The following is a 99,275-nucleotide window of genomic DNA, read 5'->3' as shown; positions in this document are numbered from 1 at the left end:
ATGAACCCACCACGACATACCGGCGGCAGCGCCAGATGTGTAAAAGAGACGGCAAGCGGCGAGCCGCTCGCGCAGCCCGCGGGCGGCTTCGCACGCTTCCGCGAGCCGCTGCTCGGCCTGCGCCAGCGCCGCTTGCGAGGCGTCGCCGAGGCCCTGCTGCTCCGCCTGAAGCGCCCGGATCGCCACGTCCGTTTCCTTGAAACGGGCGGCGGTTTTCGCGCTCAGCTGGTCGCCGTACGGCTCCAGATGGAACAAGCGCTGCAGCATCGCGCGCCGGTCTTTGCCTGTCAGCGTCAGAAACTCCGCAAACTTTCCTTGCGGCAGCACGACCGCCCGGGTAAAATCGGCCATCGACAAGCCCAATATATCCTGAATCCGCTGATTGACCTCGCCCGCCTTGTCGGCCAGCACGACCGCTTCGTCGTCGCGGTATTGAATCAGCCGACATAGACTGCCGAGCACCGAGACGTCGCCGCCCCGCTTGAACTGGCGGTCGACGCGGTAGCGCTTGACACCGAGCGCATGCCCCAGCTCGAAGGTAAACGAGACGGATAGCGTCTGCTCCGCCTGGTTCATGATCGCCTGCGTGCCGCCTGGCGCCCGTTCCACCTTCCCGAACAAGGCCAGCGTCATCGCATCGAGCAGCGTCGACTTGCCGCTGCCTGTCGGCCCGAAGATGCCGAAAACGCCCGCACCGGTCAGCGCGCTGAAATCGATGTCCTGCGCTTCCCGGTAGCTTTGCAGCCCCGCGATTTGCAAATGAATCGGCCGCATGAGCGAGCCCCCTTTACATCTACCTTATGAATATCCGGCTACACCGCCGGATCGTCTTCCTCCGTATGTAACAGCTCCAGAAACAGCCGGGTCAGCTCCGGCTCGGGCTGAGCCCCGCCGGTCTGCCGTTCGTAGAAGCGGCGGAACAGCTCGTCCATCGGCAGCTTCGTCGCCGATACGGCTTCCTGCAGCGACGCCTCCAGATCCGGGTACACCGGCCGGATATGAATAAACCCGTCCCGGGCCAGCCGCAGCCGGTACAGCTGTTCCATCGACATCGTCTCCTGCAAGTGAACCTCTAAATCGATCCAGGCGTTGGCATCCTTGCCTTCGTCCAGCCAGCGATGTACCTCCGCCAGCCCGCCCTTGGCTTTCCATTCCACTAGCGGACGCCCGCTGGAGAGGAAGATCTCCTCCAATTGGGGAGCCGCGCCCGGCTTCAGATCGAGCACCGTAACCGATTTGGCCTGCCCGACCTCCGAGAAGCTGTAGGCGAGCGGCGAGCCGCTGTAACGAATCGTCGTCGTCTCCGACTTCAAAAATTGCGGCCGGTGCAAATGGCCCAAAGCAACGTACTGCGCCCCGGCTTCCAGCGCCGACGTGTCGACCGTATAAGCGCCTCCGACTTGAATCGGCCGCTCCGACTCCGTTTCCTGCCCGCCGAGCACATAGAGATGGCTCATGAGCAAATTGACCGTGTCGGCGCGGTAATGCTTTGCCTGCTCCGCGACGATATGCCGCACCCGCTCGGAATAGACGGCCCGAAGCAGCGTCTCGTCAGCACCCTCCGACAACAGCTCGCGCAGCCGCGACTCGGACGGATACGGCAGCGCGAACAGCACCGCCGTTTCGCCCGTGCGCCGGACGTCCACCGTATGCACTCGCGCTTCCGGCAGACCGACCAGTGTAACGCCAAGCTTGTGCGCCAGCGGGTCGGCGGCGGCCAGCCGGTCGGGGTGATCGTGGTTGCCCGCAATGACGTACACCGGCCGCTGTCCTTGATCCGACAGACGCGCCAGCGCATCGTAAAACAACTGCTCGGCGGCGGCCGGAGGATTCACCGAATCGTAAACGTCTCCCGCCAGCAGCACCAGATCGATCTGCTGCTCCTTCACGAGAAGGGCCAACTCGTCGACGAACGCTTCCTGCTCGGCGAGCCGGCTTCTTCCTTCCAGCGTCCGGCCGAAATGCCAATCCGCCGTATGCAATATCCGCATAGCTTTTCCTTCCTTCCCTAATCGCGTCGCCATGAGGCGGCACTTGGCTTAAGCCAAGCCGAGCTTGTTGAGAAAATGGTCAAACGGGAATATAGAGGTTACGATGGGGCGGGGATCCACTTCCGACCGCTGTTGTCATCGGGAAATTTTGATTGGAAACCGCTTGTTAGCGGATATTTCCCGAAGAGCTATCGCTTCTCCAGTGGATACCCCGCCTCTGTATGCTTCTCTAAATTTGCAAAAGCTCACTTTCTCAACCAGCTATATATCTTGCTCCGCTTCCATGATCAACGTACGCTCATACCGTGCGTCTTTTTCCATCCTTACTTCATTCACAGCTGCACCACATGAGCGCCATCGAATAAAAAGATATATTTTCCGGTGACCGGCCGCTTCCAGATCGTCTCGACGGCTCTGGCGTACAAATCAAGCTGCAGCCGGTATTTTTCCGCCGCTCGAAGCGGGGAAGCGCCTTTCAACCTGTCCGTCTTGAAATCCACCAGCACGAGGCCGTCGCCTTCGTCGATCAGACAGTCGATCACACCCTGCAGCATCACGATCTCGTCCGACAACCCGCCCCGTTCCGGGCCGTAGACGTCTCGCGCAGGCAGCCCGAAGCTGAACGGCGTTTCCCGGTGCACCCGCTTGGCGTGAAGCAAACGCCGTCCCAGCTCGCTTTCAAAGAACGTCACGATCACCGCAGGGTCAACCAGACCGCACTGCTCCTCCGTCAGCAGCTCTCGCTGCACCAGAGAGGCCAGCAGCTCGCGGACGTCGGATTCCGAAGGGAGCCGGTCCATCGGCATATGCTGCATCACGGTATGAAATACCGTACCGCGCTCTGTCGCATTCGGCCCGCTTCGCTCCATAAACCGCGGTCTTCGGACAATCACTTTGTGAAAAGCCGCGCCGTCCGCTCCCTGTCGGGACCTGTCCTCCGTAACAGGTTCTCCGGACTCCGTCCCGACCCCCGGCCACAATGCCGCAGACGGCTCGTCCGACAGCAGCTCAAGCAGCTTCCGGTGTTCCGAATGCCGCTTCAGCTCCGTAACGGACGTTTTGGACAGCACCAGCGTCGCATCCTCCCGGGGATAGCTCCAGGACAAGCGCCGCCACACTTCGTGCTCCCACCGCTCCGTTTCGTCGACCGGCTCCAGCCGGACCACCGATTGCCAGCGGGTATCGGCAAAGCTCACCGCCGCAGCAGCCTGGGCTATCCCGGCGAACAGCTCCGGCCTCAGCAGGCGCACCTGCCATTCGGAGGGCTCGCCGTCCATGAACGACCAGGGCCGATAGTCCAGACCGGCCGCTTCCCGAAGCGGTTCCGCGTCAGGGTGCCGGATCAGCGCCGGACCGATCCAATCCAAATAACAGCGCGCGCCCGCCAGCGCATCGTCCGGCAGCGTTAAACGGTCATGCAGGACAAACCGTCCCCACGCGTCCAGCTGCTTCTGCAAATTTTTGACCGACGCGATCAGGATAAGCTTCTCCCGCGCCCGGGTCAGCGCCACATACAGCACGCGCATTTCTTCGGCCAGCATTTCCATTTCGATTTTGCGCCGGATCGCCAGCCACGGCAAGGTCGGATAACTGACCCTCGTTTCCGTCTCCATCAGCTTCGGTCCGAACCCAAGCTCCTTGTGCAGCAAAAAGCTGTCCGTCAAATCCCGCCGGTTAAACGCCTTGGCCATCCCGGCGACGAAAACGACGGGAAATTCCAAACCCTTACTTTTATGGATCGTCATAATGCGGACGACGTCCTCCTGTTCGCCAAGCGCCCGGGCCGTTCCCAGGTCGCCGCCGCTGTCCTGCATCCGCTCGACAAAACGCAGAAACCGGAACAGCCCGCGAAACGACGTCTCCTCGTATTGCCGCGCCCGGTCGTAAAGCGCACGCAAATTGGCCTGCCTTTGAGGACCGCCGGGCATGGCCCCGACAAAATCGAAATAGCCGGTTTTCCGGTAAATGTCCCAAATTAAATCGGCCAGCGAGCTTTGCTGCGATTGCAATCGCCACTGTCCGAGCCAATCGAGAAACATCCGCAGCTTGCGCCGCGTTTCCGGGTTCCGCTGGAGTTCATCCCCCGTCCCATCGCTTTCACAGGCCTCGTCGGCTTCGTGTTCCACGAACGTTTCTGCAGCCCCGTCTCCGCGGTCCGGTTCGGAACCCGCAGCCTCTCTCGGTACGTAAGCCCTCACGGCGTCGAAATACGCCCCGTGCGGACGGCATATGCGGATATGCGCCAATTCCTCGGCGTCCAGCCCTACGATCGGAGAACGCAGCACGGCGGCCAACGGAATGTCCTGATAGGGGTTGTCGATAACTTTAAGCAGCGACAATACCATCTGCACTTCAACGGCTGTAAAATAACCGGTGCTCAGCTCCGCGTAGGCGGGAATGCCCTGCTGCCGCAGCTCCTCGATCATGACGGGCGCCCACTGCTGGGTCGCCCGCAGCAAAACGACGATGTCCCGGAACTGGGCGTCGCGCATGCCTTTGGCCGATTTGTCGTATACCTGCCGGCGCCTTCCGCCGTCCAGCCCCATCATCTCGCGGATTTGCCGCGCGATATACCGTGCTTCGAGCTGCACCGTCTCCAGCTCGCGCACCTCGGCTGCCGCCTCGTCCGCGGGCTCATCCGTTCCGGCGGCAAAGCCCTCCGGGGAATCACCGCCGTTCTCTCCCGGGGCCCCGGCATCCTGCGGCGTCCGGTCGATCAGCACAAGCTCGGCCGCAAATGCGCCGCTTGCGTTCGGCGGCTCGGGATAGCCGGCGCCGTAAACAAGCTCTGCCCGCTCGTCGTAGTCGATCTCGCCGACGTCTCCGTGCATCAGCTGGCGGAAAATAAAATTCGTGCCGTCCACCACTTGACGGCGGCTGCGGAAGTTGCGCGCCAGATCGATGCGCTGCCCCGGCCCGCCGCCATCGGTACGGTAGCTTTTGTACTTTTCCTGAAACAAGCCTGGCTCCGCCAAGCGAAACCGGTAGATGCTTTGTTTTACGTCCCCGACCATAAACCGGTTGCCCGGCGCGTCCTTGGCGATCAGTTGGACAATCGCTTCCTGCACGCGGTTCGTATCCTGATACTCGTCCAGCAGCACCTCGGCGAACTGCTCCCGGTATTCCAGCGCGGCGTCGGAAGGAACGGGTCGCTCGGGCAGTGATTCATCGGCACTGAGGATCTTCAGGCAAAAATGCTCCAAGTCCGCAAAATCGACGAGCCGCTTGCTCATTTTGGCCGTCCGGTACCGCTCGCCGAAATCAATTACCAGCCCGATGAGCGCCTCCATAAGCGGCCGCATCGTCCGCAGCTCCGCCTCGTACTGTTCCGGCGTCCGACCGAACAGTTCTTCCTTCAGCTCGCTCAGCCTGTCTTTAACCTCGCCCCGCATGTCCTTCACTTGCTCCTGAAGCGCTTTGTCGAAGCCGTCCCCCCGGCAAGCCTTCAGCTTGCCGAAAGCTGCGCCCTGAAACGCTTGATACAGCGGTTCCCACGAACCGGCTTCAGCCAGCTCCAGCAGCTCGCCGACGACCGCGACGTCATCTTGCAGATTGGTCAAATACGGCGCCGGTCCTCCGGGCTGCTCCCCGATCCGCACGGCTTCCCGAAGCCTGGAGACCATAGCCTGCAGCTCCAAGCGGACATACGCAAGCAAGCTCGCCAGCCACGGATTATCGCCAGAAGCGACGGGCTGCTCGAACATGCGGACGCACTCGTTCAGCCAATACTCCGGCCACGGATGGCTCCGCGAATCGTCATACAGCCGCTGCACCAGCGAGAATAGCGCGTCGTCGTTTTTATCCCCGCTGAACGAATCCGCCAGCCGCCAGAACAAATCGCCTTCCCCGGCTTCGCCGTACCGCTCCTCCAGCAGTTCCTCCAGCAAATCCTGCCGCATCAGCGCGCTTTCCGTTTCGTTGGCGATTCTAAAGTTCGGATCGAGCCCGATCCGCTGGTAATGCCGTTGAATGACCTCCATACAAAAGGAGTGCAGCGTCGTAATCGACGCCTGCGGCATCAGCGCAAGCTGCTTGCGCAGGTGATCTGAACCCGGATTGTCCGCCAGCGCCTTCTCCAGCGCCTCGCTGATCCGGTGGCGCATTTCCGCTGCCGCCGCCTTGGTGAACGTAGCGACCAGCAGCCGGTCCACGTCGAGCGGCTCGCGCTCGTCCGAAATGCGGCGAATAATCCGCTCGACCAGCACGGCCGTTTTCCCGGAGCCCGCAGCGGCAGCGACGAGCGTGGAACGGCCGCGGACGGCGATGGCCTGCCATTGTTCGTCCGTCCAGGTGCTGTTCTCCGGCTTCGGCATCGTTTCCGTCATTGTTCGTTCCCTCCATTCTCGTTATCCGGCTCTTCCAGGACGTTCTCTTCCTGCGGCTCCGCTGTCCAGCTCTCTTCCGCAGACTGCCGTTTCGCAGCGGCGCGCGGCCGATAAGCCGCTCCTGCGGAGCGGGGAGCGGAAGCAGCCTTTTGCTCCATCATTTCCCATACCCGGTCTTTGCCGATCGGCGTAAGCTGCTTGTACGCATTGCCGTCGAGCTGCGTGTCGAATTGGCATACGGAACGGTACGCGCACATCGTGCAGGCCGTCGCTTGGCCCATCCGGTAAGGAGCAATCTCGATGGTGCCGTCCGTCAGCGACGTCCCGATCTCGCGGATCGTCCGCTTGACGTACCGCCGAACGGTGTCCCACTGTTCTTCGGAGGCGACCGACGACGTTTTATAGAAGCTTCCGTCCGTCTTGAGCGCCACCGGCAGCAGGTCGGAATGCCCTCCGGCTTCCGCCAGCCCTCCGTCCATCAGCCGGACCGTATCCGCGTCGGCGCGAAGCAGCCCTCTCATTTTGAACCGCTTCTTCAACTCGCTGTCGATCTCTTGGGCGGAAAGCCCGTTTCTTGCGTTCAACACCGGATTATGTACATGAAAGTACAAAACGCCCGCAGGCTGTGCTTCGTGGCCAAGCCAGATCGGCGCATGCGTCAGAATGACGTCCAAATACGTGAGCATTTGCAGTGATAAACCGTAATACACTTCGGTCATATTCAGCGCCTTGGCGCTCGACTTGTAGTCGATCACCCGCAGCAGCGTTCCCTGCTCGGTATCCGCCCGGTCGATCCGGTCGATCCTTCCCCGCAGCTCCATGCGCACGCCGTTATCCAAATCGTAAAGCAGCGGCGGGATCGGCTGTCCGCTTCCGAAGCCGACCTCCAGCCCGATCGGCCGGAACTGCCCCCGCCGGGCATGCTCGCCCAGCATCAGCGCCGCCCGTCCAATCACCTGCTTGAGCTTGCGTGCAATATACGAATACCGTTTGGAGCTGAGCAAAATTTCGCCCTGCAGCTTCGGCGCAAGCGCATCGACGACTAGCGCCGCCCGCTGCTCGCATTCCGCAGCCGTTAAGCCGCCCCAGTCGAACCCTTCGCGCTCCGCCTGCTCCGCAAACTTGGTCAATGCTGCGTGAAACAGCTGCCCGATATCGGGCGCTTCCAAACGAAAAATACGGCGTTCCTTCAGCCGCAGCCCGTGCGAGACGAACTGGGAGAACGGACACGCGACGAAGCGCTCCATCCGCGATACGCTCGTCTGGATGCTTTCCCCGTACAGCTCGCGGCTCGTTTCGGCACTCAATTCCTTCGCCCGGTTCGAATAGAGCAGCGCCTGCACCATCCGCGACAGCTTCAGGGCGTGTTCGGGTTGGCGGGCGAACCAGTTGTACACCGACCACCAGACGGCGTTCATCGAAGCCCCGCCCATCCACTGCTTTAGCTGCACCATCAACAGGGATAAGGCCTTATCCGGGCGGGCGACGTACTCCATTTGTTCGCCGGCGTGGCTGTCCGGCGCCGGATCGTTCAACAGCAGCCGCTCCTGCAGCGACGGGAACATCCGCTTCACCTGCCGGATCACGTCCGAAGGCAGAAGCGACCTTCCTTCCTCGTCGGCCAGTGGATAGCTTAGCCATAATCCGTGCGAAGGCGCGCAAAACGCGCAGTAGATCAAGAACGATTCGTCAAGCAGCCGCCTTCGGCTCCCTTCGGCGGTTTGCAGCCCGTTTCCGGCCAACTGTTCGCGCTCCGCTTCCGACAAGACGCCGCTTTCGGGCATTTTGGCGGGCATAACCCCTTCGCTCACGCCAAGCACGAACATGTGCTTGACCTGACCGGAACGGGTCCGGTCCATGCTGCCAACCAGCACCTGGTCGAGGGTGGGCGGGACATGGCCGAGCTTGATGCTTTCGAGTCCCGTGTCCACCAGCTCCGCGAACGTCTCCGAAGTCATCGACTCGTCTCCCATCAGCTCCGCAAGCTGATCGAACATATCGACGACCCGCTCCCACACTTGGGCGTGCTCCCGAGCTTTCTCCGCTTGTCCCCGAGCGAGGGACGCCTGGCTCCAAGCCTCCAGCCGCTCCGGCACCCGAAGCTGCTCCAGCAGGCCGTACAGCGCCTCTACCCGCTGAAGCACCGTCGCTTTCCGGCGCATGCGCTCCTGCAGCGCCCCGAGCGGCTCCGCCACCAGCCTGCGGCAGGCATTGAGCTTGCGCAGAAACGCCTCGTCCGCCTCGCTCGCCTGCGTCTCGTCCTGTTCGAGCGTGGTCCGATACGAATACGTCCAGTCATTCATCCATTTGTATCCTTGAATGCCGAACGCCAGCACATAGTTTTCGAGCTGGTCCAACGCATGCCGGTCGATGATCAAACCGTCCTCCCGCTCTCTCGCCTCGCCGAAAGGCAGGAAAAATCCGGTTTTGACCGCGCGAAAAACCGCTTCGTATTTCCAATAATGGTTGATCGTTTCGAGCGCAGAGCGAATCAATTCGACGAGCGGGTGGTGCACAACCGGCCGCTTATGATCCAAAAAGTGCGGGATCCCGTAGTCGGCAAACGTACCCGAGATCAGCTCGCCGTACGATTCCATGTTGCGGACCGACACGGCGATGTCCCGCCATCTAAGCCCTTCGTCGCGGACGAGCTTGACGACGTCCCGGGCTAGCGCCTCCACCTCCGCCCTCCGGCTGGCCGCCGCCGATATGCGCACGGCCGGTGGCCGGCTGTCCCCCGGCTCGGGTCGGAACGGCTTTTTCACCCGCTCCTCCCATTGCGCCTCCAAAAAGCCGAGCGACGGCGCCTCCCGGAACCTTGCCGGAGGCGACGACGGCAGAACGATCGAGGCTTCGGTTTCCACCTCCAAGGCATCCAGCCGTTCCCGCAGCGTCTTCATCGTCCGGGCGGTCGGATGAAACAAGTCCAGCTCGTGCGGCTGCTCCCCGCCCGCATACGGACGGTTCAGGCAGAGCGTCATCGTAACCCGCCCGGCGTACAAGGCAAGCTGCTCCAGGACGGCAAGCTCCTGAGGTGTAAACCCGTGAAACCCGTCGACCCATATTTCTGCGCCCCGTAAATACGCCGATTCGCCGACCTGGCGTGCCAGCAGCGTCAAATAATCTTCCCCGTCCAGGTACAGCTTCGACAATTCGGTCTCGAATTCGCCGTACAGCAGCTGCAAATCGTGCAGCTTGTCCGGAAGCGTGCCGGAAGCTAAGCGCGACGAATAAAACTGCTCAAGCTGATCGGGGCTGATACAGTACCGTTTCAACTCCGAAAACAGTTCGTTCAATTTATCCAGAAAGCCCGTTTGTCCTGCCGACGCTTGAAAACGGCGCAGACGGTCTTTTTGTTTATGTAAAATGCGGTGAAGCAGCAGTTTTTTGCCTGTTTCATCGATCGGCAGGCGCGAGGTGCCGCCCACCTCCTGCATGACGCGCCAAGCAAGCCGCCGGAAGCTGAGCACTTGAGCGCGCAGCGTGCCTCCGAGCTCCGGGGAGGACACAAGCGCATATTCCGTCTGAAAGCTGGCCTGCTCCGGCACGAGCCAGATCAGCGGCGCACCTTCCGGCTGCTCCAGCAGCTTCTTTTTGATCGCGTTCAGGCAAAAAGTTGTTTTGCCGCTGCCCGCTCGGCCGAGCACAAATTGAAAAGCCATAGTCGCTCCTCCAAATTTCGCTTCGATTCACGTAACTCTACTATTCTACCAAAATGTCGGACATTGCGGAAAAGACAGGTTTTGGTATAGTATAGCACAATCGAATACACCGGAACACCAGTTCCGCCCCGGCTTATCCTTTGACGGAGGCATCGGCTTGACAAAATAGGAAAAAGCCGGGAAATGAACTACGCTGCAGGACAGCGCTCGGAGTGTTGAGAAAGTGGTCAATTGAGATAATAGAGGTGTACGAGGGGTGGGGTATCCACTTCCGACCGCTGTTGTCCTCGGGAAATCTGATTGAAGCCGCTTAGTAGCGGACATTTCCCGAAGACAAAGGCGGGCGCTATCGCTTCTCCAGTGGATACCCCACCTCCGTTTACATCTCTTTTTTGTAGAAGACCACTTTCTCAACAAGCTCTGCGCTGCAGGACAGCGCACATTTCCCAGCTTTTTCTGTGTGATCGAAGCTTGAAGCTTTCTAGAAACGTTCCCGCTTTTGTTGAAAACGGGCGATCGCCTCGTATTCCTCCTCCATGTTTCGCGCGATTTTAATGTAGATGGGCAGAAGCTCATGGTAGATTTCGGCATGCTCCGGTATCGGCTTATGCACATGCGTTGCGCCGACCATCCGGGAAACGATATGCAGCGAATCCGCCCTCCCCGTCGCGTATAAGCCAAGCACGACGGCTCCGAGACAAGAGCTTTCGAAGCTTTGGGGGACGACCACTTCCTGGTCGAAAATATCCGCCATGATCTGGCGCCAGAGAGAGGAGCGGGCAAAGCCGCCGGTAGCATGAATTTTTTTGGGCCGCCCGATCCGCTCCCCCATCGCCAGCAAGACGGTGTACAGATTAAAAATAACCCCTTCCAGCACGGCGCGGATCATATGCTCCTTGCGATGATGCATCGTCAAACCGAAAAAGGAGCCTCTCGCATTCGCATTCCATAAAGGAGCGCGTTCCCCGGTCATATAAGGATGAAAAATCAAGCCGTCGGAGCCCGGACTGACCTTCTCCACAATTTTCGTCAACAGGTCGTAAGCGTCGATTCCAAGACGTTTGGCCGTTTCAACTTCCGATGCGGCAAATTCGTCTCTCGCCCACCGGAACAGCATGCCGCCATTGTTGACCGCTCCGCCGATGACCCAATGCTTGTCCGTGAGGGCATAGCAGAAGATTCTCCCCTTCGGATCGGTTGAAGGCTGGTCAATCACGGTGCGGATCGCGCCGCTGGTGCCGATGGTCGCCGCCACAACTCCGGGCTCGATCGCATTCATACCAAGGTTGGAAAGCACGCCGTCGCTTGCGCCGACAATAAACGGGGTTGACCCGGCAAGGCCCGTCTCTTCCGCGAAAACGGCTTTCATTCCTTTCAGCGCATACGTCGTCGGGACAAGTCTGGATAATTGATTTCTCGATACCCCGGCAACGTCCAGCGCTTCCTCGTCCCAGTCCAGCTTCTGCAAATTCATTAGCCCGGTCGCCGAGGCGATGGAATAGTCGACCACGTATTCGTCGAACAGCTTGGCAAACACATATTCCTTGATCGAGATGAATTTGCCGGCGTTTTGAAACAGCACCTGATGATCGTGGCGAAGCCATAGCAGCTTGGAAAGCGGCGACATTGGATGGATGGGCGTCCCCGTTCGTAAATAGATCTCATGCCCGTTCATGTCCCGCTTCAAGCGTTCCGCCCAGGCGGCGCTTCGGTTATCCCCCCAAGTGATGCAGCGCGTTAGCGGCTTGCCTTCGGCATCAACCACGATGACGCTGTGCATGGCCGAGCTGAAGGAGACAAACAGGACTTGCTCCGGCCTCGCGGCGCTTTGCGCCATTACGCGCTTCAACGTTTGGATCACTGCGCGGAAGATGCGGTCCGGGTCCTGCTCGGCTATAGACGAAGTAGGCATATACAAAGGGTATTCCTCGTCCGCCTTGGTGACGACTTTCCCGTTTTCCTCGAACAAGACGGCTTTCGTACTGGTCGTTCCGATATCAACGCCAATCATATAGGCAGGCTGGCTCAATGAAATCACCCTCTTTCTTAAACCACGACGCTAAGGAGAAGAATGAAGATCAGTCCCACCACGGATAAAATCGTCTCCATCGCCGTCCATGATTTTAAAGTTTGCGATACGCTCATGTTAAAAAACTCTTTGACCATCCAAAAGCCCGCGTCATTCACGTGGGACAATACAAGCGATCCTGCGCCCGTAGCCAGCACGACAAGCTCCACATTCACGCCCGGATTCAGCGCAAGGACAGGAGCGACGATGCCCGCGGCCGTCGTCATGGCAACCGTGGCCGATCCTGTCGCAACTCGGATGAGAGCGGCGACAAACCATGCGAAAAAGATAATGTTCACATGCGCCTGAGTGGCCATCGCGGCAATAGCTCCGCCTACTCCGCTGTTAATCAATACTTGTTTAAAGGCTCCGCCGGCCCCGATAATCAGAATGATCGTCGCGGTCGGGGCCAAGCATTCGCTGGCAAAGCGGGAAATGTCCTCTTTCTTAAAGCCCCTCGCAAAGCCGAGCGAAAAGAAGGAAAAGACGACCGCGATGAGCAGGGCGATAATTTCATGGCCGATAAATATGCTGAACCGGGTGAGGCCGCTCGTCGCCTTCGGGTCGATGATGGTCGCGATCGATCCGATCAGCATAAGAAGAACGGGCAATAAAATCGTGAACAGCGTGATCCCGAACCCGGGAAGGCCGCGGTTATCCTTCGCCGCGAATTGCTCGGCCAGATCGGCCGGCGGCTCTACCGCCAAGCGTTTGCCGATAAATTTGCCGAACAGAGGGCCGGCAATAACGGCCGTCGGCAGTCCGACCAGAATGGAATACAGAATCGTCTTCCCGAGATCGGCATTATAAGCGGCGATGGCAATCATCGGCGCCGGATGAGGCGGAACAAGCCCGTGCACGGTGGAAAGTCCGGCCAGCAGCGGAATGCCGATTTGCAAGAGCGACATCTTCGTCTTGCGCGCCACGATGAATACGATAGGAATCAACAGGATGACCCCAACCTCGAAAAACACGGGAATCCCCACAATAAATCCGACAACCATCATCGCCCAGTGTACCCGTTTTTCGCCGAACCGGTCGATCAGCGTAGTTGCGATCCGCTCGGCGCCTCCGGACTCCGCCATCATTTTGCCCAGCATCGTTCCGAGCCCGATGACGATCGCAATCGTTCCGAGCGTACCGCCAAGCCCGCCTGTAACCGCTTTAATGATATCCTCAGGTTTCATGCCGGCCAAAAAGCCCAATAGCAACGAAGAAATCAAAAGCGTCACAAAAGGATTCCATTTGAATCTGGCGATCAGAACGACAAGAAAAACAATGGCAAGCAACGCCCAAATAATCAAGGTCAGGTTGTGATCAAGACCAAAAATACGATTCATAAGCAGCTCTCCTTCTTATTCATGCGAGCATGGTTCGGTATCCAGAGTATGCCCAATTTATAGCATGACAATGAATTTATACATGTATACTTGTCGACAAATACGGGCAATAAAAAGCCTGCATAGCAGCGCCCTTTTAAGGAAACCTGCTATGAAGCGTTTTATGCGAATCCGCAAAATATTGCTGAACGACGGATTGAATGACGGTGACGTCCTTCGATTCGAGTCCGGACACAATCGACCGGTGCTTATCGATGACGGACCTGAGTTTGTCCTGGCCTTTGGAGAACACCTCCGCCGTCGTAAGGTACATGACGGTCAGTACGATTTGACGGATGCTTTTCCACAAATGCAAGATCCTTGCATGCTTGGCCTCCACAACGATGGACTCGTGAAAGGAAAAGTCCAGATACGAAAATTCCTCGATATCACTGTGCTTCATCGCCAATTCCATCTTGTCGATGTTCCGTTTCAAACTGGCGAGCAGCGCCTCATGATTTCCTTCTGCCAACCGCTGCTGCGCGAAGCTCTCGATCAAAAACCGGACGTCATACAGCTCTTCAACATCCTGTGAGCTCAGACCGTTCACGACGGCACCCATTCTTTCCAGGCGAATGAGACCTTCGTTTGATAACGTTTTCAACGCTTCCCTGACCGGCGACCGGCTTGTTCCGAATTCCGCGGCCACCTTATTTTCCGATATGACTTCGCCCGGCTTAATGTTCCCGGCGATAATTTGCAATCTTAATTCGCAAGCCATACTTTCTCCCAAAGACAACCCTTGCAACCATGCAGCAGGATAACGCATGAACAACTCTCCCATACAGACCGTTTTTCGATAACTGTGATAAAACATCATAGACAAGTATTTCTAGATTTTATCACATCGATATGAAACGAATCCATCAGGAAAATCGGTCTTACGAATTTCTTACGACTTCATGACCGCCGAATTCATTGCGCAGAGCGGCCACCACCTTGCCGTGGAACGTATCGTCTTCCATGGACCGGTACCGCATCAACAGGGACAACGCGATGACAGGCGTGCTGATTTCCATGTCGAGCGCCGTCTGAACCGTCCATTTTCCTTCTCCGGAGCTTTTCATGATTCCACGAATCCCGTCCAGCTTGGGATCCTTGGAAAACGCGTTTTGGGTCAGCTCCATCAGCCATCCTCGAATCACCGAACCGTTCGCCCAGACCCGCGCAACCTCTTCGTAATTAAAATCAAATTGGCTTTTCGATAAAATCTCAAATCCTTCTGCAATCGATTGCATCATGCCATACTCGATGCCGTTGTGGACCATCTTGAGAAAATGCCCGCTGCCGTGACCGCCGGCATACAGATAGCCTTTGTCGACTGCGATGCCTTGAAACAGCGGTTCAATGGTTGCAAAGGCGTCTTGGTCGCCGCCGATCATGAAGCAGCCGCCATGGGCCGCGCCCTCCGTGCCCCCCGATGTTCCCACGTCGAAAAAATGGACGCCCCGCTCCTTCAGCTTATCCGCCCGGGCCACCGATTGCTTGTAGTGGGAGTTCCCGCCGTCAATCACGATATCTCCTTGCTCCAGCAGCGGGCCAAGCGTATCGATCACCTGATCCACAACCGGACCGGCCGGAACCATAATCCAGACGATGCGGGGAGCTTCCAGCTTCTCTACCAGCTCGTTGACGGAAGCGGAAAGCTCTGCGCCGCGTTCTTGCAATTTCTTTCCCGGTTCGGGGTTGACGTCGTACACCACCACTTCATGCTGATGCTGTAGTAAATTTTGCACGAGGTTGAACCCCATTTTCCCAAGTCCGATCATCCCCAGCTTCATCATTATCACCTCGACAAATATTGTGTACTTGTATACAAGTATTCATGTACTCAAAAATAATATACCTCTATCCCGCTTGTCTGTAAACTACGAATTGGTCTGCTCCTCTGCCGGGAGAGTGTCGGATTTCGGATCTGCTCCGTCTTGCGCCGGGACAAAGATCTTGCCCATAGAACGTATGTTTGGTAATATCGTGATAAGATGTGACAACGTAAACGTTTGAAACGGAGGAATTTGATATGATGCCGCTTGCCGAACAAGACTGGAAGCGCGATGCGGCGGATGCCGCCTCACGCGGCTCGGCTTCTGCCTTAACGGCTGCCCTGGGCCCGGTCCTCGGCACGTTACCCGATAAACAGGCACGCGCCGTCAAGCACCAAGCGCTGCAAGTGATCGAAGCCGCGCTGCCCGATCCGAAGCGGCTCATCCGCCTGGCTTCCGGACTTGCGCAATCCGGGGACGAAACGGCGCAGGAGCTTGCCGTCTTTCTATTGTCCGGCCATTACACAGCCGCTCCCGATGAGACCGCCGAACGGCTGCGCATGTTAGCCGGAAGCCCGCACGCTATCGTCCGGCGCTGGACGGGCGAAGCCTGCGGAACGCTGCTGGTCAAGCAGTTTCACGCGTTTTATCCGCAGCTGGCCGCATGGTCCGCCTCGCCTTTGCCGCACGAGATCGCAGCGGTCACCCATGCCGTCCGGATCGCGGCCAAAACCCGCAACCCGGCATGGAGCCGGCCGCTGCTGGATTTGACCGAGCAGCTGATGTTGGACGCCCCGATCTCCGCCGGAAAAGCAAAAAGCCCGCTCACGCTCGGTGAGGGGGTTCTCGCTTCGTATCCGGAGGAAACGGCTGCGCGGCTTGACGTTTGGATCGCCAGCGCGAACGAGGCGGTCCGCATCCACGCTGCGAATATGTATGCCTCAGCCGCAGCGGCTGAGCATTGGGACCTACTCGCGCCCGGCTTCGCCAAGCTGGAGCAGGATGTGTCGCCGGCGGTACGCAGAGCCGCCGCCCGGGCCCGCAAGCAGCTGTTGAAACGGCTGCCTCCGGAACAATCCGGCGAAGCCCTTTAATCCGCTACGTCCAGTCGACCGTCTGGAACGTGCCGGTGAGCGCCGACTCCCGCGCTTTCAGGCAAAGGAGCGCGCTAAGCAACCCGTCGTCCAGCGTGCTGATCGACTCCTCGGTGCCGCGGATCATATTGACGTAATTTTCCGCAAGCGCCGCGTCGCCGCCAAAATGGTCTTCCGCCGCGTCGATCTCGTACGTTTCCACCCGCGGCGTGTGATGCATGAATACCTTGACAATACCGGTCGTAAAGTCGAACTCGACCGTCCCCTTGTAGCCGAGGAAACGCGCGCCGCGGGAGCCCGCTTTTTGCCGGGCGAAAAAGTTTTGCGAGTACGACACATGCATCCCGGTCTCGTAACGGATCAATGCGCTGCCCGAATCCTCGTTGCCCGTATCTTCGGCAAAGGCGCAATAAGGCCATTCCTGCTCCATCGGCGTGCCGACCGTACTCTCGGCGCACGTTTTATTTTCCCCGCAATCGACGCACCGGAGCCCCGCAGACTTCGTGCCCTTGAAAATTTGCTTGGACGTCATCGCGCAGACGCTGACCGGACGAAGCCCGAGCACATGGTTAATATAGTCGAAATCGTGGGTCGCCTTTTGCAAAAACAGGCCCCCCGTTTCGTTCTCGTCCCGGTACCAATTGTGAAAATAGACGCCGCCGTACGGAACGTTGTTGACCGCTTGGACATGCTCGACCGTCCCGATTTTGCCGGAATCAATGATCTCCTTCACCAGCTTCACGATCGACGTGACGCGTAGCGGGAAAGAGACGATGACCGGCGACGGACAGGTCTCGAAGCCGCGCTTTAGGCGCAGCGCATCCTCCATCGTCGTAGCGACCGGCTTTTCGAGATAGAGCGGAATTCCGCTCGGCAGCACCTTCAGGGCCATTTCCGTATGCAAGGAGCAGCGGGTGCCGATCAGAACGCCGTCCGGCTTCTCCTGCTCAAGCATCTCCTCCGGCGTCTCGAACAGCCGGATATCGCCCGAGCCTTCCGTATCGTTCAGCGCCTTGTCCTTGCGGACGTCGACAACCGCCGTAACCTTGCATTCGGGGTTGGCCTGCTGCACATATTTCAACACCCCGCGTATTCTCGCTCCATAGCCAATGACAGCCAATCTCATGTCTGACTCCTCCTCCAGGCAATCGGTATGTAATGGGTTAGGTTCTCTCCCCCCATTATAGAAAGCCGGAGCGACCGTGGCTTTGTCTTCGAAGCCGCATTTTTTGCAAAATGAGCCCGTCCCGCATCAGCGGGTGACGCTTTTCAGAAGCCCGAAGCCAAGGTATGATGGAGGTAAGAATAAAGCGGGAGACGAAGGACCGGATGAGCTATCAACGAACGCGCTTAAAACAGACGATTGTCATCGACAACATCATCACGATGTACTATTTCGAATTTGCCAAAAACTACATCTTCCCCGGCGAACGGCACGATTTCTGGGAATTGGTTTATGTCGACAAGGGCGAAGTGGAGGTGACGGCGGGTACGACACGGCACCGGCTTCGTCAAGGGATGGTCGTATTTCATGAGCCCGACGAATTTCACAGCTTTTACGCCTGTGAAGGCACCGCTCCGAACATTATCGTCCTGACGTTCGACTGTCGGTCTGAAGCGATGAAGCGGTTTGCGCGGCAAATTGTCCACTTGGAGGATACGGAGCGGAATCTTCTGGCGGAGATCGTCAAGGAGGGAAAGCATGCGTTCGAATTCCCGTTTCGGTACCCGCTCAAGCGGCGGCAGGACGCGCCTGTCGGAAGCGAGCAGCTGATCCAGCTGTATTTGCAGACGTTCATGATCCGCCTTCTGCGCAGGCTAGGACATGCGGAGACGAGCAAGCCGCTTTCATTTACGGCAAGGGAGAAGGACAACGAAGCGTTGGCCCGTAGGGTTATCGGTTACTTGGAGGACCATGTGGAAGGAAACGTATCGCTCGGGGAAATCAGCGAGGCGCTGCATGTGGCCAAAACCCGGCTGAAAGAACAATTCAAGCGCCAGACCGGATTGTCCGTCATGTCTTATTACAATCAATTAAAGATCGGCCGGGCCAAATCGCTGATTCGGGAGAAGACGTATAACTTCTCCGAAATTGCCGCGATGCTGGGCTTCAGCGGGCCGCATTATTTTTCCAAAGCGTTCAAAAAATCGGCCGGCATGAGCCCTTCCGAATACGCCCGGTCCGTTCAAGCCCGAAGTCAGACGGATTCGGAATAGCCCCTTCGGCAGCATGGGAAGCAGATCACAGCTTGCTGTCGGCCTCGCCGGTCATCCATACCGTTTTGTCCGCGGCCGGACGGCGTTTGCCTTCGGATGGCGTCGTCTCCGGAATGCCGACGTACACCAGTCCTACGATCGCATCGGCTTCGCCGAGACCGAATGCCTGCTTCATCCGCGGATGATAAGCCGGCTCCCCGGTCCGCCAGATCGTCCCGAGTCCGAGCGCATGCGCCATCAGCAGCATATTTTGCACGGCGGCGTGCGCTGCGGCAAACTCCTCAATGCGGCTGACCCCTTTCGCTGTGGACGGGGATACGGCAATAGCGATCACCACCGGCGCACGGAACGCTTTGGCCGCCTGCTTCGCCCGCAGCTCCTCCAGCTCTTGTCCGGACACGCCTTCGGCCCCTTCTGCCGCAATATCTGCATACGCATCAGCCAACGCCTGTCGGCCTCCGCCGGTCATCACATAAAAGCGCCATGGCTCGGTCGCATGATGGCTGGGCGCCCAGTTGCCCGCTTCCAGCAGCTGCTCGATCACTTCCCGCGCGATCGGATCGCTCTTGACACGCCCTACGCTTCTCCGGCCGCGAATCGCCTCGGTTAACGACATGTTCGAATTCATCAAATCTGCACCTCCGAAATCATCTTATGAAGAAGCTACCGCAAGGATCATAATACAACGGCCTCCCCGCCGTCAAATCTATCCCCAAGGAATCAAAAAGCCTTAGTGCGGCTGTTAACCGAACTAAGGCTTGTTTCTTGCTGATTCTGTTATCGCTTGCTGCGAACCTCAAAAATAGCGAACTTCAAATAGTTGCCTTCGTCCACCCCGAGAATGCGGGGATGGTCCTTGCCGGCATTGCGGAATTCGATCAGACGCAGCGTTTTTCCCGCATCGTGGGCAGCCGCATGGATCGTTTCGAGGAACAGCTCCGGCTTCATATGGTAGGAGCAGCTCGCCGTCACCAAGTACCCGCCTTCGTTTACCAGCTTCATGCCGTGCAGGTTAATATCCTTGTAGCCGCGGCAAGCGCCTTCGACCGCGCTCCGCGATTTGGCGAAGGCCGGCGGGTCCAAAATGACCACGCCCCACGTTCTGCCTTTCGCGGCAAGAGGCACCGACGTATCGACCTTCTGCTCGCCCGCTTTTCCACGCTCCTGCCGCAGATCCAAGCCGCGGGCCTGCGCGCGCAGGTAATCGAACGCGTCGGCGACGACGAACTCGACCCGATCGCTGAAGCCATTCAGCTCCACGTTCCGCTTGGCCGTTTCGACGGCATGCTCGGAAATGTCGAGGCACGTTACTTTTTTGGCGCCGAATTGGCACGCATGAAGCGTAAAGCTGCCGGTATGCGAGAAGCATTCCAGCACCGTCGCGCCGTCCCAATAAGGAAACGTCACTTCGCTGCCGTTCCGGTTGACCGGCACACGCTTTACCGTCCCGTCGTCCAACACCCGCTCTTGCAGCTCAATGCCGCTCCGTTTGCCCCAGCCCTTCATGAGCGGTTCCAAAGCGGCCCGGTTTTCCCGCTGGTCAAAAAAATAACCAGTCTTCTGCCCCTGCGCAATATCCACTTCCAGAACGATCCCGTTCTCGCGGATCGTGACATGCTGCGGGCATTCGCCGTACAGTACACCGGTCCGCTGCTCCAGGCCTTCGAGCTGCCGCACGGAGACGTCGCTGCGCTCGTAAATGCCGGCTGGCCGCATCACCTCGACCAACGCAGAGAGGACCGACTCCCGCACCCGCTCCATGCCGAGCGTTAAAATCTGTACCACCAGCACGTCCTCAAACTTGTCCACGATCAGTCCCGGAAGGAAATCCGACTCGCCGTAAACGAGCCGATACGACCCGGCGTTCGGTAAAAATCGTTCCCGGTGCTCTTTGCACTCTTGCATCCGGCGGACAAAGTAGGCGTGCGTCATTTCTTCCATCGGTTCGTAGGAAACAATCCGCACGGTCAATTGCGAAGCCGGATTATAATACCCGGTCGCCAAATATTGACCGGCGTGCGTATGTACGGATACGAGCCCTCCCGGCGGCGCTTCGCCCTCCATGCGTTCGATTTCCGAGCGGTACACCCACGGATGGCCTTCTTCCAACCGTTTTTTTCTTTTTTTCTGCAATACGACAACAGCCATGGCCGAAGTCCTCCCAATGTTTAGTACGACGAGGTGCCGCTGAGCCCCCGTGTCAGGTCAAATCCGGTCATTGTCCGTTCACTTCATAGCCCAGCGCATTCAGCGCCTTTTGCAAAACCGAATCATTGTTCCCGTATCCGGAATGCGTTTGCTGATGCCATGCCTCCAGAGGATGAAGCCATTCGACGCCGCGGATTTCCTCGATCTGCGCTTGCAAGGTGCCACCGGTCGCTTCCACCAGAAAATAGTGGACCTCTTTGTCGATGACCCCGCCGTTCATGGCGAATTGGTACGTGATCGTCTCCAGCGGACGCACGATGGTTCCCGTAATTCCCGTTTCTTCGAGAATTTCACGCAGCGCCGTTTGCTCTATCGTTTCCCCGGCTTCCATCTTGCCTTTCGGCAGCGTAATTTTGCCGTACCGGTCCTGGATCATTTGCACCTGCACGTCGTTTCCGATTTTGCGAAACACCACGCCACCTGCCGAAATTTCCTTCATCGACATCACCCTTTCCTATTGGAAATCGAAAGGACTTCACCCGGCGGACGCAGGCGGTCTTACCGGCGGCTTGAATCACGGATGCCGCAGGAAGACGCGCCTGCCTATCGTCGAATGAAATCCTTCGTTTTTCAGCTTATACGATCGCTTTAGCCGCTTGTCCCGGAATCGTCTCGGCCGAAGCTCCCGTGCCCGTCGCTCTGGACGGCAGGTGCACGGCTCCCGCTTCGGGGGCGCGGACCAGCTGGCCGCGGCACTCGTTGACTCCGGCTTCGGTGACCTTCACCCGGCACACTTGGCCGATCCAGTCCTCGCTGCCTTCGAACACGAGCTGCAGGTAGTTGTCCGAATAGCCCATGAGCAGGCCGCTTCCCGGCTGACCTTTGTAGTCCCGCTCCGGAATGACCTCCAGCACTTGGCCGACAAACGTCTCCGCGTAGCTGAGCTGCATCCTTTCGGACAAATCGATCAGCTCGTGTACGCGGGCGTTTTTGATTTCCTCGTCAATCTGATCCTCCATCCGCGCAGCCGGCGTACCGGTCCGCTTGGAGTACGGAAAGACGTGCATTTCCGAAAATTTCATCTGTTCCATAAACTGGTATCCGCGGCGGAACATCTCGTCCGTTTCCCCCGGGAAACCGACGATCACGTCCGTCGTAATCGCGACGCCCGGCATAATCCGGTGGATGTGCTCGATCTTGCGGGCAAATTGCTCCGTCGTATATTTCCGGCGCATCCGCTTAAGCACTTCGTCGTCTCCGGCTTGCAGCGGAATGTGCAGATGACGGCACATTTTGTCCGAGGCTTGCAGCACCTCAAGCACCTCGTCGGTAATTTGGCTCGCCTCGATCGAACTGATGCGAATCCGCTTCAGGCCGTCGACCTTGTCCAGATCCCACAGTAGCTTGGCGAGGCTGTAATCCTCCATATCCTCCCCGTAGCCACCGGTATGAATCCCCGTCAGCACGATCTCCTGATAACCGGCGTCGACGAGCATGCGGGCTTGATTCAGCACGCTTTGCGGCTCGCGGCTGCGCATGAGGCCGCGCGACCACGGTATAATACAGAAGGTACAGAAGTTGTTACAGCCCTCCTGAATTTTCAGGAAAGCGCGCGTACGATCCGAAAAGTCCGGCACGTCCAGCTCTTCGAACGCGCGTGTTTTCATAATATTGCGCACCGCGTTGATCGGCTGACGCTCCTGCTCCAGCTGTTTCACGTAAGGCATGATTTTGTCTCGGTCCTGCGTTCCGATGACCAGATCGACGCCCGGAATCGCCATGATTTCGGCCGGCGACGTTTGCGCGTAGCAGCCGGTCACCGCGACGATCGCCTCCGGGTTTCTGCGAATGGCGCGCCGAATCATCTGGCGGCTTTTTTTGTCCCCCGTGTTGGTCACCGTACAGGTATTGACGACATAGACATCGGCTGTCGACTCGAAATCAACCTGCTCGTAGCCCTCCTGTTTAAACAGCTGCCAGATCGCTTCCGTATCGTAGAAGTTGACTTTGCATCCGAGCGTATGAAAAGCGACGGTTGCCATTTATTGTTCTCCCCCCATCTCTCCGGATTCGTATAAAATGCATGTGAGTCCGACCATGGCGGCCGTCTCCGTCCGTAAAATTCGTTTGCCCAAGCCGACCGCCACGCAGCCAGCCGCCTCCGCCTCCGAAACTTCCCGCTCGCTGAACCCGCCCTCGGGTCCTACGATAAGCATCAGCTTGACGCGGCTTCCGTCGGTCCGGTCGCTTCTCTTGGTTACCGCTTCCCGTATCGCCCGGCGAAGCTGCTGCGCGTCCTGCTTCTCATAGCAGATCCAGGCGGCGTCCGCCTCCGAAGCCGTTCGCAGCAGCTCCTTCCAGGAGAGCACGGATTCGACCGCCGGAACGCGGTTGCGGTGCGCCTGCTCGGCCGCTTCTTTGGCAATTTTCTGCCAGCGTTCGAGCCGCTTGCCTTCCTTTTTGCCGTCCAATTGAACGACCGTACGCTCCGAAACGAACGGCAAAAAGCGGACCGCACCGATTTCCGTCCCTTTCTGGATGACAAGCTCCATCTTGTCCCCTTTGGGCAGGCTTTGAGCGATCCATACGTCAACCGCCGCTTCGTTCTCCATCGGCAGACGGTCCACAATATCCGCCGTCACCTGCCGGTCCTCCAAAGAACGAATGCGTACAAGCGCCTCCCGGCTTACGCCGTCGCTCACAATGCACGTATCTCCCGGCTTCGCCCGCATCACGCGAATCAAATGATGCGCATCGTCCCCGGTTATCGTAACCACAGCATCCGTAAATTCGTCCGGATGAATGAAATATCGCTGCATTCCGTTTCCTTCGCTTCCACAAAAATAGGTAGACCGCTTATACGAGACGTAGAAACGGTCATCCTTCATCATACACTTTTTTCGTTCCAAACGCCAGTTTCCGAAGAAAATTAACCAATATTACCGGAAACGATCACACCCGGACGCCTACTCCGAATATCAGCTTCGCCACGGAATCGAACGCTTCAAATATAGGACCCTGCAGCGCAAAGATCGGCCCCAGCGTAACCTTCCGGATCGGCGGGATGAAGAACATCAGCAAAATCGCGTAAAACAGCCACTGCTCGTAAGGTTTGATCTTCATCATGATGCGGCGCGGCAGCAAATCCTCTACAATGCGGTAGCCGTCCAGCGGAGGGAATGGAATCAAGTTAAGGATGAACAAGAAAATATTCATCAGGACCATCCGGGTGAAAAACAGCTGAATCGCCAAGCTTACCCCTTGCGACGTTCCGGTTAACGCGCCCATACGGATCAGCGCATAGAACAGGATTAAGCTTACGAAAGCAAGCACCAAGTTGCTGAGCGGCCCGGCTAACGAGACGATAATGCCCATCAGCCGGGGCTTTTTGAAATGGCTGCGGTTGACCAGAACCGGCTTCGCCCATCCGATGCCGACGACCAGAAAAAAGATCATTCCCAGCAGATCGAGGTGCACGCGCGGATTCAGCGTGAGCCGCCCCATCGACCGCGGTGTCGGATCGCCGAACCGGTCGGCAAAATAGGCGTGCGCGAATTCATGCACGGTAAAGCCGATCAACAGCACAAGGAAAACAAATGGCATTTCCTCCAACGGGTAGGCGAAAAAGTTCCAATCCATGTCGGCTCACCTACGGCTTTCTAGCGACGAGCACAACCCAATCCTGCTCCTCGGTTTGCTCGATCAATTCGAAGCCCGCCGCGGTCAACGCTTCTTCCACCGCCTGCTGCTTGCTCTTAATAACGCCGGATACGATATAGCGTCCGCCCGACTCCAGAACCTCGTACACGTCCTGTACGAACAGCAGTATAATTTCGGCCAAAATGTTCGCCACAACGACCTGCACGGGCAGCTTGACACCAAGCGCGCCGCTTCCGGCCGCTTCCGCTTTATGCTCATTCAGCACCTGCAGCAGGTCGCTCAGCTTAACGGTGATCTGCTGATCCAGCCCGTTCAGATGCACGTTCTCCGTCGCGCTGGATACGGCGACCGGATCGAGGTCAAGCGCCAGCACATGCTTCGCGCCCAACTTGGCGGCCGCAATGGCCAATATGCCCGAGCCCGTGCCGACGTCAATCACGTCTTCGCCGCCTTGGACAACCCTCTCCAGGGTGCGCAAGCAAAGGGACGTCGTCGCATGCGTGCCCGTGCCGAAGGCCATTCCGGGGTCCAGCTCCAGAATCAGCTCGTCCGCTTCCGGCGTATAGTCTTCCCAGGTCGGTTTAATCGTGAGCCGGTCCGTTACGCGCAGCGGCTTGAAGTACTGCTTCCACGCGTTCGCCCAATCTTCGTCGTCCACGTCCTTCAATTCGTAGACGGGATTGCCGGTATCGATATCGTATTCCGCAAGCTGATCGACGGAACGCTTAAGTTCTTCCAGAATCGAATCCATGTCGGTTCCTTCGGCGAAGTAGCCTTTAATGACGGCCCGACCTTCCGGAATATCGTTCAGCGGGAGCTCATACCATTGTCCGAGCGATGTATCTCTCTTCTTGTTGAGCGTCCCGGACTCCTCGATCGATACGCCACCTGCTCCAAACTCGTGTATAAAATTCGAAATCATCTCGATTGCTTCTTCTGTCGTATGTACCGTTAATTCATGCCAACGCACCGGGTATTCCCTCCCATATTTTGCTTATGCAAGCACACGTAAGTCCTAGTATACAACAATTACGGGCGCGGGTAAAACGGCACGTCCGCATGCAAAAAACGGTTCCCCGCATGTCGGACATGCAAAGAACCGTTATCACCGGCTGCGAATACCCGCTGTGCCGGGCTTCAGATGTTGCCGCCCGCCTCGCGGATAACCCGCAGCGCTTGGTCGTAGGTCGCTTCATCCAGGACGACCGTCAGCAGAATGTCCCGGCGCGTCATGTCCTCCGGGTCCGGTGCCAGCAGCTCTCTGCTGCCGTCGGCCATGCCGCTGGCATCCACATCGACGGCGGTCAATATCCGCGCATCCTGACTCATACCGGACCCGCCGAGCGTTAAATAGGCCAATCCCGGAAAATCGCTGTTGCTTAAAGGATTGAACGTTTCCTCCACGCCATGCCCCGGATACTCCCCGAATTGATCGATTTGAATATCGGCGGCACGCAAGGCTTTCAGCTTCGGCACGCAGCTCTCCGCTTGCTGCCGGGATTGGAAATAAGCCAAGATGCTTTTTTCAGCCATGTGAATTACCCCGCTTCCCTACGCTTGCCCTTGTTGTCTCTCATCGGCATCCGCCGCACGCTCCCGCGCCGCAACGTCCGCTTGGTCCGCCAATTCGGAAGTAAATTCGACGTCTTCGTTTGTAGCGATGGGCAGCTGCCGATTCGCTTGATTGGCCTGACGTTCATTTTCGCTCATGTCAGTTTTCCTCCTTCACGTAGTCTATACGGTTTAAATAACCACCTCCTGTATTGTCCGCCAATGGGATGGAAAATATGCAAAAAAGCACCGCAGCGAAAAATCGCCGCCGTGCTTTCGTATGCTTCTGATCCGCTTAATCGCCTAAAAATGCCTTTTTCATCCGCTCGAAAATCGATTGATTTTGCTCGTGCGTATGCTCGCCGCTGAGCCGCGCGAATTCGCGCAGCAGCTCCCGCTGCTCGTCGTTCATGTTGGTCGGCGTAACGACAACCACCTTCACGTGCTGGTCGCCTTGACCGTACCCGCGAAGCCGCGGAACGCCTTTTCCTTTCAGGCGGAAATACGTATCCGTCTGCGTGCCGGCCGGAATTTTCAGCTTCACCTTCTCCGTCAGCGTCGGAATTTCGATTTCGTCCCCAAGGGCCGCTTGCGCGAACGTCAGAGGCACTTCGCAGTAAATGTCGTCGCCTTCGCGCTCGAAAAATTCGTGCGATTTGACGCGAATCACGACGTACAGGTCTCCCGGAGGACCCCCCCGCGTCCCGGCTTCGCCTTCTCCCGTCACGCGAAGCTGCGCCCCATCATCCACGCCTGCCGGAATGTTCAGGCTGATCGTGCGCTGCTTCTTGACTTTCCCCGAGCCATGGCACGTTCCGCATTTGTCTTTGATAATTCTTCCCTGTCCTTGACAAGCGGAGCACACCCGGCGGTTGACGATTCGACCGAAGGCCGTATTTTGCACGACCTCCTGCTGCCCGGACCCGTGACAGACGCCGCACGTTTCAGGCTTCGTTCCCGGCTTCGCGCCGCTGCCTTGACACGTATCGCACGTTTCCGTGCGTGGAATGTGGATGTCGGTCTTTTTGCCGAATACCGCTTCCTTGAATTCAATGGTCAGCGTATATTGCAGGTCGCCGCCCCGCTGCGGTGCGTTCGGATTGCGGCGCTGGCCGCCGCCGAAGAACATATCGAAAATATCGCCAAAGCCGCCGAAGTCGGCACCGTTAAAGCCGCCGCCCATCCCTTGATTCGGGTCGACATGACCGAAGCGGTCGTACTGCGCTTTCTTCTGATCGTCGCTCAGGACGTCGTACGCTTCCTTCGCTTCTTTGAACTTGGACTCGGCATCGTCCGCCTTGTTCACGTCCGGGTGGTATTGGCGGGCGAGCTTGCGGTAAGCTTTCTTGATATCCTCTTGGGAAGCGTCCTTGCCTACTCCAAGCACTTCATAGTAATCGCGTTTACTCATCGTTCCACTCCCACTCCCCGGGCGACAAACGGAAAGTCAAAGCCGAATGCCGGCTTTGACTTCCTGCTAACCGCAAGGGTTATTACTTCTTGTTCTCGTCGACCACTTCGTAATCCGCGTCTACCACGTTGTCTTTGCCTTTGGCTGCGCCTTGCGCGCCTTCGGTATCTGCGCCGCCGGCCGCTTGAGCCTGCTGCGCCGCTTGCTCATACAGCTTCGTGGAAAGCTGCTGAACGACTTGCGTCAGCTCCTCGGTCGCTGCTTTGATCTCGTCAAGGTTGTTGCCTTCAAGCGCTTTTTTCACTTTGTCTTTCGCCGCATTCGCTTTGTCGATTTCAGCCTGGTCGACTTTATCGCCCAGATCTTTAATCGTCTTGTCAACGGAATAGACGAGCTGATCCGCTTGGTTGCGGGCTTCAACAAGATCCTTGCGCTTGCGGTCTTCGTCGGCATGCGATTCCGCGTCTTTCATCATGCGGTCGATTTCCTCTTCGGACAAACCGCTGGAAGACGTGATCGTAATTTTTTGGCTTTTGCCGGTGCCTTTATCCAATGCGCTGACATTAACGATACCGTTGGCATCGATGTCGAACGTAACTTCGATTTGCGGCACGCCGCGGGGCGCGAGCGGAATATCGCCCAAGATGAAGCGGCCCAGCGTTTTGTTGTCGGCCGCCATCGCGCGCTCCCCTTGCAGAACGTGGATTTCCACGCTCGGCTGGTTGTCCGCATAAGTGGAGAACACCTGCGATTTCGTCGTCGGAATCGTCGTGTTGCGGTCGATCATTTTCGTAAATACGCCGCCTGCGGTTTCGATCCCCAAGGACAGCGGAGTCACGTCGAGCAATACGACGTCTTTAACGTCGCCTGTGAGTACGCCCGCTTGCACGGCAGCGCCGAGCGCGACGACTTCGTCCGGGTTAACGCCTTTATGCGGCTCTTTGCCCGTCAGCCGTTTAACGGCTTCTTGAACGGCCGGAATCCGCGTGGAACCGCCGACCAATACGATTTTGTCGATTTGGTTCGCGCTAAGGCCCGCATCGCTCAGAGCTTGACGGGTCGGCCCCATCGTTCTTTCCACCAGCTCGGCGGAAAGCTCTTCGAATTTGGCGCGGGTCAGGTTCATCTCCAAGTGCTGTGGCACGCCGTCCACAACCGTAATAAACGGCAGGGAGATCGTCGTCGTCAGAACGCCGGACAGCTCTTTTTTCGCTTTTTCGGCTGCATCTTTCAGACGTTGAACCGCCGCTTTGTCTTTGCTCAAATCGATGCCTTGCTCTTTTTTGAACTCGGCCACGAGGTGATCGATGATGACTTGGTCGAAATCGTCGCCGCCCAAACGGTTGTCCCCGCTGGTCGCTTTAACTTCGAAGAAGCCGTCGCCAAGCTCCAGAATGGACACGTCGAACGTACCGCCGCCAAGGTCGTATACGAGAATCGTTTGGTCTTCGCTTTTCTCCAGCCCGTATGCCAGAGCCGCTGCCGTCGGCTCGTTAACGATCCGCAGCACTTCGAGTCCCGCAATTTTGCCTGCGTCCTTCGTCGCTTGACGTTGGCTGTCGTTGAAGTAGGCCGGAACGGTAATAACGGCTTGCGTGACCGATTGGCCAAGATAAGCTTCCGCATCGGCTTTCAGCTTCTGCAAAATGATCGCCGAAATTTCTTGCGGCGTGTACTCTTTGCCGTCAATTACTTCTTTGTGGTTCGTCCCCATATGACGCTTGATGGAGATGATCGTACGGTCAGGGTTCGTAATGGCTTGGCGTTTCGCCGTTTCGCCGACGACGCGCTCGCCGTCTTTCTTGAAGCCTACGACGGAAGGCGTCGTACGGTTGCCTTCCGGGTTCGGGATAACGACGGCCTCGCCGCCCTCCATGACGGCTACGCAGGAGTTCGTTGTCCCAAGGTCGATACCGATTACTTTACTCATGAGGGTTAGCCTCCTTAATTTCGCTGTGCATTGTATGGGTATACGCTAATCGCGTTCATAATTTATGCTTTATGAGCTCACTTTGACCATGGCTGGTCGGATGACTTTATCTTTCAGCAGGTAGCCCGCTTGCACTTCTTCCACGACGATGCCTTCCTCGTACTCATCGGATTCCACCTGCATGATGGCTTGATGGTGCTCGGGATTGAAAGGTTGACCGACCGCTTCCATCTTTTGCAAGCCTTCACTCGTCAGTACTTGCTCCAGCTGGCGGAAAATCATATCGATCCCTTTCGCCAAGGCTTCGTAATCGCTGCTGCCCTTGCTGGCGGCAAGCGCCCGGTCGAAGTTGTCGACCACCGGAAGCAGCTGCTCAATCAGCTTGAACGAAGCGTATTTAGCAAATTCTTCTTTTTCCTTTTGCGTGCGGCGTCTGAAGTTGTCAAAATCGGCCTGCGCCCTCAAAAAACGCTGGTGATTTTCCTCCGCTTGTTTTTTGAGTTCTTCCACTTCCGGATTGACTGCCTCCCGAGCCTCCGATTGGCCGGTTGCCTGTTCCGTGTCGGCAGCGCCTTCGGCCGATGCTCCGGCGTCATATGTAGCTCCGGCTTCTTGCTCGTTGGTTTCGACGTCCGTCTCCGGGCGTCCGTTTGCTTGCTCTTTTTGTTCCGCGTTCAATTGTGTCACCTCCTTAACCGAATCGGCCCTGCGGCCTCTCTATCTCTACTTATTGTAACCATCCCTTGCGGCCGGGAAACGCCCGGCATGCTTGAGCCCTACTCTTCCGTGCGTGGGCGCATCTTAATGACCGTGTGGATGCGAAGCACCGCGCACGCTACCTCGCCGGCAGCCTGCAGCGCATGCAGCTTCACCTCCGCCGGGTCGACGACGCCGGCGGCCATCATATCCGCGACGCTTCCGGTATCGCAGTCGATGCCGAGCGCATCGTTGCCGGAAGCGATCTGCGCCGCCTTCACCTCTTCGACCTTCTCGAGAGGGTTATAGCCCGCGTTCACGACGATTTGGGCCAGCGGCTTGCGCAGCGCCTGAGCGACGGCAGCAACGCCGAAGCCTTCCATGCCCTGCACCGTCTCGCGGTGCCGGTCGAGCTCGTGGGCGACGGCCATCTCGGCCGCCCCGCCTCCGGGCAGGCAGCCGCCGCGCAGCGCGGCCTGCACGCTTGAAGCCGCGTCGCGGGCGATGCGCAGCCGCTCGCCGACGACCTCGCTCGTGCTGGCGCCCACGACGATGGATACTTGCGTGCGGCCTTTGCCTTCGGCCATCCGCACGCTTTCCAGCCGCTCGTCGTAAGCGACGTGCCCGGCGAACCCGAGATAGCCCGCCAGCTCCGAGGCGGGCTTGCGCAGTCCGCTGCGGCGGATCGGCCGCGCGCCGGTGTATTCGGCGATGCGGCGCAGCTCCGCACGCGGCAGGCGCTGCAGCACCATGATCCCATGGTCGGTGCAGAACTGCTCCGCCTCGGGATCGACGCCCCGCTCGGAGGCCACGAAGCCGACGCGCAGCTCGACGAGCTTCTCCAAGAGGGCGCGGAACTGCTCCCGCAGCTGCGTCTGCTTGTGGAAGCCCGCATCGGTCATGAGCGCTTCCTCATCGACCGTCTCCGGCTCGAACGCATCCTGGAACAGCAGCACCTGCGCCGTATCCGGCGGAAAATCAAGCTGCGCATTGGCCGGCTTTTTGTTAATCAACAGGCCCGGCCACACTTCATTCGCCGCTTTTCCGTGCGACATCACGACGTCGGAAAAGCGGAAATGCGGCTCCCGCAGCTTCGCCGGCCCCAGACGCTTCGCCCCTTCGACGATCAGCTTGGCGAGGTCGGCATGCTCCCGCCCCGCAATGTACGCGATCCGGTACAGCAGCGGATCGCTCATTCCTTCCAGCGGGCGCGCCCGGCGGGCCAGCGACTCCAGCGCCGCGGCCACGCCGTCCTGCACCCCGCGGACGACCTTCGCCACCGGTACGCCCCGCGTGACCTGGGCCACGCCTTCGGCGACCAATGCGCCCGCCAGCACGGTGGCCGTCGTCGTACCGTCCCCGACCTGATGCTGCTGGGAACGGGCGACTTGAATGAGCAGTCTTGCGGCGGGATGGGTGACGTCCATCTTCTCCAAAATGGTCACGCCGTCATTCGTAATGACGACTTCCCCCTGCGTCCCGACCAGCATCGTATCGAGCCCTTTCGGTCCGAGAGTCCCTTCCACCGCCGAGCAAATGGCGCGGATCGCATTCGCGTTGTTCCGCAGCGTTGCAAACGCCTCTTCGCCTTCCTGGCCTGTCGGCTTGATTTGGCTCATTTGTACCAACGCCCCATCAGCTGATTCAAATCTTTCGTCAAATGATCAAGCAGCTTGATGACTTTACCGTAATCCATCCGTGTCGGTCCGAGGATGCCGATCGTCCCGAGCAGCTGCCCGTCCAGCGAATACGAAGCGGTGATCAGACTGCAATCGTTCACGGCTTCCAGCTTGTTCTCGCTGCCGATCCGCACCTGTATCCCGTCCGTTTCGCCGGTTCCGTCAAACAGCTGCACCAGCTTCGGTCCTTCGGCGAGTAGGTCCAGGATGCTTTTCACCTTATCGACATCCTTGAACTCGGGCTGCGTCAGCATGTTCGTCGTGCCGCCAAGGAATATCCGTTCTTCCTCTCCGCGGTCCATCACATGATCCAGCATGAGCAGCAGCTCTTCGTAACCGGAGACGTAGCTGCTCAGCTCCGAGGCGATCTCCGTGTACAGCTTCGACTTGAAATGAAGCAGCGGCACGTTTTTGAGCCGGGCATTGAGCACGTTGACGAACTTCTCGATCTCCGACATCGGAACGCCTTCGGGAATCGTGACAGTCTTGTTCTCCACCTGTCCGGTGTTGGTCACGATGATCGCGACAGCCGTCCGCTCGTTAAGCGGAACGATCTGCAAGTGCTTCATCGTCGTGCCCAGCATCTCCGGTCCCATGACGATGGACGTATAATTCGTCAGCTGGGACAAAATTTGCGCCACATGCTGGATGGTACGTTCCATCTCCTGCATTTTTTCGGCAAAAAACTGCTTGAGCATGTCGACATCCTGAACAGGAAGCTGGTTATAATGCATCAGATGATCGACATAATATCGGTAGCCCTTGTGGGAAGGAATCCGGCCGGCCGACGTGTGCGGCTGCTCCAGAAAGCCCATCTCCTCCAGGTCGGACATTTCGTTGCGGATGGTGGCGGGGCTGAATCCCACGTTGCCGCGCTTGGATATGCTGCGGGAGCCGACCGGCTCTGCAGAACGGATGTAATCATCGACTATGGCGCTTAAAATATGACGTTGACGTTCGGTTAGCACACCATGTCCCCCTTACTTTTTTTCGCCTGAATGGAGGGTTGACTGCGTGAAAGAACTGCAGCCTCCGGCCTCTGTTGAACTCGGGTTCCAATTGAACTTACCTGTCGGTAAGAACCTGAATTCAAAGGCGGCACGTAAACCGAGCGTTTTCCTTTAGGAAAACGACTTCGGAAGCATAAGCCCCGACTGCAGTTCTTTCCTCCGTCAAAAACATATCAGCCGAAAAACAACTATATTAAAAATCGAAACCAAGGCATGCCTTGCTCGCCTTGTTTTTCAAACATCTAAACCGCGCTTTCGTTAGCACTCCGCGTTAGTGAGTGCTAAGCTAATACAAAAATAACAGACCCATAGGGTCTGTGTCAAGTCAGTCGAGCCGTTTCAGGACGGCGATTTCGTCGCAGCAATGCTGCTTTTTGCAGTGGATGCAGTCGCGCCATACCTTCTCGGGGAAGATCTCCTTCTCGACAACGGTAAAGCCGTTTCTTTCGAAGAAAGCCACCTCGTAGGTCAGCGCCATGACTTTCGGGATGCCCTGCTGCTTCGCTTCGTGCAGCAGCGAGCCAACGAGCGCCTTGCCGATGCCTTGACCTTTGTATCCGTCCGAAACGCCGAGCGACCGGATCTCGACCAGATCCTGCCCGAGCCTTGTGAGCGAACCACAGCCTACAAGCTGGCCGTCGATCTCCGCTACGACGAACGTATCGAGCTGCACAGACAGCGTCTCCTTGGTACGCGGAAGCATAATTCCTTTTTCAGCATAGCCTTGAATAATGTCGTATAATGTGTCAATGTCCTGCGCAGTCGCTTGTCTGCAGGTCAACGTCGTCGTCATAGCGGTTCCCACCCATCGCCTAGTAGTATCTCATGTAGAAAATGATATGAATAAATATACAACAAGACGTATAAAGGATCAACCTATTTTTGACGTATTTTTTACGGCTCCCAAAAATTCGCCGAACACTTCGTTTCCGAGCAGCACGCCCCGCTCCGTCAGCTTGTACCCCCCGGCGCTCGCCTCCAACAGTCCGAGGCTGCATTGCCGCCGGAGCACATGTCCGAACACGTCGTCCAGCTCCATGCCGAACTGCCCGTTAAAATCCGCCTTACGCACGCCGCCGAGCATCCGCAGCCCGACCATCATGAAATCTTCCATCGCTTCATGAACTTCCACCGCGCTCTTGTCCAGCAGCGGCAGCCCGCTTCGCGTCGCGTCGATATAAGGCTGGACGCCTTTAATATTCACATGCCGCTGACCGTGAACGTAGCCATGAGCCCCGGCGCCAAGGCCGTAATAGCTCTGATTGCGCCAGTACATCGCGTTATGCCGACTCTCGTACCCGGGTTTGGCGAAGTTGCTTATTTCATACTGGCCGTAGCCGGCCGAACGCAACCGCTCCATAATCAGCAGAAACATGCCGATTTCCTCATCCTCTTCGGGCAGCGGCAGCTGTCCGCGCTCATAAAGCGCGTGGAACAGCGTATTCTCTTCCACCTTCAAGCTGTAGATCGAGTAATGAGGCAAGTCCAGCGCGAGCGCTTCCTTCAGCGTCGCTTCCATTACCGCCTTGGTCTGCTTCGGCAGGCCGAACATCAGGTCGATGGACAGGTTCGTAAACCCGGCCTTCCGCGCGTTCTCCAAGCTCCGGTATACGTCGTCGGTATTGTGGATGCGCCCGATACCTTCAAGCAGCCCGTTGTCGAACGATTGCACCCCGAAGCTGATCCGGTTGACGCCTCCTTCTTTCATCGCTTGCAGCTTCTCCGGGTCGGTTGTGCCCGGATTCGCCTCCATCGTAAATTCCAACTGCGGCGACCAGGCCGGGAAATAAGCGCGGACGCGGCGTAAAAATACTTCCATCTGCTCCGGCGTCAACACCGTCGGCGTGCCGCCCCCGACGAAGATCGTCTCGATCTCCCCCGGCGGGACCGCCTGTACCGTCCGCTCCATCTCGCGCTCGAGCGCGTCCAAGTAATCCAAGACGGGCTGGCCTTTCAGCACGTAGGAGTTGAAATCGCAGTAGTGGCATTTGTTCGTGCAAAAAGGGATATGAATATACACCGCTTGGGGTGTCTGGGTTCGCTGCAGCATTTAGGTTCCCCCTAATGGCAAAAGCAGGCGTCCGGAACTCCGAAGCACCTGCCTGCTTTTTTCTTAGTTATCGTCGATCTTCAATACGGCCATAAACGCTTCCTGCGGCACTTCCACGCTGCCGACCTGCTTCATGCGCTTTTTGCCTTCCTTCTGCTTCTCGAGCAGCTTCCTCTTCCGCGAAATGTCGCCGCCGTAGCACTTGGCAAGGACGTTCTTGCGCATCGCCTTCACCGTCTCGCGCGCGATGACCTTCTGGCCGATCGCCGCCTGTACCGGCACCTCGAACATTTGGCGCGGAATGAGCTCCTTGAGCTTCTCGCAAATGATGCGGCCGCGGTGGAATGCCCGGTCGCGGTGTACGATGAACGAGAGCGCGTCCACCTGCTCCCCGTTTAGCAGAATGTCCATTTTCACCAGATTGGAACGCTTGTAGCCCGACAGTTCGTAATCGAACGAAGCGTAGCCTTTGGTGCTCGATTTCAATTGATCGAAGAAGTCGTAGACGATCTCCGACAGCGGAATATCGTAAGTGAGCGTTACACGAGTCGTGTCGAGATATTCCATATTGATATATTCGCCGCGCTTCGATTGGCACAGCTCCATGATGGCGCCGACATAATCGTTCGGGACGATGACGGACGCCTTGACGTAAGGCTCTTCGACGAAGTCGATTTTGCCCGGCTCCGGGAACAGCGACGGGTTCTCGATATTCAGCACGGTACCGTTCGTCTGCGTCACGCGGAACACCACGCTCGGTGCGGTCGTAATGAGCGGAATGTTAAATTCGCGCTCGATCCGCTCCTGGATGATCTCCATGTGAAGCAATCCCAAAAATCCGCAGCGGAAGCCGAAGCCGAGCGCCGTGGACGTCTCCGGCTCGAAGCTGAGCGACGCGTCGTTCAACTGCAGCTTCTCCAGCGCTTCGCGCAGATCGTTGTAATCGCTCGTTTCGATCGGATACAGTCCGCAGAATACCATCGGGTTGATTTTGCGGTAGCCCGGCAGCGGCTCGAGCGTCGGATTTTTGGCGTCCGTTACCGTATCCCCGACCCGGGTGTCGCCGACGTTCTTGATCCCGGCGACGATGAAGCCGACATCGCCGACCTCCAGCGAAGGAACCGAGCCCATGCGCGGCTTGAACGCACCGACCTCGATGACCTCGAACGTTTTGTCCGTCGCCATGAATTTGATTTTCGAGCCCGCTTTGATTGAGCCGTCGATGACGCGGACGTACACGATAACGCCCTTATACGGATCGTAGTGCGAGTCGAAAATGAGCGCCTTGAGTGGGTTGTCCGGATTCCCTGTCGGTGCAGGGACCTTCTGTACGACCTGCTCGAGAATCTCCTTGATTCCGATGCCGGCCTTGGCGGAAGCCAGCACCGCATCGCTGGCGTCAAGCCCGATCACGTCCTCGACTTCCTGCTTCACCCGTTCCGGCTCGGCGCTGGGGAGGTCGATTTTGTTGATGACCGGCAAAATTTCCAGATTGTTGTCCAACGCCAAGTAAACGTTGGCAAGCGTCTGCGCTTCAATCCCCTGCGCCGCGTCCACGACGAGCAGCGCGCCTTCACAGGCGGCGAGACTGCGGGAAACCTCGTACGTAAAGTCGACGTGTCCCGGGGTATCGATCAAATTCAATATATAATCTTCACCGTCGTCGGCCCGGTAGCTAAGGCGAACCGCCTGCAGCTTAATCGTGATGCCCCGCTCGCGCTCCAGATCCATCTGGTCAAGCACCTGCTCCTGCATTTCACGCGACGAAAGTGCGCCGGTGTATTCGAGGATGCGGTCTGCAAGCGTCGATTTCCCGTGGTCGATATGAGCGATGATACAAAAATTTCTTATTTTCTTTTGTCTGGCTTGGATATCCATCGGCAGCTTTACCCTCACTAACCTGCAAATTTACAATACTTCTAATTATAGCAGTTGTGACGGCGGGCAGCAATGGACACCCCTAAAACTTCCATCTCCGCCCCGTTCCCGAAGACGGCGCTTATGGACTGATCGCTTCAAATATGGAAACGACGAAACGGATGCCGTGATACGCCGCAATTTGCAGCAGCTCCCCCGTCTTGTTCCCGACACGGTTGATGCCCGTGTTCGCGGCCGGATCTTCCGGCATCGCCGGCTTCGCTTTAGCCTCCGCAGGCCGCTGCGCATGCGGCTTGGGCACCGGCCCCGCTGCATTCGCTCCGGCCGGAGACGCGGCGCCCGACTTCCCTGCAGGGGCAGCGGTATACGCGTGCTGCTTCGCCTCTCCGGCTCCGGCCTGCGGCTTGGTCAGCGGGCCGTGAATCCGCTCGGTTCCCTGCGTGGCAAGCGCGACTCCGAAAAAGATGCAGAAGGCCATCGCCAACCCTACGGCGCCGACTTTAACGAACGCATTTCCTCTCACCGCGCTCTCCTCTCTTTCTTGCCAGGCTCCGGTACCGGCCGTTACTGTTTCCCGTTTTTCCCGTCTGTAACCGGCGCATCGACCTTCTGCGCATTCAGGATGACTTCGGAAACCGCCTTGGCCAGCGCGTCCACGGTGCGATAGCACTCCTCCAGGCTATTATCCACCCCGCCAACCTCGATCAGCACGCTGTTCGGGGAGAAGGTCTGATTGTAGACGCCGTTGCCTTCGCCGTTTTTGGCATGAATCCCTTTGGAGAGGCCGGGATATTTCGCTTCAAGCACGCGGTCGATTTGTTCGGCGAACTGGTAGTTTTGCTTCCAATTCGGATTTTTGCCGCCGATGATAAAGTAGATTTGCGCGTAAGCTTTGCCGTTGATCGTCGCCGTCGTCTTGTCGCGGCGCTGCGAGTCGCGGTGAATATCGAAATAAAATTTCAGGTCCGGATGCCCGGATACGGCCTCTTCCAGCGTTTTGAACGAATATTTGTAGGAATAATAGTAGTTGAAGCTTTTTTCGATAGCCGGATAGTTTTTATCCGAGTGCACAGCGCCGATGCCTTCCTTCTCCAGCATTTGCGCGAGCCGCAGCCCGACCAGCGTCACGTTCCGTTTCGGGTCGTACGCCTTGTCCGGGTCTCGGACGCCCGGCAGCTCCGGCAAATACGATTCCTGATTGTGCGATTGATAGATGAAAGCGACGTTTTTGCCGGCCATTCTCGGTCCTTCGGCCGCAGGCAGCGGGATGGCAGGACCCTGCACTTTTCCGTCGTCGACCGATTTCGCTCGGGGATTGGCCGTGATCGAGCCCGCTTCCCCCAGGTCCCCGCGCTGGAACACGTCAGATTTGGGGCCATAGTCCTCAGGAGAATCGACGACGAAGCCGTCGGCGCCGCTCAGCAGCACGGAGCGCTCCTGCGACAGCCCGGGCACTTCGCGGGAGACGAGCGTCTTCGGATCTTTTGGGTTCAGATCGGTAAACAGCGAGAACAGGAAACCCGACACGTTCGATTGCGAAAATGTAAACGACTTGCGGTCCTGCTGCAGGCCCGGCACCTCCATCCCCATCATATCCATGAAGAAACGGCTGGATACGGATGCCGCCAGTCCCTTCATCGACGTGGAAGGGGAAGGGTTCGAGACGGTCGAATGCACATACCCCAGCAATCCGATCGCTATAAAAAACAACAGACATCCTGTCATCAGGATGGTCAACGTCTTTGAGTACACGCCGATGGCTTGTCCCATTTTCCGGTATCTGCTTAAATTGACAGTTACGGCCGGCCACTTCATGATCCATTCCTCCTTGTTCGGCTTCTGGTGCATCTTCGGCTGAGCAGGCACCCCCGGCACTTTTTTTTGCCGCCAGGAGGTATGTCCGCTTCTCTATTACCAACTCTATGAAGCCGCGCTAGAAGATAGAACCTGAAAATCATAGACCATGAGAAATTTACCGGCGTATCAAAAACGCCCGGGGCGGAGGATCGTCATCCTGCCGTTCCCGGACGTTCGTTCGGCTTAATGCGTATATGCAGACACGTTGCTCGTATCGACCGCCTCATGCAGCGCGGCATTCAGCCCGCTGGCAATAATGTTGGCGATGTCTTCGATGAACTGGTCAATCTCCTTGGGCGTCACGAGCAGATCGTGGCCGAGCGGGTCGAGCACTTCCTTCACCAACTGCAGCCGCTCCTGCTCCTGCATATTGTCGAGAAGACCGAGAATATGTCCGGTGTTCGTCGTCTGTTTGCGGAAATGGTTATGCATCATATCGAACGCATTGTTCACGATCGTGGACGCATAGACGACGGTCGGCACGCCGATGGCGATAACGGGCACCCCAAGCGTATCCAGCGTCAAGCCTCTGCGCTTGTTGCCGATGCCCGACCCGGGATGAATCCCCGTGTCCGCAATCTGAATCGTCGTGTTGACGCGTTCGAGCGAACGGGATGCCAGCGCATCGATGGCGATGACCAGATCGGGCTTCGCCTGTTCCACGATTCCCTGCACGATCTGGCTCGTCTCGATCCCGGTCGTCCCAAGCACGCCCGGCGCCACAGAGCTCACCGGACGATAGCCCGGGCTGACCTGATCCGGCATCAGCTCGAAATAATGGCGGGTCACCATGACATTTTCCACGACCATCGGTCCCAGCGCATCGGGGGTCACGTTCCAGTTGCCGAGTCCGATAATCAGCACGCTCGCCTTCGGCCCGATATTCAGCTTGTGCAAAAATTTCTCGAACTCCTGCGCCAATATCGTGGCTACCCGGTCCTGCAGATCGCTGTCTTTTTGACGCAGGGCCGGCACGTCCAAGGTTATGTAATGACCCGGAAGCTTCCCGACCGCCTGGGAGCCCTCCTGGGAAGTAATATCAATCACGCTGACCCGGACGCCTTCCTGTTCGTACTGCGTCCGCTCGATGCCCGGTATCGTCATGCCGCCGGCCGATGCCAAATCGTGCGCCTCAAGGGCCAGATCCGTCCGCACGGAGTAAGCGCTCAAATCCAATCCCATGCTCTCGTCTCCTTTCATTCTGGCTCGCCAAGTTATTGTGTGAAAAAGCCAAATCCGTTATGCAAAAGTTTTACAGGCTCGGTCCGGCGCTTCTATTGCATTTTCATATGGCCCATGTTAGAATATTAAGAGTTGTCAACAAAACATGACCTATGTTTTTTTGCAAGTTGTGGTAGGAGGTGAACGTCATGCCAAACATTAAATCCGCGATTAAACGCGTGAAAGTAAGCGAGAAGCGCCGTCTTCGCAACGCTTCGCACAAATCCGCGCTCCGCACGGCTGTAAAAACAGCTGAAACTGCAATCGCAGGCACCAACGTGGAAACGGCTAAAGCCGCTCTGATCGCTGCCAGCAAAAAGTTGGACAAAGCAGTGACCAAAGGATTAATCCATAAAAATGCCGCTGCCCGCAAAAAGTCCCGTCTCGCGAAAAGACTTAATGCTCTTTCCGCTCAATCGTAAGGTACTTAAGCGGCGTTGCAGCAGGTACGAGGCGTTGTCTCCGTACCCGTTGTCAACAACATACATGCGATAAAGAAAGACCTTCAGGCCATTTGTCCTGTCGGTCTTTTTTATTTACATGAAGGAGCTGCTCGTATGAAGAAGGTTTTCATCAAACAACAAGAGCATGACCCCTCCTTCCCGGAACGATCATGCTCTTCTCTTGTATCGTCAGGACGCCAGCCGCAGCAGAAACATTTCCAAGCCCAGCACCTTGTCGATTTTCCCGCTCTTCATCCGGTAATCGAGATCCGCAAGCTGCTGCAAAATGTCCGCAAGCTGCTTCAATTCGAACTTGTTCGCCTGACCGGCCGCAACCTTCACCCCGTACGGATGCAGCCCGAGCTGGCCGGCGATTTGTTGCTGCGAATAGCCCTGCTGCATTAAATCCTTGACTTGAAACATAATGCGGAACTGCCGGGCGATCAGCATCACGATTTTGATCGGCTCCTCCTTGCGGCGGATAAGCTCGCTCAGCATCGTAAACGCCTGATCCAGCTTGACCTGAACGATATGCTCAATCAGCAGGAAAATGTTCTGCTCGATGCTTCTCGTGACGAGCTGCTCCAAATCGTCGGCTTGAAGCGTCCCCCCTTGACCGACGTAGAGGGCGCATTTCTCCACTTCCTTGACGAGCGCCTGAAGGCTGGTGCCCGTGTACAGAATGAGCTGCTCCGCGACCCCGGGACCGAACGAAAAACCGGCTTTTCCCGCTTCCTGATTGACCCACCCCGTCAGTTCGTCCGCCGACAGCATGGCGCACGAGACCAGCGCATCGGCTTCCTTCAGCGCCTTGACGATCTTTTTGCGCTCGTCCAGCTTGTCCGCCTCGACCGTAAAAACGATGATCGAGAAATCCACTGGGGATTTCAAATAGTCCGCAAGCCGTTCGAGCGAATGCTCCACCTTACCGCTTTCCTTCGCGCCGGTCAGAAACAGCGCATTCGTCGCCACGACCAGCTTGCTCGGCACCATAAAAGGCAGCGTCTCCGCCTCCTCGATAACGGCATCGACCGGCGTTTCCGTCAGATCGTACCGCGATACGGCAAACGCTTTATGCTCCGGCTCGATCAGCTTGTCCGTCAAGCGGGCGATCAGCTCCTGAATCAGATAGCTTTCCGCCCCGTAGGCTATGTATACGGGCTTAAACTGCCCCTTGCTGATGTGCTTCATCGCCGTTTTGTAATCCATCGTGCCGCCCACCGTTCCTTCCCGCTCTGCTTACGTCCTTCATGATACCAACAACAAAGGGATTACGTCAAAGCCCTGAGGCTCGACCTAATCCCTTTGCCCGAAACCCATCTATATAAACATCTGCCGGGCAAGCTCTAGAAACCGGCCCGCAGATGGTCATACGACGTGAATCGTCTTCCGACTTAATCTATTGTATATATACGTGAAAGTACGCCGCGGGGTGCAACAGTTCTCTTTACCAATATGTTAAACTTTCATGAACTTGTTGAAACCCGCTTTCCGTTACGGATTGCTCGATTTGACTTCCGTTTCGTTCTTGGCTTTGAGGTCGATGACGAACGTCTTGGACTGGTCGGACATGTTGACCCGGTACGTCAATTTCCCGTCGCCGGACCATTCCACAAGCTCGATGCGATCCGCGCCTTTCCAATTGTAGCCGGACGCATACAGTTCTTTGCCGTCTTTATCAAAAATAACAATTTTCTCTTCCCGGACCGCTGCCTTATACTTCCCGTCCGAGGATGTAAGCTCGTGAGCTGCAGGCTTTGAGTCCGGCTTCGCGGCAATGCCCATATGCGTGCTGCCTTGAGCGGAGCCTTCCAACGGCGGCTGATCCATCGCTTCGGCACCGCCCGTATCGTCCGATTCGGAGGTAACCGCTTCTTCCGAAGGCTGGGTTGGCTCCGAGGCGATAAAGCCCTTCGCTTGCTCCCCACCGCCGTTCTTCGGCACTAACGTCTGTTGACCGCCCCGGTCCCCGGAAGAATTCCCTTTTTCCTGTTCCGGGGGAGAAGCAGGCTGTTGGGAAGGCGCCGCCGCATTATCGCGTCTCTCTGTCGGAGCCTTCGGCAGCTTCTCCTGAACGGGCTGCTCCGGTTCCGCCGTCTTGTCCCCCCCTCCAGACGGCTGCTGACGGGGCACGGCAGTCTGACTTGCCTTCCAGTCCGCATCCGCTGCCTCGGAGCTTCTCGGTTGGACAGGACCATCTTTGTTGGCGTCGCCGCTTCCTGCGGACAAATTTTGTGGCTTGTGCTCCTCGGACGCCGCTTTGTTATCGGAGCCGCCTGCGGGAAGAGACTTATCTGCCTTGCCCCCCGCCTGCGCCGCTGGCTGGCTTTTCGCCGTATCGGTCGCTTGACTGGCCGCAGCATTTTCCACTTTCTTATCCGTCATCGAGAGCAGCAATCTTCCCGCGTCCCCATCAGGTTTGGACTGGTGCTGGAACAGGAAAAATCCGAACACGAGCCCGGCCGCCACGACGCCGCCGAACACAGGGAAAGAAATCCATTCCCGCACATTTTTGCGCCAGCTTCCCCAGGTCGGACGTTCGTCCGCCGGATCGGGCGCAGTCTTCGCCCGCAGCGCTTCCGTCTCGCGCTCTATTTTGTCGGAAGCAGCGAAAGCGGTATCCGGCATGGCTCCCGCCGCCTCAAGCTGCTCCAGCTTCGGCAATATGGCATCGACCAAGCTGAATGGCGGCGTTACCTTGGGCAAGCTCTCCAGCTCGTTCGATAAATTAACAAGACGTTCGAACAATTCCGTGCAATCCGGACACTGCTCCAGATGCTGAAGCATCCGGCCGTACTCCGTTTCATCGAGATCCCGGTCCAGGTATCTCTGCATCAGTTCGATCACCTCTTGACACATCATCCCCGTACACTACCTTTCCGTAACGATTCGTATATCCTCTTCATGCTGCGCCGCTTACCCTCGAACCGCGTCGCCGCTTGGCTTTTTGTACTCCCTCAGGATGGTTTGGAGCTGCTGTCTCGCCCGGAACAAATAAGATTTCACCGTGTTGATCGGCAAGTCGAGCGATTCCGCTATTTCATTGTAGGAAAAATCCTGCAAGTATCGAAGCACCACGACGGACCGATGGTGCTCGGGGAGCTTGTCGATTGCATCTCGGATGTCCTGAGCGATATACGTAGACATCACTTCGTCTTCCACCGTTTTATGGTCGGTAAAGCTCAAATCGTGCTGCTCGATCGAAACCGTAGGCTTGGCCCGGCGGAATTTATCGATGCACAAGTTGGTCACGATGCGCTGCACCCACGTTTTAAACTGAGCCTTTTCTTCGTAGGAGTTGATCTTCGTATAAATTCGGATTAACGCTTCCTGAGCGGCGTCCATGGCATCCTGCTCATTGTTTAAAATGTAATAAGCGGTACGGTAGACGTGATTTTCAATTTCGCGCAATAGGGTAATTAGAGCGTCGCGATCGCCCGACTGGGCAGCCTTGATAACTTCAGGCGCTACCACTGGGATCCCCCTCTCTTGCAACCTTATAAACGAGTGCGTCAGGCAAAATGTTGCACCCGGAACACAACTCTATCAGCATATCAAATTTTGACTTCAAGGTATATAGATTTTGTCAGGCTTGAACAGCCGACTCATGTCGTTCAATTATACGTATACGGGGCTTTTTTGTTTCGTGGCAAAAAAGATCGGATTCCCCGCGGTTCCCGGCTGACAATACCCGTTAAGGGTCTCGTACCCGGAGATTCGCTGAGAATCCGATGATGAGTTCAAATATAAAACAGAATTGTTCCCGGTCTATGTCACCGTTTGGCTGCCGATGCTTGGGCCGTCTTGGTGTAAACGCCCTTCCGTCTCGCGGGAAAAATCGTGGCGAGCGCTCCGGCGCATACGATCGAGGCTGCGCCGATTAACGCCCCTTGGTAGTGCCCGCTGCCCGACACCATCCAGCCTGCGGCGATCGGACCGGCCACCTGCCCGGTGCCGTAAACGGCGGTGAGGACGCCGACAAATGTTCCGGAATCAGCCGGCATCCGCCGCCGCGTCCACGAAATAGCCAGCGTCGTCACGCCCATGAACGTAAAACCAAACAGCACGGCCCCCGTCATCACGCCCGGCCAAGCCGGATAAATGACGGGAAGCGCGATCCCGACCGCTTGGAGCACCATGGCCGCGAATAAAGCCGCCCTGCTGCCGATCCGGCCTGCGAGGAGGGACCACAACCAGCAGGAAGGAACGGCCGTTGCGCCGGCCAAAATCCAGCTCCACGCTGAAAAAGACTGCATCGCCGGAAGCTGCTGCACGTAAGCGACCAGAAACGTACCGGTCACGATGTAACCGAGCCCTTCCAGCCCGTAGACGATCAGCAGCCGTATTTTGAAGCTTGTCAGCGACCTGCGATCCTCGGGCACGGCCAAGCCTTCGCGGGCCACCGCAGCCGCTGAATCCGCCGGTTCCCGAAGCTTCGTCCACGCCAGTGCCAGCAAAACGGCGCATATTAGCGCCATGCCAAGCCACGTGCCGCGCCAGCCGTACTGCTCATGCAGCCAAGTGACCGCAAAGCCGGTCGCCGTAATGCCGAGGCCGACGCCGCTGTAAAAGAGCCCCACCGCATGATGAGGCTTCGACAGCCCCGCCAAGCCGTCCATGACCAATCCTGACACGTAGACGAAGATTACGGCACTTGCGAAGCCGGAGACGAAGCGCAGCACGAACCATAGCGCATAGCTGTCCGCGATCCCCATCCATGCCGTCGTTGCCACGCTGACGATAAGCGCCAGCTTCAGCCGGCTCACTCTGCTCTCCTTCCGAGCCTTCAAAGCAGTCATAATCGCACCGGCCAAATAACCCGCATAATTCGACGAAGCCAGCGCGCCGGCGCCCGCCTCGGAAAACAGCTGCTGCTTCAGCATCAGCGGAAGAATCGGCGTATATGCGAACCGCCCGACCCCCATTGCGATAAAAAGAGAAGCGATTCCCCCGCCGACTAATAATAGCGAACGCTTTTTTTGCTCGTTCATCCCGATCCCTCCGCTGTCTCGTTCAACAAAACGTTATTGTCTTGTCTATCATAGATGCAACCTGATATCATGTAAATAAAATGATTTTGATATTATGTATCACTTTTTCATATATCAAAGGAGGCACCGATTATGCCGCTGGATACCGCAGCTCTTCAAGTGTTTCAAGCCGCCGCGCGGAGCGGCAGCGTCTCCAAAGCCGCCCAACTGCTAAATTACGCGCAATCCAACGTCACCACGAAAATCAAGCAGCTTGAAAAAGAGCTTGGCGCCCCGCTCTTTTACCGGCATAACCGGGGCATTACGCTAACTTCTGCCGGCAAAACGCTGCTTGAGTACGCCGACAAAGCACTGCGTTTATTGGAAGAGGCGCGCAAAGCGGTTCAAGATGCGTCAACGCCGACCGGGCCGTTGTCGATCGGGTCGATGGAAACGACCGCCGCCGTCCGGCTCCCCCACTTACTGGCGGACTATCACCGGATGTGCCCGGAGGTCGATTTGTCTTTCGTGACGGGACCGACACAGCAATTGATTCAGGCGGTGCTCGATTACAGCCTGGACGGAGCGTTTGTCATGGGCCCCGTAGAACATCCGGAGCTGCTGCAGGATTCCGTCTTCGAGGAAGAGCTTGTCCTTGTCACGGACGCATTGCGTCCGCGTCTTGATTTTCCTAAGGAATTGACGGACCGTACCGTTCTCGTTTTTCGTTCCGGCTGCTCCTACCGGGCCAAGCTGCTTGGCTGGCTTCAAGAGGAAGGCGTCATGCCCGTCAAAATTATGGAATTCGGCACCTTGGAAACGATTATCGGCTGCGTTGCCGCCGGACTTGGCGTCTCGCTGCTTCCCGAATCGATCGTGCGCAGCAAAACCAAGGAAAGCCTCGTCCGATCCTATCCTATCCCGGAACGGTACGGACGGGTTCAAACGGTATTTATCCGCCGGAAAGACGCCTATTTGACGCAAGCCTACAAGGTGTTCCTCCATGAGATCAAGAACCGCTTCCTTGTGCCGCGCGGCCCCGCCCAGCCATCTTAATCTAAGATGGCGGGTATCTGCTATTGCGATTTTACTTGATGAAACGGATTGCTTATGATGAGAACATAGCTGGTTTGGATATGCCGCCAAAGTATTGGAAGGAGTGCTGTACCATGTTTTCTTCCCCGATGACAGACCTCGTCGGATGTACCTATCCCATCATACAAGCCGGCATGGCCGGGGGGCCGACGACGCCGGAGCTCGTAGCCGCCGTGTCGGAAGCCGGCGGTCTGGGGACGATTGGGGCCGGATATCTCCCGCCCGAGCAAATCAAACGCGCCATCGAGGATGTCCGCCGTCTGACGGACCGCCCTTTTGCCGTCAATTTGTTTACCCCTGAATCGTTCGGTCCGCCCGATGAGACCGCAGCGCGAATGAACGAATGGTTAAACCGCTACCGGGAACGGTTTAAGCTTGCGCCGGGGGCTATGCCTGCCAAGTTTCAAGAAACCTTCGAAGAGCAGCTTCAAGTCGTTCTGGACGAACGGGTGCCTGTGTTCAGCTTCACCTTCGGCATTCCTTCGCCGGAGCACATCGGCAAGCTGAAAAGCGAAGGCATTAAGCTCATCGGGACCGCGACCACGGTTCGCGAAGCGCTGGCACTTGAGGCGGCGGGGATCGACCTTATCGTCGCCCAAGGCAGCGAAGCCGGCGGACATCGCGGCACGTTTCTGGGCCGTTACGAGGACGGACTGGTCGGAACGATGGCGCTGGTCCCTCAGATTGTCGCCCAAGTCCGCACTCCCGTCATCGCCTCGGGAGGCATTATGGATGGCCGCGGCATCGTGGCCAGCCTGGCGCTGGGCGCTTGCGGCGTGCAGATGGGCACCGCTTTTCTGACCTGTGACGAAAGCGGAGCCCACGAGCAGCATAAGCGGACCATCCTTCAAAGCAGCGAAGAGGATACGACGGTGACCGTCGCTTTTTCGGGAAAAGCGGCCCGGGGGATTAAAAATGAATTTATTTCGGATATGAAGCAATACCCAGGCCCCATTCCCGAGTACCCTATTCAAAATAAATTAACGCAAGACATCCGAAAGGCCGCGGCAAACGAAAATAACCCGCAGTATATGTCGCTCTGGGCCGGGCAAGCGCTGCGCTTGAATAGGACCGAATCCGCAAGCAAGCTCATCGGCGAATTGATGAGCGAAGCAGCCGGTACGCTGCAGCGGCTAAGTCAATACCGGAAAGAATAAAAATCGTACCCCGGCATACAAAAAAGAGGCTTCTCCCAAGCAGATTCACGTCTACTCGGAAGAATGCCTCTTTTTGATTTACATCAAACCGTTGCTGCCGGTCACTTATCGCGGCATGTCCGCTTGGGGCTCCGCAAGGTTCCGTTCGCTTTGGCTCGCGCGTTTGCTTTTCCATTCGGATACGACGATGCCGGCAAAAATAAGTGCGATGCCGAGCCACTGGAGCAAGCCGGTCCGCTCATGAAGCAGCAGGCTGGAGCACACAATGACGACGGGCAGCTCGATCGCCCCGATGATGGAGGCTACGCCGGTACTGAGGTGCGGGGCACCCTTGGTATACAAGTACGGCGGAAGGATCATGCCGAACAGGCTGAGAATGACCGCCCATCCCCACAGGCCGTTCGTCAGCGCGCCGCTCCACAGAAACGTCGGCGGATAAATAAGCGACACGACGATGACCGCTCCCGTCAGCATCCACGAGCTGCGCAAAATCGCAGGCACATCTGTCGCAACCCTGCCGCTGAAATAGACAGTCAGGGTATAGCTTGCGGCCGCAAGCAGCCCGAGCCCGATACCGGCCCAGCTGAGTTGAGGCACGCTGCCTTCGAGAAAACCGGAGGCGAACAGCGTGCCGGCCAGCACGATGACAACGCCGATGAGCTGAAACGGGTTGGGCGCTTTTTTTTGCAACAGCCAATCCGCAAGCAGCCCCATCCAGGTGAACTGGAACAGCAGCAGCACCGCGAACGACGCGCTCAACGTTTGCAGCGCGTAGTAGTAAAACACGCCGGTAATCCCCGTAAACACCCCGCTGCCGAGCAGCTTCAGAAAGACCATCTTCGGCATCTTCTTCATGTAGCCCCAGCAACGGATGCTCAGAAGCCACAAAGCCACAAAGCCGAACATGACTTGGCTGCCCGTCACTTCGGCGGGCGAAAAGCCGTCCTTATACGCCAGCTTGACGCAAGTGGACAGTATCCCGTACGATGCAGCGCCGGTCAGTACCAACAGGCTAGCTTTAAATCGCTGCGAAAATATCATAACCGATCCTCGGTTCTAGTTAACCCTCACCCACCCGCGGTGGCTCCGACCATTAAAACCGGAAGCCCCACAAACAAAAAATATAGCAAACTATGGGCGGAGTTTCAAGACTTGTTTTTTATAAAGAACTGACGACAGTAAGGTTTCTGTTTGAAAACAGCTGAAATTGTGATAATATTACTGATATATTTGCCTGACCGTAGTAAGGTAAACGAAGTCATAGAGCCAAGGTGAGTACGATGAGTCGAAGAGAAGAGATCAAGAAAGCCGCCATAGGGCATCTGCTGCAATACGGTTACGAGGGCACGAAGCTGGCGGATATTGCCCAAGAGGTAGGGATTAAAAAGCAGTCGATGTACGCTCATTTTGAGAGCAAGAAAGATTTGGTCGTGGAAATCCACGAGGACGCAACGAAGCAGGAAATCGCCTACTTGACCACGTTTTTTCACGAGCATAAGGGAGAGCCGCTGCAGGCGCTGCTGCGCACCTTCGTTGAAGAGATGAAAGACCGCTACGCGGCCAACCGGAATGTGAAGCTGATGTTTCTGATGGCGTTCATGCCTCCGGAGCCGCTGCAGGAACTGTGCATCACGATGTACGAATTGTATTCGCATCATTTGCTTCATCTGCTGGAGCTTGCTTTTCAGCTCGATTCGACCACGCAGGTCCATCCGAAGGAAGGCGCGCTCGCCGTGCATACGGTTTACGAAGGCTTGACCGCCAAACTAATTTTCGGCAGCCCGGATTATTTTATACAAGCGGCCGAAACAACCTTTTCCTTATTATGGAAAGGAATACTTAAAGAAGATCACTAGAGGTGTATGATGCAACTTGAAAACAACAAGCTGACAGCGCTGGAATCCGATTCCGTAAGCAAAGTATTCGTCCGCTATTTGGTTCCGTCGATTGTCGGCATGTTTATGATGTCCATTAACGTCGTGATTGACGGCATTTTCGTCGGGCAGCGGCTCGGCGAGGTCGCGCTCGCAGGGGTCAATGTCGCTTTTCCGGTATTTTCGATTTATTTTGCCATATCGCTGTGGGTCGGCATCGGCGGTGCGGCATTATATTCCAGATCGTTAGGCGCCAAAAACGTAGAGCAGGCACGCTCGATCTTTACTCACTCGCTTACGCTTATTTTCAGCTTGACGCTCTTGCTGGCGGGAATTGCTTATTTGTTCCGCGAAAAGCTGGCGGTGTTTCTCGGAGCCAATAACGAAACGATGCCATATACGATGGAATTTATGACCGTGCTGCTGAGCTTCGGCTTTGTTGTCACCGTGCAAAATGCATTCAGCATCTTTGTCCGCAACGACGCCAATCCGAATCTGGCGATGATTTCGCTGCTCGTGACAGCCGTTTGCAATATCGGGCTAAATTACGTGCTATTGTTTGTCCTCGACTTCGGCGTAGCCGGGTCCGCATGGGCGCTGATCGGCGCATCGGCCATCGGGGCGTGCGTGCTGTTCACACATTTTCTGCGCAAGGACAGCACGCTCCGCTTCGTCAAGCTGCGTTTGTCGTGGAAGCTGGCCAAGAGCACGTTCACGATCGGCTTTCCGAGCTTCGTCGCGGAGTTGGGCATCGCCGTCTTTACGGCAGGCTACAATATGGCTATGGTCCGGTGGGCAGGCACGTTAGGCGTATCGGCCTTCTCCATTTTAAATTACGTGCACAGCGTAGTGCTGATGTTGTTCATCGGCATGGGATCGGGCATTCAGCCGCTGATCAGCTACTATCGGGGCGCGAAGCAGCATGCCCGGGAGCGGGAAACGATCCGCATCGCCGTAAAAACGTCGATCGGCATCGGGCTGGGCGTGTTTCTGATCGGTTTGGTTACGGCCGACGGCATCGTCTCCTTGTTTGGTTCATTTACCCGGGAGGTTCAGGAGCTGGCCGCTTCCGGCATACGTTTGTTTTTCATCGGTTATCTGTTCATGGGCGTCAACTTTGTCATGATGACGTACTTTCAATCGACCGATCAAGTCAAAATGGCGACTTGGATTACCATAGCGCGCGAAATGCTGATCATGGTCGCTCTGCTGTTCACCCTGCCCCATGTCATGGGAACGACCGGAATTTGGCTCGCTATCCCGCTTTCGGAACTGATCGTCGTCTTGACCGTGTATGCTTATATCCGCAGGCGCTCCCGCACCGTTGCTTCGGTGAATGCCGCCTCTTAACGCAGGCTGCGCCTTCACCTGCGTTTCCGCTTCACCAAAGCTGCTTGGTCCATCATCGCATGGACCGGGCGGCTTTCGCTGCATTATGGGGTGCAGTAGGCGCTCCTGTTCCTGTTACCGCCATACCTTCAGGGCCGGAGCTTCGTTCGCGTATAAATCATTCCGCCCCGCACGGTCATCTGTACCTCCCCGTCCCTGTCCGTCCGCTGCACGCTTATGCCGTGCGACGTCAGCCGCTCCAGCACCTGCCGGTTCGGATGCCCGTAAATGTTGTTCGCCCCGGCGGAGATGACCGCGTGCTTCGGCTGCCAAGCGTTTAGCCACTCTTCGGCTGTAGACGATTTGCTGCCGTGATGGGCGACCTTCAGCACATCGACGGGCTTGTATATTACCGGTACCTGTGCGGCCGCCCCAGTTGACGACGCAGGTTCATAAACGGCAGGAGCCAGCGCCTCTCCTTGAGCAAGTCCTGGCGTTACCGCCGACCAACGGTCGAGCAGCTTTCGCTCCTCGGCCTGTCCGATGTCGCCTGTGAACAGCCAGCGGGTACCCGCCATCTCCATTAAAAACACGACGGAGCTCGGGTTTTGATCCTGCTCCACACGCACGCCCTCCCGCTCTCCCTCCGGCAGCGGGTATAAGAAATGAAGAACCGTGCCGGAGTCGACTTGCAGCGTATCTCCCGCCTCCACCTCGACCAGCTCCGTTCCTTTCCCCAGTGCGGTTTGAAACAGCTTTTCCACGGCCGGCAGCGGCTTCAAAGTCCCGTTGAACAAAAACCGCCGCACGGGAATGTGCTCAAGCACCGCCTGCAAGCCCCCGAAATGATCGGCATCCTGATGCGTTAAAATAAGCTCGTCAATTTGCTGCACGCCGCGTTTTTTGAGCAGCGGAACGAGCAGCTTCCGGCCCACTTCATACGGGTCTCTCCGCTCCTTCCACACATCCCCCGGTTTGCGGAAGGAAACCGTTCCGCCTCCGTCCACCAAGATCGTATGGCCTCCCGGGAGCGTCTGGATCAAGATGCTGTCCCCCTGCCCTACATCCAGGAACTGCACGCGTCCCTCCGCTGTTCCGCGTTCGGGATCGTAGCCGTACCAGAGAAGTCCCGCAAAGCCGAGCAAACTGGCGGGCAGCAGGACGTAACGATTCATCTTTTGCCGGTTTAGGAACGGCAGTTTATTCGTTTTCACCCCGTAAAGCATCGGCTCGGGGGCACCCCCTTCGTCCTTGGCCGCGAACGGCTGCAGCAGCACAAGCACCGCGCACAACAGCCCGTAATAAGCCAATATCCATACCGGCGAAGGGGTCGGCCAAATCGTTTGAACCGCATCCGGCTTGCTGGCTTGTTCCACCACGTAAAACAAAAGCTCATTCGTCTTGGCAATTAGCCACCCAAGCCAGCCCGCTCCGGTCCCCCAGACGAATCCAAGCAGCATGGCTGCCGTTCCGCCCGGCATCACCCATGCGCTAAATGCAGGAACCAGCGCAAAATTGGCAGCGAACGAAAGCAGGGAAAATTGGTTGAAATAATAAATCGACAGCGGGAACGAGATCAGCTGCGCGACTACGGTAATCGAAAGCGCGTCTCTCAGCTTCGCATGCTTTACCGGCAGCAGCTTGTTCATTTGCGGAACGCCGAGAATGAGGCCGAGTGTCACCAGAAACGACAGCTGGAAGCTGACGTCCAGCAAGTAATACGGATTCCAGACGAGCATGCCGACTCCCGCGATCAGTGCGATGTGGAGCCCGTCCTTGAGCCGGTTCCGGTAAGCGGCATACAAGCCGATCATCGCCATCAGGCCGGCGCGGACGATCGAAGGCGAAGCCCCGGTGACGGCGATATACAGCGGCATCAGCGCAAGCGCGGTAAGCAGAACCGTTTCCCGTGTCAGTCCAAAGCGGCGCAGCAGCCAGATCAAGCACGCCAGAAAAATAGCGACATTCAGGCCGGAGATCGCGATAATATGAGTCAGGCCCAGCCGGGAAAACCGCTCGAATTGCTGCGGTTCGATCTCATCCGTCAGGCCGATCAGCATGCCTTTCATAAAGCCGCTTTGATCCGGAGGGAACAACCGGTCTACCTGCGCAGCCAGCCGGTCTCGAAAGCGGTCGATGCCGCGCATGGCAAGCCAGCCGCCCCATTCCCCGGATTCCGGTTGCGTTACGGCGAGTCCTGCTATCCCTTTTGCCGTCATCTGCCAGTGAATATGCTGCAGCCGCAAATAGTTCCGGTAGTCGAAGCCGCCAAAGTTACGCGCTTCCGCCGGACGGCGCAGCGTTCCGTCCAGCTCGATCCGGTCGCCCCGCTCCCAACGTCTGGCCGTCTCCTGCTCCTCCCGGGCAAGTAAACGGATCGAAAATTGCATCCGCTCGCCTTTGCCGCCATTCTCCGGTACACCATACTCAGGAATCGCTATGGACTCGGCTTCCGCTTGAAAGGAAACGCGGTCCCCATCTACCGAAACCGGCGTCACGATCCTCCCTAGAAAATGCACGCTGCTTATTTCTTCGGTCTGTAATTCGACCAAGCTCCGGTTTCGGGCATCATGGTCGCCGTATATACCCGCCGCGGCCGCGACGATCAGCAGACTGCGGAGCCAAACGGTCCCTTTGGGCCTCATGATCATCGCAGCGCAATACAGTATACCTGCAGCCATAGCCAGCCATAGATTAATCCATGGCAGCGGCGCGATCACCGCAACGGCATAGCCTATACCCCAACAAACCGCGAACGCTACGATCGGTCTTTGAGCCATCCGCTCCTCCTTCCAGCAACAAAAAAAGAACCTCTTCCGGGCGCATGCCTGATGCACGCCCAAAAGAGGTTCTTCCTCCTAAGCTTTGGATCGTTCTAATTTTTCACTTCGCTGACCGTTCCGGCCGGAGGCTCGTAGTTTTCAAGCTGCCGGAACGTCATTCCGCGCTGCTCCATCAGCGCTCGCACCTTGTCGTTGTCTTTCGGATACGACCGGTGGAACACGATTTCCGACACGCCGCTGTTCGCGAGCATATTCGCGCACGTCCAGCACGGCTGGTCGGTCACATAAACGACGGACCCTTCGCGGTCCTCGCGGTCCGTAAACAACAGCAGGTTTTGCTCCGCATGGATCGTCCGGATGCAGCGCTGCTTCTTGACCACCTGCTCCTTGCCGTCCGATGCGACCAATTCGTACTCTTCCACGAGCATGCAGCCCGCTTCCGAGCAATCCGGCACGCCCATCGGAGCACCGTTGTACGCCGTGCCAAGCAGCTTCTTCCCCTGCACCAGGACGGCTCCAACATGCCTTCGGCTGCATTGGGAGCGGGTGGAAGCCATATAGGCGATATCCATGAAATACGTATCCCAATCTTTACGTGCCATCATGCTGATTCAAGCTCCTTTGTTTTTTCCGGCTCTATTTCTGGCTTGCTTGGATCGCTTGATCCAAGTCGTAAATAATGTCGTCGATCGCTTCGGTCCCGATGGACAGGCGAATCATCCCCGGCGTTACGCCCGCCGCCGCCTGCTCCTGCTCGCTAAGCTGCTGATGCGTGGTGCTGGCCGGATGGATGATGAGCGACTTGGAATCGCCGACGTTCGCCAAATGGGAGAACAGCTTTACCGCATTGATCACTTTGCGCCCTGCTTCCACACCGCCTTTGATGCCGAACGTCATGATCGCGCCCTGGCCTTTAGGCAAATACTTTTTCGCCAGCTCGTGTGACGAATGGCTCGGAAGACCGGCGTAGCTCACCCAATCCACGGCCTCGTGCTTCTCCAGGAATTCGGCAACCTTCTGCGCATTGAAGCTGTGGCGCTCCATGCGAAGATGAAGCGTTTCGAGCCCTTGCAGCAGGAGGAACGCGTTGAACGGCGAGATCGAAGCGCCCATGTCGCGCAGAAGCTGCACGCGCGCCTTGATAATGTAAGCGATCGGCCCGACGGCATCGGTATAGACGACTCCGTGGTAGCTCGGGTCCGGATCGGTCAGACCGGCAAATTTGCCGCTGGCTTTCCAGTCGAAACGGCCGCCGTCGACGATAATGCCCCCGATCGAGGTGCCATGTCCGCCGATAAATTTGGTCGCCGAATGGACGACAATGTCCGCTCCGTGTTCGATCGGACGGCAAAGATACGGGCTCGGGAACGTATTGTCGATAATCAACGGAATGCTGTTCTCATGCGCAATAGCCGCTACGGCAGCAATGTCGAGCACGTCGCCCTTAGGATTGCCGATCGCCTCCGCAAACACGGCTTTCGTCTTCGGCGTAATGGCTTTCCGGAAATTTTCCGGATCGCTCGCATCGACGAAATGCACTTTAATGCCGAGTTTCGCCAGTGTATTTGCAAACAGATTGTAAGTACCGCCGTACAAGGTGGACGATGAGACGATCTCGTCGCCCGCTCCGGCAATATTAAGGATCGAGTATGTGATGGCCGCTTGGCCGGATGCCGTCGCCAGAGCCGCAGCTCCGCCTTCGAGCGCAGCAACGCGTTTTTCGAACACGTCAGTCGTCGGATTCATAATGCGCGTGTAGATGTTGCCGAACTCTTTGAGAGCAAATAAATCGGCGGCGTGATCCGTATCACGAAATCCATAGGACGTCGTCTGGTACAAAGGAACTGCTCGGGACATCGTCGTTGGGTCAATCTCCTGTCCTGCGTGAACGGCCAACGTTTCCAAAGAAAGCTTGCGCTCTTCTGACATACTGCATCCTCCTTATAATCAACAGAAATGATGGATAATCGTACCTATTTTCGCACATTCCGCAGCAAAACGAAAGCTTTCTCCGCAAAACATTCCAGACATAATTGCACGGCCTGGCCGATTCATGGCTCCAAAGTGACGAGAGGCTTTATTTTTTTCAGCATTTTTTCGCCGATTCCCTTCACTTCCAGTAACTGGTCCACGGATTTGAACGAACCGCCCAGCTTCGTGCGAAGCTCGACGATCGCTTCCGCCCGGCTAGCCCCGATTCCCGGGAGCTCGTCGAGCTGTTTGGCGGTAGCCGTGTTCAAATTGATTTTGCCCGAAGCGCTCTCCGCCGGCTTCCCGGCAGCAGTCTTCCCCGGATCGGAAGCCGCCCCGGCGGCGGAAGGTTCTTCCGGCGGACTGCCCGCCGCGATAGGCTTGGGCGCTGACTCTGCGGAAGCCTTTTCCGCGACCGGGTTCCCTTTCGGCTCCGCCGCAGGGTTCTTGTCACCCTTCCCTGCCTTCTGCTCGCCCGGAAGCCCATTCGCCTGTCTTGCTTCGTTCTGCTCCTGAAGCAATTTTCTCATTTCTTCGTCCGCCGCCTTAAAGCCCGCCGGTATCCCCTCAGAGGTCCAAGGGCGCCATAGCAGCAGTACAATGACAACTCCGGCGACGAGCACCAGGCTGGCAAGACGAACCAAAGCTTTTTCCGAAAAATGGGGCATTGCTCCACCTCGTTTCGTATCGAATCTTGATCGAAAAATCGAATGCATGGTTTTACGATCTGTCTCATATACATGAAAAAGGCTGCAATCCAATCAGGGGGGATGGTCATGCAAATCGGATTTATCGGAACAGGCAGCATGGGCAGTATTCTCATCGAAGCGTTCATTCAATCCGGCGCAGTCAGCCCGGAGCATCTTGTTGTGACCAATCGCACCGCCCGCAAAGCGGAACAGTTAGCGGAAAGCTACCCGGGCCTGCAAACAGCCCGTTCTAATAAGGAAGCTGCATCAGGGGCCCAGCTTCTTTTTCTGTGCGTCAAGCCTATGGAATTCAAAGCGGTCATCGATGATATCCGGGATGTTGTCGCTCCCGAAACGGTCGTCGTCTCCATTACAAGCCCGGTACAGATTCGTCATTTGGAAACACTGCTTCCCTGCAAAATTGCCAAGGTCATTCCAAGCATCACCAACTATGTGCTCAGCGGCGCGACGCTGTGCATTTACGGTGACCGAATGACCGACGAGGATCAATCGCGGCTGGAGCTGCTGCTCTCCCACATTAGTGCCCCCATCCGAATCCGCGAGGAGCATACGCGCGTCTCTTCGGACATTACAAGCTGCGGCCCGGCGTTTCTGGCCTTTTTCGTGCAAAAATTCGTCGAGGCCGCCGTTGCCGCCACCGGCATCTCCGAGACGGAAGCTACGCAGCTTGCAGCCGAGATGACGCTCGGCACCGGCAGGCTGCTGACCACCGGAGGCTTCACGCCCGCCTCCCTGCAGCAGCGGGTGTCCGTTCCCGGCGGCATTACCGCGGAAGGTCTCCGCATAATGCAAAAAGAGTTGCACGGGGTCTTTGACGACCTGATCCGCACAACTCACGCTAAATACGATGAAGATGTGGAAAAGGTGAAAGCCCGTTTCTTCGGCCCGTAGGCCGAGCAGAACGCGATGCTTTCACGTCCTTTTCCGATATGAACCGCCGTGCTCCGATTCCGGAGTGCGTTTTTTTTATTTTCCCGACGCTGCTTCTTACCCTACGACGATATTGACAAGCTTGCCTTTGACGGCAATCACCTTGCGGACGGTTTTACCCGCCATCGCTTCCTTGACTTTGGCCAAGCCAAGCGCCAGCTCCTGCATTGTCGCTTCGTCGGCATCCGCCGCGATCGTGGCGCGGTCGGCGATTTTGCCGTTCACTTGGATGACGATTTCCACTTCGTTGTCGACCGTCCACGCTTCGTCGTATACAGGCCATGCCTCGTAAGCAACGGTACCGGAATGACCGAGCTTCTCCCACAGCTCTTCCGCCAAGTGCGGCGCGATCGGAGACAGCATTTGCACGAAGTTTTCCATCGCCGCTTTCGGCAGACGGTCCGTCTTATACGCTTCGTTGACGAAGATCATCAGTTGGCTGATTGCCGTATTGAAGCGCAGCGCATCGTAGTCTTCGGTGACTTTCTTAATCGTGCGGTGCCAGGTCCGTTTGAACGCTTCGCTGCCCGCATCGCCGTCTTCCGTAATTTTCGCGCTCAGCCCGCCGTCTTCACCGACGAACAAGCGCCATACGCGGCTCAGGAAGCGGAATGTGCCCTCTACGCCGTTCGTATTCCAAGGCTTGGTCGCTTCCAGCGGCCCCATGAACATCTCGTACATGCGCAGCGTATCCGCGCCGTATTCGCCGACGATTTCGTCCGGGTTGATGACGTTGCCGCGCGATTTGCTCATTTTCTCCATGTTCTCGCCGAGAATCATGCCTTGGTTGACCAGCTTGTAGAAAGGTTCCTTCGTTTCTACGACGCCGAGATCGTACAATACTTTGTGCCAGAAACGGGCATACAGCAAGTGAAGCACGGCATGCTCCGCGCCTCCGATGTACAGGTCGACCGGCAGCCATTTGCGCTGCAGCTCCTTGGAGCAGATCTCGTCCTTGTTCTTCGGGTCGATAAAGCGCAGGTAGTACCAGCAGCTTCCCGCCCATTGCGGCATCGTGTTCGTCTCGCGGCGCGCTTTGAGGCCGGTCTCCGGATCTACCGTGTTCACCCAATCCGTCACATTGGCCAGCGGCGATTCGCCCGTGCCGGAAGGCTTGATTTCGTCCACTTCCGGCAGCAGCAGCGGCAGCTGATCTTCCGGTACGGTTTTCATCGTGCCGTCCTCCAGATGAAGGATCGGAATCGGCTCGCCCCAGTACCGTTGACGGCTGAACAGCCAGTCGCGGAGACGATAGGTGACTTTGCCTTGGCCTGTGCCATTGGCTTCGAGGTGCTCGATCATCCGCGCGATGGCCTGCTCGTTATTCAAGCCGTTCAGGAAATCGGAATTGACGTGCGGGCCGTCGCCGGCGTACGCTTCCTTGTTTACTTCGCCGCCCTGTACCACTTCCACAATCGGAAGGTCGAATTGCTTCGCGAATTCCCAGTCGCGCGGGTCGTGACCCGGCACCGCCATGATCGCGCCGGTTCCGTATCCGGCCAGCACATAGTCGGCGATCCAGATCGGTACCTTGCTGCCATTGACCGGATTGACCGCATACGCGCCGGTAAAGACGCCCGTTTTTTCCTTCGCAAGATCGGTGCGCTCCAAGTCGCTTTTACGGGCCGCGCGTTCCTGATAGTCTTTCACCGCTTGGGCTTGCTCCGGCGTCGTAATGCGGGCTACAAGCTCATGCTCAGGCGCTAATACGCAATAGGTGGCCCCAAACAGCGTATCCGGACGGGTCGTGAATACCTTCAGGCTATCGTTTCCGTGTCCGTCGATAGCAAAAGTTACTTCGGCGCCCGTAGACTTGCCGATCCAGTTGCGCTGCATATCCTTGATGCTTTCGGACCAATCAAGCTCCTCAAGATCCTCCAGCAGGCGCTCCGCATACTCGGTGATTTTGAGCACCCATTGGCGCATCGGCTTGCGGATGACCGGATGGCCGCCGCGCTCGCTCAAGCCGTCGATGACTTCTTCGTTGGCCAGCACCGTTCCGAGCGCCGGGCACCAGTTGACCGGCACTTCGTCCACATAGGCGAGACCTTTTTTATACAGCTGAACGAAAATCCATTGCGTCCATTTATAATATTCGGGATCGGTCGTGCTGAATTCGCGGTCCCAATCGTAAGAGAAGCCTAGCGACTTGATCTGTCTGCGGAAATTATCGATATTGCGGAACGTGATGTCCCGCGGATGCTGCCCCGTATCGAGCGCATGCTGCTCCGCCGGCAAGCCGAAGGCGTCCCATCCCATCGGATGCAGCACGTTATAGCCGCGCAGCCGTTTATAGCGGGATACGATGTCCGTCGCCGTATAGCCTTCCGGATGCCCGACGTGAAGCCCCGCGCCTGAAGGATACGGAAACATGTCGAGCGCATAAAACTTCGGCTTGCTCTCGTCGTCCAGCACCTTGAACGTTTTATTTTTTTCCCAATATTGCTGCCATTTCGGTTCAATCGCCAAGGGGTTGTACCCTTGCTGTTCTCTAGCTTCCTGTGCCATATTGTGTAGACCTCCTTCGATTCAAACAAAAAAGCCCTCATCGCTAGCGCAACGCTAGGGACGAGAGGCTTATTTCCCGTGGTACCACCCTAGTTGACTCAGGCATGCTTTGCCCGGGTCCACTCTCCCCTTAACGCGGGGGACGTTTGCGGCTGTGACCGGCGAAGCTTGCGCTCGGTTGCGGTCTTTTGGCCTAACGGCTCGAAGATGAGTTCGCTGCCTGCTTCTACCGGTTCCCACCCGCCACCGGCTCTCTGAAAGAAAGCGCTGCAGTTACTAGTTCTTGTCACGGCCTTTTACATATATGCTCCAATTAGGTTTCATTATATGAAAAACGATTCCTTCATGTCAAGCCGGGCCCCCGATTTTCCCGAAGCTGCGGGATAAATGCCGTCGGACCAATCGCAACGAGCCTGTCCCGGTTACATCCTCCACAACTTGGCCATACTTTGTAATAATTGTTTTCTATTCAAAGCTTACGGAGGATGAGCCGAATGAAAGGTTTCATCAACGGGGTCATGCTGTCGCTCCCGCTATGGGGGATGATCCTGTGCCTGCTGCAACTAATTATTCATTTAACGCGTTAACGAGATGCATCCCGCCCGTTTTCCCTTTACCTCAAGCTCAATCCCGCGGCTTTACCCCCACGAAAAACGCCCGCTGCGTATCGTCCTTCGGCGCTTCGAACGAAAAATCGGCATAGCAGGCCGTCTCGGAAAATCCGGCCGCCCGCAGCCGCTCCTGCACCCAATCGAGCGGATAGGCCCGCTGCACATGCAGCTCCTCGATCCGGTGATACCGCTCGGTAATGGCGTCGTCAGACCCTTCCGCCCATGTGTCCCCTTCCCGCACGAACAAGGTCAGCTCATGCTCGATTTCGCAGCGGCCCGGATCGAAATCGCAGGTCCAGATGTAAGCGACATCGTCGTCGTTCAGGAAAAACGGCTGCGATTCCGCATAGCTCTGAAGCTGGCTCTGCGTATGCATGTCGAACACGAACACGCCGCCTGGAGCAAGCCCGTCGTATACTTGCTTGAAGGTCCGCTCGATATCTTCTTCCTCCAGCAAATAGTTCAAGCAATCGCAAAACGAGACGACCGCGTCGACCGGGCGGCCAAGCTCCCATTCGCGCATGTCCTGCTGGAGCCACATCATGCTTCCGCCTGCAGGGAAAGGCTTGTGCCGCTGGGTGCTTTCCGCTTTTTGACTGGCCATGGAAAGCATGTCTTCCGACAGGTCGATGCCGACGACTTCATAGCCGAGCTGCGCCAGAGGGACCGCGATGCTTCCGGTGCCGCAGCCCAGATCGACCACGCTTCGGGGCGTTCCGAACTTATCCCAGCATTCCCGCGCAAAGCGGAGCCAATCGTCATACGGCATATCCTCCATCAGCCGGTCATACAGATAGGAAAATTGTTCGTAAGCCACAGCTTGCTCCTCCTTCAGCGGACAGACAAAGGCCGGCTCCGAACGGCCTTTATTCGGATGCCGGCTGCGATGCCGCTTCTTTTTTCAAATAGGTCCAGCTGCCTTCCTGATAAACCAGGCCTTCCTTCATCAGCTTGCCGATCGCGCGCTTAAAGGCGGACTTGCTCATGCCAAACCGCTGGCTGATCAAATCGGCCGGGGTTTCGTCCGAATACGGCATCGCCTGATTCGGGCGCTCTTTCAGGAAGGCCAGCAGCTTCTCCGAATCGGTGTCGCGTCCGACTTCCTTACGCTCGCGCATCGAGCAGTTGACGTTGCCGTCCTCGCGCACAAACGTGACGCGCACTTTCACCTGTTCGCCGAGGCGCAATAGCCGGGTTCTCTCGGACGCATGTATGAAGCCGATGACACCGAAGCCGACCACGCCGCCGTCGCAGACGACGAACGAGCCCATTTGCAGCGGCTTGTAGACGCGGGCGTCGACCCAGGTGTTGCGCCAAGTTACCGGAGCGTCGAAGCACAGCCGCTTGAGCCGGTCTTCTCCGGCAACTTTGGCGACAAGCCGTCCTTGCCGGTCGTGAGCGAGGACGACGAACACGCGGTCTCCGACTTCGGGACGCAGCTCCTTAAGCTCGGGGAGCTCTTTAAAAGGAAGCAGCAGATGACGCCCGAGCCCCATTTCGAGAAAGCAGCCGAAGCGCGGATGGATGTCGACCACTTCGAGAAGCGCGACTTCTCCAAGCGTCACGAGCGGCTTGCGCATCGTCGCCGCCAGCCTGTCCTCGGTGTCATGGAACAGGAATACCTCAACCTGCTCCCCCGGCTTCACTTCCCCGGCGGCTTCGCTGTAATGGAGCAGCACGTCCTGATTGCCGTCCGTCAAAAAATAGCCGTGCGGCGATACTTCCCTCGCCACGTCCAAACGTCGGATCGTTCCGGCTTCCAGCCTCATACCCGTTCGACCACTTTCGCGTCGGACCACAGCCGCTCGATGTTGTAATATTCGCGGTCGTCGCGGTGAAACACGTGAACGACGACGTCGCCCAAGTCGACAAGCACCCAACGGGCCGTGTCCATCCCTTCGAGGCCGCGGATTCGTGCGCCGCGCTCTTCCGAACGTTTTTTAATCTCGGTCGCGATCGCTTGCACCTGCGTTTCGGAATTGCCGTGGCAAATCACAAAATAATCCGCGATCAAAGAAATCCCGCGCAGATTCAATGCCGTTACGTCCATCGCTTTCTTGTCTTCGGCCGCATCGACCACGAGCTGCATAAGCTCATCCGGTTGAATGGTCATATCGTTTCCTCCTGTAAGTGAATCATACCGTTTCTCCCCGCTCCTCCAGCTCCCGGATCAGTCCGTTGCGAGCTTCGAAGGTCAGCGGGTAAATCCGCTTGCCTTTATCCAATAAAAAACGGATCGTTCCGTCAAATCCGGTTATAAGTGCCTTCTCTAAACTATGTTCGGCGTTTTGGCGAATATTATGCACGCCCGGAAAATCCCGGCCCGGCTCCATGTAATCCGCCAGACAAACGACCTTGTCCAACAGCGTCATTCGCGCCCGCCCCGAGGTGTGATAACGGATCGCATCCAGCACTTCCTCGTCGATTACGCCGTACTGCTCCCGGGCGATCCAAGCGCCCGCATGGGCATGCCACAGCTCTTTGTCGTAATCGAGCAAATCCTGAGGCAGTCCGTTCTCGCGGATGATGCGCGCTTGCTCGTCCACGCGCCAATATTTGCAGACATCGTGGAGGATGGACGCCAGCTCGGCTTTGGCCGGGTCCGCCCCATATTGCTCCGCCAGCCGCACCGCCGTTTCCATGACGCCAAGCGTATGGTTCCAGCGCTTCTCCGGCATCTGGGAACGCACCGATTCGATCATTTCCTCACGCTTCATACAGACGGTTCACCTCGATATAATGATTTACCCGGTCCGGGACCATGTAACGCACCGACTGCCCCGAAGCCCGCCGCTGCCGGATCAACGTGGACGACAGCTCGATTTGCGGCATCGGCACAAGCTTTACCGCCTGCCGAATGGCATCGGGAAGCCCCTCATACCCCGTATCATAGCCCGGCCGCTGCAATCCGGCGAAAGTAACCAAGCGGACCAGTTCGTCGATCTTGTACCACTTCGGCAAATATCGAACCATATCGGCCCCGATAATATAAGTAAACCGATCACCGGGATGCTGTGCCCGAAGCATCGTTACCGTCTCGATGCTGTACGACACGCCGCCTTTGCGCAGCTCCATATCCGAAGCCCGGAAGTGCGGGTGCCCTTCGACGGCAAGCTCGACCATCTCCAGCCGCTGCCGCGGGGAAGCCCCCGGCGCCTGTTCTTTATGCGGAGGCACGTTCGTCGGCATAAACCATACCTCGTCGAGTTCCAGCCTCTCGCAAACGTTTTGGGCGGCAATCAAATGCCCGATATGAACGGGATCGAAGGTGCCGCCCATCAAACCGACCTTCATCCGGCATCCCCCTCTTTTTAGCTGAAATGCCACTTCTACCGCCGGAAGCTTAAACCGGAAGCTCGATCGTCTTATGCTCGCGGGATTCCTTGTAGAGCACGATGATTTTGCCGATCACTTGAACCAGCTCCGCGCCAGCGCCTTGCGCCAACTGCTCGGCCACTTCGCTCCGGTCCTCCATACAGTTGTTGAGCACCGTGACTTTGATCAGCTCGCGGACTTCCAGCGCTTCGCTGATGTGCCGGATCAGATGATCGTTGACGCCTCCTTTGCCGACCTGAAAAATCGGGTTCAGATGATGCGCCATCGAGCGCAAATACCGTTTTTGTTTGCCTGTTAACATGGTTGTGTGTTCCTCCTTAAGTAGCACCCTCCTAAATCCTCCCTGGTAGGGAGGACCCCAAAGGGCTGCGCCCTCTGGACACCCGAAAGGGGCGTGCCTGCTGCGGGGCCGGCGTTGAAGGGACGTTGGCGTAGGAACGCTTTCGTCCCTTCGGGACATGCTCACATGGCGGCGTTCTCTCCCTACGTTATGCCCAGGGTGCGCTGTGTTGCGTCGTGCGTTTTTTCATTTATTGCGGGGAGGAGCCGCCTCATGACGCTATCATGAAGCTCTTGTTCGGCGCAAGGCGCAAACCGGGGCGTCAGGGGCTCATGACCTTGTCGTGAAGCACCCTGGACTGCAGCATTTCCAAAAACCCCAACAAACCCAAAACCCCACAAAATAAACTTTTGCCAAATCCGTGCCTAACCCCTACTAAAGTGCTCTTCTAAGTGCTATAAAATTCTAATGCTCCGACTCCGAAAAAGATTGTTCCACCACTTCGCGCATGGCGGTGATCGGAGCGGGCTGGCCGGTCCAATATTCGAAGGCGTACGCGCCTTGGTATATGAACATGCCGAGGCCACTGTGGATGACGGCGCCGCGCTGGTCGCGGGCTTCGCGCAGGAAACGGGTGATCAGCGGGTTATACACCAGATCGCTGACGACCGTCTCGGGGCGAATCAGCGAAATGTCCATCGGCACCTCGTCTACGTTCGGATGCATGCCGAGCAGCGTGTTGTTGACGATCAGCGCGGCCTCTCCGGCCAGCTTCGGAATCTCGTCCAGGCCGTGCCCGGATACGCTGCCGAACTCGCTCATCGACGAAGCGAGGTCCAGCGCCTTCTCCTTCGTGCGGTTCGCGATGTAGATATGCTCCGCGCCTTCGCGGGCCAGCGCGTAGCCGACGCCGCGCGCCGCTCCCCCTGCGCCGATCATCAGCACCTTTCGCCCCTTCAGCGAAATGCCCGTCTCTTCGCGGAGCGAACGCATATAGCCGATGCCGTCGGTATTGTAGCCGATCAGCCGGCCGCCTTCATTGACGATGGTGTTCACCGCTCCGATGGCGCGAGCCCCTTCGTCGATCTCGTCCAAGTAGGACATGACCTCGACCTTGTGCGGAATCGTCACGTTGACTCCGCGGAATTGCAGCGCCCGGATGCCGGCCACCGCGTCCTTCAGCGTGCCGGGCAGGATGTGAAACGCTCCGTACGCCGCATTGATCCCCGCCGCTTCGAATGCCCGGTTCAGCATGATCGGCGATTTGGAATGCCGGATCGGATCGCCGAACACCCCGTACAAAATCGTGTGGCTGTCCAGTTTATGCTTGCTCATTGAATCCCGTTCCTCCCGCTCCCTGCTAAATGACCGATTCGCGAACCGCGACTTTCACGCCTTTCGGCACATGGATGGCCAGATCAGCCCCGGCGGTGCCGTTTACTTTGATCCAGCCGAGGCCCGAGACCGAAACGTCCAGATTCGCGTTCTTCGGAATGCGGATCGGATGCTTGGTCAGCTTGGGCAGCTCCTCCAGCTCTTCCCGGTTTGGCGGCGACAAAAGCACGCCACGGTGCTCCTCGTACAGCTCGTCCGCCCGCTCCAGCTTCGTCCGGTGGGCCTGGAGCGCGTTGGAGACGTAGAACGTGAACGACTGCCGTTCGCCCTGCACGAAATCGAAACGCGCCAGGCTGCCGAAAAAGATCGTCTGTTGGTCGTTCAACTGGAACACCAGCGGCTTGATCGGCCTGTCCGGCATCACCTTCATCAAATCCTTCTTGCTGACGAGCTCCGTCAGACGATGCTTGTACACGATGCCCGGCGTATCGATGATCGAGGCGCCGTCGTCCAGCGGAATGCGCACGAGGTCAAGCGTCGTGCCCGGATATTGCGAAACCGTCAGCTCGGCGTCCAAATCGCTGTAATCGCGAATAAGCCGGTTGATGAGCGTCGATTTGCCGACGTTCGTCGCCCCGACGACATAGATGTCGCGCCCTTTGCGGTGCAGCTCCAACGCTTCGATGACCCGCTCGAAGCCCATATTTTTTTTCGCCGAGCACAGAACGACTTCCACGACCCGAAGTCCCGCTTCCTTCGCCTGTCTCTGCACCCAGTTCACGATCCGGTTGTAGTTCGTCACTTTGGGGAGCAGATCGATTTTGTTCACTACCAGAATGACCGGGTTGGTGCCAACAAACCGCGCCAGACCGGAAATCATACTGCCCTCGAAATCGAAAATATCCACAATGTTGACGACCAGCGAGTCCGTCCCCCCTACATGGGTGAGCAGCCGCAAAAAATCGTCCTGATTGAGCGTGATGCCTGAAGCTTCATTGTAATTCTTAATGCGGAAACACCGCTGGCAAATGATCGGCGTGCGCGCAAGCGCTTGAGCCGGGACATAGCCGAGCTGGTCCGGCTGCTCCGTTTGGAGCGCTACGCCGCAGCCCGCACAGTGGTTGGTTTCGGAGTGTTGATTGTGGGCCGTCATACGTTCCCTACCTTTTCATTATAGTCAATGCGGCCTTTTCGATCCTTCGGTTTACCTTCGTAAAAAAGCCCTCGTCCGCAAGAGAAATCGGCTTGACGAGGATGGTATAAAGCCCCATCCGGTTGCCTCCCAGCACGTCGGTCAGCATCTGATCCCCGATGACGACCGTCTGCTGCGCCCGCAGATTCATGATGTTCATGGCTCGCCGGAACGCTGCGCTTGTCGGCTTGCGGGCGCGATAAATGAAAGGCAGGGACAGCGGCTCGGCGAACTTGGTAACCCGGTTGCGCTGGTTGTTCGATACAATGACGACCTGAAAGCCGATTTGCCCTACGACTTTCAGCCAATCCAGCAGCTCCGGCGTGGCAAGAGGCGCTTTGGCTCCTACCAGCGTATTGTCCAAGTCCGTTATGATGCCGCGGTATCCCTGCTCCCATAACGCTTGAAGATCTATGTCAAATATCGTGTTGACTTGTTGACGCGGAATTAGCTTTTTCAGCAAAGAATTCACCTCGAAAGACATTAGGCTGTATACGTCAAACTATACCATAACTGTCCATTTTGTTGCAAAATAGCGAACAAAAAAAGCAAACCGCCCTCCGCAAAGGCGCGGTCTGCCGATCGTTTACCATTTACATCTGCGAACGCAGCCGTTCGACGATTTGGTTCGTTTTCTTCCAGTCTTCCTCGGTGATCTCCGCTTTTCCGTACTTCGCCTTCTCGAATACGTGAAGCACAGCCTCCAGCTCTTCGCTCATCCACCGGCTCTGGCGGGACCAGCGGCGCACCGCTTCGCGCAGCGTCTCGTGCTCCTCGCGTACATACCCGTTGCGCCGGAAAATGCGCAGCAGGCGTTCGCATTCCACGATAACCTTCTGCTTCAGCAGCGAAGCCCGGCGGCGGCGCGCGCGTTCCTTCAGCAGATCGATCACCTGCAGCTTCCAGGCGAGGAATGCGGCAACGGCGATCACGGCGGCGGCAATGCTCCAAGCTGCCATATGATGCGTTTCAACGGCAGGCTCTGCCGGCTTCGTCTCCGGCTTCGGAGCAGGTTGCAGCTCCACTGGCGAGGCAGACGTTTCTTCCAGCAGCACGGCCCGCGGCATGGCGAAGCCGGCCGTCGGCTCGAACGGAATCCATCCGTACCCGTCGAAATAAACCTCGACCCAGGAGTGGGCGTCGGAGTTGCGTACCGTGTACACCCCGCCGCCATCCGGGTCCATCAGCAGTTCATTGGGGGCGAAGCCTTGCAGCTCCGAAGGCTGAAAATCCGGCGTCCCCGACGCATAGCCTTTGACCCAGCGCGCCGGCAGCCCGATTGAGCGGGACAGAACCACCATCGCGGTAGAGTAGTAATCGCAGTAGCCTTCCTTAATCTCAAACAGGAACCGGTCGACAAAATCACGGCTTTGCCCCTTGCTGAGTTCGGGTTTGTTTGTATACGGGAAGCTCGTTTGCAAGTATTGCTCAAGCTTCTTCGCTTTGTCGTACGGACTGGCCGCATCCTTCGTCAGCTCTGCGGCCAGCTTGCGGACCCGCTCCGGCACGCTGGCCGGCAGCTGGACGAATTCCGCCATATCCTGCCTCAGCGGAGCAAGTGGCAGCTTCCGCAGCGCTTCTTCGTTTACAACCGGCATTTGCGACACGATCGTATACGTTTGCGGGTACGGCTGGCGCTCGCTGTAGCGGATTTCGGATTGCGGGGCCGACCATTGCAGCGGGTCGAAGCCGTTTTTGGCGCCGTTCAGCCCCATCACTTTCTGGATGGAGTAAGCTCCGAACAATACGGGATACTGCTGCTCCGACATCAGCGTGACGGTTTGCTTCACCTCCACCGTCTTCGCCTTGGAGCCGGTTAACCGGGCGTCCGCCGGAAGCGGAGCCTCGGACCTGACCGCGTTCCACGGACCGCGCCGCTCGCTGTCGCTTTCCTCCCAGCCTTTGCCGGTATAGTGCGAACGCGTCTCCCCCCGCCAATAAGCGCGATGATCCGTTTCTACCCTCATAACCGGCGTATAGTCGAACCGGAAGCCCCCTCCCAGATTCGCATCGCTCCGGCTGTAGCCCGACGAGGTATCCATTGCCTCGCTGGGGGGCACGGTGACGCCTTTGCCCGTGGTGAAGGCCATCGGCTCTCCCCGGGACGCGCGCCAAGCGGTATACGGGTCGGTCAGCATCGGTCCGACCTCGGGCATGAGCGAGCCCGCAAGCACCGTCACCCCGATTAACGAGGCGACCGTCATGGCGATGGAAGCCGGATATTCCGCCAAATGCCGCCAGGCGGCCGGATCTTTGCGCCGCAGCTGCGCGAAATGATTGAGAATGAGAAGCAGCAGCCCGCAGCCGACGATCGCGGCCACTTGCGGCCACAGATAGATGGACGAGAACGAGTCGCGGATGCAAAGCGCAAGCACGCTGACCACCAGCAAAATATAGACCCGCCACTTGACTTCCACCCACCAAATGACCGTTACGTAAACGACCCAGGCGCCCATGCCGAACCACAAATACGGCGTAAGCTCGTACAGGTTCAAGAACAGCTTCGAGCTCACAAAGCTGGACGCCTTCATCGGCGCAATCACTTCAAATTGCTCCAACACGAGTACGTTGATGACCACAACGGAGACAAGCTGCAAAATGCCGCGAACGATCCAATGCAGCTGCGTCAAATGCTCGAACGCAAAGACCGCCAGAAGCGTCAGCTTCACGATGACGACCGTCTCCGGAAGCCAGAAGCCGTCTTCTTTGGCGAACCAGTACACGAACTGGAGCAAAATCAAACCGGACAACAGCACCGACAAGCGGTGCGGCCATTCGTCCCATAGCAGACGTTTAAGCCACATGAGCTGCTGCTTCATCCCTTCCGACCTCCCAACAGCCCGGGCAGCTCCGACAGCTGCCTTACCGCATAGCATGGCACGCCCCGCGCATGTAGGTCTTTGACCCAGACTTCTTGACCGCGGGTGCCTCCGATCCAGAGGTGGCAAGGATTCATCTGCTGCTGCTTCAGCCAGGCCAGCACCTGCAGCATCGGTTCGCCTGAGATCGGGCTGATCAGCGTAACGAAGCTGCCTGGGACCAGTTGATGCACTCTGGTTTTGAGCACATGGCGGATGTCATGGGCGCCGTCGGCCTCCACATCGATGAAATGCTGCTGCGCCGCCTGATACAGCGCTTGCCCGGTCTTGGGCTCGAAATAAACTTCGTCTGCGCCTATAGAGACAAGCCCGAGCGCAAGCCCCCGTTCCGCGCCGTAATGAAACAAGGACGCGGCTACGGATACGGCCAATTCGAACTGATCGGGGTCCCCGTAGGCTTGCCTCGCCCGGTCGAGAATCAAGTACGACTTGGGCAGCGATTCACGCTCGAATTCCTTCGATTTCCAAGTGCCGGTCTTGGCGGTCGCATTCCAGTGAATGCGGGAGAGTCGGTCACCGTAAATATATTCCCGAACGCCGTTGATCTGCGTCGTCTCCTGGACGGCCCGGGTCGTGGACGAGTGATGACTCGTTCCTTTCATCATTTGGTTATACTGCTGCCATTCCCGGATCGGGACGGTCTGCGGCAGCACGGCAATGCTCTGAGGAAGCTCCAGACCGCCCTTGTGCTCGAACAAGCCGAAGACGTCTTCCGTCACGCATTCCGTCTGTCCGAACGTATAGCGCCCCCGGCGCATCGCAGGGGTCCGGTATTCCCATTCCGCGCGCCGCCGCCAGTCGGGAACGACCGTCGCTTCGAACGTCAATTCGCGCCCGCTTTTGTGGTACAAACGGTCCTTAATAAACAAATAGGGGATCGGCCATATTCCCGGAATTTGCAGTTGAATCGTTACCCCGAGCGAGCTGCCCGCCGGCAGCAGAGAGCCGTAATCGCCGCCGGACAGCGTGCGTACTCCTTGGGTCCGCTTAATGCCGCTCCACTGCCCCAGCAGCAAATAAACGCTCAAAATCGTCATCATCACGAACAGCATTAAAGCAAGTTTGCCGCCCTGAAACAGCAAGAAGCCGAGACTTCCCGCAAAAGCCGTCGCCACCGCCCAAAATTTGCGGCTGAACCGCAGCCGGGACGGAAGCCTGTGAGCGAAGATAGGTTTCATCATGCTCACTTCTCCCAACGTACCGGCACTTTCACCTGCTGTACGACCGATTGCAGGACGGATTGTACCGTAGCCCCCTCCATCCGGGCTTCGGCCGTCAGCAAAATGCGGTGGCCGAGCACGTACGGCACCAAAAATTTAATATCGTCCGGGATGACATAGTCCCGCTCCTGAATTAAAGCAAGCGCTTTGGAGGCCTGCACGAGCGCAAGCGTCGCCCGCGGGCTGGCGCCGAGATAGATCGAGCCATGCTCGCGCGTCAGACGGGTGACGCCGACCAGATAAGCGGCAACCGCTTCGTCGAGATGCACCTGCTTGACCTGCTTCTGGATCGCCAAAATTTGCTCGCTGTCCGCGACCGGCTCCAGCTCTTCGAGCGGATGGACGACGCTTTGCGCCAAAATCATCTTCGTTTCCGTATCCGCATCCGGGTAGCCGAGGCTGAATTTCATCATAAACCGGTCCAACTGGGCTTCCGGCAAAATGTACGTGCCCTCGAAGTCGATCGGATTTTGCGTTGCCAGGAGCAGAAAAGGCTTCGGCAGCTCATACGTTTCCCCGTCGACCGTCACATGGCGCTCCTCCATCGCTTCGAGCAGCGCCGATTGCGTCTTGGTCGTCGCCCGGTTAATTTCGTCCGCCAGCAAAATATGCGTCATAATCGGTCCGGGACGGAAAATAAATACCTCGTCCTTCGGATGATAGATCGAAACTCCCGTAATATCGGTGGGTAGAAGGTCGGGATTGCACTGAATACGGCGAAACTGGCCGCGGATCGATTTGGCAAGCGCTTTGATCAGCACCGTCTTGCCGGTGCCGGGCACATCCTCAAGCAGCACATGGCCTCCTGCCAGCATGGCGGTCATCAGCAGCACAATCTCGTCCGTTTTGCCGAGGATGCAGGATGCCAAATTCGCTTGTATGCGCTTCAAGGCTTGAATATCTTCTCGTATCATCGTTTCCATCGTCCGGGCCTCCTCGAAAAGTTATCGTACAAAGTATATACGTATGAACGGGAAATAAAGTTGTCAAAAATGGTTCCATATGGGGAAAATAACGCCAAATTGCAACAAAATGTAACAAAACCAAAACGTGTTGAGAAAGTGGTAAAACGGGATTATAGAGGTTACGAAAGGGTGGGGTATCCACTTCCGACCGCTGCTCCACCCCGCAAAGTGAAGTTAAATCAGGGGAGCTTAGTCCGAGTACTTTGCGGGGACCCCGGATCCTCGGGAAATTTGATTAGAAGCCGCTTAGTAGCGGACATTTCCCGAAGACAAAGGCGGACGCTATCGCTTCTCCAGTGGATACCCCACCACCGTATGCTTCTCTTTTTGTAAAAGCTCACTTTCTCAACACTCTGAAAGAAAACGCTATTCCTTTATTGTACAGGATTCAAAAAACGGCGTATACGTGTAAAACCGATGAAATTGTTCGGCGAAATGCAAAAAACCCCGGAAAGTCGCCGGGGCACGCGCGGACGGATCGGTTTGGCGAGAATGTTGAAATCCCGCTCAGCCTTGCGGTCTGAACACGAGCGCCGCAAGAAACGAAAAAATGATGGCCGCCGAGATGCCCGCGCTTGTCACCTCGAAAATGCCGGTAATAATGCCAACGACGCCGTGCAGCTTAAGCTCGGCTAACGCGCCGTGGACGAGCGAATTGCCGAAGCTTGTGATCGGTACGGTCGCCCCCGCCCCGGCAAACTCGATAAACCGGTCGTACAGGCTCTTATTGCCGATCGGAATGCCGTCGACAATCGCTCCTGCGACGACCAGCGTACTCATCGTGTGCGCGGGTGACAGCCGCATGACGTCAATCAGCAGCTGCCCGATCACGCAGATAGCCCCGCCGACGAGAAACGCCCAAACAAACTGCATCCAATCCATAGTCTAACGCACCTCGCTTTCGATCGCTACCGCATGGGCGATGCAGGGAATGCTTTCTCCTTGCTGGAAGGAAAGCGGAGACAGCAGCGCTCCCGTCGCCACCACGAGCACCCGCTTCAGCTCCCCCTTTTTCACGCGCTTCAAAATATGGCCGTAGGTGACGACGGCGGAGCAGGCGCACCCGCTGCCGCCGGCCTGCACGCTCTGCTTCTCCCGGTCGAAAACCATCAGGCCGCAGTCTTTGTAGGACGTTTGATGTATCGGCACCTTGTGCTTCTCCAGCAGCTCGCACGCGATTTCGTAGCCCACTTTCGCCAAATCGCCGGTAACGATCAGATCGTAGTAGCCCGGCTCCCGCTGAAAATCGCGAAAATGCGCCTGCAGCGTATCGACCGCCGCCGGGGCCATCGCAGCCCCCATATTGAACGGGTCCTTGATGCCCATGTCGATGACGCGGCCGATCGTCGCCCCGGTCACGACCGGTCCCGGGCCGTGGTTCCCCACAACGGCGCACGCCGCGCCCGTTACCGTATACTGTGCGGTCGGCGGCTTCTGCGAGCCGTATTCCGTAGGATAGCGGAACTGCTTCTCCGCCGTGGAGTTGTGGCTGCAAGTGCCGGCCATCACATGATGGCCGAAGCCGGAATCCACGATCAGTGACGCGACGGCGAGCCCCTCCATCGAAGTCGAGCAAGCGCCGAAGATGCCGAGGTACGGGATTTGCATCGTCCGGACCGCAAAGCTGTTGCTGATAATCTGGTTCAGCAGGTCGCCCCCGACATAGAACTGGATGTGCTCTTTGGTCAAGCACGCATTTTCGATCGCCAGCTTCGCCGCTTCCTCCAGCATTTTTTTCTCGGCCTTCTCCCAGCTGTCCTGTCCGATCGTCGAATCCGCGTGCACGATATCGAATTCGTTGCCGAGCGGTCCGCTGCCCTCGTCCGGTCCGACGATCGTAGCCGTCCCCCGGATGACCGGCCGCTTCTTGAATTCCCAGCTTTGGGCTCCCTTCAGCATCTCATTTGCCCCCCAATCCGAACAGCCAGTGGATGAGGCCGATCACAAATGCGGATACCGTTCCGTAGACGATAACAGGACCTGCCAGCTTGAACATATTGCCTCCGACGCCCAGTACATAGCCTTCGCTTTTATGCTCCAGCGCCGCGGAGCACATCGAGTTGGCGAATCCGGTGACGGGGACCGCCGAGCCTGCCCCCGCCCATTGGGCGATTTTGTCGTATACGCCAAGGCAGGTCAGAACGACCGACAGGAAAATCATGACCGCCACCGTCGGATTCCCCGCTGTTTTTTCGGTAAACCCGAACCAGTAAATAAAAAATTGGGTCACGAATTGTCCGATCAGACAGATGAGCCCGCCCACAATAAATGCGCGAAAGCAATTTTGGAGCACCGGACGCGCCGGCTCTCGCTTTTTCGCAAATTCCTGATATTCCTGCTGGGTCCAGGTCAACTTTTTCATTTTGGACTTTGTGGTCATGCTCGCTGTTCCTCCCGCATGGTTTTTATCGCTTCAACAGAGGCTCGGCCTGCTCCAGGATACAGTTCATTTGCTCCGCGCAGCTCTCGTACACGCGCTTCGCGCCCTCGTTCTCAACCGCGAGAGCGTACATCGACAAATCCGCTTCGCATTTCTTGAGCGTTGCAAACAACAGCGGCTTTGACACATCGTCAGGCACCAGAAGCATGTCGTCGTACAAATCGACGTGCAGCCCCCCGTATGCGTCCACTTGCCCGATGAACACGTTCTCCAGGGTCACGCCGACTTTTTCCAGCTCCGTGAAGAGCCATTCCCGGCTTAGTCCTGCAGTGGCCAGCGGCTCGTCCATAATGTTGCCGTCGATAATGACCGCTTGCGACTCGCGTTCGGGCGCCGTTTTGATTCCGAGATGCTTCGCCGTGAGCGGTTGATTTTCTTTTTTCAGCAGCACGCTGATATCCCCGCTTGATTCCAGTATGGCAAATTCCACGTCGGCCACGTTAAACACGCTTTTGGTCCGCAACTGCTCGAGCAGCTCGTCAGCGGTATAGCGTTCTTTTTTCAAATTGTCCTCGAGAATTTTGCCTTCCTTGATGAACACCGTTCCTTTTCCCTCGAACCATTCCCGCAGCCGCTTGCTTTTCAGCGTCAGCATCTCCAGCAGCAGCGGAACCGCGAACCAGAGCAGCAAGGCGATAAAGCCGTGCATATAGTTCGCTTCGACGTCGGTGGACATAAAGCCCGCAACCTCGCCAAGGGTAATTCCCGTTATGTATTCGAAGAAGGTCAATTGAGATATTTGTTTTTTTCCCAAGATACGGGTCATCAAAAACAAAATCGCGATCGTCAAAAGCGCCCGAAAAAAAATGTGCATCCAATCCTGCAACGAATCCCTCTCCTTTTCCGTGCGAGCTTAGCTTTCTTGGTGCAACGAGATCAATTAAATTATTTGCCGAATCGGAAGAGTTATGGCAGGTAGTTATTGACATTCATTAGCCGCCTCTTAATCGCGCACATTATCGTTTGTGGAGGTGATAACGATGACCGTGGCAAGCCAAGTAAAAACGACGCTGGCTTCGCTGAAAAGCGCACAAGCCAGCTTGGAAACGTTCGCGCTGAGCACGCAAAATCAGGAAGCCAAGACGCTGTTCCAAAATTGCGCGCAGCAAACGCAGCAAATCGTTGACCAAGTCAACGCGCGCGTGCAGCAGCTTGAGAACGAGGAGCCCCAATATAAAGGTTTTTAAGGCATGACGAAAACAGCCCGGTCCGTTCCTCCCAAACGGCTCCCGGGCTGTTTTTACTGCGCTTTGTATTCCCGCGCCAGTGTTCGTGTGCAGCGGTTTGCATCAAGCCAACACCATCAAAACGATCAGCAGCAAAATAAATAAGATCAGAATGAGCAGCAGGGAAGTGAAAAATCCCATCGGCATACGCCCCTATCCGGATGGTTTGCAATCGTCCCTTCATGCTATGCCCGGTTAAAATAAATGGCACGGGCAAAAGCCCATCTCTATCCTAAAGTGAAAATAAGTGCTATAATATTAGCATTGTTCACGTGAACATTAATCGATTTTCGGGAGGACTACCGATATCATGACGATTGCAACCAAGGAGCAGTTGACCGCTTTTGTGACCGAAACGGTGCGCACCACCCCGGTCACCGATATTCATACCCATCTGTTTGCCGAATCGTTCGGAGACCTGCTGCTGTGGGGAGTAGACGAGCTGCTGACGTACCATTATCTGATCGCCGAAACGTTCCGTTTCCGCCCGGATTTGTCTTACGACGCTTTCTGGCAGCTATCCAAACAGGAGCAGGCCGACTTGATCTGGCAGACGCTGTTCATCGACCATTCGCCCTACAGCGAAGCGTGCCGAGGAGTCGTCACGGTATTGAACCGGCTCGGCTTCGATCTGTCGAAGCGCGAACTGGAGGAATACCGCGCGTATTTCCGCAGCGTCAGCGCCGGCGACTACATCGACCGCATTTTGAAGCTGGCGAACGTGAAGACGGTCGTGATGACCAACGATCCGTTCGATGCTTACGAGCGCGGGAAATGGGAGTCCGGCGCAAGTCAGGACCCCCGCTTCCTGGCCGCACTGCGGATCGATCCGCTGCTTAATCTGTGGGACAGCTCCTGGAGCAAGCTCAAGGAGCAGGGCTACGAAGTCAGCGCCGACTTGTCCGGCGGTACGCCCGCCGAAATCCGCCGCTTCCTGAAGGATTGGATTGCCCGGATGAACCCGCTGTATATGGCCGTTTCGCTGCCGAACGATTTTGCTTATCCGGAGGATTCCGCGCGCGTCCGCATCATCGACGAATGTATCGTACCGGTTGCACGGGAAGCCGGCATTCCGTTTGCGATGATGATCGGGGTAAAACGCAAGGTCAATCCGTCCCTGAAGGATGCGGGCGACAGCGTCGGCAAAAGCGACATCGGCGCGGTCGAGCGAATCGTCAGCAAGTATCAGGACGTGAAATTTCTGGTTACGATGCTGTCCCGGGAAAACCAGCACGAGCTCGCCGTCACCGCACGCAAAAACCGCAACCTGCTCGTATTCGGCTGCTGGTGGTTTCTGAACAACCCGAGTCTGATCGAGGAGATTACGCGGATGCGTCTTGAGCTGCTTGGCGGCAGCGTCATTCCGCAGCACTCGGATTGCCGTATTTTGGATCAGCTCTTGTACAAATGGGATCATTCGCGCGCAATTATCGGCAAAGTGCTCTGCGATAAATACGGCGACCTGTTCGACGCCGGCTGGCGGCTGGAGGAAGAGGAGATCCGCCGCGATATCGAGGATCTGCTCGGCGGCGTATTCTGGAAGTTTCTCGGCAAGCCGGACCCTGCGGCCTAATTTCTGTTCTTCGATCATTCTAAGAGACGGCCCTTCTGCGCAGCGCGGAGGCCGTCTTTTGCGTACGTCAGACAATGTTGGAATCTTTGTTTTTCCCTTTCAGCAGATCGCCGGTCCAGCCTTTCCAATGCATCCAAAAATAAACGGACAAGGTCAACAGAACAATGGCGGAGATGGCCAGCGCATAACCGAACCGCAGCTCAAGCTCGGGCATGTTCTTGAAGTTCATCCCCCAGATGGAGCCGAATACGGTAGCCGGGGTGCAGATGACGGAAAATACGGTGAGCGTCTTCATAATTTCGTTGCCCCGGTACGTCGCGATATTGTTGTCGATATTCAGCAGAATGTCCAGTTCGGTGCGATAGCGGTTCAGCCGGGAATGCAGCCTTTGGAGCAGCAGCTCGTTGTTGTCGTACTCGTGGCAGGGGCTGTCTTCCGCCCATCCTTTGGCAGCGGCGTGAAACTCTTCGAGCGGCTGAAGAATGCGGTGCCAGTCCAGCACTTCATACTGAAGATCCATAATCTCATCCAGCACCTTCGAATCGTTGCTGCGCTTCATCCGGCCCTCCAGCTCCTCCAGCTTCCATTCCAGCTCTTCCATCTGCGATAAAAACGTCAGCGCCACTTCTCCGATCAGCATGCAGAACCCTTGCAGCGCCGTGCCGCATCGGTCCATGCACGAAAGCATATGCTTCTCCTGTTCGTCATCAAACGGGTATAGCCCATCCTGCAAGGTCAGCAGTTCCGATTCATCGACCCGGTAAAACATTTTTTGCTGACCGTTCTCGGGATGCAGTGAATAAACGATAAAGCCCTGTAGCAGCCTCGCAGTCCCCCCGGAGCGAACCCGGGGCATCCCGGTGTCCTCGCGGGCCGTCATCAATGTCCACGACCATCTGGCGTTAGGAAACCGAACGGTACGCTGGTCCATAAAGCTTCCTCCATTCCGGCAAACGTTCTTGTTTCCTCCTTAACCTCTTCCCCTGCGGCCTGAAACCGGCGCTGATTCAGGCGGAAACGAGCCGGGTAAAGAAAGCGTGAAACGAGAAACGGACTTACGGTCCGCTGAACAAAGGAGGCGAACATCCATGTTATACTGGTCGTTAGTTTTTCTCCTCGTCGCCGTGATCGCCGGTATTTTCGGATTTTTCGGGATCGCCAGCGCTGCGGCGGGAGTCGCCAAGGTATTGTTCATCATCTTTCTGATCTTGTTCGTAGTCACGCTGCTGATCGGCCGGCGGACGAAGGTATAGCGCAAAGTCCTTCAGCCGGATTCCGGGCAAGACGGGATGACAAAAAAGCTTCCTGCGCCGTAAGGGCGGGAAGCTTTTTGACGTCTCAGGGGGACGGTATGACTGCGCAGCTTGGCGGTTAGCCGTCAGGACCGGTAATAGGAAAAGGACCCCTTGCGGAGTCCTTCCAACGGTGAACGATTTTGGTATTTTGCCTTGAACCTCGTTTAAAGCTCGGGTCTACCTTATTCACGATCGCAGTACGTGTACTACTCTAACGTGTCTTTGGCACATCCCTCCGCTTCTATCTCGATTCGGAAGCAACTTCCCCGGTATTTCTCGTTGAACTGTTCAACGGAACCACACCTCTCTTTTCACCGTTGATTGTAGCATGTACCGGACGCAACGTTTTTATACAATCCTTTTTAAAAAAATCGGGCAAGCCCGTTCAATCCTGTATGATAACCGCCGTACCGAGCGGGATGTGACGGTACAGCCACTCAACGTCTCTATTATGCATGCGGACGCAGCCCGACGAGGCGCTGCTTCCGATCGAATACGGCCGGTTCGTTCCGTGAATGCCGTATCGATACCCTCCCGAGCCCGGAACGTTAATTCCCATCCAACGCGTCCCCAGCGGATTCCGCGGGTCCCCTCCGGGAATTTGCTTTCGAACGTACCACGGCTTCACGATTTTGGTCACGATATGGAACGTCCCTGTCGGCGTCAAGTCCTTCGTCCGTCCTGTCGCAACGGGAAAGCCGTATGCCGCCCTCCCGTTCACGATGACGGTCAGCCGGTTCTCCGATTTATCGATCAACAAATATACGCCTTCTTCCTCTAAACCGGCCGGGGGCGACGTCCCCGCGGAAGGTTCCAGGGCCGCTCCGAATGCGCTTCCTGCCGGCCAGACGCCAACCAAAAGCACAAGGAGAAAAAGGAATAATCTCAACATCCATCATCCTTACTCGTTCGTGATGAAGTCACAGGCCGTTTTAGTGTGCTCCAACGCGCAAGCCGCCTATTCGCCCATTCAGATCGTTCCCGGCGTCCGTCAGATCCGGCACACGCTAAGCGGACAATCGGCGCAGCCGACCATCATCTGGAAGAAGGACAGATTTGTGACCACGAATCTTCCGTTTTCCAATTCGATGGCCCCGGCCGCCTTATATTCGCTAAGCATCCGGTTTACTCCCTCCCGGGTCGAACCGATCATGTTCGCCAGATCCGTATGCGTCAATTTGATCGTGATGCGGATTCCCCGTTCATCCATTTCGCCATAAGAGTTAGTCAAACGGATCAAGGTCGAGGCGAGCGCGCCGTTTTTGCCGAACAGCAGCAAATCCCGGAATTTGGACTGCATGAATTGCTGCATCTGACTCATCCATTTAAATAGCTGCAGCGCCATATCGCCGTGTCTCCAGATAAGGACTTCCAAGTCTTTGATCAGAATGACGCCAAGCGACACATCTTCCATCACGATGCCGTCATACCCGTAAGACTGCGGTTCGCAGCTTCCGAACTCGCCGAACAGATCGCCAGGCTGCGCCACTTGCAGAATGAACGCTTTGCCGTCCTCCGTCGATTTGCTCAACTTTACCGTACCCTCGTGAACATAGTACAGCCTATCCGCCGTATCCCCTTCCCAAAACAAATAGTCTCCCTCTACCGCTTGTTTCGGATACATGATTTGCGTAAGCCGTTCCATGTTTTCATCCGACAAAAACTGCGGAATATGATGAGCGGCTTCCGGCGTCGTTCGGTTTGCGTTTCCCATATACACCATCCTTATCCAGGAAATCTCCCGACTCCTTATGATAATAATGGTACCAGATCATTATTAGATAAATGTTAGAATTCATTTAGGCATTTGTTTTTATTTGCGGAACATCGTAGTGAGCGTCAATGCAGGCTGCCTTTGCGCAAGCCGGAGGGCGGACAGCCGAACCTTTTCTTGAAGGACCGTTCGAAATGCGTCAGCGTGTTAAAGCCGGAAGCGTGGCACACTTCCGTCACCGGCAGGTCGCTTGCGGCCAGCAGCGACTTGGCAAACGTCAACCGTAGCTCCTGCAGGTAGCTCTGAAACGGAATGCCGCTCAGCTTGCGGAACGTATGGCTGAAATAATTGGGCGTCAGCTTCGCCTGCCGGGCGGCTTCCTCCAGCGTCAGCGCTTCCCGGAAATGATGGTGAACGTACATAAGCGCTTTCTGCATGCCCGGGTGCGCCGATCGTAAAGCCTCTCGAATGCCCGAATCCGACGACCCGTGATCCTGCCGACACTGCCTCGCAAGCCCGACCAGCATACGCGCCAGCGTCGCTTTAATCATCAAGCTTCCGCCCGGCCGCGGATCGTTGAATTCCGTAAGGACCCGGTCAAATTCCGCCTGCATGCCGCTTGCCTCCGCAGCGTCGAGTCTTGTCTGAAGTTTCAGGAAACCGGGAAACAGCAGCTCGCGCAGTTCGTCCGTCAACACTTCCTCCAGAAAAACGAGGTTGAGAATTTCCATCGTTTCTCCCGGAGTAAGCTCGATTTCATGAAAGTCTGCAGGCGTCAGCAGAAACATACTGCCGGGTTCCAGACCGTGCGGCTCTCCGTTCACGATGTTGGTTCCGCGGCCGGACCGGACGAAGCACAGCTCGTAAAATTCGTGCCAATGCAGGTCGACGCGTCCGGCAACCGAATGGCGGTAAACATGAAAAGGAGCGTTCGGCGCCACATAGTGCACGCTCCGCAACCGCTCCGGTTGTTTGGGTCCCATGACGGCCCTCCCGCTTTTCATTTAAGGGTTCATTTCATAGTCCCATTATACAGGAACGAACGGGTTGCCTGCGATGTCTTTGCCGCGTGCCAGCCATATTTTGAAATTCGGATTTTTCTCGGGCAGCACCTTTAATTCCGTGGAAAAATAACGCATCGTGTATCCGCAGCGGCGGTGCGGGCTCGTATTCGGGGCGGCGCCGTGAATAATCCGCGAATCGTGCAGCGAGCATTCGCCCCGTTCCAGCTCGAAGTATACTGCATTTCGGTTGTCAATTTGTTTAATTTGCGTCGAAAACAAGTTCTGTCCGCCGTCCACCGGCTCGTACTCGGAAAATCCGTTCCGGTGCGTGCCGGGAATGACCCGCATGCAGCCATTATCGCGGTTGCTGCGGTCGATGGCGAGCCAAACGGTCACGATTTTGTCGTAGCCGCTGAGCCGCCCGTTCCAATACGCCGAATCTTCATGCCACGGGGTCGCCCGGCCGGTATACGCATCCTTGCATATAAAATGGCTGGACCATAGCCCGATATTCGGACCGATCAGCGGCTCCACCAGGTCCAGCACCTCGTCCGCAAGCAAAAACTTCAGCAGCCGCTCCTCGCGAAAATGCGGCGTATCCAGCTCGTCGGACAGCTTGCTCCCCTTTTGCGCCAATTGCTCCTCGAATATGGATGTCAGCTCCTCCAGCTTTTCTTTGGAAAACAACGGCTTGTGATAAAGCAGATAGCCGTTCTCGGCATAAAACGAAACCTCTTCTTGGGTTAACAAACTCATGCGTAACCGCCTCCTGTCAGCGTTCCGGGTATATCCTGACTATAGGCCCCCGGGGGCAGAATTGGCTCATCGTTTGTTACGGAGAAGTACGCTTATCTTCCGATGGCATGATGGAAATTTTACGAAAATGAACATAAAACTTGAAACCTTTTGGAGTCTTTCTCCGTCTTAATAGAAGTGAGTTGGCAGTTCATGGTCTTTTTTCCATGAGCAAAAGGCAAAATTCGAGGAGGTTTTCCAAGAAGATGAAGAAACGAACCGTAGTCTCGGCGGCATTGGCTATGCAGCTTTTCTTATGCACCGGGGCCTTCGCTTACGAGAGCGAATTTACGAATTCCAAAGCGGCGAACGCGGATTTGCCGGCTAAAGCAAAACTGGAAGCTTATAAAGTCGGGAAAGACTTCATGACGACAAAGGTTCGCGCCGAGTGGACCAAAGAACAGCTCCAAGCGTTTCAAAGACAGGGCATTTTACGCAACATTCCTGCTCTGACCTTTCAAACGGATGCCTCCGATGCTTTGAAGCCCAAGGTCATTATGACCAATCTGCCCGGAGTCAAGGTCGATCTGAATACCGGAGGAGAAGATGCGGGAGACGAAGTCATCGTATCGATTCTGGGCGGAGACCGGCTGAATCCGGACAAATCGTACACCTTGTACACAGGGTGGAGCTCCCGAGATGGCAACGATAAACCGAGCCTGACCCTGCACTCGCTGCAAAGATTCGGCCAGCCCCGAGGCACGATCAACGATTTGTCCGATACCAGAGATCAGCTTGCCCGCATAGAGTGGAAGCAGGTCAGTGAGACGAACCCGAATTTTAAAGCGGCTCCGGCCGATTTCAAAGTTTCTTTCCCATCACATGCAGATGAAAAAAACATCAAAAAAGTAAAGGGCGAATACACGAACATTTACTCCAAGGAAACGTTGGAGCAATATCGGAAGGGCGCTGCCCAGCAGGTGCAAAGCTTGTCGGAGCAAAGCATGTGGTCATTTGCCGCTACCTTTAAGAAATCCACCGTCACCGATTTGAAAATGCTGGCTGAGCGGTATAAGCTAAAGATTTCCCAAGCTTATGCAATCGGAACAACAGCGGACGGTGAGGAATATACGGTGACCTGGTTTGGCGACGACATCAAAGATTTGTCGCTGCTCGAAGAGAGCCCCAAGTTCGTGAAGTTCCACATCGCCGAAATCGAGGGCCGGGCCAGCGGCGATTCGCTGCAAAGCTTAAGCCTCAGCCCGAGCGTCAGTCTGGTCGATGTGGAGGATAAAGAGCGGCAGCCGACGGGGATTTACTGGCTGGACCAGCTTGGTTCCGCCTCGAAGTAACGGGCTGTCATCCTTGAGTTAATTGTCCATGCAAAAAGGAGCCACAAAGTGACTCCCGCGAATAGTAGAGCTGCGGGCAGGCCGACAGATGTCGGTTCTGCCTTTTTTATAGTTGCGCTACCCGATCCGCTCGACGACGACTTCGCCGAGCAGCCGCTTGACGTCCTCGGGCTCGACGTAGCCCGCCCGGGCCGTTAGCGCATTAGCCGTCCCGGAAGCGGTGGCCAATCTAAGGCACTCCTCGACGGGAAGCCCTTGAGCTGTGCCGATGGCCATCCCTGCCACGTAAGCATCTCCGCTGCCGACCGCATTCACCGCATTGACCTTCGGGGCGTGCACCCGGTAGTAAACGCCGTGAAAAGCGGCCAGCGAGCCTTGCGCTCCCATCGATACGTTGATGCAAGAAATGCCGGACTCGTTCAGCCGCAGCAAGCCTTGCTTTAGCGCGTTTTCATCCTCGATCGAATGGCCGAGCCATTGGGCGACTTCATCCTCGTTCGGCTTGATGAAGTAAGGCTTCGCTTCCGCCCCCCGCATCAATGCTTCCCCGCTCGTATCCAAAAATACGACGGCGCCCTGCCTTTGAGCAATCCCGATCAATTCCGCATAAAAGGACTTTGGCACGCCGGCCGGAAGCGAGCCGCTGAAAGCGACGACCTTCGCCCGCGCGGCAAGCTGCGCAAGCTTTTGCCGCATCGCCTCCATCTCTTGCCCGGCGATCGTCGGTCCCGGCTCCAGCAGCTCCGTCGAGACGCCGTCTTGATCCATGATGTTCAGACAGATGCGGGATTCGCCTTCGATCTTCACGAAGTCGTGCGCAATGCCCTGCCGCGTCAATCCGCGTTCGATAAAGTCCCCGTTGCTGCCGCCGGCAAATCCGGTCGCCAGCACGGGAACGCCTTGCAGCGCGATCACGCGAGCGACGTTAATGCCTTTGCCTCCCGGCTCCGCGTACACGCGGTCTACCCGTGAGACTTGACCTGCGGCCAACGCAGGCAAATGATATGTCTTGTCGATGGCCGCATTCAAGGTGACGGTAACGATCATCGGAAATCTCCGGCTTTGCCGATGCAGCCGACCATCCGCATTTTTTCAATCGCCGCTTCTTTCACGGCTTTCTTGGCCGGAATCATATATTTGCGCGGGTCGTTCTCCTGCGGGTTGTCCGCGAATACGGCCTTGATCGCGTCGGAGAAAACGATGCGGATCTCGGTGGCAATGTTCATTTTGGCCATGCCGAGCGAGACGCAGCGCTTCACTTGCTCCTCCGGAATGCCGGAGCCGCCGTGCAGGACGAGCGGCACCGAGACGATCTCGGCGATACGCCGGATGCGGTCGAAATCGATCTTCGGCTCGCCCTTGTAAATGCCGTGAGCCGTGCCGATCGCAGGCGCCAGCGTATGAACGCCGGTCCGCTCGACGAATTCGGCGCACTCCTGCGGGTCAGCCATCAAAGCTTCGTGCTCGGCCACGACGATATCGTCCTCCACGCCGCCCACTTTGCCGAGCTCGGCTTCGACATTGACGCCGGCGGCACGCGCTACTTCGACGACTTGCTTCGTCAAACGCACATTTTCTTCGAAAGGCAGCATCGAGGCGTCGATCATCACCGACGTGTATCCGGCCCGGATGCACTGCACGATCGTTGCAAAGTCCGTACAATGGTCCAAATGAAGCGCGATCGGCACCCGGGAACGGTTGGCCGCAACTGTGGCCGCCGCTGCGATATAATCGGGACCGAGATGCTTGACCGTCCCTACCGTCGATTGAAGAATTAAAGGCGATCCGGTTTCTTCCGCGGCGTCGACGACCGCTTGCAGCATCTCCAGCGTATGCACGTTGAATGCGCCGATTCCGTAGCCGCCCGCGCGGGCCGCTTCCAGCAATGAGGTGGATGATACTAATGGCATATCGATGTCATCTCGCTTCCGGCTAAATTTTGACCACTTGTGTCAGGTTGCGGGGCATATCCGGGTCCACGTCGCGTTTCATGGCCGTATAGAAGCCCAAATATTGCAGCGCCGGCAAATAAAGCACCGTGCGGGCATCGTCGCTCATCTCCGCTCCGCCGACTTCGAATACCGCATCCGCGAACGCGGTATCTTCCCCGGCCTTGGCCGTGACGAGCAGCACGAATGCGCCGTACTCCTGCATTTCCTTGGCGACCTTCAGCTCGTAATCGCGCGCTTTCTCGGACAACAGCAGGCAAACTAGCGTGCCCGGCTCCACAATCGACTTGGGACCGTGGCGGAACTCCAGCGTTCCGTAGGCTTCCGTCCAGATGTAGGACATTTCTTTGATTTTCAAGCTCGCTTCCAGCGCGATGCCGTAGTACGTGCCCATGCCGAGGTAAATAACCTTATGAAAATCGTTCGTGTCGACCAAAGGCTTAATGAAAGCGTCGGCGGCTTTGACGACTTGATCGTCCGTTTGCGCGACCGAAGCAAGCTGCTCGAACTGATCCTGCTTGCCCGCCGCCTTGGCGATCGCCGCGTGCATCAAAAACGTCATGCTGCTGAACGATTTCGTCATTACGGTGCTCGTTTCTTTCCCGAGCGGGGATACCAGGCAATCCGCCAGCTTAGCCATGCTGCTCTCTTCGTAGCAGGTGATGCCAGCGACTTTCACGTTAGAGAGAGGCTTCACGGCTTCCAGCGCCAGCAGCACCTCTGTCGATTCGCCCGATCTCGATACGCCGATAACCAAATAATTGCGATTCGGAGGAAGCGTCTGCTCGCGGAACAGGAACACCTCCGAGGAAGGATAAGCCGTTGCGCTTTTGCCCAGCCACGCCCGGTAGACGGACGCCATCGCCAGTGCTTGATAATAGGATGAGCCGCTGCCGATGAACACCGTCTCGTCCGTTTCCGAATCGAGAAGATGCTTTTGAACCCAGTCTCCCTGCTGCTGAAGCTGTGCAAGCGCCGCATTCAGCGCCTCCGCCTGTGCCGAAATTTCAGGATACGTATATTGACCGAATGGCTTCACATTATTACCCCTTTCGTCTTATTAATGATAATATAAATCATAATTTTGATTTTTTCAATCATTTTATTCGAGCATTGCGAGCTTATCGGGGAACAAAAAAAAGCCGGAGACATGAGCTGTCCTCCGGACTGCGCAGGAGCTTTGTTTCCTGCCCTCGTTTTATGAGCCGTCATCCATTTTAGATTTCTTGTAAGCTAAGGGTGTAACCTTCATAGACTTGCGGAATTGATCGATAAAGTAGCTTGTACTATTAAACCCTACTTGGTAGGCGACTTCCGTCACATTCGATTCCGCTTGCTGCAGAAGGACCAAGCTTTTTTGAATTCGATATTCCGTTACGTAGCTTAACGGCGTCGTCTTCAGGATTCGTTTGAAATAGCGGCAGCATTCGGACCGGCTCAGTTGGCCGGCTCTGGCGATGTCCTCCAGCTTGATTTTCTCGGCATAATGGGCATGAATCCATTGCAGCATGTGCTTGATCCGCTGGCTCTTTTGCATTTCCGTCCGGTCATATTCCGGCTGAAAGCCATTCCTAATGAGGTTTTGCCAAATTAACGTCAGCTGCATGGTGATACTGATTTCATAGAACGGCGGTTTTTGTTGAAGCAATCGATGAATGCTCAGGATGGCATCCAAACTATTTTTTCCCCAAGGCTCACCGGGATGCAAATGTAAGTATGGAAGATTTGTCGCTTGAATATATGGATATACAAAGGTCGTGTAAAGCTCTTGCGATAATACGAAATGAGGAGAAACGTTCAAGCAAATATAGACGCAGCCCGATTGATCCTTATCTTCCGCCATGTGCAGACAGCCGCTATTGATAAACAGCCCCTCGCCATCCCGAACCGTGATGCGGTCCTCGTTGATTTGAAAGACCGCTTCTCCTTTTACAATCAGGATAAGCTGAATTTCCTCATGCCAATGAAGCGGGATATAGCCGTGTATATTTTGATTAATTGTCGTTTCGTAGCATGCCATCGGCAGCACGACCGTCCGGTGCTCGGTCAGCTCCTTTAAGCTTCGGTCAATCTTGAAATTTTTGATTTGCATGATAAATCCGACCTCAACATCCTTATATTTATTTATCCGATTCTAATATCTTTAAAGCCTGCTTTCCTCTATTATAACACTATTATTATATTTTAAGGTGGAGACTCGTTCATGGACAGACCTGCTAGAAGAAGAGGATTGTTTCTCGTGATCACCGGAGCGGTATTATGGGGAATCAGCGGCACCGTGGCCAAAAAGCTCTTTCAAGATTACGCCATCGAGGTCGATTGGCTGGTGACGACACGACTGCTCGTAGCCGGTATTTTACTCTTAGCCGTGCAATTTTGTACAAAAGACCGCTCTCAAATAATCCGTGTCTGGAAAAACCGAAGTGTGGCCCTTAAACTGGTTATTTTCGCGATATTCGGGACGCTTGCCGTTCAATATACGTATATGGCTTCGATCCAGCACGGCAATGCCGCCGTCGCTACACTGCTGCAATATTTGGCGCCAGTTATGATTATCGCCTACTTGATCCTGCGAAAACAGACCGTTCTCACCCGACAAGATCTGGTAACCGTTTCCCTTGCGTTAGTCGGCTGCTTTTTGTTGTTGACGAACGGCTCCATCTCCCAGCTCTCGGTACCGATGCCTGCGATCGTCTGGGGAATTTTATCGGGGGTAACGCTGGCGTTCTATACGGTATATGCGGTTCCTTTATTGAAACAATACGATTCGCTTGTCATCGTCGGCTGGGCGATGATCATCGGAGGCGCCGCCTTGAGCTTAATCCATCCGCCCTGGCAGGCGGATTTTGCCGGTATGCCGCTTGTAGCCTGTTTATACCTGGTATTCGTGATCGTATTCGGCACCATGCTCGCCTTTTGGTTCTATATCGAAAGCTTGCAAAGTCTTTCGCCCAAAGAATCGAGCCTCGTCGGCAGTCTGGAGCCGCTGGCCGCTGTGTTAACCACGGTGCTTTGGCTAAAAGAGCCGTTTGGATATTTTCAGTGGATCGGCACGTCCTGCATCATCGGAATGATTTTATTGCTGGCTTTGAAAAAAGCCCCTTCAAAACAAAAAACAAGCGCCGCCGTCTAATTGAGACAGCGGCGCTTGTCGCCGTACCGGCCAGACGAAAGCGTCCGGCCTTTTATTTCTTCTCTTCGTCCCGATGCGTTTCGAGCAGCGATGCGCCCGCGATGCCCGGATTCGTCATTTCGTACGGGTCGAGAATCAAGTTCAGCTCGTCTTCGCGCAGCACATCGTACAACAGGCAGAGCTCGCGGACCGAGCGGCCGGTTTCAATCGCCTCGCGGGCGATTCTCGCCACCGGCTCATAGCCCAGATGCGGGTTCAGCGCGGTAATGACACCGACGCTCCGCTCCACGTACTCCTTGCAGCGTTCGATGTTCGCTTGGATGCCGTCGAGGCAGTATTTTTTGAACACCTTGAACACCTGGCTCATCATGCTGAGCGATTGCAGCAGGTTGAACACCAGCACCGGCTCCATGACGTTCAGCTCAAGCTGTCCCGCTTCGGAAGCCAAGCAAATGGTATGATCATTGCCGATTACCTGGAACGCTACCTGATTGACAACCTCGCACATGACCGGGTTTACTTTGCCCGGCATGATCGAGGAGCCCGGCTGACGCGCCGGCAGGTTGATCTCGGCCAAGCCGGTACGCGGCCCCGAAGCCATCAGCCGCAGGTCGTTCGCCACCTTCGACATGTTGATCATGCATACCTTCAATGCGGCAGACACTTCCGTATAGGCGTCAGTGTTCTGCGTCGCATCGACAAGGTGCTCCGCGCTGACCAGCGGGAAGCCGGTCAATTCGGCCAGCAGCTCCGCCACGCGCTTAATGTAGCGCGGATCGGCGTTCAAGCCGGTGCCGACAGCCGTCGCGCCCATATTGATCTCGTACAAATGCTGCCGCGTCTGGGTAATCCGCTTGATATCTCTCGCTAGCACCCGGCGGTAAGCTTCAAACTCTTGACCAAGGCGGATCGGCACGCCGTCCTGCAGGTGCGTCCGCCCCATTTTGATAACGCTATCGAATTCCTTCGCTTTGGCTTCGAAGCCTTCGTGCAGCTCGTTCATCACCTCAAGCAGTTGATCGAGCAGCGTCAGCACGGAAATATGAATCGCCGTCGGGAAGGCGTCGTTCGTGGACTGCGCCATGTTCACATGCGTATTGGGACTAAGCGTAAAGTAATTGCCCTTCTCGCCCCCGAGCAGCTCGATGCCCCGGTTGGCAATAACTTCGTTCGTGTTCATGTTGATCGACGTGCCCGCCCCGCCTTGAATCGGGTCTACAATAAATTGATCGTGCCATTGTCCGGCGATGATTTCCTCGGCCGCCTGAACGATGACCTTCCCAAGGTTCGGATTCAGCTGTCCGATCTCCATATTGGCGATAGCCGCCGCTTTTTTGACGGTCGCCATGGCGACAATCAGCTCTTTATGAATCCGGTATCCGGTAATCGGAAAGTTTTCTACGGCCCGCATGGTTTGAACTCCATAATAAGCATGGACCGGTACTTCCTTTGTGCCCAAAAAGTCTTTTTCCACCCGATATTGCGCGCTGGTCATGACCTGTCTCCCCTCTATGGCTGCGATAACTTATTAACGGGATGATCTTACAAGCAATGTCATCTCCATACGTTATTGTATCTCAATTTACCATCGGTTAAAAGGGCTTGACATCGGAAAATAAAACGTTTCCATGCTTGTCCCGTCAACTTCCGCGAATCAGCCGGTCCAGCTCCTCCCGGGACGGCAGAGCGGGAATCGCTCCCTTGCGGGTCGTCGTAAGCGCGCCGGCCGCATTGCCCGAGCGGCAAACCTCGCCAAGCTCCTCTTCAGTCAGCTCGTCGGGGCGCTTGCCGTATTCCATCAAGCGGAACAGCGCGCCGGAGAAGAATGCATCGCCCGCGCCGGTCGTATCGACGGCTTTCACCGCGAAGCCCGGCACCCGGCCCGTCCGCTCGCCCTGACGGTAAAAGCTGCCGTCCGGCCCAAGCGTCACGAACATCAGCGGAGTGCCGTACTGCTCCTGGAGCTGCCGGGTACCCGCCTCCAAGTCCCGCTCGCCGGTCAGAAAATGCAGCTCCTCCTCGGAAAGCTTCAGGACATCGCTGTAAGTCATGCCTTCCAGAATGAGCGACTTTGCACGGTCCAAATCCGGCCACAGCAGCGGACGCAGATTCGGATCGAAGGAGACGAGCTTGCCTTCCCGGCGGGCATAGGCAGCCGCGCGCAGCGTCGCCGTAGCCGCAGGCTCGTGAGTCATCGAGACGGAGCCGAAATGAAACAAGGCGGCTTCCCCGATCCGCTTCCAGTCGATTTCCGACTCCTGCAGGAGCATGTCCGCCCCAGGGTTGCGGTAGAAGCTGAAAGAACGGTCTCCGCTGGCGTCAAGGCTAACAAAGGCCAGCGTCGTACCGGCTTCTCCGGTAAATACCATGCCGCCCGTATCTACCCCGTGCTTCTCCAGCTCTCCCGTCAAAAAACGGCCGAAAGCATCCTCGCCGACTTTGCCGATAAATGCCGTCCGCTTGCCCAGCTTGGTCAGCCCCGCCATCACATTGGCCGGCGCGCCGCCGGGGTTTTGTTCGTAACGCGGCAGCCCTTGCTCAGACACCCCCGCAGGCGTAAAATCGATCAGCAGCTCGCCGATGGCGACGGCATCTAATCTATTCATGTCCATCCTCCGTCCATTTTATCAAATTCCGATCGGTTCGCGGAACCGGCTTCCGGCTCCGCAGACGTTTAATGAAAACGTTCCATTTCCTATTGTAGTCGGAGGGAAATCAAACCGTCAACGAACAATCCGCGCGCCTTAAAAAAGCGAAAATATGCTTCTTGCCTGATCCGGCGACGGAAGCTCTGCGCCGAGCAGCTTCCCCATGATGCCGACGATCGCGCCGGCTTTGGTGCGGATCTCCTCCTCGGTCCGGTCAAAAAAGCCCGGATCGAACATGAACAAAATCGCCGTAAGCATAAACTCGGCCGTTTCCGCCGGATGCTCGACCTGAAATATACCTTCCTTTACACCTTGTTCGAGGATTTGCGCGATTGGCGGCACCATCTCGGAAATTTTCCGGGACACGAAGCGTTGATGAATCATAGCGTTGCTCTCGTGGTGCAGCACCTGCAAAAAATCCCGGTAATTCGGCAAAACGGCCGGACGTTCGAGCAGCGCCCCCACCAGCTTCAGGTCCGCGGCCACCCCGGGCTGCCCGGCAACCGAATTCACATATTCCATTTGCTCTGACAGCGAACGCTCGATCAGGGCAAAGATGACGTCGTCCTTCGTTTTGAAATAGTAATAAAACGTCCCCTGAGCGACCCCCACCTGCTTGACGATGTCGCTAACGGACGTCCGCTCGACGCCCTTATCGCCGAACAATTGCACGGCCGCGTCCAACAGTTCGTTCCTGCGCACTTCAGGGTCCTTCGTTATTCTGGCCATGAGTCGCACTCCTTTGCTAATTGAGAGAAATGCACGCTTCTCGTTTTAGGGTAATCTCCATAACTTTATTTTACTTATTGACTGACGATCGGTCAATAAACTATAATGCGTAAAGTACTAAATTGACTGATAGTCAGTCACAAGCAAAAAAGGAGTGATCTCATGAAATCCCGCATCATCTTGTATTTGATCGGCTTCAGCGCCTTTGTGGCGTCTTTGGCGCAAAATTTATACTCTCCACTGCTGGTGGAGGTTCAGGAAAAGCTGCACACGACGCAGTCAATGGTCAACCTGACGGTGACCGTATTTACCGTAGCGCTCGCGGTCATGCAGCTTGTCTTCGGTCCGCTGTCGGACCGGAAGGGCCGCAAAATCGTCCTGCTCCCGGCCGTCGCCGTCTACACGCTGGCCTCGCTCGGCTGCGCCTACGCCGGCTCGGTTAATGCGCTGCTCGCCTTCCGTCTGCTTCAGGGCATCGGTGCGGCGGCCGTTCCGGTTGTAGCGGCAGCCATAATCGGCGATGTGTTCGAAGGAAAGGAGCGGGCCCAAGGGATGGCGACATACCAGCTAATGCTCGGACTGTCTCCAGCTGTCGGCCCGTGGGTCGGCGGAATGATCGGCGGCCGCTACGGCTACGGAAGCGCGTTTTTGCTGCTGGGCGCCGTTTCGCTGATCCTGCTGGCAGCCAACGCCTTCCTGCTCCCCGAAACCCGACCGAAAACAACGGCCGTGCGCAAGGGCCTCGATTGGAGCTCGTTTGTCCGTCTGGCCCGCGATCCCCGGGCGGCCGCCTTGCTGACTGTCGGGTTCGTGCAGTTCTTGGTCTACTTCGTCTTTCTCGTGTACATTCCGATCATCGCCCATCACCGCTACAGCTACGAGCCGGCACAGACCGGAACGCTGATGCTGCTCATGGCGCTTTGCTCCATGGTTGGCGTCAAGGCCGGAGGCTGGGTCCAAAGCCGGTTCTCCGGAGAGAGCGGCTATTTATGGGGTTGCGCGGCGAATGCCGCGACGGTGCTGTTGTTCGCTTTCACGGCCGGACTGTCGCTGCCCGTACTGACTGCCGTGTTCTGCCTGTTTGGCCTGACGATGGGGCTTACCATGTCGATGCCGGCCACGCTCCTTACGGAAATGTTCCCCGACGACCGCGCGACCGCCGTCGGCGTCTATAACTTTGTCCGCTATCTCGGCATGGCGGCAGGCCCGATGCTCGGATCGCTCCTTTTTATGGGAGAAAGCATTCCGCTGCTGTTCGGCGTAAGCGCCGCCTTATACCTTGGCGGAATCGCCATAGGCGGCCGTCTCGCCGTCCGCAAAACGGGCGCAGCTTCTTCCTAGGCTTGTTGAGAAAGTAGTCAACTTGGAGTAATAGAGGTGTACGAGTAGGTGTGGTATCTACTTCCGGTCGCCGTTGTCTGCAGGAAATTTTATTGGAAGCCGCTTAGTAGCGGGTATTTCCCGCAGACAAAGGCGAACGCTATAGCTCCTCCAGTAGATACCACACCTCCGTATGTATCTCTATATCAGTCAAAAAGCTCTTTCTCAACAATAGAGCGTCCGACAATGCGCCGGACGCTCTTTTTTTGCCGCTATAAGGTTTTCATAAATTGATAAATCTTGTCCTGCATTCCCGGGAGCCCTTCATGCCCGAAGTCCGGGTAAATTTCCAGCTGCACCGGCGACGTGACTTTGTTGATCGCGGCAAACTGGGTGGAAGGCGGACAAATCGGGTCCATCAGCCCGACGCCGATCAGCAGCTCCGCCCGGATGCGGTGCGCCAAATGCTGGATATCGATGTAGCCCAGCTTGGTGAAAATCTCGTCTTCCCGTTTATGCTGCGGATCAAAATGGCGGAAATACGTGCGCAGCTCGGCATAGGCGTCCTTGGCCAAATCCATCTCCCATACCCGTTTGTAGTCGCTCAGGAACGGATATACCGGCGCAGCCTTGCGAATCCGCGGCTCCAGCGCCGCGCAGGCCATCGTCAAAGCGCCTCCCTGCGACCAGCCTGACGCCCCTACCCGATTCTCATCCACCTCCGGAAAGCTCATGACAATGGAAGCCAGCTGCGCCGCATCCAGGAAAATATGGCGGAACAGCAAATTGTCCGGCTCCCCGTCCAAACCGCGGATAAAATGACCGTGATGCGTCGTTCCCTTCACCCCGCCCGTATCCTCCGACAAACCGCCTTGACCGCGTACGTCCATGGCCGCCACGGAAAAGCCCAGCGCCGCATACTGCAGCTTATCCTGCCAATCGCCGGAATTTCCCGTATAGCCGTGGAATTGGAGCACGGCCGGATGCGGACCGCCGGTTCGGGTCGGGCGCACATATTTGGCGTGAATCCGCGCGCCCCGAACGCCGGTAAAATACAAGTCGAAGCATTCCGCGAACGGCGTTGTGAACTCCGACGGCACCAGTTCGACCTGAGGATCGGTCGCCCGCATTTCCTGCAGCGCGGCTTCCCAATAATCGTCCAGGTCGGCGGGACGCGGATTGCGTCCTTGGTACGTTTTCAGTTGATCCAGCGGCATATCCAACAGCGGCATCGTCTCATCATCCTTTTTTTCACAAAGTATGGAATCCACTTCTTATTCTCAATGTAATTCAGGACGGCCGGAATCTCAAGTCTCACCTCGGATTCGATCTTGTCTTTTTTCGAGCCCTTCGGCCCGATACCGATCGATTATAATCGTTTTTTCCCGTTGACAGTACGAGCCGCCCAATGGTACAGTGACATTTGTAGATTATTTCCAAGAAAGGATGGCTGCCAAATGATGCTGCTCGCTGGAGACCGAAAATTTCGCGCACATCTTCAATACAACCGGATTGTTCGGTGCAGCCACTCCGCGCTGGAATCGTAACGGCTCGTTCGCCGTTCCGCGAATTTATTCCGTACACGCGGCGCATGGTTACGCACCCTCGTAATCGTGCGCCTTTTTTATCGGTCCGCAGCAGTTAGAACACGCGTATGGCGTTTGTTGCGAACGGATAAGCATCCTTGTCCCTGGATACGGATGCGCTAAGGCATATCGCTTACGAGCGGTATGCCTTTTTTGGCGTCGTTTTCCAAGCGCTGCCGCATAACCATTTTTTAGAGAACCGGAAAGGAGTACGCTCACATGTTTATCGTATTGAAAAAGCTGCGCTGGTTTTTCGCCATGCACTGGAAGCGATACAGTTCCGCGATCCTGCTGCTGCTGATCGCCGGAATTCTGGAGGTCATTCCCCCGAAGCTGATCGGCTATTCCATCGACGGCATTCATCAAGGGACGCTGACCGACGCGCGGTTTTATCAGGTGCTTGGCTTTTGGGCCGCAGCGGCTCTATTGTGTTACGCAATCACTTACGTCTGGATGTATCAGCTGTTCGGTGGCGCCTTTGTGCTGGAGCGTCTGCTCCGCTCGCGTCTGATGTGCCATTTCGCCAAAATGACGCCGACGTTCTACGAACGCAACCGGACGGGCGATTTGATGGCCCGGGCGACGAACGATCTGCATGCCGTCTCGGCGACCGCAGGCTTCGGGATTTTGACCCTGATCGATTCCAGCCTGTACATGCTGACGATCTTGACGATGATGGCGGCGTTTATCAGCTGGAAGCTGACGCTCGCTTCCCTGCTGCCGCTGCCGGTGATGGCGCTGCTGATGGGCAGGTTCGGCAAGCGAATCCACGAGCGCTTCACGAGCGCGCAGGACGCGTTCGGCCAATTGAACGACCAAGTGCTGGAGACGATCGGCGGCGTGCGGGTCATCCGCGCGTTCGTGCAGGAGAAGGCCAGCGAGGAACGGTTCCACCGCACTTCGGACGACGTGTTCCGCAAAAACATCGCTGTCGCCCGCGTCGATGCGCTGTTCGATCCGACGGTGAAAATTTTGGTCGGCATCAGCTATTTGATCGGATTATGCTACGGCGCTTATCTGGTGTTCCACAACGAAATTACGCTCGGCGAGCTGGTTTCGTTCAACGTGTTCCTCGGCATGCTGATTTGGCCGATGTTCGCGATCGGCGAGCTCATTAACCTCATGCAGCGGGGCAACGCTTCGCTGGACCGGGTCAACGAAACGCTCGCCTACGAGCCGGATGTGGAAAGCCCGGCGAATCCGGTCCCGGTCGACGTACCGAAAAACATCGTGTTCGACCGCGTGACGTTCCGCTATCCTTCCTCGCCGATCGATAATCTCGTCGATATCTCGTTCAAGCTGGAGCGCGGTCAGACGCTCGGAATCGTAGGCCGGACGGGAAGCGGCAAAACGACGCTGCTCAAGCAGCTTCTGCGCGAATACCCTTCCGGTCAGGGGGCGGTCCGGCTGTCCGGCGTGCCAGCGGACTGGATCGATCCCGACACGCTCCAAGGCTGGATCGGCTATGTGCCGCAGCAGCCGATCTTGTTCTCGCGGTCGATCCGCGAAAATGTTACGTTCGGCCGCAGCCAGGCGGACGAAACGGAAGTGCAGCGGGCGCTCGAGCTGGCCTCGTTCGCCAAGGACGTGCACTTCCTGCCCGAAGGACTGGAGACGCTGGTCGGCGAGAAGGGTGTCGCCTTATCCGGCGGTCAGAAGCAGCGCGTGTCCATCGCCCGCGCCTTGATCGTCGATCCCGAAATTCTCATGCTCGACGACGCGCTGTCGGCGGTCGACGCCAAGACGGAGGCCGAAATCATCGCGGGCATTCGCCGGGAACGCGCCGGCAAGACGACGCTGATCGTCACCCACCGGCTGTCCGCCGTCCAGCATGCCGATTGGATCGTCGTACTGGACGAAGGCCGGATCGCGGAAGAAGGCACCCACGAACAGCTGCTTCAAGCCGGAGGCTGGTATAAAGAGCAGTACGACCGCCAGCAGCTCGAAGCGAACATCGGGGCGTAGATTCCCCGTTCAAAATAAGCCTGGCGGACGGAAACGCATAGGAACGGCGATCCGTCCGCACAGCAGAAACGAAGGTGATTCCACATGAAACATACCGGTATCCGGTTATACCGCTATGCGGCGTTATTCAAGCGGCCGATCCTCATTGCGCTCGTCCTGCTGACCGCAGCCGTCTGCGCGGAGCTGGCCGGACCGCTTGTCGCCAGACAAATGATCGACCGCCATATTCTCGGCGTGGAGTATCCATGGTACGAAGCCGCCGCAGGGGGAAAAGACACCGTCGTCTACGACGGCAAAACGTACAAACGGCAAGACCGCTGGGCGGAAGGCGAAACGAAGGGTCGCGAGGTCCGCGTGCTGCAGGTCGGACGCAGCTACTATTTCGTCGACGGCCCGCTCCGCTTCGACGGTCAGCGCAGCGTGCAAGGGAATGAGCTGAAGGTGACCGGCGACGGCGGGCAGGCCGTCTATCCAGTGCGGGAGCTGACGACGCCGCAGCTCTACGCCTTTTACGAACCGGAATTCGGACGGCTCGTCATACTGGCGCTCTGTTATTTCGGCCTGATTGTGCTGAGCGCCCTGTTCGCTTACGGGGAGAAATACCTGCTGCAGACGTCTGCCAACCGGATCATCCAGACGATCCGCAAAGACGTGTTTGCCCAGGTCGGACGGCTACCTGTCCAATATTTCGACAACCTGCCCGCGGGCAAAGTCGTCTCGCGCATTACAAACGATACGGAATCGATCCGCGAGCTGTACGTCAACGTGCTGGCGAACTTTTTCTCCGGCATCGTCTACATGGCGGCCATTCTCGGTGCGCTGTTCTTTCTCGACGCGAGGCTGGCGCTGATCGCGCTGCCTCTGGTGCCGATCCTCTATGTATGGATCGTCGTGTACCGTCGATTCGCTTCCAAATACAATCATGCGATCCGGTCCAGACTCAGCGACATCAACGGGATGATCAACGAATCGATTCAAGGCATGCCGATCATCCGGGCGTTCCGCCGGCAAAAGGAGACGCTTGCAGAGTTCGAGCAGCTCAACGAGCAGCATTTTACGTTCCAAAACAAGCTGCTCAGCTTAAATGCGATTACCTCGCACAACCTGGTGGGCGTCGTCCGGAACGTTATTTTTCTGACCGTCATCTGGATGTTCGGCGGCGGCTGGCTCGGTACGCTCGTCACTGTCGGGGTGCTGTACGCCTTCGTGGATTACATGAACCGGATGTTCCAGCCGATCGTCGGCATCGTGAACCAGCTCAGCAACCTGGAAACAGCTCTCGTGTCGGCGGAGCGCGTATTCGAGCTGCTGGACGAGAAAGGCACCGAGGTGGCCGAAGGCAAGCTGGAGCGTTACAAAGGAAATGTCGTCTTCGAGAATGTCTCGTTCGCCTACAAGCCCGGCGAGGACGTGCTCAAAAACATTACGTTCCACGCCCGCTCGGGCGAGACTATCGCGCTTGTCGGCCATACCGGCTCCGGCAAAAGCTCGATCCTGAACCTGCTGTTCCGGTTCTATGAGGTCCGGGAAGGACGGATTCTGATCGACGGCCGGGATATCCGGGACATTCCGCAGCAGCTGCTCCGCCAGCATATGGGGATCGTGCTGCAGGACCCGTTCCTGTTCACCGGTACGATCGCCTCGAATGTCAGTCTGGACGATCCTTCCATTACACGGGAGCAGGTGGAGCAGGCGCTTCGCGATGTCGGAGCGTACGAGATGTTTGCCTCCCTGCCCGGAGGCATCGACGAGCCCGTCATCGAGAAAGGCAGCACGCTTTCCGCCGGGCAGCGGCAGCTTGTTTCGTTCGCTAGGGCACTGGCGTTCAACCCGGCGATTCTCATTCTGGATGAGGCGACCGCCAGCATCGACACCGAAACGGAAGCTGTCATCCAAGCAGCGCTGGAAGTGCTGAAGAAAGGCCGGACCACCTTCATCATCGCGCACCGGCTGTCGACCATCAAAGCCGCCGATCAGATCCTGGTTCTCGACCGGGGCGAAATTAAGGAAAGCGGGACGCACGACGAGCTGATGCGGCTGGGTGGGAGGTATTACCAAATGTACCGGCTGCAAGCGGGAGAGCTATCGGCAGAGGAAGCTTCCGAAATCAGGACCTCCGAAGGAGAAGTTCAGGGGCCGGCTATGGTATAATATGGTCATCACGCTTCGAGGAGGTACGATATGACCTTTGTCTTTATCCTAGTCCTTGTTGTTATCGTAGTATTGATCGTTGCCTCTTCTTCCAAATCGGGAAAAACGAACCGGCGCCGGCCCGGGCCGGTCCGTGGGACGAAGCCGCCTGCGCGTAAGCCGGCGAAGCCGGATTACCGGAGCGAGCCGCTGCCGGCCGGACTCGGACTTCAGCCCGGGGTTCCGCTGAAATCTGCCGCAGACCGGCTGGAGCAAGCGCTGCAAGCGGAATACGGCGACCGGCTGCGGAAGCGGGTGCTCGGCAAGTATCCTTCCATGAGCGAGGCCGAATACGAATGGAAGCTGCTGGAGCTGAAACGATACTTTTTGATGACCGCCGTGCTGAAAGAAGTGCCGATGTTCAGCGAAGCGGTCGACGACATCTGGCACGAGATGCTGATGTTTACCCGAGAGTACCAGCGCTTCGGGGAAACGCTCCTCGGCGCGACGATTCACCATGCGCCACATACGAGCGGTACGCCGGACCCGGGCGGGCGCGCCTGGTTCGATTGGGTATACGCCCACTTGTTTACGGCCACGCCGTTTACAGGGCAAATTTGGGGCAGCTTTTTCCGCTATCCGCTTGATCGGCAGCGGATCGACCGGCTGAGCTCGGAGAGCGAGGAGGAGCTTGAGCAGCTTTGGTTCAACCGGAAAGCGGCGGCCCAATTCCCTGAAATCAGGCAAACGGTCCGGTGGTTAATCGAGCAAGCGAAAGATCAGCTGCGGCAGGCTGCGGTTAATCCGACCTACGCGGAGAGGCCTTCCGAGTCGCACGGCCCTTCCTTGATGCCGTATCTGGCTGGCGCCATGCTGTTCTACTCGGTAACGGAATTTACCGGCTTCAACGAACAGATGCAGGAGCTGCTGACCGAGGAGGAAGCCAAACGCGAGGCGGGACAGCAATCGGGAGCTTCGTCCTCCTGCGCCTCCAGCGGCTGCGGCAGCGGCATCTGGTCCGACAACGACAGCGGCAACGACGACAGCGGCTCATCCGGCAACTGCTCGTCTTCGAGCTGTTCGTCCTCGAACTGCTCCTCTTCGTCCAGCTGTTCTTCCGGCTGCGGCGGCGGTGGGGGCGACTGAGCCATAGTCAGAAAAAAGCCAAGGGCCCTTTAGGGCCCTTTCAGGCTGTCGACAAAGCTCTGTTTTTAAAGGGCCCGCTTGAATAATTAATTTAATTCCTGAAATATCGAGCATATAAAAAGCAGAAGATCGCCCTATCCGGCTAGTTTGGC

General features: G+C 56.9%; 85 protein-coding genes and 1 other annotated feature. Of the genes, 17 read left to right on the top strand and 68 right to left on the bottom strand.

Translation table 11 applies throughout. From position 1 onward, the window contains the following. The 8 genes from KQX66_RS29740 to gnd form a co-directional block, all read right to left on the bottom strand. On the bottom strand, window positions 1-774 hold a 774-nt coding region (locus KQX66_RS29740), incomplete at its 3' end, for an AAA family ATPase (protein WP_216796737.1). 38 nt (window positions 775-812) lie between these two features. Next, window positions 813-1,991, bottom strand: a complete 1,179-nt coding sequence (locus KQX66_RS29735) for an exonuclease SbcCD subunit D (protein WP_216796735.1) — start codon at window positions 1,989-1,991, stop codon at window positions 813-815. A gap of 332 nt (window positions 1,992-2,323) precedes the next feature. Beyond that, window positions 2,324-6,316 carry a helicase-exonuclease AddAB subunit AddA gene (gene addA, locus KQX66_RS29730; protein WP_216796733.1) on the bottom strand — a complete coding sequence of 1,331 codons (3,993 nt, stop codon included), beginning with the start codon at window positions 6,314-6,316 and terminating at the stop codon, window positions 2,324-2,326. Continuing rightward, window positions 6,313-9,978: a helicase-exonuclease AddAB subunit AddB gene (gene addB, locus KQX66_RS29725; RefSeq protein WP_216796731.1), complete on the bottom strand. Its 3,666-nt coding sequence runs from the start codon at window positions 9,976-9,978 to the stop codon at window positions 6,313-6,315. Before addB ends, addA begins: the two co-directional genes overlap by 4 nt. A gap of 481 nt (window positions 9,979-10,459) precedes the next feature. Further along, entirely contained in the window at window positions 10,460-12,007 is a 1,548-nt protein-coding gene (gene gntK, locus KQX66_RS29720) for a gluconokinase (protein WP_216796729.1), read from the bottom strand. A 17-nt stretch (window positions 12,008-12,024) separates the two neighbouring features. Continuing rightward, on the bottom strand, window positions 12,025-13,386 hold the full coding sequence (locus KQX66_RS29715; RefSeq protein ID WP_216796727.1) for a GntP family permease: 1,362 nt from the start codon (window positions 13,384-13,386) through the stop codon (window positions 12,025-12,027). Window positions 13,387-13,522: 136 nt separating this feature from the next. Continuing rightward, window positions 13,523-14,194 (bottom strand): GntR family transcriptional regulator, encoded by a 672-nt coding sequence (locus KQX66_RS29710; RefSeq protein WP_216796725.1) that lies wholly within the window; start codon window positions 14,192-14,194, stop codon window positions 13,523-13,525. Between the two features lie 112 nt (window positions 14,195-14,306). Continuing rightward, a complete protein-coding gene (gene gnd / locus KQX66_RS29705) occupies window positions 14,307-15,206 on the bottom strand; it encodes a phosphogluconate dehydrogenase (NAD(+)-dependent, decarboxylating) (RefSeq protein WP_216796723.1) in 900 nt (299 codons plus the stop codon). A 239-nt stretch (window positions 15,207-15,445) separates the two neighbouring features. Between gnd and KQX66_RS29700 the strand changes: the two genes are divergently transcribed. Further along, window positions 15,446-16,282, top strand: coding sequence for a hypothetical protein (locus KQX66_RS29700; protein WP_216796721.1), 837 nt, complete (start codon window positions 15,446-15,448; stop codon window positions 16,280-16,282). Window positions 16,283-16,286: 4 nt separating this feature from the next. Here the strand turns inward: KQX66_RS29700 and KQX66_RS29695 are convergent, their stop codons facing one another. Beyond that, a complete protein-coding gene (locus KQX66_RS29695; RefSeq protein WP_216796718.1) occupies window positions 16,287-17,408 on the bottom strand; it encodes a Gfo/Idh/MocA family protein in 1,122 nt (373 codons plus the stop codon). A gap of 203 nt (window positions 17,409-17,611) precedes the next feature. On the opposite strand from KQX66_RS29695, the gene KQX66_RS29690 reads away from it, so the two are divergent. Beyond that, window positions 17,612-18,499, top strand: coding sequence for a helix-turn-helix domain-containing protein (locus tag KQX66_RS29690; protein WP_253957518.1), 888 nt, complete (start codon window positions 17,612-17,614; stop codon window positions 18,497-18,499). 25 nt (window positions 18,500-18,524) lie between these two features. Here KQX66_RS29690 and KQX66_RS29685 read toward each other — a convergent pair whose 3' ends face one another. The 20 genes from KQX66_RS29685 to gpr all read right to left on the bottom strand — a co-directional run bounded on the left by KQX66_RS29685 (window position 18,525) and on the right by gpr (window position 39,551). Beyond that, on the bottom strand, window positions 18,525-19,127 hold the full coding sequence (locus KQX66_RS29685) for a nitroreductase family protein (RefSeq protein WP_216796714.1): 603 nt from the start codon (window positions 19,125-19,127) through the stop codon (window positions 18,525-18,527). Between the two features lie 149 nt (window positions 19,128-19,276). Next, window positions 19,277-20,647, bottom strand: a complete 1,371-nt coding sequence (locus KQX66_RS29680; protein WP_216796712.1) for a class I SAM-dependent rRNA methyltransferase — start codon at window positions 20,645-20,647, stop codon at window positions 19,277-19,279. A 67-nt stretch (window positions 20,648-20,714) separates the two neighbouring features. Continuing rightward, entirely contained in the window at window positions 20,715-21,146 is a 432-nt protein-coding gene (locus KQX66_RS29675) for an NUDIX hydrolase (RefSeq protein WP_216796710.1), read from the bottom strand. Between the two features lie 136 nt (window positions 21,147-21,282). Next, the gene (mtaB, locus tag KQX66_RS29670; protein WP_216796708.1) at window positions 21,283-22,689 is read right to left on the bottom strand and encodes a tRNA (N(6)-L-threonylcarbamoyladenosine(37)-C(2))-methylthiotransferase MtaB; all 1,407 of its coding nucleotides are present in this window, start codon (window positions 22,687-22,689) and stop codon (window positions 21,283-21,285) included. Then, window positions 22,690-23,466, bottom strand: coding sequence for a 16S rRNA (uracil(1498)-N(3))-methyltransferase (locus tag KQX66_RS29665; protein ID WP_216796701.1), 777 nt, complete (start codon window positions 23,464-23,466; stop codon window positions 22,690-22,692). A gap of 133 nt (window positions 23,467-23,599) precedes the next feature. Further along, complete coding sequence (locus tag KQX66_RS29660) at window positions 23,600-24,286, bottom strand: site-2 protease family protein (protein WP_216796699.1); 687 nt, start codon at window positions 24,284-24,286, stop codon at window positions 23,600-23,602. Window positions 24,287-24,296: 10 nt separating this feature from the next. Continuing rightward, entirely contained in the window at window positions 24,297-25,277 is a 981-nt protein-coding gene (gene prmA, locus KQX66_RS29655; RefSeq protein WP_216796697.1) for a 50S ribosomal protein L11 methyltransferase, read from the bottom strand. Window positions 25,278-25,444: 167 nt separating this feature from the next. Further along, window positions 25,445-25,840, bottom strand: a complete 396-nt coding sequence (locus KQX66_RS29650) for a hypothetical protein (RefSeq protein ID WP_054976864.1) — start codon at window positions 25,838-25,840, stop codon at window positions 25,445-25,447. A gap of 18 nt (window positions 25,841-25,858) precedes the next feature. Next, window positions 25,859-26,017: a YfhD family protein gene (locus tag KQX66_RS29645; RefSeq protein ID WP_010495626.1), complete on the bottom strand. Its 159-nt coding sequence runs from the start codon at window positions 26,015-26,017 to the stop codon at window positions 25,859-25,861. A gap of 136 nt (window positions 26,018-26,153) precedes the next feature. Continuing rightward, the gene (gene dnaJ, locus KQX66_RS29640; protein WP_063184783.1) at window positions 26,154-27,269 is read right to left on the bottom strand and encodes a molecular chaperone DnaJ; all 1,116 of its coding nucleotides are present in this window, start codon (window positions 27,267-27,269) and stop codon (window positions 26,154-26,156) included. 82 nt (window positions 27,270-27,351) lie between these two features. Next, window positions 27,352-29,199, bottom strand: a complete 1,848-nt coding sequence (gene dnaK / locus KQX66_RS29635) for a molecular chaperone DnaK (RefSeq protein ID WP_216796695.1) — start codon at window positions 29,197-29,199, stop codon at window positions 27,352-27,354. A gap of 69 nt (window positions 29,200-29,268) precedes the next feature. Continuing rightward, entirely contained in the window at window positions 29,269-29,877 is a 609-nt protein-coding gene (grpE, locus tag KQX66_RS29630) for a nucleotide exchange factor GrpE (protein WP_216796689.1), read from the bottom strand. Between the two features lie 98 nt (window positions 29,878-29,975). Further along, window positions 29,976-31,514: a TCP-1/cpn60 chaperonin family protein gene (locus tag KQX66_RS29625; protein WP_216796687.1), complete on the bottom strand. Its 1,539-nt coding sequence runs from the start codon at window positions 31,512-31,514 to the stop codon at window positions 29,976-29,978. Next, window positions 31,511-32,542: a heat-inducible transcriptional repressor HrcA gene (gene hrcA, locus KQX66_RS29620; RefSeq protein WP_216796685.1), complete on the bottom strand. Its 1,032-nt coding sequence runs from the start codon at window positions 32,540-32,542 to the stop codon at window positions 31,511-31,513. Before hrcA ends, KQX66_RS29625 begins: the two co-directional genes overlap by 4 nt. 367 nt (window positions 32,543-32,909) lie before the next feature. Beyond that, window positions 32,910-33,377 carry an N-acetyltransferase gene (locus KQX66_RS29615; protein ID WP_054976870.1) on the bottom strand — a complete coding sequence of 156 codons (468 nt, stop codon included), beginning with the start codon at window positions 33,375-33,377 and terminating at the stop codon, window positions 32,910-32,912. A 78-nt stretch (window positions 33,378-33,455) separates the two neighbouring features. After that, window positions 33,456-34,634, bottom strand: a complete 1,179-nt coding sequence (gene hemW / locus KQX66_RS29610) for a radical SAM family heme chaperone HemW (protein WP_216796682.1) — start codon at window positions 34,632-34,634, stop codon at window positions 33,456-33,458. Window positions 34,635-34,697: 63 nt separating this feature from the next. Then, window positions 34,698-36,512 carry a translation elongation factor 4 gene (lepA, locus tag KQX66_RS29605; RefSeq protein ID WP_284439860.1) on the bottom strand — a complete coding sequence of 605 codons (1,815 nt, stop codon included), beginning with the start codon at window positions 36,510-36,512 and terminating at the stop codon, window positions 34,698-34,700. Window positions 36,513-36,633: 121 nt separating this feature from the next. Next, window positions 36,634-37,035, bottom strand: coding sequence for a hypothetical protein (locus KQX66_RS29600; RefSeq protein WP_216796680.1), 402 nt, complete (start codon window positions 37,033-37,035; stop codon window positions 36,634-36,636). Window positions 37,036-37,076: 41 nt separating this feature from the next. Next, entirely contained in the window at window positions 37,077-38,327 is a 1,251-nt protein-coding gene (gene spoIIP / locus KQX66_RS29595; protein WP_216796678.1) for a stage II sporulation protein P, read from the bottom strand. Between the two features lie 225 nt (window positions 38,328-38,552). Beyond that, window positions 38,553-39,551: a GPR endopeptidase gene (gpr, locus tag KQX66_RS29590; protein WP_216796676.1), complete on the bottom strand. Its 999-nt coding sequence runs from the start codon at window positions 39,549-39,551 to the stop codon at window positions 38,553-38,555. 188 nt (window positions 39,552-39,739) lie between these two features. Here gpr and rpsT point away from each other — a divergent pair, with 188 nt between their 5' ends. Next, window positions 39,740-40,012: a 30S ribosomal protein S20 gene (rpsT, locus tag KQX66_RS29585; protein WP_010495603.1), complete on the top strand. Its 273-nt coding sequence runs from the start codon at window positions 39,740-39,742 to the stop codon at window positions 40,010-40,012. A 210-nt stretch (window positions 40,013-40,222) separates the two neighbouring features. Here the strand turns inward: rpsT and holA are convergent, their stop codons facing one another. From holA to KQX66_RS29565, 4 genes are all read right to left on the bottom strand, one after another. After that, window positions 40,223-41,242 (bottom strand): DNA polymerase III subunit delta, encoded by a 1,020-nt coding sequence (gene holA, locus KQX66_RS29580; protein WP_216796674.1) that lies wholly within the window; start codon window positions 41,240-41,242, stop codon window positions 40,223-40,225. A gap of 285 nt (window positions 41,243-41,527) precedes the next feature. Next, window positions 41,528-42,868: an anti-sigma factor family protein gene (locus KQX66_RS29575; RefSeq protein WP_253957517.1), complete on the bottom strand. Its 1,341-nt coding sequence runs from the start codon at window positions 42,866-42,868 to the stop codon at window positions 41,528-41,530. 81 nt (window positions 42,869-42,949) lie between these two features. Further along, a complete protein-coding gene (locus KQX66_RS29570) occupies window positions 42,950-43,507 on the bottom strand; it encodes an RNA polymerase sigma factor (protein WP_036677069.1) in 558 nt (185 codons plus the stop codon). Window positions 43,508-43,806: 299 nt separating this feature from the next. After that, window positions 43,807-45,024, bottom strand: coding sequence for a YbfB/YjiJ family MFS transporter (locus KQX66_RS29565; protein WP_216796665.1), 1,218 nt, complete (start codon window positions 45,022-45,024; stop codon window positions 43,807-43,809). Window positions 45,025-45,156: 132 nt separating this feature from the next. Between KQX66_RS29565 and KQX66_RS29560 the strand changes: the two genes are divergently transcribed. Further along, a complete protein-coding gene (locus KQX66_RS29560; RefSeq protein WP_438804216.1) occupies window positions 45,157-46,059 on the top strand; it encodes a LysR family transcriptional regulator in 903 nt (300 codons plus the stop codon). A 113-nt stretch (window positions 46,060-46,172) separates the two neighbouring features. Beyond that, window positions 46,173-47,255: an NAD(P)H-dependent flavin oxidoreductase gene (locus KQX66_RS29555; RefSeq protein ID WP_216796657.1), complete on the top strand. Its 1,083-nt coding sequence runs from the start codon at window positions 46,173-46,175 to the stop codon at window positions 47,253-47,255. A gap of 105 nt (window positions 47,256-47,360) precedes the next feature. On the opposite strand, the gene KQX66_RS29550 is transcribed toward KQX66_RS29555, so the two are convergent. Further along, window positions 47,361-48,296 (bottom strand): EamA family transporter, encoded by a 936-nt coding sequence (locus KQX66_RS29550; protein WP_216796655.1) that lies wholly within the window; start codon window positions 48,294-48,296, stop codon window positions 47,361-47,363. A 239-nt stretch (window positions 48,297-48,535) separates the two neighbouring features. Here KQX66_RS29550 and KQX66_RS37880 point away from each other — a divergent pair, with 239 nt between their 5' ends. Together KQX66_RS37880 and KQX66_RS29540 are read left to right on the top strand one after the other, a co-directional pair. Continuing rightward, a complete protein-coding gene (locus tag KQX66_RS37880) occupies window positions 48,536-49,111 on the top strand; it encodes a TetR/AcrR family transcriptional regulator (protein WP_216796648.1) in 576 nt (191 codons plus the stop codon). Window positions 49,112-49,117: 6 nt separating this feature from the next. Further along, complete coding sequence (locus KQX66_RS29540; RefSeq protein WP_216796646.1) at window positions 49,118-50,479, top strand: MATE family efflux transporter; 1,362 nt, start codon at window positions 49,118-49,120, stop codon at window positions 50,477-50,479. A 128-nt stretch (window positions 50,480-50,607) separates the two neighbouring features. Here KQX66_RS29540 and KQX66_RS29535 read toward each other — a convergent pair whose 3' ends face one another. The 4 genes from KQX66_RS29535 to KQX66_RS29520 all read right to left on the bottom strand — a co-directional run bounded on the left by KQX66_RS29535 (window position 50,608) and on the right by KQX66_RS29520 (window position 55,880). Continuing rightward, on the bottom strand, window positions 50,608-53,238 hold the full coding sequence (locus KQX66_RS29535) for a DNA internalization-related competence protein ComEC/Rec2 (RefSeq protein WP_216796644.1): 2,631 nt from the start codon (window positions 53,236-53,238) through the stop codon (window positions 50,608-50,610). A gap of 95 nt (window positions 53,239-53,333) precedes the next feature. After that, window positions 53,334-53,846, bottom strand: coding sequence for a deoxycytidylate deaminase (locus KQX66_RS29530; protein WP_063184767.1), 513 nt, complete (start codon window positions 53,844-53,846; stop codon window positions 53,334-53,336). 31 nt (window positions 53,847-53,877) lie between these two features. Next, entirely contained in the window at window positions 53,878-55,170 is a 1,293-nt protein-coding gene (locus KQX66_RS29525) for a homocysteine synthase (protein WP_216796641.1), read from the bottom strand. A 122-nt stretch (window positions 55,171-55,292) separates the two neighbouring features. Beyond that, entirely contained in the window at window positions 55,293-55,880 is a 588-nt protein-coding gene (locus tag KQX66_RS29520) for a ComEA family DNA-binding protein (RefSeq protein ID WP_216796638.1), read from the bottom strand. Between the two features lie 108 nt (window positions 55,881-55,988). On the opposite strand from KQX66_RS29520, the gene comER reads away from it, so the two are divergent. After that, window positions 55,989-56,813, top strand: coding sequence for a late competence protein ComER (comER, locus tag KQX66_RS29515; protein ID WP_216796636.1), 825 nt, complete (start codon window positions 55,989-55,991; stop codon window positions 56,811-56,813). A gap of 96 nt (window positions 56,814-56,909) precedes the next feature. On the opposite strand, the gene leuS is transcribed toward comER, so the two are convergent. The 17 genes from leuS to KQX66_RS29430 all read right to left on the bottom strand — a co-directional run bounded on the left by leuS (window position 56,910) and on the right by KQX66_RS29430 (window position 74,444). Next, a complete protein-coding gene (gene leuS, locus KQX66_RS29510) occupies window positions 56,910-59,360 on the bottom strand; it encodes a leucine--tRNA ligase (RefSeq protein ID WP_216796633.1) in 2,451 nt (816 codons plus the stop codon). Between the two features lie 53 nt (window positions 59,361-59,413). Beyond that, window positions 59,414-59,659 (bottom strand) — a binding site (T-box leader). 325 nt (window positions 59,660-59,984) lie between these two features. Beyond that, window positions 59,985-60,788 carry a class I SAM-dependent DNA methyltransferase gene (locus tag KQX66_RS29505; RefSeq protein WP_216796631.1) on the bottom strand — a complete coding sequence of 268 codons (804 nt, stop codon included), beginning with the start codon at window positions 60,786-60,788 and terminating at the stop codon, window positions 59,985-59,987. Window positions 60,789-60,837: 49 nt separating this feature from the next. Beyond that, window positions 60,838-61,740 carry a CvfB family protein gene (locus KQX66_RS29500; RefSeq protein WP_216796629.1) on the bottom strand — a complete coding sequence of 301 codons (903 nt, stop codon included), beginning with the start codon at window positions 61,738-61,740 and terminating at the stop codon, window positions 60,838-60,840. Continuing rightward, on the bottom strand, window positions 61,737-62,084 hold the full coding sequence (gene rsfS, locus KQX66_RS29495) for a ribosome silencing factor (RefSeq protein WP_054973706.1): 348 nt from the start codon (window positions 62,082-62,084) through the stop codon (window positions 61,737-61,739). Before rsfS ends, KQX66_RS29500 begins: the two co-directional genes overlap by 4 nt. A 22-nt stretch (window positions 62,085-62,106) precedes the next feature. Beyond that, window positions 62,107-62,688, bottom strand: a complete 582-nt coding sequence (yqeK, locus tag KQX66_RS29490; RefSeq protein ID WP_216796626.1) for a bis(5'-nucleosyl)-tetraphosphatase (symmetrical) YqeK — start codon at window positions 62,686-62,688, stop codon at window positions 62,107-62,109. Further along, a complete protein-coding gene (locus KQX66_RS29485) occupies window positions 62,678-63,265 on the bottom strand; it encodes a nicotinate-nucleotide adenylyltransferase (protein WP_216796624.1) in 588 nt (195 codons plus the stop codon). Before KQX66_RS29485 ends, yqeK begins: the two co-directional genes overlap by 11 nt. Before the next feature lie 49 nt (window positions 63,266-63,314). Further along, complete coding sequence (gene yhbY / locus KQX66_RS29480) at window positions 63,315-63,608, bottom strand: ribosome assembly RNA-binding protein YhbY (RefSeq protein WP_216796622.1); 294 nt, start codon at window positions 63,606-63,608, stop codon at window positions 63,315-63,317. Window positions 63,609-64,052: 444 nt separating this feature from the next. Beyond that, window positions 64,053-64,922: a shikimate dehydrogenase gene (locus KQX66_RS29475; protein ID WP_216796611.1), complete on the bottom strand. Its 870-nt coding sequence runs from the start codon at window positions 64,920-64,922 to the stop codon at window positions 64,053-64,055. Window positions 64,923-64,947: 25 nt separating this feature from the next. Beyond that, the gene (gene yqeH / locus KQX66_RS29470; RefSeq protein ID WP_216796609.1) at window positions 64,948-66,075 is read right to left on the bottom strand and encodes a ribosome biogenesis GTPase YqeH; all 1,128 of its coding nucleotides are present in this window, start codon (window positions 66,073-66,075) and stop codon (window positions 64,948-64,950) included. Window positions 66,076-66,082: 7 nt separating this feature from the next. After that, window positions 66,083-66,577, bottom strand: a complete 495-nt coding sequence (locus KQX66_RS29465; protein ID WP_216796607.1) for a YqeG family HAD IIIA-type phosphatase — start codon at window positions 66,575-66,577, stop codon at window positions 66,083-66,085. Between the two features lie 130 nt (window positions 66,578-66,707). After that, window positions 66,708-68,933: a transglutaminase TgpA family protein gene (locus KQX66_RS29460; RefSeq protein WP_216796605.1), complete on the bottom strand. Its 2,226-nt coding sequence runs from the start codon at window positions 68,931-68,933 to the stop codon at window positions 66,708-66,710. After that, window positions 68,930-70,174, bottom strand: a complete 1,245-nt coding sequence (locus KQX66_RS29455) for a DUF58 domain-containing protein (RefSeq protein ID WP_216796603.1) — start codon at window positions 70,172-70,174, stop codon at window positions 68,930-68,932. Before KQX66_RS29455 ends, KQX66_RS29460 begins: the two co-directional genes overlap by 4 nt. Window positions 70,175-70,176: 2 nt before the next feature. After that, complete coding sequence (locus KQX66_RS29450) at window positions 70,177-71,136, bottom strand: AAA family ATPase (protein WP_216796601.1); 960 nt, start codon at window positions 71,134-71,136, stop codon at window positions 70,177-70,179. A gap of 549 nt (window positions 71,137-71,685) precedes the next feature. After that, on the bottom strand, window positions 71,686-72,051 hold the full coding sequence (gene spoVAE / locus KQX66_RS29445; protein WP_216796739.1) for a stage V sporulation protein AE: 366 nt from the start codon (window positions 72,049-72,051) through the stop codon (window positions 71,686-71,688). A gap of 12 nt (window positions 72,052-72,063) precedes the next feature. Further along, window positions 72,064-73,077, bottom strand: coding sequence for a stage V sporulation protein AD (gene spoVAD / locus KQX66_RS29440; RefSeq protein ID WP_216796599.1), 1,014 nt, complete (start codon window positions 73,075-73,077; stop codon window positions 72,064-72,066). Between the two features lies 1 nt (window position 73,078). Continuing rightward, a complete protein-coding gene (gene spoVAC / locus KQX66_RS29435) occupies window positions 73,079-73,558 on the bottom strand; it encodes a stage V sporulation protein AC (protein ID WP_216796592.1) in 480 nt (159 codons plus the stop codon). Between the two features lie 25 nt (window positions 73,559-73,583). After that, a complete protein-coding gene (locus KQX66_RS29430; protein ID WP_216796590.1) occupies window positions 73,584-74,444 on the bottom strand; it encodes a DUF421 domain-containing protein in 861 nt (286 codons plus the stop codon). 154 nt (window positions 74,445-74,598) lie between these two features. Here KQX66_RS29430 and KQX66_RS29425 point away from each other — a divergent pair, with 154 nt between their 5' ends. Beyond that, window positions 74,599-74,805, top strand: a complete 207-nt coding sequence (locus KQX66_RS29425) for a DUF1657 domain-containing protein (protein WP_216796587.1) — start codon at window positions 74,599-74,601, stop codon at window positions 74,803-74,805. A 349-nt stretch (window positions 74,806-75,154) separates the two neighbouring features. Then, entirely contained in the window at window positions 75,155-76,417 is a 1,263-nt protein-coding gene (locus tag KQX66_RS29420) for a glucuronate isomerase (protein WP_216796585.1), read from the top strand. Between the two features lie 67 nt (window positions 76,418-76,484). Here the strand turns inward: KQX66_RS29420 and KQX66_RS29415 are convergent, their stop codons facing one another. Further along, window positions 76,485-77,348 carry a CorA family divalent cation transporter gene (locus tag KQX66_RS29415; RefSeq protein WP_216796583.1) on the bottom strand — a complete coding sequence of 288 codons (864 nt, stop codon included), beginning with the start codon at window positions 77,346-77,348 and terminating at the stop codon, window positions 76,485-76,487. Between the two features lie 157 nt (window positions 77,349-77,505). On the opposite strand from KQX66_RS29415, the gene KQX66_RS29410 reads away from it, so the two are divergent. After that, window positions 77,506-77,670, top strand: coding sequence for a DUF1328 domain-containing protein (locus KQX66_RS29410; protein ID WP_216796581.1), 165 nt, complete (start codon window positions 77,506-77,508; stop codon window positions 77,668-77,670). Window positions 77,671-78,097: 427 nt separating this feature from the next. Here KQX66_RS29410 and KQX66_RS29405 read toward each other — a convergent pair whose 3' ends face one another. The 4 genes from KQX66_RS29405 to KQX66_RS29390 form a co-directional block, all read right to left on the bottom strand. Continuing rightward, window positions 78,098-78,604 carry a L,D-transpeptidase gene (locus tag KQX66_RS29405; protein WP_216796579.1) on the bottom strand — a complete coding sequence of 169 codons (507 nt, stop codon included), beginning with the start codon at window positions 78,602-78,604 and terminating at the stop codon, window positions 78,098-78,100. 99 nt (window positions 78,605-78,703) lie between these two features. After that, window positions 78,704-79,426, bottom strand: a complete 723-nt coding sequence (locus KQX66_RS29400) for a Crp/Fnr family transcriptional regulator (protein WP_216796577.1) — start codon at window positions 79,424-79,426, stop codon at window positions 78,704-78,706. Window positions 79,427-79,551: 125 nt separating this feature from the next. After that, complete coding sequence (locus tag KQX66_RS29395) at window positions 79,552-80,409, bottom strand: AraC family transcriptional regulator (RefSeq protein WP_216796575.1); 858 nt, start codon at window positions 80,407-80,409, stop codon at window positions 79,552-79,554. 45 nt (window positions 80,410-80,454) lie between these two features. Continuing rightward, window positions 80,455-81,186, bottom strand: a complete 732-nt coding sequence (locus tag KQX66_RS29390; RefSeq protein ID WP_216796569.1) for a phytanoyl-CoA dioxygenase family protein — start codon at window positions 81,184-81,186, stop codon at window positions 80,455-80,457. Window positions 81,187-81,431: 245 nt separating this feature from the next. Between KQX66_RS29390 and KQX66_RS29385 the strand changes: the two genes are divergently transcribed. After that, complete coding sequence (locus tag KQX66_RS29385) at window positions 81,432-82,517, top strand: hypothetical protein (RefSeq protein WP_216796567.1); 1,086 nt, start codon at window positions 81,432-81,434, stop codon at window positions 82,515-82,517. Window positions 82,518-82,634: 117 nt separating this feature from the next. On the opposite strand, the gene pfkB is transcribed toward KQX66_RS29385, so the two are convergent. The 4 genes from pfkB to KQX66_RS29365 form a co-directional block, all read right to left on the bottom strand. Beyond that, on the bottom strand, window positions 82,635-83,564 hold the full coding sequence (gene pfkB, locus KQX66_RS29380) for a 1-phosphofructokinase (RefSeq protein ID WP_216796565.1): 930 nt from the start codon (window positions 83,562-83,564) through the stop codon (window positions 82,635-82,637). Further along, window positions 83,561-84,427, bottom strand: a complete 867-nt coding sequence (gene fba, locus KQX66_RS29375) for a class II fructose-1,6-bisphosphate aldolase (protein ID WP_216796563.1) — start codon at window positions 84,425-84,427, stop codon at window positions 83,561-83,563. The genes pfkB and fba overlap by 4 nt, the downstream gene beginning before the upstream one ends. 22 nt (window positions 84,428-84,449) lie before the next feature. After that, window positions 84,450-85,505 (bottom strand): SIS domain-containing protein, encoded by a 1,056-nt coding sequence (locus KQX66_RS29370; protein ID WP_216796561.1) that lies wholly within the window; start codon window positions 85,503-85,505, stop codon window positions 84,450-84,452. Window positions 85,506-85,664: 159 nt separating this feature from the next. Continuing rightward, window positions 85,665-86,558, bottom strand: coding sequence for a helix-turn-helix transcriptional regulator (locus KQX66_RS29365; RefSeq protein ID WP_216796559.1), 894 nt, complete (start codon window positions 86,556-86,558; stop codon window positions 85,665-85,667). Window positions 86,559-86,669: 111 nt separating this feature from the next. Between KQX66_RS29365 and KQX66_RS29360 the strand changes: the two genes are divergently transcribed. Continuing rightward, complete coding sequence (locus KQX66_RS29360) at window positions 86,670-87,599, top strand: DMT family transporter (RefSeq protein WP_216796558.1); 930 nt, start codon at window positions 86,670-86,672, stop codon at window positions 87,597-87,599. A 52-nt stretch (window positions 87,600-87,651) separates the two neighbouring features. On the opposite strand, the gene aspA is transcribed toward KQX66_RS29360, so the two are convergent. The 3 genes from aspA to KQX66_RS29345 all read right to left on the bottom strand — a co-directional run bounded on the left by aspA (window position 87,652) and on the right by KQX66_RS29345 (window position 90,976). Then, window positions 87,652-89,094 (bottom strand): aspartate ammonia-lyase, encoded by a 1,443-nt coding sequence (aspA, locus tag KQX66_RS29355; protein WP_216796555.1) that lies wholly within the window; start codon window positions 89,092-89,094, stop codon window positions 87,652-87,654. 145 nt (window positions 89,095-89,239) lie between these two features. After that, the gene (locus KQX66_RS29350) at window positions 89,240-90,205 is read right to left on the bottom strand and encodes a PfkB family carbohydrate kinase (RefSeq protein WP_216796553.1); all 966 of its coding nucleotides are present in this window, start codon (window positions 90,203-90,205) and stop codon (window positions 89,240-89,242) included. A 138-nt stretch (window positions 90,206-90,343) separates the two neighbouring features. Continuing rightward, window positions 90,344-90,976, bottom strand: coding sequence for a TetR/AcrR family transcriptional regulator (locus KQX66_RS29345; RefSeq protein WP_216796551.1), 633 nt, complete (start codon window positions 90,974-90,976; stop codon window positions 90,344-90,346). A gap of 162 nt (window positions 90,977-91,138) precedes the next feature. On the opposite strand from KQX66_RS29345, the gene KQX66_RS29340 reads away from it, so the two are divergent. Continuing rightward, window positions 91,139-92,317 (top strand): MFS transporter, encoded by a 1,179-nt coding sequence (locus KQX66_RS29340; RefSeq protein ID WP_216796549.1) that lies wholly within the window; start codon window positions 91,139-91,141, stop codon window positions 92,315-92,317. A gap of 251 nt (window positions 92,318-92,568) precedes the next feature. Here the strand turns inward: KQX66_RS29340 and KQX66_RS29335 are convergent, their stop codons facing one another. Beyond that, window positions 92,569-93,528: an acetylxylan esterase gene (locus KQX66_RS29335; protein WP_216796547.1), complete on the bottom strand. Its 960-nt coding sequence runs from the start codon at window positions 93,526-93,528 to the stop codon at window positions 92,569-92,571. A gap of 573 nt (window positions 93,529-94,101) precedes the next feature. Between KQX66_RS29335 and KQX66_RS29330 the strand changes: the two genes are divergently transcribed. From KQX66_RS29330 to KQX66_RS29320, 3 genes are all read left to right on the top strand, one after another. Further along, on the top strand, window positions 94,102-95,847 hold the full coding sequence (locus tag KQX66_RS29330) for an ABC transporter ATP-binding protein (RefSeq protein ID WP_216796545.1): 1,746 nt from the start codon (window positions 94,102-94,104) through the stop codon (window positions 95,845-95,847). Between the two features lie 84 nt (window positions 95,848-95,931). Then, complete coding sequence (locus KQX66_RS29325) at window positions 95,932-97,998, top strand: ABC transporter ATP-binding protein (protein WP_216796543.1); 2,067 nt, start codon at window positions 95,932-95,934, stop codon at window positions 97,996-97,998. A 30-nt stretch (window positions 97,999-98,028) separates the two neighbouring features. Then, window positions 98,029-99,123, top strand: a complete 1,095-nt coding sequence (locus tag KQX66_RS29320) for a UCP032817 domain-containing protein (protein WP_216796541.1) — start codon at window positions 98,029-98,031, stop codon at window positions 99,121-99,123. Window positions 99,124-99,275 lie beyond the last annotated feature (152 nt).

The organism is Paenibacillus oleatilyticus (assembly GCF_018998565.1).
In the GTDB taxonomy this organism is placed as follows: domain Bacteria; phylum Bacillota; class Bacilli; order Paenibacillales; family NBRC-103111; genus Paenibacillus_G; species Paenibacillus_G oleatilyticus.
Note: the sequence above shows the minus strand (reverse complement) of the source record. Positions and strands in the feature narration are given on the sequence as shown.

Bases quoted from the DNA above. Each gene is read 5' to 3' on its own strand.
- KQX66_RS29460 (WP_216796605.1), bottom strand. From the start codon at position 68,933: ATGAAGCAGCAGCTCATGTGGCTTAAACGTCTGCTATGGGACGAATGG.
- KQX66_RS29695 (WP_216796718.1), bottom strand. From the start codon at position 17,408: ATGAGATTGGCTGTCATTGGCTATGGAGCGAGAATACGCGGGGTGTTG.
- KQX66_RS29455 (WP_216796603.1), bottom strand. From the start codon at position 70,174: ATGATGAAACCTATCTTCGCTCACAGGCTTCCGTCCCGGCTGCGGTTC.
- KQX66_RS29395 (WP_216796575.1), bottom strand. From the start codon at position 80,409: ATGGGACCCAAACAACCGGAGCGGTTGCGGAGCGTGCACTATGTGGCG.
- KQX66_RS29450 (WP_216796601.1), bottom strand. From the start codon at position 71,136: ATGGAAACGATGATACGAGAAGATATTCAAGCCTTGAAGCGCATACAA.
- KQX66_RS29660 (WP_216796699.1), bottom strand. From the start codon at position 24,286: ATGGATTGGAACTTTTTCGCCTACCCGTTGGAGGAAATGCCATTTGTT.
- hemW (WP_216796682.1), bottom strand. From the start codon at position 34,634: ATGCTGCAGCGAACCCAGACACCCCAAGCGGTGTATATTCATATCCCT.
- leuS (WP_216796633.1), bottom strand. From the start codon at position 59,360: ATGGCACAGGAAGCTAGAGAACAGCAAGGGTACAACCCCTTGGCGATT.
- KQX66_RS29320 (WP_216796541.1), top strand. From the start codon at position 98,029: ATGACCTTTGTCTTTATCCTAGTCCTTGTTGTTATCGTAGTATTGATC.
- addB (WP_216796731.1), bottom strand. From the start codon at position 9,978: ATGGCTTTTCAATTTGTGCTCGGCCGAGCGGGCAGCGGCAAAACAACT.
- KQX66_RS29400 (WP_216796577.1), bottom strand. From the start codon at position 79,426: ATGGGAAACGCAAACCGAACGACGCCGGAAGCCGCTCATCATATTCCG.
- KQX66_RS29390 (WP_216796569.1), bottom strand. From the start codon at position 81,186: ATGAGTTTGTTAACCCAAGAAGAGGTTTCGTTTTATGCCGAGAACGGC.
- KQX66_RS29365 (WP_216796559.1), bottom strand. From the start codon at position 86,558: ATGCAAATCAAAAATTTCAAGATTGACCGAAGCTTAAAGGAGCTGACC.
- KQX66_RS29690 (WP_253957518.1), top strand. From the start codon at position 17,612: ATGAGCTATCAACGAACGCGCTTAAAACAGACGATTGTCATCGACAAC.
- KQX66_RS29710 (WP_216796725.1), bottom strand. From the start codon at position 14,194: ATGCGTTATCCTGCTGCATGGTTGCAAGGGTTGTCTTTGGGAGAAAGT.
- spoVAE (WP_216796739.1), bottom strand. From the start codon at position 72,051: ATGCAGTTTGTTTGGGCGTTTCTCGTCGGCGGGGCTATCTGCGTGATC.
- rsfS (WP_054973706.1), bottom strand. From the start codon at position 62,084: ATGACCATTCAACCGGATGAGCTTATGCAGCTCGTGGTCGATGCGGCC.
- KQX66_RS29550 (WP_216796655.1), bottom strand. From the start codon at position 48,296: ATGATATTTTCGCAGCGATTTAAAGCTAGCCTGTTGGTACTGACCGGC.
- KQX66_RS29625 (WP_216796687.1), bottom strand. From the start codon at position 31,514: ATGAGCCAAATCAAGCCGACAGGCCAGGAAGGCGAAGAGGCGTTTGCA.
- KQX66_RS29485 (WP_216796624.1), bottom strand. From the start codon at position 63,265: ATGAAGGTCGGTTTGATGGGCGGCACCTTCGATCCCGTTCATATCGGG.
- KQX66_RS29715 (WP_216796727.1), bottom strand. From the start codon at position 13,386: ATGAATCGTATTTTTGGTCTTGATCACAACCTGACCTTGATTATTTGG.
- KQX66_RS29540 (WP_216796646.1), top strand. From the start codon at position 49,118: ATGATGCAACTTGAAAACAACAAGCTGACAGCGCTGGAATCCGATTCC.
- gpr (WP_216796676.1), bottom strand. From the start codon at position 39,551: ATGGGATTGGATTTGAGCGCTTACTCCGTGCGGACGGATCTGGCCCTT.
- pfkB (WP_216796565.1), bottom strand. From the start codon at position 83,564: ATGATCGTTACCGTCACCTTGAATGCGGCCATCGACAAGACATATCAT.
- KQX66_RS29415 (WP_216796583.1), bottom strand. From the start codon at position 77,348: ATGGACCAGCGTACCGTTCGGTTTCCTAACGCCAGATGGTCGTGGACA.
- KQX66_RS29425 (WP_216796587.1), top strand. From the start codon at position 74,599: ATGACCGTGGCAAGCCAAGTAAAAACGACGCTGGCTTCGCTGAAAAGC.
- KQX66_RS29615 (WP_054976870.1), bottom strand. From the start codon at position 33,377: ATGACGACGACGTTGACCTGCAGACAAGCGACTGCGCAGGACATTGAC.
- mtaB (WP_216796708.1), bottom strand. From the start codon at position 22,689: ATGGCAACCGTCGCTTTTCATACGCTCGGATGCAAAGTCAACTTCTAC.
- addA (WP_216796733.1), bottom strand. From the start codon at position 6,316: ATGACGGAAACGATGCCGAAGCCGGAGAACAGCACCTGGACGGACGAA.
- spoVAD (WP_216796599.1), bottom strand. From the start codon at position 73,077: ATGCTGAAGGGAGCCCAAAGCTGGGAATTCAAGAAGCGGCCGGTCATC.
- KQX66_RS29565 (WP_216796665.1), bottom strand. From the start codon at position 45,024: ATGAACGAGCAAAAAAAGCGTTCGCTATTATTAGTCGGCGGGGGAATC.
- KQX66_RS29420 (WP_216796585.1), top strand. From the start codon at position 75,155: ATGACGATTGCAACCAAGGAGCAGTTGACCGCTTTTGTGACCGAAACG.
- gnd (WP_216796723.1), bottom strand. From the start codon at position 15,206: ATGAAGCTGGGGATGATCGGACTTGGGAAAATGGGGTTCAACCTCGTG.
- KQX66_RS29410 (WP_216796581.1), top strand. From the start codon at position 77,506: ATGTTATACTGGTCGTTAGTTTTTCTCCTCGTCGCCGTGATCGCCGGT.
- spoVAC (WP_216796592.1), bottom strand. From the start codon at position 73,558: ATGACCACAAAGTCCAAAATGAAAAAGTTGACCTGGACCCAGCAGGAA.
- aspA (WP_216796555.1), bottom strand. From the start codon at position 89,094: ATGACCAGCGCGCAATATCGGGTGGAAAAAGACTTTTTGGGCACAAAG.
- KQX66_RS29535 (WP_216796644.1), bottom strand. From the start codon at position 53,238: ATGGCTCAAAGACCGATCGTAGCGTTCGCGGTTTGTTGGGGTATAGGC.
- KQX66_RS29665 (WP_216796701.1), bottom strand. From the start codon at position 23,466: ATGCAGCGATATTTCATTCATCCGGACGAATTTACGGATGCTGTGGTT.
- KQX66_RS29340 (WP_216796549.1), top strand. From the start codon at position 91,139: ATGAAATCCCGCATCATCTTGTATTTGATCGGCTTCAGCGCCTTTGTG.
- KQX66_RS29360 (WP_216796558.1), top strand. From the start codon at position 86,670: ATGGACAGACCTGCTAGAAGAAGAGGATTGTTTCTCGTGATCACCGGA.
- holA (WP_216796674.1), bottom strand. From the start codon at position 41,242: ATGGATTACAAAACGGCGATGAAGCACATCAGCAAGGGGCAGTTTAAG.
- KQX66_RS29475 (WP_216796611.1), bottom strand. From the start codon at position 64,922: ATGAGCAAGCATAAACTGGACAGCCACACGATTTTGTACGGGGTGTTC.
- KQX66_RS29650 (WP_054976864.1), bottom strand. From the start codon at position 25,840: ATGGCTGAAAAAAGCATCTTGGCTTATTTCCAATCCCGGCAGCAAGCG.
- KQX66_RS37880 (WP_216796648.1), top strand. From the start codon at position 48,536: ATGAGTCGAAGAGAAGAGATCAAGAAAGCCGCCATAGGGCATCTGCTG.
- KQX66_RS29325 (WP_216796543.1), top strand. From the start codon at position 95,932: ATGAAACATACCGGTATCCGGTTATACCGCTATGCGGCGTTATTCAAG.
- KQX66_RS29555 (WP_216796657.1), top strand. From the start codon at position 46,173: ATGTTTTCTTCCCCGATGACAGACCTCGTCGGATGTACCTATCCCATC.
- yqeH (WP_216796609.1), bottom strand. From the start codon at position 66,075: ATGACGGCCCACAATCAACACTCCGAAACCAACCACTGTGCGGGCTGC.
- yhbY (WP_216796622.1), bottom strand. From the start codon at position 63,608: ATGTTAACAGGCAAACAAAAACGGTATTTGCGCTCGATGGCGCATCAT.
- KQX66_RS29520 (WP_216796638.1), bottom strand. From the start codon at position 55,880: ATGCCCCATTTTTCGGAAAAAGCTTTGGTTCGTCTTGCCAGCCTGGTG.
- spoIIP (WP_216796678.1), bottom strand. From the start codon at position 38,327: ATGAAGTGGCCGGCCGTAACTGTCAATTTAAGCAGATACCGGAAAATG.
- KQX66_RS29330 (WP_216796545.1), top strand. From the start codon at position 94,102: ATGTTTATCGTATTGAAAAAGCTGCGCTGGTTTTTCGCCATGCACTGG.
- KQX66_RS29500 (WP_216796629.1), bottom strand. From the start codon at position 61,740: ATGAGGCTGGAAGCCGGAACGATCCGACGTTTGGACGTGGCGAGGGAA.
- KQX66_RS29385 (WP_216796567.1), top strand. From the start codon at position 81,432: ATGAAGAAACGAACCGTAGTCTCGGCGGCATTGGCTATGCAGCTTTTC.
- comER (WP_216796636.1), top strand. From the start codon at position 55,989: ATGCAAATCGGATTTATCGGAACAGGCAGCATGGGCAGTATTCTCATC.
- KQX66_RS29560 (WP_438804216.1), top strand. From the start codon at position 45,157: ATGCCGCTGGATACCGCAGCTCTTCAAGTGTTTCAAGCCGCCGCGCGG.
- KQX66_RS29675 (WP_216796710.1), bottom strand. From the start codon at position 21,146: ATGAAGGAAATTTCGGCAGGTGGCGTGGTGTTTCGCAAAATCGGAAAC.
- KQX66_RS29525 (WP_216796641.1), bottom strand. From the start codon at position 55,170: ATGTCAGAAGAGCGCAAGCTTTCTTTGGAAACGTTGGCCGTTCACGCA.
- KQX66_RS29700 (WP_216796721.1), top strand. From the start codon at position 15,446: ATGATGCCGCTTGCCGAACAAGACTGGAAGCGCGATGCGGCGGATGCC.
- rpsT (WP_010495603.1), top strand. From the start codon at position 39,740: ATGCCAAACATTAAATCCGCGATTAAACGCGTGAAAGTAAGCGAGAAG.
- dnaJ (WP_063184783.1), bottom strand. From the start codon at position 27,269: ATGAGTAAACGCGATTACTATGAAGTGCTTGGAGTAGGCAAGGACGCT.
- KQX66_RS29735 (WP_216796735.1), bottom strand. From the start codon at position 1,991: ATGCGGATATTGCATACGGCGGATTGGCATTTCGGCCGGACGCTGGAA.
- KQX66_RS29530 (WP_063184767.1), bottom strand. From the start codon at position 53,846: ATGATGGCACGTAAAGATTGGGATACGTATTTCATGGATATCGCCTAT.
- dnaK (WP_216796695.1), bottom strand. From the start codon at position 29,199: ATGAGTAAAGTAATCGGTATCGACCTTGGGACAACGAACTCCTGCGTA.
- KQX66_RS29345 (WP_216796551.1), bottom strand. From the start codon at position 90,976: ATGGCCAGAATAACGAAGGACCCTGAAGTGCGCAGGAACGAACTGTTG.
- KQX66_RS29575 (WP_253957517.1), bottom strand. From the start codon at position 42,868: ATGCAGAGATACCTGGACCGGGATCTCGATGAAACGGAGTACGGCCGG.
- fba (WP_216796563.1), bottom strand. From the start codon at position 84,427: ATGCCATTAGTATCATCCACCTCATTGCTGGAAGCGGCCCGCGCGGGC.
- KQX66_RS29685 (WP_216796714.1), bottom strand. From the start codon at position 19,127: ATGAATTCGAACATGTCGTTAACCGAGGCGATTCGCGGCCGGAGAAGC.
- KQX66_RS29645 (WP_010495626.1), bottom strand. From the start codon at position 26,017: ATGAGCGAAAATGAACGTCAGGCCAATCAAGCGAATCGGCAGCTGCCC.
- KQX66_RS29335 (WP_216796547.1), bottom strand. From the start codon at position 93,528: ATGCCGCTGTTGGATATGCCGCTGGATCAACTGAAAACGTACCAAGGA.
- lepA (WP_284439860.1), bottom strand. From the start codon at position 36,512: ATGGATATCCAAGCCAGACAAAAGAAAATAAGAAATTTTTGTATCATC.
- KQX66_RS29680 (WP_216796712.1), bottom strand. From the start codon at position 20,647: ATGGCTGTTGTCGTATTGCAGAAAAAAAGAAAAAAACGGTTGGAAGAA.
- yqeK (WP_216796626.1), bottom strand. From the start codon at position 62,688: ATGAAGCGTGAGGAAATGATCGAATCGGTGCGTTCCCAGATGCCGGAG.
- KQX66_RS29405 (WP_216796579.1), bottom strand. From the start codon at position 78,604: ATGTTGAGATTATTCCTTTTTCTCCTTGTGCTTTTGGTTGGCGTCTGG.
- KQX66_RS29350 (WP_216796553.1), bottom strand. From the start codon at position 90,205: ATGAATAGATTAGATGCCGTCGCCATCGGCGAGCTGCTGATCGATTTT.